The organism is Providencia sp. PROV109 (assembly GCF_033681625.1).
Lineage (GTDB): Bacteria > Pseudomonadota > Gammaproteobacteria > Enterobacterales > Enterobacteriaceae > Providencia > Providencia hangzhouensis.
Genome location: NZ_CP096320.1, coordinates 3,510,116 through 3,625,458, shown reverse-complemented (window position 1 = coordinate 3,625,458; position 115,343 = coordinate 3,510,116). Strand labels below are relative to the sequence as shown.

At 40.5% G+C, this 115,343-nt stretch carries 86 protein-coding genes, 1 tRNA gene and 2 pseudogenes (2 of these 89 running past the window's edge); 41 read left to right on the top strand and 48 right to left on the bottom strand.

Translation table 11 applies throughout. The annotated features are described in order from the left end of the window. Together cueO and hpt are read left to right on the top strand one after the other, a co-directional pair. Positions 1-847 carry the 3' portion of a multicopper oxidase CueO gene (gene cueO / locus M1F25_RS16790; protein WP_181488497.1) on the top strand. The gene continues 785 nt to the left of window position 1, outside the view, so 847 of the gene's 1,632 nt are visible here — the last part of the coding sequence; the start codon falls outside the window, past its left edge; the stop codon is at positions 845-847. A 126-nt stretch (positions 848-973) separates the two neighbouring features. After that, complete coding sequence (gene hpt / locus M1F25_RS16785; protein WP_125891608.1) at positions 974-1,510, top strand: hypoxanthine phosphoribosyltransferase; 537 nt, start codon at positions 974-976, stop codon at positions 1,508-1,510. 119 nt (positions 1,511-1,629) lie between these two features. On the opposite strand, the gene M1F25_RS16780 is transcribed toward hpt, so the two are convergent. From M1F25_RS16780 to M1F25_RS16745, 8 genes and pseudogenes are all read right to left on the bottom strand, one after another. After that, positions 1,630-2,175 carry a fimbrial protein gene (locus tag M1F25_RS16780; RefSeq protein WP_004260545.1) on the bottom strand — a complete coding sequence of 182 codons (546 nt, stop codon included), beginning with the start codon at positions 2,173-2,175 and terminating at the stop codon, positions 1,630-1,632. 9 nt (positions 2,176-2,184) lie between these two features. Continuing rightward, positions 2,185-2,733, bottom strand: coding sequence for a fimbrial protein (locus M1F25_RS16775; RefSeq protein ID WP_161595396.1), 549 nt, complete (start codon positions 2,731-2,733; stop codon positions 2,185-2,187). Positions 2,734-2,749: 16 nt separating this feature from the next. Then, the gene (locus tag M1F25_RS16770; protein ID WP_181488495.1) at positions 2,750-3,772 is read right to left on the bottom strand and encodes a fimbrial protein; all 1,023 of its coding nucleotides are present in this window, start codon (positions 3,770-3,772) and stop codon (positions 2,750-2,752) included. Between the two features lie 14 nt (positions 3,773-3,786). Then, positions 3,787-6,369: a fimbria/pilus outer membrane usher protein gene (locus tag M1F25_RS16765; protein ID WP_181488493.1), complete on the bottom strand. Its 2,583-nt coding sequence runs from the start codon at positions 6,367-6,369 to the stop codon at positions 3,787-3,789. A gap of 21 nt (positions 6,370-6,390) precedes the next feature. Further along, complete coding sequence (locus M1F25_RS16760) at positions 6,391-7,068, bottom strand: molecular chaperone (protein WP_165880068.1); 678 nt, start codon at positions 7,066-7,068, stop codon at positions 6,391-6,393. A 49-nt stretch (positions 7,069-7,117) separates the two neighbouring features. Then, complete coding sequence (locus M1F25_RS16755; RefSeq protein ID WP_004260526.1) at positions 7,118-7,663, bottom strand: fimbrial protein; 546 nt, start codon at positions 7,661-7,663, stop codon at positions 7,118-7,120. Positions 7,664-8,411: 748 nt separating this feature from the next. Further along, entirely contained in the window at positions 8,412-9,182 is a 771-nt protein-coding gene (locus M1F25_RS16750) for an ABC transporter permease (protein WP_004260522.1), read from the bottom strand. Continuing rightward, a pseudogene (locus tag M1F25_RS16745) lies at positions 9,179-9,616 on the bottom strand (ABC transporter ATP-binding protein); the annotation flags it as partial. The pseudogene M1F25_RS16745 and the gene M1F25_RS16750, both read right to left, overlap by 4 nt. A gap of 89 nt (positions 9,617-9,705) precedes the next feature. Here M1F25_RS16745 and M1F25_RS16740 point away from each other — a divergent pair. Next, on the top strand, positions 9,706-10,959 hold the full coding sequence (locus M1F25_RS16740; RefSeq protein ID WP_135536280.1) for an IS256 family transposase: 1,254 nt from the start codon (positions 9,706-9,708) through the stop codon (positions 10,957-10,959). 30 nt (positions 10,960-10,989) lie between these two features. Here M1F25_RS16740 and M1F25_RS16735 read toward each other — a convergent pair. Continuing rightward, a pseudogene (locus M1F25_RS16735) lies at positions 10,990-11,508 on the bottom strand (ABC transporter ATP-binding protein); the annotation flags it as partial. A 257-nt stretch (positions 11,509-11,765) separates the two neighbouring features. Between M1F25_RS16735 and can the strand changes: the two are divergent. Further along, positions 11,766-12,440 carry a carbonate dehydratase gene (gene can, locus M1F25_RS16730; RefSeq protein WP_004260515.1) on the top strand — a complete coding sequence of 225 codons (675 nt, stop codon included), beginning with the start codon at positions 11,766-11,768 and terminating at the stop codon, positions 12,438-12,440. Between the two features lie 176 nt (positions 12,441-12,616). On the opposite strand, the gene panD is transcribed toward can, so the two are convergent. The 7 genes from panD to sfsA all read right to left on the bottom strand — a co-directional run bounded on the left by panD (position 12,617) and on the right by sfsA (position 18,924). Beyond that, positions 12,617-12,997 (bottom strand): aspartate 1-decarboxylase, encoded by a 381-nt coding sequence (gene panD, locus M1F25_RS16725; protein WP_036958294.1) that lies wholly within the window; start codon positions 12,995-12,997, stop codon positions 12,617-12,619. A gap of 236 nt (positions 12,998-13,233) precedes the next feature. Further along, on the bottom strand, positions 13,234-14,097 hold the full coding sequence (panC, locus tag M1F25_RS16720) for a pantoate--beta-alanine ligase (RefSeq protein ID WP_036958293.1): 864 nt from the start codon (positions 14,095-14,097) through the stop codon (positions 13,234-13,236). 30 nt (positions 14,098-14,127) lie between these two features. Beyond that, positions 14,128-14,919, bottom strand: a complete 792-nt coding sequence (gene panB / locus M1F25_RS16715) for a 3-methyl-2-oxobutanoate hydroxymethyltransferase (RefSeq protein WP_036958292.1) — start codon at positions 14,917-14,919, stop codon at positions 14,128-14,130. A gap of 58 nt (positions 14,920-14,977) precedes the next feature. Then, positions 14,978-15,469, bottom strand: coding sequence for a 2-amino-4-hydroxy-6-hydroxymethyldihydropteridine diphosphokinase (gene folK, locus M1F25_RS16710; protein WP_094960949.1), 492 nt, complete (start codon positions 15,467-15,469; stop codon positions 14,978-14,980). Between the two features lie 17 nt (positions 15,470-15,486). Beyond that, entirely contained in the window at positions 15,487-16,833 is a 1,347-nt protein-coding gene (gene pcnB / locus M1F25_RS16705; protein ID WP_206077539.1) for a polynucleotide adenylyltransferase PcnB, read from the bottom strand. A 729-nt stretch (positions 16,834-17,562) separates the two neighbouring features. Continuing rightward, the gene (gene dksA, locus M1F25_RS16700; protein ID WP_004260494.1) at positions 17,563-18,018 is read right to left on the bottom strand and encodes an RNA polymerase-binding protein DksA; all 456 of its coding nucleotides are present in this window, start codon (positions 18,016-18,018) and stop codon (positions 17,563-17,565) included. Between the two features lie 195 nt (positions 18,019-18,213). Further along, a complete protein-coding gene (gene sfsA, locus M1F25_RS16695; RefSeq protein ID WP_112307173.1) occupies positions 18,214-18,924 on the bottom strand; it encodes a DNA/RNA nuclease SfsA in 711 nt (236 codons plus the stop codon). 100 nt (positions 18,925-19,024) lie between these two features. Between sfsA and hrpB the strand changes: the two genes are divergently transcribed. After that, complete coding sequence (gene hrpB, locus M1F25_RS16690) at positions 19,025-21,484, top strand: ATP-dependent helicase HrpB (RefSeq protein WP_181488491.1); 2,460 nt, start codon at positions 19,025-19,027, stop codon at positions 21,482-21,484. 182 nt (positions 21,485-21,666) lie between these two features. Then, positions 21,667-24,189 carry a bifunctional glycosyl transferase/transpeptidase gene (gene mrcB / locus M1F25_RS16685; protein ID WP_181488489.1) on the top strand — a complete coding sequence of 841 codons (2,523 nt, stop codon included), beginning with the start codon at positions 21,667-21,669 and terminating at the stop codon, positions 24,187-24,189. Positions 24,190-25,085: 896 nt separating this feature from the next. On the opposite strand, the gene hemL is transcribed toward mrcB, so the two are convergent. After that, positions 25,086-26,375: a glutamate-1-semialdehyde 2,1-aminomutase gene (gene hemL / locus M1F25_RS16680; RefSeq protein ID WP_181489711.1), complete on the bottom strand. Its 1,290-nt coding sequence runs from the start codon at positions 26,373-26,375 to the stop codon at positions 25,086-25,088. A gap of 213 nt (positions 26,376-26,588) precedes the next feature. Between hemL and erpA the strand changes: the two genes are divergently transcribed. Then, positions 26,589-26,933: an iron-sulfur cluster insertion protein ErpA gene (erpA, locus tag M1F25_RS16675; protein WP_004260480.1), complete on the top strand. Its 345-nt coding sequence runs from the start codon at positions 26,589-26,591 to the stop codon at positions 26,931-26,933. A 219-nt stretch (positions 26,934-27,152) separates the two neighbouring features. Here erpA and btuF read toward each other — a convergent pair whose 3' ends face one another. Continuing rightward, positions 27,153-27,983 carry a vitamin B12 ABC transporter substrate-binding protein BtuF gene (gene btuF, locus M1F25_RS16670; protein ID WP_227528908.1) on the bottom strand — a complete coding sequence of 277 codons (831 nt, stop codon included), beginning with the start codon at positions 27,981-27,983 and terminating at the stop codon, positions 27,153-27,155. 68 nt (positions 27,984-28,051) lie between these two features. Beyond that, positions 28,052-28,744 carry a 5'-methylthioadenosine/S-adenosylhomocysteine nucleosidase gene (mtnN, locus tag M1F25_RS16665; RefSeq protein ID WP_181488487.1) on the bottom strand — a complete coding sequence of 231 codons (693 nt, stop codon included), beginning with the start codon at positions 28,742-28,744 and terminating at the stop codon, positions 28,052-28,054. Between the two features lie 257 nt (positions 28,745-29,001). Here mtnN and dgt point away from each other — a divergent pair, with 257 nt between their 5' ends. From dgt to M1F25_RS16625, 8 genes are all read left to right on the top strand, one after another. Continuing rightward, positions 29,002-30,528 (top strand): dGTPase, encoded by a 1,527-nt coding sequence (dgt, locus tag M1F25_RS16660; RefSeq protein ID WP_094960955.1) that lies wholly within the window; start codon positions 29,002-29,004, stop codon positions 30,526-30,528. A gap of 175 nt (positions 30,529-30,703) precedes the next feature. Then, positions 30,704-32,035, top strand: coding sequence for a 23S rRNA (uracil(1939)-C(5))-methyltransferase RlmD (gene rlmD / locus M1F25_RS16655; protein ID WP_180312412.1), 1,332 nt, complete (start codon positions 30,704-30,706; stop codon positions 32,033-32,035). 16 nt (positions 32,036-32,051) lie between these two features. Then, positions 32,052-34,283 carry a GTP diphosphokinase gene (relA, locus tag M1F25_RS16650; protein WP_094960957.1) on the top strand — a complete coding sequence of 744 codons (2,232 nt, stop codon included), beginning with the start codon at positions 32,052-32,054 and terminating at the stop codon, positions 34,281-34,283. A gap of 522 nt (positions 34,284-34,805) precedes the next feature. After that, positions 34,806-35,600, top strand: coding sequence for a nucleoside triphosphate pyrophosphohydrolase (gene mazG, locus M1F25_RS16645; RefSeq protein ID WP_036958289.1), 795 nt, complete (start codon positions 34,806-34,808; stop codon positions 35,598-35,600). A 677-nt stretch (positions 35,601-36,277) separates the two neighbouring features. After that, a complete protein-coding gene (gene pyrG, locus M1F25_RS16640; protein WP_004260455.1) occupies positions 36,278-37,915 on the top strand; it encodes a glutamine hydrolyzing CTP synthase in 1,638 nt (545 codons plus the stop codon). A 65-nt stretch (positions 37,916-37,980) separates the two neighbouring features. Beyond that, on the top strand, positions 37,981-39,282 hold the full coding sequence (eno, locus tag M1F25_RS16635) for a phosphopyruvate hydratase (RefSeq protein ID WP_004260453.1): 1,302 nt from the start codon (positions 37,981-37,983) through the stop codon (positions 39,280-39,282). A gap of 208 nt (positions 39,283-39,490) precedes the next feature. Next, positions 39,491-45,379 (top strand): TcdA/TcdB pore-forming domain-containing protein, encoded by a 5,889-nt coding sequence (locus M1F25_RS16630; RefSeq protein ID WP_181488485.1) that lies wholly within the window; start codon positions 39,491-39,493, stop codon positions 45,377-45,379. A 398-nt stretch (positions 45,380-45,777) separates the two neighbouring features. After that, positions 45,778-47,163, top strand: a complete 1,386-nt coding sequence (locus M1F25_RS16625) for an SLC13 family permease (RefSeq protein WP_004260445.1) — start codon at positions 45,778-45,780, stop codon at positions 47,161-47,163. 73 nt (positions 47,164-47,236) lie between these two features. On the opposite strand, the gene M1F25_RS16620 is transcribed toward M1F25_RS16625, so the two are convergent. Next, positions 47,237-48,172 carry a filamentous hemagglutinin N-terminal domain-containing protein gene (locus M1F25_RS16620; protein ID WP_112307166.1) on the bottom strand — a complete coding sequence of 312 codons (936 nt, stop codon included), beginning with the start codon at positions 48,170-48,172 and terminating at the stop codon, positions 47,237-47,239. Positions 48,173-48,429: 257 nt separating this feature from the next. Between M1F25_RS16620 and M1F25_RS16615 the strand changes: the two genes are divergently transcribed. Then, on the top strand, positions 48,430-54,315 hold the full coding sequence (locus M1F25_RS16615) for a TcdA/TcdB pore-forming domain-containing protein (RefSeq protein ID WP_181488483.1): 5,886 nt from the start codon (positions 48,430-48,432) through the stop codon (positions 54,313-54,315). A gap of 61 nt (positions 54,316-54,376) precedes the next feature. Here the strand turns inward: M1F25_RS16615 and M1F25_RS16610 are convergent, their stop codons facing one another. Next, complete coding sequence (locus M1F25_RS16610) at positions 54,377-57,535, bottom strand: efflux RND transporter permease subunit (protein ID WP_181488481.1); 3,159 nt, start codon at positions 57,533-57,535, stop codon at positions 54,377-54,379. Between the two features lie 15 nt (positions 57,536-57,550). After that, a complete protein-coding gene (locus M1F25_RS16605) occupies positions 57,551-58,738 on the bottom strand; it encodes an efflux RND transporter periplasmic adaptor subunit (RefSeq protein ID WP_004260432.1) in 1,188 nt (395 codons plus the stop codon). A 134-nt stretch (positions 58,739-58,872) separates the two neighbouring features. Here M1F25_RS16605 and acrR point away from each other — a divergent pair, with 134 nt between their 5' ends. From acrR to mscK, 3 genes are all read left to right on the top strand, one after another. Further along, a complete protein-coding gene (gene acrR / locus M1F25_RS16600) occupies positions 58,873-59,523 on the top strand; it encodes a multidrug efflux transporter transcriptional repressor AcrR (protein ID WP_112307164.1) in 651 nt (216 codons plus the stop codon). Positions 59,524-59,535: 12 nt separating this feature from the next. Next, positions 59,536-59,889 (top strand): DsrE/DsrF/TusD sulfur relay family protein, encoded by a 354-nt coding sequence (locus M1F25_RS16595; protein ID WP_004913652.1) that lies wholly within the window; start codon positions 59,536-59,538, stop codon positions 59,887-59,889. 108 nt (positions 59,890-59,997) lie between these two features. Beyond that, entirely contained in the window at positions 59,998-63,375 is a 3,378-nt protein-coding gene (mscK, locus tag M1F25_RS16590; RefSeq protein WP_181488479.1) for a mechanosensitive channel MscK, read from the top strand. Positions 63,376-63,380: 5 nt separating this feature from the next. Here mscK and M1F25_RS16585 read toward each other — a convergent pair whose 3' ends face one another. Both M1F25_RS16585 and priC read right to left on the bottom strand, forming a co-directional pair. Next, complete coding sequence (locus tag M1F25_RS16585) at positions 63,381-63,557, bottom strand: DUF2496 domain-containing protein (protein WP_004260415.1); 177 nt, start codon at positions 63,555-63,557, stop codon at positions 63,381-63,383. A gap of 18 nt (positions 63,558-63,575) precedes the next feature. Further along, positions 63,576-64,124: a primosomal replication protein PriC gene (gene priC, locus M1F25_RS16580; protein WP_110592248.1), complete on the bottom strand. Its 549-nt coding sequence runs from the start codon at positions 64,122-64,124 to the stop codon at positions 63,576-63,578. Positions 64,125-64,266: 142 nt separating this feature from the next. Between priC and apt the strand changes: the two genes are divergently transcribed. The 10 genes from apt to M1F25_RS16530 all read left to right on the top strand — a co-directional run bounded on the left by apt (position 64,267) and on the right by M1F25_RS16530 (position 74,731). Continuing rightward, complete coding sequence (gene apt, locus M1F25_RS16575) at positions 64,267-64,818, top strand: adenine phosphoribosyltransferase (protein WP_036958374.1); 552 nt, start codon at positions 64,267-64,269, stop codon at positions 64,816-64,818. Positions 64,819-64,930: 112 nt separating this feature from the next. Next, a complete protein-coding gene (gene dnaX, locus M1F25_RS16570; RefSeq protein ID WP_096863266.1) occupies positions 64,931-66,874 on the top strand; it encodes a DNA polymerase III subunit gamma/tau in 1,944 nt (647 codons plus the stop codon). Positions 66,875-66,922: 48 nt separating this feature from the next. Beyond that, positions 66,923-67,252, top strand: coding sequence for a YbaB/EbfC family nucleoid-associated protein (locus tag M1F25_RS16565; RefSeq protein ID WP_004260403.1), 330 nt, complete (start codon positions 66,923-66,925; stop codon positions 67,250-67,252). Next, positions 67,252-67,851 carry a recombination mediator RecR gene (gene recR / locus M1F25_RS16560; RefSeq protein ID WP_004260396.1) on the top strand — a complete coding sequence of 200 codons (600 nt, stop codon included), beginning with the start codon at positions 67,252-67,254 and terminating at the stop codon, positions 67,849-67,851. Before M1F25_RS16565 ends, recR begins: the two co-directional genes overlap by 1 nt. Positions 67,852-68,213: 362 nt before the next feature. Next, complete coding sequence (gene htpG, locus M1F25_RS16555) at positions 68,214-70,082, top strand: molecular chaperone HtpG (RefSeq protein ID WP_164456286.1); 1,869 nt, start codon at positions 68,214-68,216, stop codon at positions 70,080-70,082. Positions 70,083-70,274: 192 nt separating this feature from the next. Then, positions 70,275-70,919, top strand: coding sequence for an adenylate kinase (gene adk, locus M1F25_RS16550; RefSeq protein ID WP_004260386.1), 645 nt, complete (start codon positions 70,275-70,277; stop codon positions 70,917-70,919). Between the two features lie 181 nt (positions 70,920-71,100). Continuing rightward, entirely contained in the window at positions 71,101-72,066 is a 966-nt protein-coding gene (gene hemH, locus M1F25_RS16545) for a ferrochelatase (protein ID WP_112307161.1), read from the top strand. 123 nt (positions 72,067-72,189) lie between these two features. Then, positions 72,190-72,630 (top strand): Wzz/FepE/Etk N-terminal domain-containing protein, encoded by a 441-nt coding sequence (locus tag M1F25_RS16540; protein ID WP_232368694.1) that lies wholly within the window; start codon positions 72,190-72,192, stop codon positions 72,628-72,630. 84 nt (positions 72,631-72,714) lie between these two features. Further along, on the top strand, positions 72,715-73,311 hold the full coding sequence (locus tag M1F25_RS16535) for a GNVR domain-containing protein (RefSeq protein ID WP_232368693.1): 597 nt from the start codon (positions 72,715-72,717) through the stop codon (positions 73,309-73,311). A gap of 106 nt (positions 73,312-73,417) precedes the next feature. After that, positions 73,418-74,731: an inosine/guanosine kinase gene (locus M1F25_RS16530; RefSeq protein ID WP_036958371.1), complete on the top strand. Its 1,314-nt coding sequence runs from the start codon at positions 73,418-73,420 to the stop codon at positions 74,729-74,731. Between the two features lie 340 nt (positions 74,732-75,071). Here M1F25_RS16530 and eutH read toward each other — a convergent pair whose 3' ends face one another. Next, positions 75,072-76,322, bottom strand: coding sequence for an ethanolamine utilization protein EutH (gene eutH / locus M1F25_RS16525; RefSeq protein WP_004260372.1), 1,251 nt, complete (start codon positions 76,320-76,322; stop codon positions 75,072-75,074). A gap of 22 nt (positions 76,323-76,344) precedes the next feature. Next, positions 76,345-77,784, bottom strand: coding sequence for an FGGY family carbohydrate kinase (locus M1F25_RS16520; RefSeq protein ID WP_004260369.1), 1,440 nt, complete (start codon positions 77,782-77,784; stop codon positions 76,345-76,347). Between the two features lie 241 nt (positions 77,785-78,025). Between M1F25_RS16520 and M1F25_RS16515 the strand changes: the two genes are divergently transcribed. The 4 genes from M1F25_RS16515 to M1F25_RS16500 all read left to right on the top strand — a co-directional run bounded on the left by M1F25_RS16515 (position 78,026) and on the right by M1F25_RS16500 (position 81,925). Then, positions 78,026-79,426 carry an NAD(P)/FAD-dependent oxidoreductase gene (locus M1F25_RS16515; RefSeq protein ID WP_112307158.1) on the top strand — a complete coding sequence of 467 codons (1,401 nt, stop codon included), beginning with the start codon at positions 78,026-78,028 and terminating at the stop codon, positions 79,424-79,426. Then, the gene (locus M1F25_RS16510; RefSeq protein ID WP_144140451.1) at positions 79,423-80,652 is read left to right on the top strand and encodes an NAD(P)/FAD-dependent oxidoreductase; all 1,230 of its coding nucleotides are present in this window, start codon (positions 79,423-79,425) and stop codon (positions 80,650-80,652) included. Before M1F25_RS16515 ends, M1F25_RS16510 begins: the two co-directional genes overlap by 4 nt. Before the next feature lie 35 nt (positions 80,653-80,687). Further along, positions 80,688-81,464: a DeoR/GlpR family DNA-binding transcription regulator gene (locus tag M1F25_RS16505; RefSeq protein ID WP_004260363.1), complete on the top strand. Its 777-nt coding sequence runs from the start codon at positions 80,688-80,690 to the stop codon at positions 81,462-81,464. A 110-nt stretch (positions 81,465-81,574) separates the two neighbouring features. Then, positions 81,575-81,925, top strand: a complete 351-nt coding sequence (locus M1F25_RS16500; RefSeq protein ID WP_144140452.1) for a DUF1937 family protein — start codon at positions 81,575-81,577, stop codon at positions 81,923-81,925. Positions 81,926-82,033: 108 nt separating this feature from the next. Here M1F25_RS16500 and ybaL read toward each other — a convergent pair whose 3' ends face one another. Next, positions 82,034-83,782 (bottom strand): YbaL family putative K(+) efflux transporter, encoded by a 1,749-nt coding sequence (gene ybaL, locus M1F25_RS16495; RefSeq protein WP_144140454.1) that lies wholly within the window; start codon positions 83,780-83,782, stop codon positions 82,034-82,036. A gap of 286 nt (positions 83,783-84,068) precedes the next feature. After that, positions 84,069-85,292 (bottom strand): MFS transporter, encoded by a 1,224-nt coding sequence (locus M1F25_RS16490; RefSeq protein ID WP_181488477.1) that lies wholly within the window; start codon positions 85,290-85,292, stop codon positions 84,069-84,071. A 258-nt stretch (positions 85,293-85,550) separates the two neighbouring features. Here M1F25_RS16490 and ushA point away from each other — a divergent pair, with 258 nt between their 5' ends. Then, complete coding sequence (gene ushA, locus M1F25_RS16485; protein ID WP_181488475.1) at positions 85,551-87,215, top strand: bifunctional UDP-sugar hydrolase/5'-nucleotidase UshA; 1,665 nt, start codon at positions 85,551-85,553, stop codon at positions 87,213-87,215. 97 nt (positions 87,216-87,312) lie between these two features. Here the strand turns inward: ushA and ybaK are convergent, their stop codons facing one another. From ybaK to copA, 4 genes are all read right to left on the bottom strand, one after another. Further along, complete coding sequence (gene ybaK, locus M1F25_RS16480) at positions 87,313-87,786, bottom strand: Cys-tRNA(Pro)/Cys-tRNA(Cys) deacylase YbaK (RefSeq protein ID WP_004260336.1); 474 nt, start codon at positions 87,784-87,786, stop codon at positions 87,313-87,315. Between the two features lie 21 nt (positions 87,787-87,807). Further along, positions 87,808-88,608 (bottom strand): TraB/GumN family protein, encoded by an 801-nt coding sequence (locus M1F25_RS16475; RefSeq protein WP_110592243.1) that lies wholly within the window; start codon positions 88,606-88,608, stop codon positions 87,808-87,810. Between the two features lie 147 nt (positions 88,609-88,755). After that, positions 88,756-89,337 carry an HdeD family acid-resistance protein gene (locus M1F25_RS16470; protein WP_004260329.1) on the bottom strand — a complete coding sequence of 194 codons (582 nt, stop codon included), beginning with the start codon at positions 89,335-89,337 and terminating at the stop codon, positions 88,756-88,758. Positions 89,338-89,521: 184 nt separating this feature from the next. Then, positions 89,522-92,455, bottom strand: a complete 2,934-nt coding sequence (gene copA / locus M1F25_RS16465) for a copper-exporting P-type ATPase CopA (protein WP_181488473.1) — start codon at positions 92,453-92,455, stop codon at positions 89,522-89,524. A 119-nt stretch (positions 92,456-92,574) separates the two neighbouring features. On the opposite strand from copA, the gene cueR reads away from it, so the two are divergent. Continuing rightward, positions 92,575-92,985 carry a Cu(I)-responsive transcriptional regulator gene (gene cueR / locus M1F25_RS16460; protein WP_094960975.1) on the top strand — a complete coding sequence of 137 codons (411 nt, stop codon included), beginning with the start codon at positions 92,575-92,577 and terminating at the stop codon, positions 92,983-92,985. Here cueR and M1F25_RS16455 read toward each other — a convergent pair. The 5 genes from M1F25_RS16455 to tesA form a co-directional block, all read right to left on the bottom strand. Next, positions 92,939-93,418 (bottom strand): NfeD family protein, encoded by a 480-nt coding sequence (locus tag M1F25_RS16455; protein ID WP_181488471.1) that lies wholly within the window; start codon positions 93,416-93,418, stop codon positions 92,939-92,941. The genes cueR and M1F25_RS16455 overlap by 47 nt on opposite strands. Next, positions 93,415-94,359, bottom strand: a complete 945-nt coding sequence (locus tag M1F25_RS16450) for an SPFH domain-containing protein (protein WP_004260315.1) — start codon at positions 94,357-94,359, stop codon at positions 93,415-93,417. The genes M1F25_RS16455 and M1F25_RS16450 overlap by 4 nt, the downstream gene beginning before the upstream one ends. A gap of 13 nt (positions 94,360-94,372) precedes the next feature. Continuing rightward, complete coding sequence (locus M1F25_RS16445; protein WP_094960978.1) at positions 94,373-95,230, bottom strand: co-chaperone YbbN; 858 nt, start codon at positions 95,228-95,230, stop codon at positions 94,373-94,375. Between the two features lie 75 nt (positions 95,231-95,305). Continuing rightward, entirely contained in the window at positions 95,306-96,109 is an 804-nt protein-coding gene (locus tag M1F25_RS16440; RefSeq protein WP_140171205.1) for an SDR family oxidoreductase, read from the bottom strand. Positions 96,110-96,187: 78 nt separating this feature from the next. Further along, entirely contained in the window at positions 96,188-96,829 is a 642-nt protein-coding gene (tesA, locus tag M1F25_RS16435; RefSeq protein ID WP_181488469.1) for a multifunctional acyl-CoA thioesterase I/protease I/lysophospholipase L1, read from the bottom strand. Between tesA and ybbA the strand changes: the two genes are divergently transcribed. The 3 genes from ybbA to M1F25_RS16420 all read left to right on the top strand — a co-directional run bounded on the left by ybbA (position 96,797) and on the right by M1F25_RS16420 (position 101,543). Next, complete coding sequence (gene ybbA, locus M1F25_RS16430) at positions 96,797-97,483, top strand: putative ABC transporter ATP-binding protein YbbA (RefSeq protein WP_181488467.1); 687 nt, start codon at positions 96,797-96,799, stop codon at positions 97,481-97,483. The two genes, tesA and ybbA, sit on opposite strands and share 33 nt — an antisense overlap. Continuing rightward, positions 97,480-99,927, top strand: coding sequence for a putative ABC transporter permease subunit YbbP (gene ybbP / locus M1F25_RS16425; protein WP_181488465.1), 2,448 nt, complete (start codon positions 97,480-97,482; stop codon positions 99,925-99,927). The genes ybbA and ybbP overlap by 4 nt, the downstream gene beginning before the upstream one ends. Positions 99,928-100,172: 245 nt before the next feature. After that, on the top strand, positions 100,173-101,543 hold the full coding sequence (locus M1F25_RS16420) for an esterase-like activity of phytase family protein (protein ID WP_181488463.1): 1,371 nt from the start codon (positions 100,173-100,175) through the stop codon (positions 101,541-101,543). Between the two features lie 126 nt (positions 101,544-101,669). On the opposite strand, the gene M1F25_RS16415 is transcribed toward M1F25_RS16420, so the two are convergent. The 5 genes from M1F25_RS16415 to ppiB all read right to left on the bottom strand — a co-directional run bounded on the left by M1F25_RS16415 (position 101,670) and on the right by ppiB (position 106,008). Continuing rightward, entirely contained in the window at positions 101,670-102,908 is a 1,239-nt protein-coding gene (locus M1F25_RS16415; RefSeq protein ID WP_094960983.1) for a CynX/NimT family MFS transporter, read from the bottom strand. A 116-nt stretch (positions 102,909-103,024) separates the two neighbouring features. Continuing rightward, complete coding sequence (purK, locus tag M1F25_RS16410) at positions 103,025-104,107, bottom strand: 5-(carboxyamino)imidazole ribonucleotide synthase (protein WP_004260270.1); 1,083 nt, start codon at positions 104,105-104,107, stop codon at positions 103,025-103,027. Then, a complete protein-coding gene (purE, locus tag M1F25_RS16405) occupies positions 104,107-104,622 on the bottom strand; it encodes a 5-(carboxyamino)imidazole ribonucleotide mutase (RefSeq protein ID WP_165879185.1) in 516 nt (171 codons plus the stop codon). The genes purK and purE overlap by 1 nt, the downstream gene beginning before the upstream one ends. A gap of 155 nt (positions 104,623-104,777) precedes the next feature. After that, entirely contained in the window at positions 104,778-105,503 is a 726-nt protein-coding gene (lpxH, locus tag M1F25_RS16400) for a UDP-2,3-diacylglucosamine diphosphatase (protein WP_181488461.1), read from the bottom strand. 10 nt (positions 105,504-105,513) lie between these two features. Beyond that, a complete protein-coding gene (ppiB, locus tag M1F25_RS16395; protein WP_004260260.1) occupies positions 105,514-106,008 on the bottom strand; it encodes a peptidylprolyl isomerase B in 495 nt (164 codons plus the stop codon). Positions 106,009-106,274: 266 nt separating this feature from the next. On the opposite strand from ppiB, the gene cysS reads away from it, so the two are divergent. Further along, complete coding sequence (gene cysS / locus M1F25_RS16390) at positions 106,275-107,663, top strand: cysteine--tRNA ligase (protein WP_112307356.1); 1,389 nt, start codon at positions 106,275-106,277, stop codon at positions 107,661-107,663. A gap of 257 nt (positions 107,664-107,920) precedes the next feature. Next, positions 107,921-108,724, top strand: a complete 804-nt coding sequence (locus M1F25_RS16385; protein ID WP_094960987.1) for a hypothetical protein — start codon at positions 107,921-107,923, stop codon at positions 108,722-108,724. A gap of 53 nt (positions 108,725-108,777) precedes the next feature. On the opposite strand, the gene fruA is transcribed toward M1F25_RS16385, so the two are convergent. From fruA to folD, 5 genes are all read right to left on the bottom strand, one after another. Then, positions 108,778-110,472, bottom strand: coding sequence for a PTS fructose transporter subunit IIBC (gene fruA / locus M1F25_RS16380; protein WP_181488459.1), 1,695 nt, complete (start codon positions 110,470-110,472; stop codon positions 108,778-108,780). Between the two features lie 11 nt (positions 110,473-110,483). Next, on the bottom strand, positions 110,484-111,428 hold the full coding sequence (fruK, locus tag M1F25_RS16375) for a 1-phosphofructokinase (protein ID WP_181488457.1): 945 nt from the start codon (positions 111,426-111,428) through the stop codon (positions 110,484-110,486). Next, the gene (fruB, locus tag M1F25_RS16370; protein ID WP_181488455.1) at positions 111,425-112,585 is read right to left on the bottom strand and encodes a fused PTS fructose transporter subunit IIA/HPr protein; all 1,161 of its coding nucleotides are present in this window, start codon (positions 112,583-112,585) and stop codon (positions 111,425-111,427) included. Before fruB ends, fruK begins: the two co-directional genes overlap by 4 nt. A 445-nt stretch (positions 112,586-113,030) precedes the next feature. Continuing rightward, positions 113,031-113,243, bottom strand: coding sequence for a ribosome-associated protein YbcJ (gene ybcJ, locus M1F25_RS16365; protein ID WP_094960990.1), 213 nt, complete (start codon positions 113,241-113,243; stop codon positions 113,031-113,033). An 18-nt stretch (positions 113,244-113,261) separates the two neighbouring features. Then, on the bottom strand, positions 113,262-114,119 hold the full coding sequence (gene folD, locus M1F25_RS16360; protein WP_094960991.1) for a bifunctional methylenetetrahydrofolate dehydrogenase/methenyltetrahydrofolate cyclohydrolase FolD: 858 nt from the start codon (positions 114,117-114,119) through the stop codon (positions 113,262-113,264). 187 nt (positions 114,120-114,306) lie between these two features. Between folD and M1F25_RS16355 the strand changes: the two genes are divergently transcribed. Beyond that, positions 114,307-114,383 (top strand) — tRNA-Arg (locus tag M1F25_RS16355). A gap of 21 nt (positions 114,384-114,404) precedes the next feature. Here the strand turns inward: M1F25_RS16355 and M1F25_RS16350 are convergent. Next, positions 114,405-115,343, bottom strand: the 3' portion of a protein-coding gene (locus M1F25_RS16350) for a tyrosine-type recombinase/integrase (RefSeq protein ID WP_181488453.1). The gene runs 219 nt beyond the window's last position; the window shows 939 of its 1,158 coding nt (coding positions 220-1,158); its start codon lies beyond the right edge, outside the window; the stop codon is at positions 114,405-114,407.

Below are 115,343 nucleotides of genomic sequence, written 5' to 3'. Positions count from 1 at the left end.
TGGTGGTTTATTAGCCGAGCCGATTGCGGTAACAGAATTACCTATCTTGATGGGAGAGCGTTTTGAAGTATTAATTGATGCCTCCGATGGTCGTGCATTCGATTTGGTAACTCTACCTGTCGGGCAAATGGGTATGACGATCGCACCATTTGACCAGCCTTTGCCAGTACTGCGTATTGAAACAACGTTGACGAAGGGAGAAGGTGACTTACCATCAACACTTGCAGCAATGTCTGCTATTCCTTCTCTTGCTGGCTTAAATCGCCGTCGTTTCCACTTAATGATGGATATGCGTTTGGACATGCAAGGCATGATGATGTTACGTGAAAAATATGGCGACCAAGCCATGGGTAACATGGGCGGTCATGGTGCAATGATGGGGAATATGAACCACGGTAACATGAATGCAGGTAATATGAACCATGGAAATATGAATCATGGAAATATGAATGGCAAAATGGGAAGTGGCGGCCACTGTGGTACAGGTTCTGATGGTTTGGATATTCATAGTGCGAATACTATAAATGGGCAAGTTTTCTCAATGACGCATCCCGCATTCAATGCCCCTATGAATCAGCAAGAAATTTGGGTCGTTTCAGGGCGTGGCGATATGATGTTGCACCCATTCCACGTCCATGGCACACGTTTTCGTATCCTAAAAGAAAACGGCCAAGCCGTAGCACCTCATCGCCAAGGGTGGAAAGATATTGTTAAAGTGGAAGGGCAGGTGAGTGAAATTTTAGTCGAGTTTAAACACCCTGCAACTCAACAGCACCCTTATATGGCCCATTGCCATCTTTTGGAGCATGAAGATACAGGAATGATGTTGGGCTTCACTGTCAGTTAACAGCATTATTTATTTTCAGAGAAAATGCAGTGTGAAATTTTAGCACTGTATTTTCCTTTATTAGTATATGCGTGCTGCCTATGTTAAAATTACGTGCTTTCCATTCCCATAGATGCGTAATAGAAGATGAAACATACCCTTGAAGTGATGATCTCTGAAGAAGAGATTGCTCAACGAATTAGTGAATTAGCTGATAAAATTAGTGCTCATTATCAAAAGCTTGATGGTGAATTAGTCCTTGTTGGCTTGCTGAAAGGTTCATTTATTTTTATGGCTGATTTATGCCGTAAGATTGATGTTCCTCATGAAGTCGATTTTATGACTGTTTCAAGTTATGGCAATGCGATGACATCGAGCCGTGATGTTAAAATTGTCAAAGATTTGGACGAAGATATCCGTGATAAACACGTATTAATCGTTGAAGATATTATCGACTCTGGTAATACTTTAAATAAAGTTCGTGAAATTTTCGAATTACGTGGCCCTAAATCTGTCGCTATTTGTACATTACTGGATAAACCTTCACGTCGCGAAGTGCAGGTTCCTGTTGAGTGGATTGGTTATTCTATTGAAGACAAATTTGTGGTGGGTTACGGTATCGACTACGCTCAACAATATCGTCATCTGCCTTATATTGGTCATGTAACGTTACTTGAAGATTAATATTTGGTGACCTTATAAAGAAGAGCCGCGTTTAGCGGTCCTTCTTACTGTAGCTAGATAGTATAGGTTAGCAGTATACTGAGCGCCACAGTAGGGCGCTTTTCCTACTTTGCAATTTATTATTCGTAAGTCACTTCTACGTCCATAGTCGCATTGGCTTTACCTGGAAGAATCGTTTTTTCCATTTGTATATAATACGAGTTAAAGTATATCGATAGTTTTCCGTCAACATTTGACGGGGAAACCAAAGTACCACGGCCACCTATTCCCATCCTATACCACAGCGTTCGGTCATTACTGTATTCTATTCTTATTCCAACACCTCTGGCTCTATCAGAAGAGTTATCTATATCTAGAACTGTGTTAGAACCTGAATATTGACGTCCTTGAAGAGCAATATTAATTTTAGTGTCTTTATCGCAATCAAAATCAATCTGCCATCTCACATCTTTGCTTTGCGTGTTGACACCACTACCAAAGCCAGACTGGCCAATAGTATAATCACCAAGATGAACATTTTGTATTCTTGATGATTGGACGGAGCAAGTATTAGAAGATACTCGTCCTGTAATATTAAAAACGGCATCATAACCGAATGATTTAAAAGAAAATAATGATGTCATTATTACAAAGCAATGAATTGCATATTGAGTTTTTTTATTCATTGCTTCCCCTTAATTATTTCGTACAACGAATGTAATAGAGGCATTTGCCGTACCTGGTGTTGCGCTATTTGCTAATTGCTTATAGCGCGCACGCAATTGAACTGTATTAGTTCCTGAGGCTGTCCCAGCCGCACTAATTAATGTGCTGACTTCATTTGCATTTTTTGCTTCCCAACGTTTGCGCTCAGGCGAATAAGCTTCAACTTGAATTGCCATTCCGCTCGCTGAACCTTCAGTCTGATCCAACTCAAATAGCTTTCTATCTAGCGCAGCAGGAGTTCCTTCTAAGGCGCCACTCACTTGTCGATTTACTGTTGAACAATTAAAAACCAAATCAAATTCCACCCAATCCGTCACTGAGTTACGAGGGAAGTTGCTTCCATCACCTTCTAAAAACCACATTCCTAAATCAACACCTTGCGCAGCAGAAGATATGCTACACGTTTCACCTTTAATCGAACCTGTGAAATTCACCTTGATATAGGCATCCACAGCCATCACATTCATTGGCATTAGAGATATAAAAAACAGTACAAATAGATTTAAATTATGTTTCATAAATAATGACCCTTGATTATTTATACACAAGGGTAACCGTAACCTGTGCATTACCATGAGTTGCCTTCACTTCATTTGATGTTTTGACATATCTGAATTCAAATGTTTTTGTGACAATGGGGCTCAGACTTGCTTTATCCAGCAAGGAATAGACATAATTGTTGGATAAGGTACGGTCTCCTCCTAATTTCAATGGGGAAGATTGACCCGCTTCGTATACTCGCACCGCAAACCCAGGGTTTTCGCTTTCATTTTCTAAATAAATAATATCTGTATTTATATTACTTGGATGCAAGTTATCAGCTACGGTGTAGGCTACAGACATGATGGCAGGGCAGTTAATCGTAATCGACTGTTGAGCATGGCCAAAGGTATCTCCTATATTTAACGAGCGAACTTTAGCGATGTCATGGACGCCGAGGTCGACCGATTGTCGAACTGATGAAACTGCACAAGTACGTTGTGCCCATGAAATCAATGTTGATGCAGGCAATATTTCCCCTACTGATGAGATCCAATTCATATCACCACTGCATTGCACTTTGACTGGATTAAAATGTGTAACAGCTTTATCCGTTCCTTCAATATCTCCTTGAACGGTTTTGACATACATCATTCGTGTTTCAAGTTGTAGCGATGATGAGCCATCAATGGCACTAATTTCGCTATTATTTCCTGTTAATGGATACCATTGGCTCGTTCCTTTTTGCCTTAATGCCATGACATAACCCACGCCATTAATGCCAGTGCTAAAAACGGGGTAACTCCCTGATCCATCATTAATCACCATTCCTACGGGTTGGCTATTTACTTGAGGAGTAAAATTAAAGTTTCCCGGCCCTTCAGCAACACATAATTCTTGATTCCCTGTAGATTCAAATTGCTTCCAGCCATTACCCAATATCGCTTCACGGGGAAGTTTATGAGCTGCCGTATCAATTTCTAAATCCCCTAAATTGATACGAAACTGCCCGACACTGAGCGCGTTAAATGAAAACAAGGTAATACCAACCAAAGCAATAATTTGTTTTATATTCATATTCAAAACCTATTTTATTGGCAGTTGACGGGCAATATGGGTAAATGATGCTTCAAGTGTTCAGCGGTTAATTTATATTCGGCAATACACTGATCTTCTTGGTTTTTACCCCATTTAATTTGTAGCCGCCCTTGCTCTGGCATCCCACTGAGATACACATCACCATTATCACCGACAATACCTGAGCTCATATTTTGGTCATCACTTTGAGCGAATTGGGCCATTGCACCGAAAGGCACTGGTTTTCCATTATGAGTAACATTAAATAATAATCGGTAACCGACATGAGTTTGGTAGCTTGCCAAAATTGCGGCGCCTTTTGTTGGTACCGCATTAACTGTATTGGTTTTTAATTCAACATTTTCAGGTAAAGAGTCAATGTTGAGGGATATTTCATTTTTAGTATAAGGGTTGAGATAAGGCACAATTGCGTAACCTCGAGAATCGGTTGAAATATTAGCTCGATTTAAAACTTGCACATTTTCCGCCCCCGGAGCTCGAATAATCGCGAAAGAATCATAGATAGGCTGGGCTAAAGTGATACCATATGGATGAGCAACAATCGCCCCTGTTAAACCATAGTTTGCTCGCTGTGAATATCTATCATAGCCATAGGCCGCATTAGCAACACCGTAACTTCCTCGATAAGATGCCGAGGCATTTCCACTACCACGAGTTTCTTTATTTCCATATGACTGCTGAACAGCGTAATTAATATTATTTTTTTCGCCAAGAGTACCACTTACTCCCATCATTGCGTCTGCATTGCCGCTGTTATCCGCTGTAATACTACTATTTATCGATGTGTAATTGCCGGATGTATTATTAAGTGGAATAGAAACTGAAAAAGAGAAGTAATTATCAGCTTTACGTTGATAAGCACTATCAGAATAACTGTAATTAAAGTTATAAGTGATCCCATCAAAGCTTTTGTTATAACCTGCATTTAATGAGCGTTCTTTACCCGAACGGTTCCAATAATCTTGCTGATAACTAGAAAAATAAATATTACCGAATTCATTTAGTGACTGATTTAGTGAGATTTGAAAGCGATTTTTTTTATTATCGCGATATATTTTAGGTTGATTACTGTTAGCTTCACTGAATGAATAAAAACCTTCCGTTGAGTAACGATAGTTAGCTAAAGTTACAGATGTACCAGTCGAGGTCACGTTTTTGGAGTATTGAAAACGATATGACTGCCCACTGTCGGTATCTTCTTTCCCTAATAAATTTTGGCTATTTGCTTGTGTAACATCAGCCGATAGTGCTCCCAAACTACCTAAATTAATTCCCATTCCTATCGCATAAGATTGGTAATTTTTTGATAGTAAAGTTCCAACATACCCAGTAATACCTTTTGGTAACCCATAAATAAAAGTACTTTGCAGGAAATCAGGTTCTACTTCACCGGAGGCATTAGATTTATATTTTCCCCCCGTTAATGAATACTTGAGTTGCCCTTCTCGCTGCATAATAGCAATTGATGAGAACGGAACAGTAAATGAGCGTTCAGAACCATCCGCTTCTTTAATTATAACGGTTAAGTCACCGCTAGTCCCTGTTGGGTATAAATCATCAATTTCAAATGCACCTGGAGAGACATAGGATTGATAAATAACATAGTTATTTTGTTTAATCGTAACTTCTGCGTTACTTTGAGCTATTCCCCTAATAATGGGAGCAAAACCTCTCATTGAACTAGGTAGCATGGATTCATCACTTTGTAATTGAATACCACGGAATTGAAAACCATCAAAAATCTCACTTGGTGTCGCGGTGTCACCAATCACTAATTGAGATTTTAAGAAATTAATCCCTCTTTCTAAGCTAGTCTCAATGTTTTTCCATTCGCGTTCTCCACTATTATCCGTATAAGTCGAATAGTTTTTTAAACGCCATGGGCCTAGATTTCCAGTGCTACGAAGGTTGAAATAATGAGAGTTTGTATCTTTGGCGTTATTACGACTCCAATTGTTTGAACCACTATAATAATAATTTAAGATTAAAGCAGGAACACCATTTTCCCATTGACTAGCGGGAACAGTACCTAATGCTTGTTTATTCATAGCAATTTGAGGTATTGAGATATTCAGCTTCTGTTGATTCAATTCAAGCGTAGATTTTGCCTCGGGTATATATTCGCCTATTGGGCCTATATATTGCCCAGCAGAAAGTGCAGCCAATGCTGGAATAGAATTAACTTTAACTCCCCAAAGTGCTAATTCTTCTTTTGTTATGCGTGGAATTAATTGGCTTGATTTATCATCCTTAACAAATTCGATAACCTTAGAATCCATTAAAATACCATTTACGATAATATCGACATGATATTCTCCCGCTAACTGGCCTCCAGGGTTAGCAAACTGGTCTAAATTAGGTAGATCTGCAATATTTTGGCCATCAATGACGCTGAGTGAGCTAGGACTAAAATAATCTTCCGCAGATACATGACTAATGCTTATTCCAGCCAAAATTATTGCAGTTACTACCTGACATATTTTTTTTAATCGAAAATAAGTTACCCCATTATGCAAATCGGTTATCGCGTCATAATGACGATTTAATGGATGTTGCTTTCTTGAAATGCAGCGCATAATGAATGTTCTTCCAACTGATTATTTTAATGTCTGAGTTTTCGCTTTCGTTATCGTTCCATGGTCATTAATTGCACTCCAAGTAACTTGGTTTGCTTGAGTTCCCGAAATATTCCATGACGCTTCGCCCAGAGGAGGGACCATGCCTGGTTCTGCAATTTCTTTATTACCAACCTTCAACTCCCCGAATGAAACATAATAAGGCGTTGGATTATTTGCTTTTAAATAGCTTCCTTGTTTTTTAAAGGTTAATTTTTCATACGCAATTAATGCTTCTGCTGTTGGTAAATCTGCAGGGCGATAAAATAATTTAATCTTGTTATTAATTGAAATCGTTAAATTATTTGTTGCATTTGGGTCAGATGGTGGAATTGATTTAACATTTAGCCAATAAACTGATTCTTTATCAGAGGGTAACTGAGAATCTGTTAAAACAATTCGAATAGCATTGGCTGATTCAGGTTCAATGCGAAAAAGTGGAGGAGTTACAGTAAACGGTACTTTTTGCTTATCATTATTATTAAAATTATTTACCCAAGATTGTACAAGATAAGGTGTTTTGTCATCATTTCTCACTGAAATTGAAGCTTCTTTCTTATTGCCTTCATAAATAACACGAGTGCCACCTAAAATAACACTGGCGTTTGCATTAAGAGTCGTCATAAATAAAAGCGCTAATGAAATGAGATGCTTTTTCAAAATTTTCCCCTATAAAAAGAGGGAACGAATGTTCCCTTAATTCAGTGAACTATTGGTTATATTGAATAGTGACAGTAACGTCAGCGTTTGCTTTACCAGCAGTAACTTCATTTGCGGTTGTAACGTAACGCGCATAATATGTTTTTTCGCCACTATTACCTTTCAAATCAATACCATCAGCTTCTGTGTCTGGAGTATAGAAATTTGTTCCGTTAACATCACCAGAAATACCAATACCAACACCTTCAGCCTCATTGACAGCATATAATTGGTTGTTATCTGGGTGTGCGGTTCCTCCGAAGGTGACGCGAGCACGTGCTAATGTTGCAGGGCAGCCACTCAAGCCTATTGTTAAAGGAACTGCATCAGTTAATTCACCGACTTTATCGAAGGTGTTAGTCATCCAAGTGCCAAGTTGCACTACACCTTCATTTTTGTTTGTATTATTAACTTCAATAGTACAAGTCGTATCAATAAATTGACCTTTGAAGTTTATGGTGCCTTTAGCATTACCGCTATCAATTGCAGCATGTGCCACACTTGATAATGAAACCATAATAATTGATGCCATTAATACTGACTTTTTAAAAATCATAGGAACCTCTTATCTATCTAGTAAAGAATCATTAATTATATTCAGGTTAGATGACTAAGTTATTTTTTAATAACTATTATCCCATATATTTCACACATCAAAATTATATTAGTGTTTTTAAAGTAAATCCATTAAACGAGTAATTTTAAGTATTTTACTTAGATTGCGATGTTTAACCTTTAAATAACACTTTTAAGTTAATAATATAGATGAATAATCCAATAAATTGACATTTTCTTAACTGTTAACGATAACAATCATATTAAAATTAAATTTAAATATTATTTAAGTAACTGTAACATTGTATTTCGTTTGAAATATAATTTAACGGATATATGCAGGCTAATATTCTTATTATACGGGGTGAGTGGTATTAAAAATTTCCAAAGTTGGCATTTAAGGTGTTTAAAGCTTATTTGCTGTAGGGGAGATGTAAGAACTCATAAGATATGATCTGGCAGTGCTATAAAATCACCTTTTTATTTTTACCTTTTTCAGGTAAATAAAATGAATGATAAGACCATGAATTTTAATGTTTTCAATAAGAAACTATTTATGGTTTAAATTAAAGGGGTAGTAAACTTTCTTTAATATATAATTTTTTATTAAATTTACTTTAGTTTTGATTTTTTATCGAGAATATTCTTTGCTTGATTAAGTGATTTTACTTAAAAATAAAAGGCCATATCTAATTAGCTGAATGACAACGATAGATATGACCTTTTTATTATTTATAATCTAGGCTAAATTAACTGCGTAACCCTCTACCTTGTTCAATCAAATACCAAGTTAGTAAATAAAAAACTATCAAGAAAATCATCAGTACACCAAGAGTAATTGCGATTGATACATCTGCAATACCTAGGAATCCATATCTAAATCCACTAATCATATACACGATAGGGTTTAATTTAGATATAGCCTGCCAAACTGGCGGTAATAAGGATAGCGAATAAAAGACACCACCTAAATAAGTTAACGGTGTTAGGACAAAAGTAGGAACGATACTGATATCATCAAACGTCTTAGCAAAAATTGCATTTAATAGCCCAGCAAGTGAAAATACAATAGCGGTTAGCAACAAGGTTACTACAACCATAACCCATGAATGGACTTGTAGTGGAATAAAAAATAGTGACACTAACGTGACTAAAAAACCAACTAGGATCCCACGAGCAACACCTCCACCAACAAAACCAGCAATAATTATGTGTGTTGGAACAGGTGCAACCAGTAACTCTTCAATATTCTTTTGAAATTTAGAACCAAAAAATGAAGAGCAGACATTAGAGTAAGAGTTAGTGATAACTGCCATCATGATTAACCCCGGAACTATAAATTGCATATAGTCCACACCACCCATATCACCAATTCTTGAGCCAATTAAATTACCAAAAATGACAAAGTATAGTGACATTGTAATGACTGGTGGTAATAAGGTTTGTACCCAGATACGACCAAATCGAGTGACTTCTTTTATCCAAATAGTTTTTAATGCTACCCAGTACAATGAGATCATTTTACAATCTCCTTCTCGGCCGCATGGCTTTCTTTTTTGACTAAATTAACAAATAACTCTTCCAAACGGTTCGCTTTATTACGCATACTTAAAATTTGTACACCTTGCTCGCTGAATTGGCTAAAAACACTATTTAGGCCTTGCTCTCTTTTTACATCCACTTCAAGTGTTGATGTGTCTATCAAACGAGATTCATACCCTAATAATTGAGGAACAGGACTTTTGGGCATTAGATCAAAAATAAAAGTTTCTGATTCTAGTTGGCTAAGTAGTTGTTTCATACTTGTATTTTCAACTAGCTCACCATGTTGAATAATACCAATATTACGGCACAGCATTTCAGCTTCTTCTAAATAGTGAGTTGTTAAAATGATTGTCGTCCCTTGAGCGTTTAGATTCTTCAAAAATGTCCACATAGAACGACGTAGAGCTATAGTCATTTGTGGTGTATGAGGGGAAAAGAGGGTGGCGTATCCTGTTGATTGTTTCCTCCAAGAAATAATTAACAGTAGAGCGATACGCCATGACAAATATTACCCTGAATGTTCTTTCACAACCAGATGAAACTGGCACTGATGTGCTAACTGCTTTATTGCGTAATGGTGCTCGTCAGCTCATTGCGCAAGCAGTTGAAGTAGAGCTGCAGCAACTGCTGCAAGCTCATGAAGAACTGCGTTTACCCGATGGCCGCAAAGCTGTGGTGCGTAACGGCTATTTGCCTGAGCGCAGCATCCAAACGGGCATTGGCGATGTTGATATCAAGGTGCCAAAAGTGCGTGATCGTAGCGGCTCTGGTATTCGTTTTACCAGCGCACTGCTACCGCCATACCTCAAGCGTGCCCGCAGCGTTGAAGAGTTATTACCGTGGCTGTATCTCAAAGGTATTTCCACTGGAGACTACCAAGAAGCCCTTGCAGCCTTGCTGGGTGAGAATGCCAAAGGTCTGTCAGCTAACACCATTTCCAGGCTCAAGGAACGCTGGATTGATGAGCACCGAGAGTGGCGACAGCGCGATTTGAGTGACAAGCGCTACGCGTACCTTTGGGTTGACGGTATTTACAGCAACGTCCGCCTCGATGACCGTTTGTGCTTGCTGGTGGTGATGGGCGTGACAGAGCATGGCCGCAAGGAACTGATTGCTGTTGAAGAAGGCTATCGCGAGTCCGAAGCCAGCTGGCTTGAGCTGCTGAATGGCCTGGTTGCGCGTGGGCTTACGACCTGCCCAAAGCTGGCAACAGCTGACGGCGCTCTGGGCTTCTGGAAGGCTCTGAGCAAAGTATACCCGCAGACCAAACAGCAACGTTGCTGGGTGCATAAGACGGCCAATGTGCTCAACAAACTGCCCAAGGCAGTGCAACCCAAAGTAAAAGAAGCACTGCATGATATCTGGATGGCAGAGACGCGTGAGAAGGCTCATAAAGCCTTTGATATAGCGCTGGAAAGGTTTACTGCTAAGTACCCACGCGCAATGGAATGCTTAGCTAAAGACCGTGAGAGCATGTTGGCTTTCTACGATTTTCCAGCAGAACATTGGGTGAGTATACGCACCACCAACCCAATTGAATCTGCCTTCGCTACAGTACGTTTAAGAACCAGCAAAACCCGCAACTGCGGTTCAAGAAACACAACCCTAGCAATGGTTTATAAATTGCTGCAATCAGCGCAGAAGCGCTGGAACCGCCTGAAAGGATTTCAACTGCTAACCCTCGTGGTCAATAACGTTAAATTCCAAGACGGCGAACAAGTAATGGAGCAGTCAGACAGGAAAACCGCCTGATGCTCGTACACCAGATTTGACCATAACTCAACGACGTAACTCGATATCCACTCCTGCTGTTGGCTCATCGAGTATTAATAATTTTGGTTGGTGCATTAAAGCACGAGCAATCATTAAACGGCGTTTCATTCCACCTGATAGATTGCGGGCACGCTCATTGCGTTTTTCCCATAAATCAAGTTGAGTCAGATACTGTTCGGCACGTTCTACAGCAACTGAACGAGTGACTCCATAGTAACCCGCTTGGTTAAGGACGATTTGTAGTACTGTCTCAAAAGGGTTGAAATTGAATTCTTGAGGCACTAAACCAAGTTGTTGTTTTGCTTGTACAACTTGCTTTTCTAAATCATAACCAAAAACTTTTACACTCCCACTCGTTTTATTCACTAATGAGCTGATAATCCCGATTGTAGTTGATTTACCTGCACCATTTGGTCCTAGCAAAGCATAAAAATCGCCATCTTCAACGCTTAAGTCGATTCCTCGCAAGGCTCTTACACCACCGGGGTAGGTTTTGGTTAACTGCGATAATTCAAGTGCATATGTCATATGTAAAAAAAACCTTTATTCTTAAGATAGTTTGGCGGCAATATATCCTAATGATGCCACTTTTTTCTGTCCTATGTTATGCAGAAAAGAGATAATTAATTTATCTAAGATAATTCAATATGTTACTAATTTAGGGTTGTTTTGTCTAAAGGAGAGGTTCATCATAAGGGCATTAAAATTAGTATAACTAATTATTAATTAATCAATAAATGCTGTATAAGATTTTATCGCAAAGTAACACAATTAGGCTATAAGTCATGATGAGAAAAATAGAAGAACTGTTTGCTAACAATGAAGCATGGTCAGCATCAGTAAAAGAGCAAGATCCTGAATTCTTCAAAGAATTATCAAAAGCGCAAAAGCCAAGATTCTTATGGATAGGCTGCTCAGACAGTCGAGTACCTGCAGAAAAGCTAATTAACGCAGCACCTGGCGACCTTTTTGTTCACCGTAATGTTGCTAATTTAGTTATCCACACGGATCTTAATTGTTTATCTGTTATTCAATATGCCGTTGATGTCTTACAAGTTGAGCACATCATTATTTGTGGTCACTATGGTTGTGGTGGTATTGAAGCGGCTGTTGATAATACCGAACTCGGCTTAATCAATAATTGGTTATTACACATACGTGATATTTGGTACAGACACAGCTCTATGTTAGGTGAATTAAAACCTTGCGAGCGACTTAACCGTTTATGTGAACTAAATGTTGTGGAACAAGTTTATAATTTAGGCCACTCTACCATTATGCAATCAGCGTGGAAACGCGGTCAAAAAGTCATGATCCACGGCTGGGTCTACGGTATTAACAATGGCCGATTGCAAGACCTTCATATTACGGCGGATAGCAGAGAAAAACTTGAACTTTGTTACCGTGAAGCAATTGCGACATTAACGCAAAAAAATAATTTAAGTAAAAAGGATTGCTAAATTGCCCTCTGATTGCTGGTAAACCTATTATGTCATCAGCAATTAGAGCAAGCTTTGAAAGTAAAACCCTAAAAAACAACTTATTAACGTTGGGCAGATAAAACAAAGCGGGAAAAATAGGTATTTATCCCGCTTTATCAACAATCTCAAGCGCTATAGAATGGTGCTTTCTTATATTAAGCGACTTGTACAGGCACTGCTTTAGCAACCCTGCTCATGACATTGTTTTCATCAAAATAAGCAACCTTCGGTTTATGCGTGCGCGCATCTTCATCGTCAATTTGTACATATGAACAAATGATGAGTTTATCGCCTACCGCGGCACGGCGTGCAGCAGCACCATTAACTGAGATAATTTTTGAACCGCGCTCACCAGAAATCGCGTAGGTTGAAAAACGCTCACCATTATCGACGTTATAGATATCAATGGCTTCATATTCAAGGATCCCAGCAGCATCCATGAAGTTCTGATCAATCGCACATGACCCTTCGTAGTGTAGGTCTGCCTGTGTGACTGTGACGCGATGGAGTTTGCCTTGTAACATTCTTCTTAACATTTCTTCTTCGTCCTTCAAATTGCAGCGTTGTTGACTACGTGCGTTCGCCCTAGTCACATACTTATGTATGCCCCTAGGGACTCACTTACTTGCCGCCTAGCTGCAATCTGAATGACTTTGAATAAAATCATAGTGCCTTCAAAACTGCAGCGTTGTTGACTACGTGTATATAAGTCGCAACAGGCTTAGCAACGCAGCAAGATGGTTGCTGTGATAGTGTTATAAGTCTTATTGTTTTATGCAATATCGCGTTGCAGGTCAACTTGTAAATTGTCAATAAGACGCGTTTGACCTAACCATGCCGCCATTAAAATAACCGCACGTTTACTGGAATCACCAAGTGGTAACAACGTCTCTGCATCGCGAATAAATAGCTCATCAGGAGTAAAACTGGCTTCACGTAAGCTATTATTCATCTCTTCAATAATAACCTCAGATGCGCTAGGTTCAGCCACTAATTTTTCACCCGCTTGTTGCATAATTTGATACAGCTTAGGCGCTATTTTTAGCTCTTCTGCTGACAAATTATTGTTACGTGAACTCAGTGCTAGGCCATTTTTAGCTCTAACCGTTGGGACACTAACAATTTGAGTATCAAATGATAAGTCAGAAACTAATTTGCGAATTAATTGCAACTGTTGGTAATCTTTTTCACCAAACAAGGCAATATCTGGCTGAACTAAGTTGAACAGCTTAGTGATAACCGTTGCGACACCTCTAAAATGACCGGGACGGCTTGCGCCTTCTAACATGGTCGATAACTCAGGAACTTCAACAAAAGTCTGTTTTTCCATCCCTTCAGGGTAGAATTCTTGCGGGGAAGGTGCAAAAACTAAATTGATATCACGACGCTTTAATTTTTCGCAATCTTCTTGCAAAGTTCGTGGGTAATTGGCTAAATCAGATTGCCTATCAAATTGCATTGGGTTCACGAATACACTGGCAATCACAATATCAGCCTGTTTTTTCGCTTGGTCAATGAGTGTTAAGTGACCATCGTGTAAATTACCCATCGTTGGGACAAGTGCAATACGTTTACCTTCTTGTTTCCAACGACGAATTTCACGGCGTAAGATAAGTGCCGTTTCAACGATAAGCATACGTGTGTTCCTTATAATTACTGGCATCAATTAAGAAAAAGAATGTGCTTCACTTGGGTAAATGCCATCTTCCACTTCTTGGATATACATACGAATAGCATCATGAAGGTTGCCTGCTTGAGCTAAAAAGTTTTTAGCAAATTTAGGCGCTCGTGCGGTAATACCCAGTGCATCATGCATAACAAGGATTTGTCCATCAGTTCCATTTCCTGCGCCAATACCAATCACCGGTAATAGCAGTTCTTCAGAAACATGACTTGCTAAGGCAGTTGGAACACATTCGAGAACCAATAATTGGATACCTGCATTTTCTAATGCAATTGCATCTTTGAGTAATTGATTTGCCGTGACCTCATCGCGTCCTTGGACTTTATAACCGCCAAGAACGTTTACTGCTTGAGGTGTTAAACCGAGATGACCACACACAGGAACAGAGCGTTCTCCTAGCATTTTTACGGTATCACATAACCAGCTGCCACCCTCAATTTTCACCATGTTTGCACCCGCTTGCATCAAAATTGCTGCATTAGAACAAGCTTGTTCTGGTGTGGCGTAACTCATGAATGGCATATCTGCAATAATGAAGGCGTTTGGTGCACCTTTGCGAACGCATCGGGTGTGGTAAGCAATTTGCTCGACGGTCACAGGTAAAGTAGATGATTCACCTTGGATCGTCATTCCCAGTGAGTCTCCAACGAGCATCACCTGAATACCTTGCTCATAAAATAATTGAGCAAAGCTTGAGTCATAGGCTGTCATGGTTGCAAATTTGTGTTTGTCTTTTTTAAACTGACATAAATCAGCCAGAGAAATTGGTTTCATTATAATAACCTCCGGAAATGATCTCCCTGCGACCATACCTCATAAGAGGTTGAACATTTTAGGCTGGAATATCCCAAAACGTTAGGCCATTTCGAGGGACTTGTGTGAGTCTTTCTGAAAGCTTTTCGCCATCAGGAAAAACAAGGGAAGGGGCGATTTCGCTAAGCGGATACAACATAAACTCACGCTCTTTTAGCCCATAATGTGGAACGATTAACCGTTCAGTATTGATGATACGGTTACCAAAAAGCATGATATCGAGGTCAAGCGTTCGTGGCCCCCAACGTTCCTCTTTGCGTACACGGCCAAGCTCAAGTTCGATTTTTTGTGTATGGTTAAGAAGAACTTCAGGCTCAAGGCTTGTTTCTAGTAGCACAGCCAGATTCAAAAAATCTGGCTGGTCCTGTGGGCCTAATGGTTTGGTTCGATAAACAGAAGAGGTAGAAACAACGCGGCTATTAGGAATAGCATCTAATGCTGCAATAGCTTGCTGTGCCTGTAGCAGCGGCTCACCAAGGTTACTTCCTACAGCAATATAGACTTGTTCCATTGTATTCTCTCTATCTATTATGACTTATTCGGCCGGCGCGCGCCGGTTCCACCTTGTGATGAACGTGGGCGATGGCGGCGGCGAGTAGGGGCACTACCTAATTCCGAAATCATTTCACGCTGTTTGATATTATTCGCTTGTTGAAAATCAGTCCACCATAACGCTAACTCTTGTAACTCGTTGCGGTGCTCAACATTGGCTCTTAATTCTAATAAATCAAACGCTGCACGGAATTTTGGGTGCTCCATGAGTTTATTTGCGCGACGACCTTGGCGGCGAGGTAAGCGTAATTGCAATAACCAAATATCACGCATAGTGGTTGTAATGCGTTTTGGGATCGCAATCGAGCGGCACTGTTCATCTAATATATCATTCATTGCCAGCGCAAAGGCGTCGTAATAGGCCAACCCGCCTTCTTGAGATAGCTTCTCAGCATGCTCAGTAACTGGATACCATAACATAACAGCAAATAAAAAAGCAGGGTTAACACGCTTATCATTTTTTAGTCTGAAATCAGTATTTTTGAGGACTTGCTCAATGATTTTTTCCATTGGCGAATCACTGTTATCAGTAAATCGGCTTGCGACAACAGGGAAAAGTTGCTCAAACAAACCATATTTTTTGAGCATTTTATAAGTCGCGTAACCTTGGCCTGCTTGGAGTAATTTGAGAGATTCTTCAAATAACCGAGCAGATGGAATTTCTCTCAATAAATGAGCGAGTTGGTAAATTGGCTCTGCGGTTTTCGGCTCGATGCTCATATTTAATTTGCAGGCAAAACGTACCGCTCTTAGCATTCTGACTGGGTCTTCACGATAGCGCGTTTCAGGGTCACCAATTAAACGAATAACGCCAGCTTTGAGGTCTTTCAAACCATTAACGTAGTCACGTAATGTGAAGTCTTCAATATTGTAATATAGGCTATTAACGGTGAAGTCCCGACGAATCGCATCTTCCTCAATAGAACCAAAGATGTTGTCGCGTAACAACATACCGTTTTGCGCTTGTGCAGATAAGTTTTTGTCATCTGACACATTTTGGTCATGGTGGCCACGGAAAGTTGCAACTTCAATAATTTCGGGGCCAAACATAATATGGGCTAGACGGAAACGACGACCAACTAGACGGCAATTACGAAATAATTTGCGGATCTGCTCAGGTGTTGCGTTCGTAGTTATATCGAAGTCTTTAGGCTTTTGGCCTAAAAGCAAATCACGCACACCACCCCCCACTAAGTAGGCTTCAAAGCCACTTTTATTTAAGCGATACAGTACTTTTAATGCATTGTCACTAATATCACTCCGCGAAATAGGGTGTTCGGAACGCGGGATAACAGTAATATTTTCGTCGTTTACGGTTGTCATTGTAGGGCGCTTCTCAGGTGTTGAATCGGCACGTTGAGATTGACGAACCGTTTTTTTAATAGGGGCTGTTTTATGGGGTTGAGCGGTGTTCTGCTCTTTAGATGCGGTTTGCGCATGAGCAGAATGAGTGACTGGCCTTTTACCGGCTGCCTGTATATCTCGCGAAGTATCACGATGTTGTTCTACATCTTCAGGGGATGCGTCTGTATTGCGAGATAAAATATTACGGCAGAAATTTGCTACTCGGTTAAAAATAGTACACCTCGATGTCATTACCAATATTCATTAAACAAAAATAAGCGGCTAATCATAGCTCACAGAAGTTTCTTTGAGAATGGTTAAACGAATAAAAGTCATCTCTAATTATAAACGTTACCAATAAAATTTACGCAAAATAATAGCTCAAAAAGCGATCTCACTATAGAAGTATAGGTTTAGAAGCCTTATTTTAAGCGCTTTTTTGTTGTTAGATGATTATTCAACTTCAAACTATGGGGTTAAATAACAGCCTAATCTATCTCCGTAAAAAATTACGTGAAAGTAAATGTTTATCTTACTTAAAAGAGCACGATAGGACGTTATCGCCAACCAATTGGCAAAAAGATGCGGGAAGGATAGATTTTATGTGATAGCTAACGCAAGGAATAAGCTCTGAGCTGAACATAACAGGATGTAGAGTTCCCTTGTAACGGCGCAGTAATATGCGCCGTTCAGGACTCCATATAGACACTAGCCAGCCATTTGCTTTTCGCGAATTTCAGCTAATGTTTTACAGTCGATACATAAATCAGCGGTAGGACGGGCTTCCAAACGGCGGATACCAATTTCTACACCACATGATTCACAATAGCCAAAGTCGTCATCTTCAACTTTTTTCAGCGTTTTTTCGATTTTCTTAATCAGTTTACGTTCACGGTCCCGGTTACGTAATTCAAGGCTGAATTCTTCTTCCTGAGCGGCTCTATCAACGGGGTCTGGAAAGTTAGCTGCCTCATCTTGCATATGAGTAACAGTCCGGTCCACTTCATCTCTGAGTTGATTGCGCCATGCTTCGAGAATGAGCTTAAAATGCGCCAACTGGGCCTCGTTCATGTACTCTTCGCCAGCTTTTTCATGATAGGGTTCAACCCCAGCAATGGCGAGAATGCTTAAGGACGATGTCTTACGTTTTTGCCCTTCTTGCATAATGCTTCTCCTACACACGCAAATTTTACAAAAACCCCAAGGGGGAAAAATTAAGGTCGCTATAAATAGCAGAAGACTGCGCTCTTGGCAATCGTTCCTGCAATGAGTTTTGTAATGCTGTGAGGGCGAGCGTGTTTATTCCCTTTTTAGCGCCCAGAACTCTGCGGCCTCGTATAAAAAACGGTTAAAAAAACTTTATTTAATAGAGTTAAAGTGAATCTGCTTACTTAACACCATTTGTTGAATAGTTATATCAGCTTGATAACAAAGCACTTCAACACCACTTTGTCTCGCTTCCTCCAATAAGAGCGCATATTGTTTATCAATATGTGCCGCTGCAGATGCTACGTGAATACCTGTGTGTAAAGCAACAAACAATAGTATGGCTCTTTTTCCTTCTTTCGCAATATGCATGAGCTCTCTTAAATGCTTTTGGCCTCTAAGTGTCACTGCATCAGGAAAGAACCCCTGATTATTTTCTAGTAAAGTTACTGATTTTACTTCGATAAAGCAATCTGGTAATCCATTTTGCGTGAGATAGAAATCGATTCGGCTATTTTCTGTGCCATATTTAACTTCAGGCTTTATTACGCTGTATTCGGATAATTCTGGAATGTGTTTTTCGGCTAAGGCTTGTGCAACTAATTGGTTCGCACGAAGGGTATTAATGCAAATAAAGTGGCCATTTGTGGTTTGGGTTAACTCCCAACTATACGGATACTTGCGTTTTGTATTATTGGACGTCGAATACCAGATGGTATCACCAGGGGTAGCACAACCTGTCATAGCGCCTGTATTCGCACAGTGAATTGTAATTTCTTCACCGCTCGGTAAAGTAACATCAGCCAAAAAGCGCTTGTAACGCTTAATCAAAGTAGCTGGTTGTAAGGCGGGTTCAAATTCCATGGGGTCTCCGCTATCGTTGTCGGTAATATGCTTACTGGCAAAAGAGGCTAATGCTACAATGTCTGACAGTAAAAGTTAAATACATGGAGTGATAACCTCAGTGTTACCGATATTCGAAGTTTGTGAGGACATACTTACCGCGTTAGTCGCTTCACCTCAAGTTTTGCTTCATGCACCTACAGGTGCAGGTAAATCAACGGTTTTACCGTTAGAAATATTAAAAAGTGGGGTTATTGATGGGCGGGTTATTATGTTGGAACCCCGTCGCTTAGCAGCACGTTCAGTAGCGGCTCGCCTCGCACAGCAACTTGGTGAAGATATCGGTCATACCATTGGTTTACGCATGCGCTCTGAAACTAGAGTTAGTCGCCACACGCGTCTTGAAGTCGTGACAGAAGGCGTACTGACCCGCTTACTGCAAAATGACCCAATGCTTGAAGGGGTTGGCTTAGTCATTTTAGATGAGTTTCATGAACGAAATTTACAGGCAGACTTAGGTCTCGCTTTGTTAATTGATTCACAGCAAGCCTTACGTGAAGATTTACGTATTCTATTGATGTCAGCGACATTGGATAATCAAGGGCTGAATCAGTTGTTTCCTGATGCTCCAGTTATCACCTCACAAGGGCGTACGTTCCCCGTAATACGTGAATATCATCCGATTAACCCAAATAAACTCTTCTATAAAGAAGTGGCGCTAGCGGCTTGGCAGTTATTGCAACAAGAGCACGGGTCTTTATTATTATTTCTTCCAGGTATGGGGGAAATCGAGAAAGTAAGAGTAGAACTCGCTTCGATGGTAAGTGAGGACATACTTTTATGTCCTTTATACGGAGCACTATCTCTACAGGCTCAGCAACAGGCGATACAGCTGGCACCAGAAGGAATGCGAAAGGTCGTATTAGCCACCAATATTGCGGAAACCAGTTTAACGATTGAAGGGATCCGCCTTGTGATGGATAGTGGTCTTGAACGTGTGGGTCAGTTCAACCCACGAACAGGACTGACAAAGCTCATTAAACAGCGAATCAGCCAAGCATCGATGGCGCAGCGAGCCGGTCGAGCAGGCCGTTTAGAAGCAGGTGTTTGTTGGCACTTATTTAGTGAAGAGCAAGCTGAACGTGCAACTCAATTTAGCGAGGCTGAAATTGCACAAAGTGACCTAAGCAACTTATGGTTATCTTTATTACAGTGGGGCTGTCACGACGTGGCACAGCTGAATTGGCTGACTTTACCCCCGAAACCTGCGATATCTGCGGCAAAAAATTTACTTAATCAATTAGGTGCCATTGATGTGGCTGGTAAGTTAACGCCTTTTGGGCAGCAGATGGCGGTGTTAGGCAGTTCAGTGCGAACAGCGGCAATGCTATGTAAGGCACAACAAACCCAAAATCAGCATGTTATTCAATTAGCTGCGTTGCTGGTGGCGATTATCGAGGACCCCCCTCGTCAACAAGATGCGGATCTTCGTTATTATATAGAAAGGCCAACTGAGGGGTGGTGCAAGAGAGCATCAGCACTTTGCGAACAAAAAGTGTTGAGTACCATTGGCCAGCAAGATGCGCTAATTAGTGAGTGGTTACCAACGTTGTTAGCTGTGGGTTATCCCGATCGCATTGCGAAATCTCGAGATAACCAACATCGCTATCAATTAGCGAGTGGTTTAGGGGCAATATTGGGTGAATCGGATAGGCTAATGGGAGAGTCGTGGTTAATGGTGGTGTCTTTATGGCAACCCGAAAATATGGCGGATGCGCGTATTTCCTTGGCTTATCCTATTGAAATTGACAGATTACAAGCAGATTGCCCATCTTTATTTAACACTCAAGAAACGGTCGAATGGGATGAACAAAAAGGGACCTTATTAGCTTGGAAACGCTTGCAATGTGGCCAATTAGTAGTGAAATCAGAACGTTTGAGCAACCCTGATAAGGCTGAGATTTGCCAAGCGCTGGTTTATTGGTTGAAGCAAAATGGCTTGCAGCAGTTAAATTGGCAGGAAGATGCTTTGCAATTGTGTATTCGCTGCATGCTAGCTAAGCGGCATTTTCCTGATATTGCTTTTCCTGATTTTGATGATATAGCGCTATTAGATTCGTTAGATGAATGGCTTGAACCTTATCTTGATGGCATAACAAATAAGCAAAAACTACAGCAGATTGATTTAGCCTCTTTATTAATCAATCGATTAGATTGGCAGCAGCAACAGTGGTTAGAAAGTATGTTTCCGAAGACCTATCGAGCGCCATCTTTACATGATGTAAGTATTCACTATTCGTTAGATAAGCCACCAGTGATAGCTATTCGTATGCAAGAAATGTACGGGGAAAAAGCGAACCCGACAGTAGCACAAGGGAAAATTCCTATTACGCTCTCTTTGCTTTCTCCTGCGATGCGGCCATTGCAGATTACACAAGACCTTGGCGTATTTTGGCAGGGCAGCTATAAAGAGATACAAAAAGAGATGAAAGGGCGTTATCCAAAGCATTTATGGCCGGATGACCCTGCAAATACTGCGCCAACGAGACAAACAAAAAAAGCGATGATGGGTGCGAAATAACCTATTTTTGTGCTCTAATAGCGGGTTTCCTCATTCAGGCTATCGATGCGTTAACCTGAGTAAGGAAATGTAATTAAGAGCTTTCTTTGGTGAAATCTCTGAGGTTATGAGCCAAAATTAACCACTAAACTGGCGTAACTAGTGAGTTATTAAGTTATTTTGTCATGTGATATGGAGTGACCATGTCAGGTAAAGATTTTGAACCGATCGGCAGACGTAATAAAAAAACTGCTGGGAAAAAACAGTCTTCATCTCGCCGCCGTAGAGACCGCGATGACTATGACGATGAAGATTTATTTGAAGATGATGATATTGATGAACAATATCTCGATGATGAAGATGAAGAAGAGCAAATGGCTAAAAAAGGCTCAAAAAAGAACAAGTCTCGGAAGGTAAAAAGTAAATGGCGTTGGTTTTGGCTGCTAGTCAAACTGATGATCGTATTTGCTGTTTTACTCGCGGCATATGGTTTTTATTTAAACCAACAAATTAAAGAACGTCTCGATGGTAAGGTTTGGGATTTACCCGCCGCAGTATACGGCCGGATGGTTAATCTTGAACCGGGCATGGACTACAGCCAGGCTGAAATGGTTCGCCTGCTTGAAGGTATGCAATACCGTAAAGTGAGTAAAATAACGACATCGGGCGAATTTGTAGTACGCGGTAATAGTATCGAAATCTTACGCCGACCGTTCAATTTCCCTGATCAAAAAGAAGGGCAAATACTCGCGCGTATGGTGTTTGATAATAACGCGTTGAGCAAAATTGAAAATATGGAAAACGGCCGCTCATTTGGCTTTTTCCGCTTGGACCCGAAACTGATCACGATGATGCAGTCGGCGAATAATGAGCAACGGTTAGTTTTACCGATATCTGATTTCCCTGAGTCCTTAGTTAAAATCTTACTAGAAACCGAAGATCGAAACTTTTATGAGCACGATGGTGTCAGTTTGTACTCTATTGGCCGTGCTGTTGTTGCTAACTTAAGTGCAGGACGCTCTGTTCAAGGGGGAAGTACCTTAACTCAGCAGTTAGTCAAAAATCTCTTTTTGACCAATGAACGGACATTAAAACGTAAAGCCAATGAAGCGTACATGGCGGTTTTATTGGACTATAACTACAGCAAAGAGCGCATTTTAGAGCTGTATTTAAACGAGGTCTTTTTAGGCCAAAATGGTAATGATGAAATTCGTGGTTTCCCATTAGCGAGCTTGTATTACTTTGGTCGTCCAATCAATGAACTAAGTTTTGATCAACAGGCGTTATTAGTCGGTATGGTGCAAGGGGCATCAACGTATAACCCTTGGACTAAGCCACAAAATGCGATTAAACGCCGTAATATCGTACTGAAAATCTTGGAAACACGCGGTGTGATTGACCAAGAAATGTATCAGGTACTGAGCGCAAGGCCTCTCGGTGTGAAAAATAAAGAAGGGCTAGTGGCTTCTCAACCTGCCTTTATGCAAATGGTTCGTTTAGAACTCAATGAAAAATTGGGCGATAAAGTTAAAGAACTCTCTGGTGCGAAAATTTTTACCACTCTAGACCCTGTGGCTCAAACTGCGGCTGAAAATGCAGTTGAGAATGGTGTCGCTGATTTACGTAAATCTCGTAAATTAGATGACATAGAAGGGGCAATGGTGGTAGTTGACCGCATTAATGGCGAAGTACGCGCTATGGTTGGTGGTTCTCAACCCCAATATTCAGGGTTTAACCGTGCGTTAAATGCACGGCGTAGCATTGGTTCTCTGGCAAAACCTCCGGTATACCTCGCTGCACTAAGTGAACCGGACCGTTTTCGTTTAAATACATGGTTAAAAGATGAGCCACTAACAGTAAAAGTCGGGAATCAAAACTGGAGCCCAAGAAACTACAGCCGTAATTTCAACGGCCGTATGATGTTAGTTGACGCTTTGGCAAAATCACAAAATATCCCAACGGTAAACTTAGGGCTAGAGGTTGGTTTAGACCAAGTGTTTAATACTTTTGTACGCTTAGGAGCTCCCGCGGCTGCTATGGAAAAAGTTCCTGCGATGTTATTAGGTGCAGTTAACCTAACACCAGCGGAAGTTGCTCAAGTTTATCAAACCATTGGTGGTGACGGTAATCGTGCGAAATTATCTGCATTGCGTTCTGTTATTGATGGAGATGGCAATGAAATTTACCAAAGCTACCCATCAGCAGAGCGAGCAGTACCTTCCCAAGCTGCATACCTCACATTGTATGGTATGCAGCAAGTGGTTAAACAAGGTACGGGCAGAGTCTTATTGACCAAATACGCCAAGTATAATTTAGCCGGTAAAACAGGGACAACTAACGATCTACGCGATAGCTGGTATGCAGGTATTGATGGCAAAGAAGTGGCGATTGTGTGGGTTGGCCGTGATAATAACGGTCCAACACAATTAACAGGGGCGACAGGCGCACTGAAAGTGTACCAACGCTACTTAGATAACCAAGCGCCATTAGCACTTATCAACCGTGCACCAGAGGGCATTGTTGATATGCAAGTCACTGCTGACGGCCAATTAAGTTGCTCAAACTTCGGCGGCGGTAGAATGTTGCCGATTTGGACAGATAACCCAGAAGGGTTATGCCAAGCGTCAGAAGAGCAAGCCCCGGTCTGGGACTTAAATGGTAATAATGGCGAGCAACAAGATGATGCGCCGGATTGGGTTAAGGATATGTTTGGCAATAACCCCTAAATTCTCGTCATATTTCAAGTTGTGACTGCGTTGGCTTCATTCGTCAACCCTAGTCACATACTTGTGTATGCTCCTAGGGATTTCCTTATTTGCCGCCTTGCCACAACTCGAACTATTTAGAGAATTAATTAGTTAGTGAATTGCTTATTTGAAAGGCTAATTATTTGAATGCTAAATAGTTAGGGAATTGTGGTGTAAGGTTTTTTTCGTCATATTTCAAGTTGTGACTGCGTTGGCTTCATTCGTCAACCCTAGTCACATACTTGTGTATGCTCCTAGGGATTTCCTTATTTGCCGCCTTGCCACAACTCGAACTATTTAGAGAATTAATTAGTTGGTGAATTGCTTATTTGAAAGACTAATTATTTGAATACTAATTAGTTAGGGAATTGTGGTGTAAGGCTCTTCTCGTCATATTTCAAGTTGTGACTGTGTTGGCTTCATTCGTCAACCCTAGTCACATACTTGTGTATGCCCCTAGGGATTTCCTTATTTGCCGCCTTGCCACAACTCGAACTATTTAGAGAATTAATTAGTTGGTGAATTGCTTATTTGAAAGGCTAATTATTTGAATGCTAAATAGTTAGGGAATTGTGGTGTAAGGTTTTTTTCGTCATATTTCAAGTTGTGACTGTGTTGGCTTCATTCGTCAACCCTAGTCACATACTTGTGTATGCTCCTAGGGATTTCCTTATTTGCCGCCTTGCCACAACTCGAACTATTTAGAGAATTAATTAGTTGGCGAATTGCTTATTTGAAAGGCTAATTATTTGAATACTAATTAGTTAGGGAATTGTGGTGTCGAACCTAGAGTTATCTATTCTTAACTATATCTTAACTATAAAAAAATAGAGGTGAAAATGGATAAAATTTCACCTCTATAACATCAATGTGAATTAATTCTCTTTAATTTTCATCAATGCAGTTTCTGTGGCTTTGATAGTTTTCTCAATGTCTTCATCGCTGTGGGCGATAGACATAAAGCCAGCTTCAAATGCAGAAGGCGCGAGGTAAATACCTTGCTCTAACATGTAATGGAAAAATTTCTTAAAGCGCTCAACGTCGCATTTCATCACATCTTGGTAGCAAGTTACGGTTGGGGCGTCGGTGAAGAAAATACCAAACATGCCACCGACGTGATTGATAACCATCGGGATACCTTGCTCTGCGGAAACACGTTTTAAACCACGAGCTAACTTTTCTGTTAATTCATTTAAACGTGAGTGGACTCCCGGCTGAGAGACTTCTTTTAAGCAAGCGAGGCCAGCAGCCATCGCGACAGGGTTACCAGATAAGGTCCCTGCTTGGTAAACAGGCCCAATTGGTGCTAGTTTTTCCATAATTTCAAGGCGGCCACCGAAGGCACCAACAGGCATACCACCACCGATGATTTTACCTAAACAGGTTAAATCAGGCTGAACATCGTAGTAATCTTGTGCTCCACCTAATGCGACGCGAAAGCCTGTCATGACTTCATCAATGATGAGTACGGCATGGAATTCATCACATAATGCACGTAAACCGGGTAAAAATTCAGCTGTTGGTGGTACGCAATTCATATTTCCAGCAACAGGTTCAACAATGACACATGCAATATCTTCTGGATAATTTTCAAATGCTTGGCGGACTGAAGACAGGTCATTATAGGTACAAGTTAATGTGTGTTTGACAAAATCTTCAGGAACGCCAGGAGAGTTTGGTTCGCCCATAGTAAGCGCACCAGAACCCGCTTTGACTAATAAGCAATCTGCATGGCCATGATAGCAGCCTTCAAATTTGATGATTTTGTCACGGCCTGTGTAACCCCGAGCTAGGCGAATTGCGCTCATGGTCGCCTCAGTGCCTGAATTTACCATGCGTACCATATCCATAGAGGGGACTAGTTCACAAACTAATTCAGCCATTTCAACTTCAGCGGCAGTCGGAGCACCAAAACTTAATCCTTTATGAACCGCTTTGATCACGGCATCACGGATCTCAGGATGGTTATGGCCTAAAACCATTGGTCCCCATGAGCCAACATAATCTACATAGGCTTTACCATCAACGTCATAAATATAAGCGCCATCCGCTTTTTCAATAAATAATGGGGTTCCACCAACACCATTAAAAGCACGAACAGGGGAGTTTACACCACCAGGAATTTGTTCTTTTGCTTGTGCGTAAAGTTTTTCAGATTGTGACATCGCAGGGCTCCAGAAAGAGGCTAAGAAAAAAATTGCTCTCATTCTAAAGCACCACACCAATTAAACCAAATGTTGATACGAAGATATGCACAATGTGTCTAATTGCGTAACAACACTTGAACCATTTAGTCAAGTGGCGGATAATTAGGTTAATTGATCTGAGTAGGTTTTAGCCTACACATGAATTTACCGGTCACCGGTTTGGAGTAAAAAATGAGTGATGATGCAGCTCTGCCTTTGCAATTTACTGATGCGGCAGCAATTAAAGTTAAAGATCTGGTCTCTGATGAGGACAACCCAAACCTGCGTCTGCGTGTTTATATCACTGGTGGCGGATGCAGCGGTTTCCAATATGGTTTCACATTTGATGACCAGATCAATGAAGGCGATATGACAATCGAGAAACAAGGTGTTGCTCTTGTCGTAGACCCAATGAGCCTACAATATTTAGTGGGTGGAAGTGTTGATTATACTGAAGGCTTAGAAGGTTCGCGCTTTATTGTGACCAATCCGAATGCTAAGTCTACTTGTGGGTGTGGTTCGTCTTTCAGCGTCTAATTTTCGTCATATTTCGAGTTGTGGCGGTGTTGGCTTCATTCAGTTACTCGGGTCACATACTAATGTATGCTCCCCGAGATATCTTCATTTGCCGCCTTGCCACAACTCGAACTATTTAGAAAATTTTTGTAATTTGTAATTTGTAATTTGTAATTTGTAATTTGTAATTTGTAATTTGTAATTTGTAATTTGTAATTTGTAATTTGTAATTTGTAATTCTCAATCAGATAATGCGTTTAACTGCTCGCACAGTTGTTCTGTCGCATTAACAATCCTTGGGCCTGCTCGGTGAAACCAATCTTCATTTAATCGGATAATTGGGACATTGAGCTGTGAGTGCCAAAATTTTTTCACTGTTTTTTCCTGTTCGGCTGAACCAGTCATAATAATTACATCTGGCTTGCGAGTGAGCACCTGCTCACGACTGACTTGAGGCCATTGAACTGCGCTATTAGCAAAAATATTTTCACTACCACAAAACTCTACGACATCATTTTGCAGCGTGTGGTTACCTGCGCTAAATAAAGGCTGAGTACCGAGTTGAATGAACACTTTCTTTGATTTTTTATTAGAAATTTTTTCTTTTTGATAAGGAGCGAGCCTAGAGCGCATTTTTTCAACATTTTGTTGTGCTATCTCTGGGGTTGGGCTGTATTGTGCTAATTCAATCACTGAGTTGATGACATCATCAATAGTTTGAGGATCGAAATAAATAATTGGGATACCGAGGCCTGCGAGTTGATCAAGAGGCCGCTGGGGGTTACCTCCTCGCCATGCGAGGATTAAATCAGGTTTAAGTGCGATAATACGTTCTACATTTAAACCTTGCCAATCAGAGACTTGTTCTAATTTTTTTGCTTGCTCTGGGTAATCGGAGTAAGCACTGACCGCAATTAAGCTATCTCCAAGCCCTGCTGCATAAGCAAGTTCAGTATTGGCCGGTGATAAACTAATAACGCGCTGCTTTGTTGCTCCTAGAGCAGAAAAGGCCACCAATAAAGCACATAATAAGGTGATAGTAAGGGAAAAATAATGCGTAATTCGTTTCATAACAAAATTCATCGTAGAATTAATTAAAAGGTATAACTAACAAATGGTTATACCTTTTTTGCAAATGATTAAGCGAGTTTAGCTAAAATTGCTGTGATCATCAGGGAAGATTGACGGGCAGCAACAGGTAAAAACTCATCGAAGCTCGTGTGGGATTCTTTATCTGCAACATCTGAAATGGCACGAACGACGACAAATGGAATGCCAAATTGGTGACATACTTGACCAATCGCGGTGGCTTCCATTTCTACTGCCGCAACTTGTGGGAACATCGCTTTGATGCGCGCCAGTGGCTCAGCACCATTAATAAAAGCATCACCGCTACAGACTAATCCACGAACAGCGTTCATATCCAATAACTTAATGCACTGCTCAGCAACTTCAATTAACTTAGTATCAGCAACGAAAGCTGGCGGACACTGTGCCATTTGGCCGGGTTCATAACCGAATGCGGTCACATCAGCATCATGGTAACGAACTTCTGTAGAAACCACGATATCGCCGACGTTTAAACAAGGGTCTAAACCACCTGCGGAACCTGTGTTAATCACGACATCTGGTTGGCAATGCTCTAATAATAGTGTTGTACCGATTGCGGCTGCGACTTTACCAATACCTGATTTCAATAACGCAACGTCAACGCCATTAATTTGGCCTGTATAAATCTCACAACCAGCACGGTTAATAGTTTGGCAGTTTTCAATTTGTGAGCGCAAAATCGCCACTTCCTGTTCCATGGCACCAATTATTCCAACTTTCATTTTGTCTCCTTTTCCCTGCACAATTTGCACTATTAATGTCAATATAGTGTCAATATTTTGACTAGGGACGATAATGTTTTATTGTGTTATTGCTGCATTCTTCGAGTGGGCTCGCAATTTTAATTGCAACAACTCGAATTTTGACAACGAAATTACAAAGATGCACGAAGTGTAACATTGAAAGGTGAGTCGTGAAGGTTTTTTCCTGTATTTAGGCTATATAATGAAATATCAATCGAAATAGGGAAGGTGGCAGAGTGGGTGAGATTAATTTTGTTAAGAAGCTAAACTTTCAGCGTAACTACATGAGCAGTGCGAAAAACCAAAAAATTTCACCTAAAGATGAAGATGCGGTTAATCGCTTATTTGAAAGTGATCGTGGGCGGATTATCAATTCAGCAGCCATTCGCCGCTTACAACAAAAAACACAAGTTTTCCCCTTAGAGCAAAACGCAGCAGTACGTAGCCGATTAACTCACTCACTAGAGGTTCAGCAGGTTGGCCGTTACATCAGTAAAACGGTTTTAGGTGAATTAAAAAAGAAAAAATTACTGGAGCCCTATGGGTTAGATGAACGTTGTGATGCGTTTGAAAGCTTAGTCGAAATGGCTTGTTTAATGCATGATATCGGTAATCCACCATTTGGGCACTTTGGTGAGGCCGCAATTCAACGGTGGTTTACCAAGTTACTGTCGCCAAGTTACTTATATACACCCAATTCCCCTGACCCATGCCAAATACCGGCATTACAATTAACTGGAAATGAAAAGCAAGACTTATTCCGCCGTCAATTAAAGCAGGATTTATGCTCATTTGAAGGTAATGCGCAAGGGCTGCGCATGGCGCATCGTTTACTCAAACTAAACTTAACTTATGCACAAATTGGTTCTATCTTAAAATATACGCGTGGAGCTTATGATTTGGAGCCAATTCCCCCTGAGTTTGATTATTTGATGAAAAAACCAGGCTATTATTGGTCAGAGGTGGACTTTGTCAGTGAGTTAACCAAAAAACTCGATATGGAGAAATACTGCCGTTTCCCTCTGTCCTATATTATGGAAGCGGCTGATGACATTTCATATTGTATTGCTGACTTAGATGATGCCGCGGAAAAAGGCATTTTTACTGTTGAGCAGTTGATTGAGTACTTAAAAGCAGAGTGGGGTGATATTGAACAAAATGATTTGTTCGATCAAACTGTCATGCGAGCTTTCAATAATATCAGTGACAACCACACAAGGCGTATTCAGCAAGATCAGTTCTTTATGTATTTGCGCGTGAATATTACAGGGAAGTTGTCTCATTACAGTGCACTGCAGTTTATTAAAAATCTGCCTGAAATTTATAATGGTACTTTTAACAGCGCTTTATTAGAAGATAAAAGCCCAGAACATAGATTACTGAAAGTATTGAAAACAGTGGCTTTTAAACATGTATTTAACCATCATGAAGTTGAAGAGTTAGAGTTGCAAGGCTACCGAATTATCAGTGGTTTATTAGATTTTTATAGCCCATTACTAATGATGAATAGAAGGGATTTTGCTGAGCTCGTTGAAAAAAATTACCACAAACACTTTTTCATTGAAACGAGATTGTTCCATAAATTATCTAATAAGCATCGCTTATCTTACACGGAAGCACTTGAGAAAATTTCTGCAACGAATGAAGCAGATAAATCTATTCTGGAGTTTTATTATCGAGCTCGTTTGATTCAAGACTATATTAGTGGTATGACAGACCACTATGCCTATGAAGAATATCGTAAATTTATGGTTAGTAACTAATATAATAATTGAATGACATAATAAAAATGGAAAAGTAGTCAATCAAATGATAGGAAAAACAGGTATAATGGGACTGGCCGTTTTTCTGAATTAATTAGCGAAAAAAGCAACGCATTAAAATTGAAAATCCGGCGATCATGATTTTTATAACTTAATACTCTGTAGTGACTACTTTATGGCTCAATTTTACTCTCCTAATCGCCGTACCACTTCACGCCGTCAAATCACGGTTGTAGCTGATAGCCTTGATGCCGCAGGGCAAGGTGTTGCTCGTATCGAAGGGAAAACCATTTTTGTAACAGGTTTATTACCTGGAGAAGAAGCACAAATTGAATTGACGGAAGAGAAGCGACATTTTGCTAAAGGCAAGGTGACTAAACGCTTGAGCACTAGCCCACAAAGAGTAAAACCACGGTGCCGTTATTTTAACCAATGTGGAGGGTGCCAACAGCAACATGTTGACATTGCACTGCAAAGAGAAAGCAAAGCTCATGCTTTAGCTTACTTGATGCAGCGCGAAACATCGCTAGATATATCCGTTCCCACGGTGATTAGTGGTGAGCCATATGGTTACCGCCGTCGAGCTCGATTAGGTCTACAGTATCAGCCTAAAAGTAAAAATGTCGTTATGGGGTTTCGTCAATCTCAATCTAACACATTGGTTGATATAAAAAATTGTCCTATCTTGTCCCCTGATTTGGATATCTTACTAAAACCACTTTCTGAATGTATTAACCAGCTCAGTAATAAATCGAAACTGGGCCATGTAGAACTTATTCGTGCAGACAATTGTAAAATTGTATTGATTCGTCACTTAACCCCTTTTTCGTTATCAGATACCCAAAAGTTAAGCGATTTTGAAAATCAGCACGGAGTGTCTATCTGGTTAGCGGGTAATGATGAAAACTTACAGGCTCTGTCACCAAATTCGCCACAACCTGAATATCAAGTCGCAGGGGAAATACTAAAATTTAATCCGTTAAATTTTATTCAAGTGAATGGGCAAGTTAACCAGCAGATGGTAGAACAAGCTTTAGCATGGTTAGATCTAAACAGTGAAGATAGGGTATTAGATCTTTTTTGTGGAATGGGTAACTTTACATTGCCAATTGCACGGTTAGTGACATCTGTTGTGGGTGTTGAGGGTGTGGAAAATTTAGTCGAACAGGCACGAAACAATGCACAGCTCAATACTATTTGTAATGCGACATTCTATAATGAAAACTTAGAAGCCCAGATACACACACAACCTTGGGCAGTTCATGGCTTTAATAAAGTGTTATTAGACCCAGCTAGGGCTGGAGCTGCTGGTGTTATGGAACATTTAATTAAACTGATGCCAGAAAAAATTGTCTATGTTTCATGTAACCCCACAACATTGGCAAGAGATAGCAAAGCTTTACTCGATGGGGGCTATCAATTATTACAGTTGCGGATGCTAGATATGTTTCCGCAAACTAGCCATTTAGAGTCAATGGCGTTATTTATCCGTCGCCCAGAGGTTTAATAGGTAGGGAGAATATATGGTTGCAGTAAGAAGTGCGCATCTTACCCCAGCAGGTGAGTTTGCCCCAGAAAAGTGGGTTAACGGCCTGGGATTGAGCAATAAACAATCAGAAGAAAAGCTCATCCATACCTGGCAATATTGTCACGATAAATTAGCCGGACAAGAAATCGCCCCTCTGTTGCTGTGGCGCGGTATTGAAATGACCGAGATCCTATCGACATTAAGTATGGATATCGGCAGCTTACAAGCGGCTTTGCTTTTCCCCTTAGTGGAAGAAGGGAAGTTAGAAGAACAAGAAGTTATTGAGGAATTTGGCAAATCCATTCACGAACTTGTTAAAGGCGTGCTGGAAATGGATGCGATCCGCCAACTCAAAGCAACACAATCAAGCGAAACCAGCTCGACACAAGTCGATAATATTCGTCGTATGCTACTGTCAATGGTAGAGGATTTCCGCTGTGTTGTTATTAAGTTAGCGGAACGAATTGCTCATTTACGTGAAGTCAAAGATGCAACGGAAGATGAGCGCGTCTTAGCTGCAAAAGAGTGTTCAAATATTTATGCTCCTTTAGCAAATCGCCTAGGAATTGGGCAGTTAAAATGGGAGTTAGAAGACTTCTGTTTTCGTTATTTGCATCCCGATGAATATAAGAAAATTGCAAAGCTCCTCCATGAACGTCGTATTGACCGTGAAGAGTACATAGATACTTTCGTAACAACCTTACGTAAGTACATGTTAAAAGAGAATATTCAAGCAGATATCTATGGCCGACCTAAGCATATTTACAGTATTTGGCGTAAAATGCAGAAAAAATCATTGGCATTTGATGAACTGTTTGATGTGCGAGCGGTGCGTATTGTCGTTGAACGCTTGCAGGATTGTTATGCTGCATTAGGAATTGTTCATACCCATTTTCGCCACCTTCCTGATGAGTTTGATGACTATGTGGCGAATCCAAAGCCTAATGGTTATCAATCGATTCATACAGTAGTATTAGGGCCAAACGGCAAAACACTTGAAATTCAAATTCGTACCCGTCAAATGCATGAAGATGCAGAGCTGGGGGTTGCGGCGCATTGGAAATACAAAGAAGGCGCGACTGGTATTGGCAAAGGAAGTAGCTACGAAAACCGTATTGCGTGGTTACGTAAGCTGATTGCATGGCAAGAAGAAATGGCAGATTCTGGCGAAATGCTAGATGAAGTTCGTAGCCAAGTGTTTGATGACAGAGTGTATGTTTTTACCCCAAAAGGGGATGTGGTAGATTTGCCAGCAGGCTCGACGCCGCTTGATTTCGCTTATCACATTCACAGTGATGTCGGCCATCGTTGTATTGGTGCAAAAATAGGTGGGCGTATTGTTCCATTTAGCTATCAATTACAAATGGGTGACCAAATTGAAATTATCACTCAAAAGCACCCAAACCCAAGCCGTGACTGGTTAAATCCTAACTTAGGGTATGTAACAACCAGCCGTGGGCGAGCCAAAATCCAAAATTGGTTCCGTAAACAAGATAGAGACAAAAACATCCTCGCAGGGCGCCAAATTCTAGATAGCGAATTATCGCAGCTTGATATCAGCCTCCGAGAGGCCGAAAAACTGCTAATCGCGCGCTATAATGTTCACTCATTGGATGAAGTTTTAGCCGGAATTGGTGGTGGTGATATTCGTATCAACCAATTAGTGAATTTCCTGCAAAGCAAATTTAACAAAGCCACCGCAGAAGAAGAAGACCGCGCGGCAATGAAGACATTAGAAAGTAAGTCTTCACTCCCAAGAGCACCATCCCATGGTAGTGGTCGAGTGGTGGTTGAAGGGGTTGGTAACCTAATGCACCATATTGCACGTTGTTGCCAGCCAATTCCAGGGGATGAAATTGTCGGTTTTATCACGAAAGGACGAGGTATTTCTATTCACAGTGCGGATTGCGAACAATTAGCTGAGCTGCAAAGTCATGCGCCAGAACGTGTGATAGATGCAGTTTGGGGAGAAAACTATTCCAGTGGTTATTCTCTCGTGGTTAGAGTTGTCGCCAATGACCGTAGTGGTCTACTACGTGATATCACGACAATATTAGCTAATGAGAAGGTTAATGTGCTTGGCGTCAGTAGCCGCAGCGATGTGAAGCAGCAATTAGCAACGATAGATATGACAATTGAGCTGTATAATATTGAGGTGCTGAGCCGGGTGTTAGCAAAATTAAATCAGTTGCCGGATGTTATTGAGGCAAAACGCCATTCCCAGTGATTTTCTTCATATTTTGAGTTGTAGGGGTGTTGGCTACACTTAGCTACTCGGGTCACATACTTATGTATGCTCCCCGAGATATCTTCGCTTGCCGCCTACCTACAACTCAAACTATTTTGAAAATCAGTACTGTTATATTGTCAGTGGTTTTCTCCATATTTTGAACCGCAGCGTTGTTGGCTGCGCGCTCTCATCTTAGTCACATACCGATGTATGCTCCTACATTTTCTTCATATTTTGAGCCGCAGCGTTGTTGGCTGCGTGCTCTCACCCTAGTCACATACTGATGTATGCTCCTAGGGTTTCGTTTACTTGCCGCCTAGCTGCAACTCAAACTATTTTGAAAATGGCTCCGATATATTCTAAAAATCACATTTTCCGAGTTACCTAGAATTGTTTTTTAATTGTTATTAATGAGTGAAAATGGCTTTTTCCTGAAAAATTTGTTGAACAGGTGTCATTTCTGATAAGTTTGAGATAAAGATGACAATTAGAAACAAAAGAAAATCAAAGGTTAATACAATGAGTCAGGAAAAACCCGAAATCGAGCGCTTATTATCCATTATGGCACAGCTGCGTGACCCACAAACAGGTTGCCCATGGGATAAAGTACAGACATTTAAAACTATTGCACCTTATACACTTGAGGAAACCTATGAAGTGCTTGATGCGATAGAACGTGAAGATTTTAACGACTTAAAAGGTGAGCTGGGCGACTTATTGTTCCAAGTGGTTTTCTATGCGCAAATGGCGAATGAAAAATCATTGTTTGATTTTAATGATATTTGCCAAGCGGTGAGCGATAAGCTTGAACATCGTCACCCACATATTTTTGATACAAATAACACATTGAGCAGCTCGGAAGTGATTGAGGGATGGGAAAAACGAAAAGCAAAAGAGCGAGCTGAAAAATCGCAGTTTTCTGTGCTAGATGATATCCCGAATTCGCTCCCAGCACTAATGAAAGCCTATAAAATTCAAAAGCGTTGTGCTTCGGTCGGTTTTGACTGGGATACGTTAGGCCCTGTTGTGGGTAAGGTTCATGAAGAACTTGAAGAGGTGATGGAAGAAGCCACACAGGTGGTTGTTGACCAAACTCACCTAGAAGAAGAAATCGGCGATTTATTGTTTGCCGTAGTGAATTTATCTCGCCATTTAGGTCATAAACCTGAAATAGCGTTGCAAAAAGCTTGCAACAAATTTGAAGGTCGTTTTCGTCAAATCGAAAAAAGCCTAGCGGAAAGTGGCAAAACGACAGAAAGTGCTACACTTGATGAGATGGAAGGGCTTTGGCAGCAGGTTAAGAGTCAAGAATAAAATGGTTCGTCATATTTCGCACTATAGCGTTGTTGGCTGCGTTCGGTTACTTAGGTCACATAACTGGTGTATGCTCCCTGAGATATCTTCTCTTGCCGTCTAGCTTTGCTCGTCATATTTCGCACTACAGTGTTGTTGGCTACGTTCGGCTACTCAGGTCACATACTTGTGTATGCTCCCTGAGATATCTTCTCTTGCCGCCTAGCTGTAGCACGAACTATCTAGAGCATTAATTATATATAGAACGAAGCATCTACAGAAAAATTCGATATGTTCGATATGGTTGGTTTGTTCTAAAATCACCTCATGCAATGGCTCCAAACAAAGCTTCAAAAATAATATGTAGGTTGAAGTTTTCGAAGGTTAAATGTGGAGAGTTAGAGTAAATAGTTATTCAAAATCAAAGTTAGTGCAGAATCGCATTTTTTACACCATACAATGAGCTGAAAGGATTTAGCTTTTGTGTTTGAACTGTGTTAATCTATAAAAATAGATAAAGAAGACTAATTTTGAAGCGATAAATATTTTTCGCTTTTAACTTGCTGATAATATTAGAGTATTGATGAAATTTAGCCTTATTATGCTTAGAACATTTGTAGCGAAATTAAGGTTCGGGTATACTGTTTTCCCGTCCTGTTATATCCATCATCTTTTAAACCTAAACTTTCAGGTTCAGCATGAAAACTAATTATATTTTTGTGACCGGCGGGGTCGTATCCTCACTGGGTAAAGGCATTGCCGCAGCCTCTTTGGCGGCTATACTCGAAGCCCGTGGACTCAATGTGACTATTATGAAACTGGATCCCTACATTAACGTAGATCCAGGCACTATGAGCCCAACCCAACACGGGGAAGTTTTCGTTACAGAAGACGGCGCTGAAACTGACTTAGATTTAGGTCACTATGAGCGTTTCATCCGTACTAAAATGACACGTCGTAATAACTTTACGACTGGGCGTGTTTACTCTGAAGTTCTGCGCAAAGAGCGCCGTGGCGACTATTTAGGCGCTACAATTCAAGTTATCCCTCATATCACTAATGAAATTAAAGACCGCATCATCCGTGGTGGTGAAGGCCATGACGTTGTTTTGGTTGAAGTTGGTGGTACAGTTGGTGATATCGAATCATTGCCATTCCTTGAAGCGATTCGTCAAATGGCAGCTGAAGTTGGCCGTGAACGCACATTATATTTGCACTTAACATTAGTGCCATACCTTGCAGCGGCTGGTGAAGTAAAAACTAAGCCAACTCAACATTCTGTGAAAGAATTACTGTCAATTGGTATTCAACCAGATGTGCTGATTTGTCGTTCAGACAGAGTGATCCCAGCAAATGAACGTGCAAAAATCGCATTGTTCTGTAATGTGCCAGAGAAAGCGGTTATTTCTCTCAAAGACGTTGATTCAATTTATAAAATCCCAGCCTTATTGAAATCACAAGGTTTGGATGAATACATCTGTAACCGTTTCCGCATTGATGCGCCAGAAGCTAATTTAGCTGAGTGGGAACAAGTTATTTACGAAGAAGCCAATCCCGCTGGTGAAGTCACTATTGGGATGGTGGGTAAATATGTTGAGTTACCAGATGCGTATAAATCTGTAATTGAAGCATTAAAACACGGTGGCTTGAAAAACCGTTTAACTGTGAACATCAAATTAATTGATTCACAAGATATTGAAACTCGAGGTGTTGAGTTACTAAAAGGTTTAGATGCTATTTTAGTACCAGGCGGCTTTGGCGAGCGTGGTGTTGAAGGGAAAATTCTGACCGCTCAATATGCACGTGAAAACAAGATCCCTTACTTAGGAATTTGTTTGGGTATGCAAGTCGCATTGATTGAATTTGCACGTAATGTTGCCAATATGGCAGATGCAAACTCAACAGAATTTAAAGCGGATTGTAAATTCCCTGTTGTTGCGCTGATTACTGAATGGCGCGACGAAGAGGGGAACCTTGAAGTACGTTCAGAAGAGAGCGATCTTGGTGGAACAATGCGTGTTGGTGGCCAACCATGTCATTTAGTGAATGGTAGCCTTGTACGTGAAATGTATGGTTCAGAAACTATCATTGAACGTCACCGCCACCGTTATGAGGTGAATAATTTACTACTGAAACGTATTGAAGATGCGGGCCTAAAAATTGCAGGTCGTTCAGTGGATAATAAGCTGGTGGAAATTATTGAAAACCCTAATCATCCATGGTTTGTGGCTTGTCAGTTCCACCCAGAGTTCACCTCTACACCAAGAGATGGTCATCCGTTGTTTGCAGGTTTTGTTAAAGCCGCTGGTAAGTACCAGAAAGGTGAGTTGAAATAAGATATGGGGAAGTCGGCGCAGGTGCACCAACTTCCCAAAATTTAACTTGTACTGAGGAAAACCTAATGTCCAAAATTGTTAAAGTGATCGGTCGTGAAATCATTGACTCTCGTGGTAACCCAACTGTAGAAGCTGAAGTTCATTTAGAAGGTGGCTTTGTTGGTTTAGCTGCGGCACCATCAGGTGCGTCAACAGGTTCTCGTGAAGCTCTGGAACTGCGTGACGGTGATAAAGCACGTTTTCTGGGTAAAGGTGTTCTGAAAGCAGTTGCTGCTGTTAATGGTCCAATCGCAGAAGCGCTGATCGGTAAAGATGCTAAAGACCAAGCTAACATCGATAAAATCATGATTGATCTCGATGGCACTGAGAACAAATCTAAATTTGGTGCAAACGCAATTCTCGCTGTATCTTTAGCAAATGCTAAAGCAGCAGCAGCGGCGAAAGGTATGCCTCTGTATGAGCACATTTCTGACTTGAATGGTACTCACGGTCAATACTCTATGCCTCTGCCGATGATGAACATCATCAATGGTGGTGAGCATGCTGATAACAACGTTGATATCCAAGAATTCATGATCCAGCCTGTTGGCGCACCAACGCTGAAAGAAGCTGTCCGTATGGGCTCTGAGATCTTCCATCACTTAGCAAAAGTACTGAAATCTAAAGGTATGAATACAGCTGTAGGTGATGAAGGTGGTTATGCGCCTAACTTAGAATCAAACGCAGCAGCGTTAGCAGCAATTAAAGAAGCGGTTGAGCAAGCTGGTTATGTGTTAGGTAAAGACGTAACACTGGCGATGGACTGTGCAGCATCTGAGTTCTATAACGCAGAAACCGGTAATTATGAGCTGAAAGGCGAAGGCAAAACCTTCACTTCACAAGAGTTCACACATTATTTAGAAGAACTGACTAAACAGTACCCAATCGTCTCTATCGAAGATGGTCTGAATGAGTCTGACTGGGATGGTTTCGCATACCAAACTAAAGTTCTTGGTGACAAAATCCAACTGGTTGGTGATGACCTGTTTGTAACTAATACTAAGATCCTAAAAGAAGGTATCGATAAAGGCATCGCTAACTCTATCCTGATCAAATTCAACCAAATTGGTTCTTTAACTGAAACTTTGGCTGCAATTAAAATGGCGAAAGATGCAGGCTATACAGCTGTTATCTCTCACCGTTCAGGTGAAACTGAAGATGCTACTATTGCAGATTTAGCGGTTGGTACAGCGGCAGGCCAAATCAAAACAGGTTCTATGAGCCGTTCTGACCGTGTTGCTAAATATAACCAACTGATTCGCATTGAAGAAGCATTAGGTAAAAATGCACCATTCAATGGCTTAAAAGAAGTTAAAGGCCAAGCATAATTATTTATTGCTTAGCAAGTTAATGAATAGGGAAGCTTAGGCTTCCCTATTTTTTTGGTTATTAATTTTATTAATTTAACAAATATAATTGAATTTTTTTATAAAATTCAATCTGAATTTGTTTTTTGATTATGGTACTAAAGGAGATATTAATTTACAGTCATTATTCATTTTAAATAATTAATTTTTATTCAAAGGAATGAATACAATGACAATAAAAAAACATACAGAAGTAATTGAAAAAATAAATGAAATTATCAAAAAATCTACGCTAGATACAAGCGAGTTAATTAAAATTGGCTCAACGGTAGAAAAAGGAGATGTAACATTAACTAAACATGATAACTCACGATATGATATTAGTTATTATGATAGCGAGCAGCCTGACCCGTTTGTAATTAAAAGTTATTTACTCAATAATAATAATTATGATGCAACTCATTTATATCCTTCTTATGTAGATATTCCTAAAAAACCCTCAGATACGTTTCTCTTAATTACAGGTACTTTAAATAAAAATTCTATTATAGTTACCAATCATGATAAAGATCATTATCGAGTCTATAATGATTGCAGAATGAATAGTTCAATTTTATATGATGATGTTGTTATGTCTGCTGATTATCAAGATTATAAAATAAAAGATGGTACAAATGGTAATGCGACAGCATATATGCAGTTTGTAAATAATGATTGGCAATTAGTCTTACAAAAACAAGAGGTTAAATATTACAAAGGTGAAAGGAAATCATTTGCAATAGAAGGAAAAAATAGAATATTAAAATATATTCCTAATAATAAAATGGATAGTATAAATAAAAATAAATTTGAAAATACTCGGGAAAATATACATGTTAAAATATTGTCCATAGCAAAGAAATTCAATTGCTTATATATGGATGAGAAAGGTAATAATATATTTGAAACGGAACGAAAACTAGATAGCGCTAAAGCATGGCTTGAGTTTATTACATCTATAAGTATAAAAATAAATAATCATGTAAAAATGTTAAAAAGTTTCCAAGAGGTATGGCAGAAACAACTTCAGGAACTAAATGGGAAGATAAATAAAACAATAGATGATAAAGTTAAAATAAAATCTTTAACACGAAAATTAGCACAAAGTGATATTCAAATTAGTCTTTATCATAATCATTATAATAGAATACTATTTGAAGGGAACCAAATAGAAAGAAGTAAATTATGGTGGGAAATAAAAAAAAGTAAAGGCATGAACGCTGTTGTTAAAAATGAAGAACAATCAATATATGGTGGTATTAATGAATATAAACAGACAATCAATGAGCGATATGAAAATTTAGTTTTTGTTCATAAAAATTCGAATAAACCTTCATTTAGAAATAGTTTTAGTGAGGGAATGGACGGTTTTTCAGAAGTTAATATATCAGGATTAAAGAAGAATATGACGTCAATAGAACTGAAAAAATTATATTTGACTCAAGACCTTAGTCCTATAGAACGAGGGGCTTTATATCAAAGAATTAATAATGTAGGTCATGCCGAATATATAAAATATATTTTGAATGAAACAGGAAAAGTTAGTGAATTATTTTATTCATTAAACAGTCAAATTAATCGATTAATGCCACAAGATTTTTATTTAACCTTGATAGGGGATGATTCTCGAGGGCGTTGTTACCCTTTGGTTAGAGCTATGTCAGTTGCATTAGCAAAAGATGATCAAAAAGGCGCGGATACTTTATTTAATAAACTTTATATAGCATCAGCGAATCCTAAAGATAATGATTCAATATTAATAAAAACGGCATTGGAGCGATTACATTCGAATGTGGAAGCAATAGAGGCATCATTTTCTCATGGTAGAATTAATATCAAAGAGACACAGAATTTATTAGAGGCGAAGCAAAAAACAATGATGTTTGCTATTAATAGCCAAAATCACTCGATGCTTATTGGTAAAACTATAAATGATAAAAAATCACACTACTATTTTTATGACCCTAACTTCGGTTTGTTTTCGTTTAATAATAGTAAAGAACTATTTTCAGCATTTAAAAAATTTATGGTAGATAACAAAATGGCTGATTTTTACTCAGCCTTTGGGAGCAATAAAGATCCGGTTTTTGAAGTGATTTCAATTATTACAGATGATATGTCGAGTGTTCCGGTGGGTAATGGGTTAAGTGTAACTCATTTAAGTGAGCCTATTTCATTGAGTTTAATTACTAAACGTGAAAGCAAAACTAGTAGTATCGTTAATAAACAACTTGCGATTCAAAGAGACATTCAATTGAAAGGAACATTGGCTATGTTAGAAGCCCAACAATGGGGATACCGTTTAGAAACTTCTTTAACTAATTTATCAATGAAGTACCAATTTAATAGAAAATGGGTGCCTATATTTTCCACACTGAAAGAGAATGAAAAAGGTAAATATAAACTTCAATTTATAGATTATGATGATCCTGAAAAAAGCCATTGGATTGAAATGGATGACCCGACAATTAAAGAGTTTAATCATTATTATGAAAAGCAAGTAGCATTATTTGGAGAAAGTTATTTTTTTGATGGGGAAAAATTAATTCCCCAAAAGAATATAGATAATAACAGTGAATATAATATCAATGAGCCATCGTTCGATGGATTAAATGCAGGAATAGCTATTCAGTCTTTGATGCTATGGTATTCAGATAAAAACCATAATAGAAACGGAATGAATAATGATAATTTTAACTTAGCATTAGCATTGAAAATACATAGTTATATTAATTATGGAATGATATTTCATGGAGCTCTGAATGATTTAGCTAAAATTGTAGGTATAATTCGTAGTGGGTTAAATGAAAATATTAGCTATGAAGCTAAAAATATTAGTCTGTTTTCTACTTCATTAGCTCAAACAGTAAATGAAGGTGTTACTGTTTTATTTAATGGTACCTTAGTCGGCTTTGATATATATGAATTGACCTATGCAAAAGATGAACCTCATAAGATTATATTTAGTACACAACTTGCTTTTGACTCTGCGAGTTTTGTCACAGGAGGACTCAGTTTAGGAACCGGTGCTTTAGGAGTAACGGAAGCTTCAGTATTTATGGGGGGAGCTGGGGTTATTTTTGCAGGGTTAAGTATTGGTTTCACTGGTTTGGCGCGTAATTATGCAGTGATAGGAGAAGATGCTAAATCGGTAGGTAGATATTTCTATCAGTTAGACCAAGCATATAAAAATAACGGATATGATTACTTACCTGATAAAAGTATTGTTCTTCCGCGCGCTGGTGCAGTTTTTAAAACAATAGATCTTAGAAATAACCAAATTGAATTTGATAGCCAGTATATCTATAGGACTAGCGCACATTCTGCAGGAGGCGGACGGAAAAATTATATTTTTTGGGCGGGTAATTTCCCTACAATGGTACATGACCGTCAACAGGCAATTAATATTCGTAAAGGTATCGGATATAACATGAGTAGCCGACAGTATGGCTATTTAGATGCACAAATAATTGCCTTACCTATCACGCCAAAATCGTATATTAAATATGATTACAATTTATGGCCAGGAGCAACAACACGTCATGATAGTGGGTTTGATGTTATTCGTCGTTTAGAAAACACAGATAAATTTGATTATGACTTTTATATATTTCCAAGTGAAAATACTATCACTCAGATATTCCATGAATATGTAGATACAGAAATAGAAATAAAATTAAATAATCAATATAGACATTTAGTTATTCCAAAAATACCCAGTGAGTGGCATGGGAAAATTAAATATTCGATAAAGGGTGATGGTGGAGTATATAAAATTAGTCCACAAATAGGTGCAGAAATAGAATTGATTGATGACTCAAATAAGTTATCGACTTCTCACTGGATAATTAGTGGAGGGTTATTAGGTAAAAATGACATTATTGTTAGTTCTGACCGTATAGATGTAGGTGGAGTAAAAATAAAAATAGACCAATCAGTATCAAAAAAAGATTTTTTATACATTAATAATAATAATGAAGTTTATAAAGTGGATTTTTTAAATTTAGATGTAAATTTAATTGGCGAAGATGGAAATAAGTGGGTCGGACATAATGAAGAGTTATCTAATCATTTAAATAAATTAAATGAACAACATAAAATTATGGGGCAGTACGTATTAATTGAAAATTATCAGTTTGGGAATGTTAATGTAGGACGAGCATTTTATCAGGTTTCTACAGGGAGATATATTTTCACTGACTCATCGGAACAATATACTAAAAATGCTGATCTATTTTCTCCATTAGGGACGGGGGCATGTTTTTACTCAAAAGATAATAATATATTGTGGTTAGTTGATCAGGATAATAAAGTTCAATATACGTATATTATTAATAATAATGCTCAGCGGAATTTTGAATTAACTAAGTTATGGGTTAGTAATGAAAATATTTATTTCTCATGTCGTTATCCTAGTGAAGGAGTTCATGAAGTCGCAAATTATATGATAAATGGAAATGAAATTATATTAGTTAGTGTTTCTATTGATGAGCTGACTCATTATCAGTTATTTGAAGAAAAATCGGTCATACCTAAGGATATTTCAGATATGATTTTTGGTAAGTATTTATTGTTAATTGATAAAGTAAAAGATAAAAAAACAATATATAGTAAAAGTGTGAAGCTGGCTGATGTCATCCAAATATCAGGAATTGATAAAAATAATAATATATATCATTATTGGTTAAGAGAAAGAGACGGTGTTATCATAAGGCCAAATGTTACTTCATATAATCTTGCTCTCGATAACAAAGAATTATTTGAGCCTAAAGATTTAATGTTTGTTGGGTTTTTATTAAACAATGATGGGAAAGAAGTATTCTTTTTTTATAGTCATAAGGAAAAATCAATATATCGACAAGTTGGAGAAAACCCAAATTTCTTTCAAATAGAAAAGCAAGAAATCAAAAGGATAGAAACCGAAAATATTGAGAGTGTTATATTCAGTCAAAGTAAAATTTTAATTATTAGTAATAATGGCATTGTGAGTCAAATTAACGCTCAAGGTAATATTCAACCTGTGGCACTAAATCAAAAGTGGTTTGATTCACATTCAACAAGATGGTGGGAAGATTTTGGTCAATTAGAGTCAAATCAAGGAGTATATGCTTTACTTGGATTAAAAATGAGTGATAATCAAGCTATTATTCCTGCTTGGTATGAAAATAAAAGTATTGTTATTGCATATCAATTATCATCAAAGAATACATTGCAATATTTAGGAATAGACGAGTACCGTTCAGCAGCAATTATTTTTGATATGGAAAATAAAAAACTTTATTGGCAACCAATTGTAAATGAAGCTGCTTTAGTTAAAGCTTTTGATAAAAATAATTTAAAAAATACTTTATCACTACCTTCAATGTATGAGATATACCCAAATATTAAATTTGATACAGTTAAAAAATTAAAAAATGGATTGTTAATGTATACAACTAATGATGAGATTTTATATTACAGTAAGGGAGAGAATAATTCAGATAGTAATAAAGAGGAATTCTCATCATCTTTATTAATTAACGGTGGAAATTCAAGGGATATAATCAACCCACCAGTTATCAATAATGTAAAAAATATTATATTAAGTGCGGGAGACAAAGAAGATAGCTATGTTATTTCTAGAGCGGCGTGGCTACATTATCAAGCAATTATCATTGATAATAATGCGAGCGATCGTTTGACAGATACACTTGTTTTACCTGTTGACGATATGAACTCTCTAGCTGTGAATCGCCTAGGGGATGACCTTATTCTAACGGATATAAATACAAATAGCATACTTATTATTAGGCGGATATTTGCTACTAATGCTCAAGGATATGAACACCTTAAACTGCGATTTTTAAATTCTAACGGAGATATTAGGGTAAAAACTATTGTAGATAGTTATTTATTGACTGATGGGCTGATGGTTACTAATACACCGAATGAGTCTGATGAAGAAATACTGCTGTCTCATGACAATCAGTTAGCACAGCTTTCAGCAATGACATCATCATTAAACCATCGTGAAAGCATGTCTAGACATCAGGATATAATACAGCCTTCGTTGGTTACTGCGCCTGTTTTAGTGGGATAAAGCAGGTATGAATTAGTTAAGCTAAGCTAGCCGGAGTTTAACTGGCTAGCTTAATTAGTTGTCTAGTTTCATTGGTTGATATTTTAATTTAAGTTTGTTTTTTATTCATCGATATCATTTATTTTGCTTTGGGTGGAATTAACTGCTGACTGGTGCGTTGGCGTATTAGCGCAATTGTTCTGTCAATTGAAACTGTTAATTTATGCGGTTATTTGCTTACAAAATAGAACATTTCTCGGTAGAGATATTAAAAATACAAAAAATTGCGCGGGGTAGATCGCACTTTTAGCTTATCCACATTTTCATCTCAATAAATTAACTCTATATTTCACAGCTTATAAATAATTATTAACAATATGCGCTAAAAATAAACTTGCTTCCAAAGCTATGGAGTAAACATGGACGCTTCAGAATCTTTAACACCATCAGTGAGCCCAACCCCCTCGAATAAACGGGGATGGATAATCTTAGCTGTTGATATCGTACTCTTAATTTTATTACTAAAATATTTACCATTTGATGATAAAGCAAATGCAGGTCTTGCAATGATGGTTTTCATCGGTGTGCTTTGGTTAACTGAAGCTATCCATGTCACCATTACTGCACTGTGTATTCCGATCTTGGCAGTAGGCTTAGGGCTGATGAATACAGGGGATGCATTGAAATCATTTGCAAATCCGATTATTTTCTTATTCTTCGGTGGCTTTGCATTAGCGACGGCTTTACATATCCAAGGCCTTGATAGGCTAATTGCAAATCGCTTACTAATGGCAGCTCGAGGGCGCTTATCAGTCGCGGTATTATTGCTGTTTGGTGTAACAGCGTTACTTTCTATGTGGATTAGTAACACAGCAACAGCTGCAATGATGCTACCACTAGTATTAGGTATACTGTCTAATCTCGATGTACGTCATGAACGTAATACTTTCGTGTTTGTACTATTAGGTGTTGCTTATAGTGCAAGTATCGGTGGTTTAGGCACGATTGTAGGTAGCCCTCCAAATGCGATTGCGGCAGCAGCTTTAGGTTTAGATTTCTTATCATGGATGAAATATGGTATTCCAATCATGGTGGTGTTACTACCAATGATGTTTGTATTGATGTACATGATGTTACGTCCAAACCTGAAACATCGTTTTCAAATTGAGTTAGAACACGTTGAGTGGAATGGCAAGCGTATTACAGCAATGACGATTTTCCTTTTAGCCGTAGTTTGTTGGATCACGAGTACGTTTATTAGTGATGCATTAGGTGGTGTAAAAGATTTAGATACAATCATTGCGATGAGTGCTGCGATTTTAATTGGTGTAACAGGTGTTGCTAGCTGGTCTCAAATTCAAAAAAATACCGAGTGGGGCGTATTGATGCTGTTTGGTGGTGGTTTAACACTCAGCGCAATTTTAAGTTCTTCTGGGGCAAGTAAGATCATGGCAGACTGGATGCAAATGACATTCGGTGAAAGTCACTGGTTTGTTATTATTCTAGCTGTTACTACCTTTATTATCATTTTGACTGAGTTTACCAGTAATACGGCGAGCGCAGCTTTATTAGTACCAATCTTTGCAACAGTTGCTGAAGCATTAGGTATGCCAGTCATTGTATTAACCATGATTATTGGGATTGGTGCATCTTGTGCGTTTATGTTGCCGGTTGCTACACCGCCAAATGCGATTGTATTCGGTTCCGGTTATATTAGGCAAATTGAAATGGTACGTGTTGGTGCGGTATTAAACGTGGCTTGTATCCTTGTGATTTCATTGTTTGCTTGGTTTATCTGGATGTAACTTAGGATCAATTCACTTTAACTTAACGGCCTCTTATTGAGGCCGTTATTTGTTGTTGTACGCTAAATTGAGATTATTGCGTTGTTTTAGCAATAAGAGCCTGTTGGTTTTTCCCTATTTTTATCACGCCCGTATCAGAAAAAGTAATGTCTGCGTCTCCGCGCACAGAGAAACTCATCGTGTTAATAAGCCCTTGAATATCTATTTTATTTTGTGGGCAAAGGAAATTATCTTTACAGTGATATTGGTGACTCTCAAGCACAATGTTACGACCTGTTAATTTAGTTTGCTCATCCATCTCTAAATGATTTCCTTGAATATAAGGAATGTCAGTTTTGAACTTTGTGCTGTACTTGACAACGCCTTCACTAGGAGAAAGGGTGCTATTACCCGATGCGCTGATATAATTTTGTATGGCAGAGTGGATATTAAGTGTATTTTGCAGCTTTATTTGGTCTGCAACGATATTTAATTTTGATAGTTGAATTGGAGTTCCTTGTTGCTGACTAATACTGATTTGGCTAGCAGGTTGAGTTGAAAACTTCAGTTGGTTATAGTCCTCCAATTTTTGGAGTTCAAGCTGGTTATCTTTCTCTTTGTTTTTAATATATTTTTTTTCAAATTTACCGGCAATTAAGGAGAGGCTATTAATATTATCAACGGCGCCGTCTTTCCATGAAATACCATTAGGATTTGCGATAACAAGGTTAGCGCGTTGCCCTTTTATTCCTAATATCCCTTGTAAGTTGCTTGTTTCAGTCCCTGTTACTTCTGCAAAAATAAGCTTTGCTGCCTTATTATTAAGCTTAGTATTACTGTTAATATCATTATTAAAAATTAAACCATCGTCATTAGATGAGAGACTTTCGAAGGTATTAAACGAGATGTTATTTTTGAGAGGGGCTTCTATATTAATAACTTTTGCTTTTGTGATATCAGGGGCCTCGGCTAATGATGTGGTATGAAATAAAGTACAACTTAGTAGAGTGAATAATATGGTTTTCTTCATTGGTATTAGCTCCTTGCTGTAAAAATCCTTTTATGATTAAAAGTATAATGTATTTAGTCGTTTTTTATAATAATCAAAAATTAGTTTGGCTTAATAAAATATGATACGGTTAGCACTCAGGAAAAATCGGAAAAATGAAAAAATATAATGTAAGTAATTGTTATATAATGTTTTTGGCCGTTTGTGAATTTCATTTTCCTTGCTAATAAATTACTACTTGTTATGTTTTTAAATTAAAAATAAAGGGATTTAATAATATGTCTGGTGATAGCTATAGCTCTCTATTGAATCATACCATTTATGTAATGGATAAAGTAAAGTTTGATAAAAATATTATGATGCTGGTTGAGGCGATTAAATATGAATATCGTCATGCAGGAAAGTGGTCTCCAGACTTATTGAAAAAACATGATAAATTAAAGAAAGAAATAGAACAGAAATCTTATTTTGTATATAACAATGATGTTCCTATCGGTATTGAAAAACTCAGTAGTCAAGAAGAGCTAAAATTTATTGATAATATAAGGCATTTATCAACAGGAAATAATGATGTCGATATAAGAGTTCAAGGTAAAGAGGATGTTGAATTATCTAACCTTGTTGATTCCGATTTATTAAGTTCACAAGCACTGCGTATTCTCCCTAAAAATTTAAAACAAAGGATAAAACTTCGCTCTAGTATAAATGCTAGGTTAACTATAAATATACATAAAAAATATATTAATCTGCTGGCAAAATCTTTGGTGAAGTTATTTCATGAGCCGTCACTTCAGTGTATAGAACAAGCCAAAATTATGGGGCCTAGAAAATTTGGTATACAAACGGATCAAGCTGTTATTTACTTATCTGAATCGGGGCTTGAGCATGCAAAGGAAATTACCCAGCGACTTAATGCATTGATTTCTTCGGATGCATTTATTGAACATACACCAGTTGGTATGCAAAAAATGGATACTGGTATTTCTTATTCGGAAACACCAAAAGGTCAGTCAACAAGCCATGGGCAAGCCAGGTCACAGGTCATTGCAGACGCTATTACAGAAGCTTTATTAACAGATCGCCCAGTAAAACAAATCTTACCGAAAGTATTAAAAAAAGTAGGCTACGATACGAATAATCCTAGTTTAGTTGCGCAAGTTCAGCGTGATGGTCATTTAAAAAATAGTCTTTTTGACTGTATGATGCTTAAAAAGCATAGAATAAGCCAAGATATTCAGCGATTTGTTACGGATCCACTGTTATTCCCATGTATGTATATTATTGATAAATTTAATAATGATATATTATCAGTAAAAGCGGAAATATTTAACTTTGAGAATGAGTTTACTGCCATTGAGTGCGGAGTATTAGCTCAGTATATAACCTCGAGAGAGAATTCAGGTTTTATTTATGATGTTTTAGATTTTACTTATAAATTTAATTCAATCTTTAGAGATAGCGGTTATATTGAGAAACGTCTCGCACCACAAGATTTTTATTTATATTTAATGGATGATAATTCAGGGGGACGTTGTTACTCTTTAGTTAGGGCAATGGCTGTTGCATTAGCCTTAGAGGGCCGTGAGGGTGCAAATAAATTGCTTAATAAGATGTTTTTAGCTGGGGCATCACCAACGGAGCCGAATTCAACTTTGTTACAAGCTGCGTTAAAAGAACTTCATGTAAATATAGAGGCGGCACACGCATCAACTATAATTGGCCAATTTGAGTTAAATGAAATAAAAGAAATTCTGATTAATGCTGAACAAGGAAATATTTATGTGCTAAATAGCACAACACACTCAATGTTATTAGGTAAAGTCAAAAGTGGTAATGAAATTAATTATTATTTTTATGATCCAAACTTTGGTATTTATGCTTTTAATGATTCTGATAAGTTATTTTCAACTTTAAATAAGTTTTTATTTAAAAACAAGATGGCAGAGCAGTATGCGGTTTTAAATAGTAGTTTTGAATTGGTCTCTATTAATACGGGAAAAATGTCTGAAGTACAAATTGGTAGTGGTTTAACTGTTTCCGATTTGGTTTATTCAGATAATTTAATGGAATCTATTTCTCTACATAAGAAAATGGAGAGTATTCTAGAACATCAGTCTTTAATAGCAAAAGATAAGAAAATACAGACATCCTTAATTATTTTGGAGTCAGAGAAATGGGGGGAACGTCTTGAATACTCAATTAATGAAGTGTGCAAAAGTCATCAACTAGATGAAAAATGGTTACCTGTTTTTGAAAATGTTGAGAATTTGGAAGATGGCCGATATCGTATTCAATTTATACATCAAGGGATAGAGGAAAAGATATATTGGGCTGAAACGAAAGACACAACATTTATTGAGTTTAAAGAATATTTTCACAAGCAAATGGCTATGTTAAAGAGTCATTATTCTTTTAGTGATGGGGAGTTGCAATGTGAAAGAGATATTGAGGGTACAGAACATGTGGATGGCCTCAATATAGCGATGGGAATACAAGCAATCATTCAATGGTCGGAGAATGGAAAAGTGGTTTCTTCTAGGCCAACATCTAATTTAGCAACAGCACTGCGTATTCATAGTTATATTAGCTATTCTATGATGGCCCATGGTGCTATCAATGATGCCATGAAAACTGGAAAAATTGCATATTCATTATGGTGTGAAGGGAATGGAGTAGCGAAATCAGTAATGAATCGCTTTTCTTCGTCTCTAATACGTACAGCGAATGAAGGGTTAGGGGTTATTTTCCAAGGAGCTATGGTTGGTTTCGATATTTATGAGTTAGCGAATACACAAAATGAAACTCAGCGAGCTGTATTTGGTACTCAACTAGCTTTTGATTCATCATCATTAGGGTTAGGTATTGTAAGCACGGGAGCATCTCTACTTGGTGCGGAAACGGTGGCAGGTGTTGCAGGGCCATTAGCTGTACCACTTATGGGAATAGGTATTGGTATCACCGAACTGGTTAATATTAATGAAAGACACGCACAAAAAGCTGTTGCTGTAGGGGAAGAATTCGCGATTTATCAACGAGACTATCAAAATGCAGCGATAAGTTATGATGCAAAAAAAGACTTTTTGGTACCAACACCCAATATTGTCATCGAGAAATTAGATTTCAAAAATGGCTATTTTGACCTTGGTAGCCAATATATATATCGAGGTGTGAAAAAAAAGTGGTATATAGAGCATTGCTGGTTGAATGATTTTCAGTCGGGCCCGAGTGCAGAGATTGATAAATCACATGCAATTAATATTAGAGAAGCTGTTGGTGTTACTGAGCCAAGAGTAAACTTTAATGGGAGCCAAACTGGGGTAGTGATATTACCAGTTGTACCTAAATCGTTCATTCGTTACAGATATAGCTCTCTTTTTGGTGGAACTTCTCGAGGGGATAATGGTTTTTCTATTTTGAGAGGAATGGAAGAACGCTATCAATTCTATTTTGATTTTTTTTATTGTGGCCTAGAGTATGTCATCACCACTTTAGAGCATGAATATGAAAATACTACCATTCATGTCAATCTAGATAGCCAAAATAGACAATTAGCCGTTCCTAAAATGCCTATTCCATGGCAAGGGCATATTACGCACACTGTCACTGGTAATGGTGGGGAATATCAAATTACAGTTAATTATGGTGCATCTCTTACGTTAATTGAGGGGGCTATGTATGGAAAACAATCTAGCTGGATAATTGATACGAGTTTAATAGAAAGTGATGGAAAAGAGCATGTTATTCAAATCATGGATGATCACATTAAAATTAGCGGCATTACTATCCATGTTGATACATCGGTGGCGGATAATTCGATTTTACTTGTCAATGCTCAACATGAAGTATGTGAAATAGATTTTACTAATAAGACAGCAAAGATTATTAATGTAGATGGTAGTCAATGGATAAATAAAAGCCAGACAATTAGACAGCATCTTCATGATTTATCAATTAAAAATAAGCTTAACGGCCAGTATGTTGCCATCGATAATTATCAATATAACGGTTTAAACGTGGGACGTGCATTTTATGATGTTCAATATGACCGGGTCATTTTTACTCACTCAAAAAATAAAGAAAATCATTCGGCACAACTAATAAAAATTAATGGGGATACAGCCTATTTTTATTCATCAGTGGAATCGGTAATTTGGCAGGTTGATATAAATACAGGCTCTTTACTGACTCAACTTAAAGCAAATATGGTTTTAGGTTTAGATGCAGAAATTATTAAAGTCACATTGGTTGATGACCAACTGTATATAACATTAACAGAAAGAAGTACTGGCAGTACGGTTGAAAATACCTATAGGCTAATACAGAGTGATAAATTAGAGCTCGTGAGCGTTGTGAATAACAGGTTATTACTCGATAACTTATATGACACACAAACATTATTATCATTTGAACAACGTAAGCAATTTAGTAGCCATGACTACTTAGCCTGTCGATATATGAGTCCTGAATATCAAAAGACAATTACCATCAAACCCAGCATTGCGAACACGGTGATGATATCGGGCACTGATGAAAATGGTTTTTGGCATCATTACTGGCTACGCAATGAGAGTGGAACATTGGTTAAAGCCAATTTAGAAAGAAAAAATGTGAATGAACAGCTATTCTTGAATGAGTTTATTTCGATAAGTGAAGAAGATTTAAAATATATTGATTGTGAGCTCGCAAAAAATACGCCATTAGAAAAAATTTGGCGAGAGAGGTTTCCTCTGTCTATTAACGATGGTAAAGAGGCGGTGTTTCAATTAAAGCGTTATAGAATTAAACCTACACTTGCAAAAATATTTGCAACAAGCCTGGGACGTTATAATCCGAGGTACGATTTATGGTATTGGTTTCCTCCTAAGGACTTGGAATTATTAGGAAGTTTATTAAATGAAAATGGAAAGGAAGTCTTTTTCTTTTATAGCCGAAAAGAAGACTCCATTTTTTATCAGAAAGGGTTAGGGCAAGATAATATTAATCCAAATAAGCCAAGTGCCGCCTTTCGTTTAAATTTGAGTGGAATAGAAAATGTCACGCACTGGCAAGGGGAGCTCCTTGTTATCCAAAAAGAAGGCTTTGTTAGGCAGCTGGGTGCGAATGGTAGTACACAATTAGTTGCCCTTAATAAAGACTGGTTTGCGAGAGAGCCTTTGAAATGGGAGCGTTTTGCTCAATTTTTCAATGAAAAGGACCCCATTGCATTGTTTGGATTAAAAGATACTAATGGGGAACGTATATTACCAGCATGGTATTTTAACGAGATGGCTATTGTTGCGCCTTCATTTTCATTAGAAAGTGAGTTACAAATTATCGATTTTGATCACGATAAACAATATGGCGTTATTTTTGATTCAAAATCAAAGAAGCTATATCGAATAAACGCGATTGGAGAGATGAGGTTTAACAATATTTTCGATAACCAGGGTGTTCTTCGATTTCCAAATAAATTACCTAAGCATGTTGATTTATACCCTAAGCTTACTTTTAAGTCAGTACAAAAAATAGCGGGTGGTTTAATGCTGTTAACAGAAGAAAACGCAATTATTTATCACCCAACGTCATCTCATGAACAATTAGGTTTATCATTAATTATTAAAGGAACTCAGGGGAACGATGTCGTTATTCCTGCGGCATTAGGCGATATTTCTATTTTAATTCTTAATGGTGGTGAAGGCTCCGATACTTATCAGTTTAAAAAGGTAGATTGGCAGCGTTATCAAACGATTATTATTGATAATTATTCGGTAGACCGAATTGTTGATTTGCTTATCCTACCCATACAAGACCAATTGAAGGAGACTTTTATTAATCGTCAAGGAGACGACTTGGTTATTACAGATTCAATAAATAATACATCTCTTTATATCCGTGGAATTTATGGTCCACAGGCTCACTCGTATCGTCATCTACAACTAAAAATTGATGGAACAGATCAACATATTGATGTGAGTTTATTAGCTGAGCAAGCTTTGGCCAGTCACGGTTTAATGTCTTTATCAATGCATTTCAGAAGCCATTTTGATATCAATGGTAAGATAGTTTTATTAGGGGAGTTGTTGAATCGAATAGATTTTACTCAGGGAGACTTTGAAATTCAAACTGCACTCAAAGAGCAGGACAAACCTCATTTCGCCATGTTATCTACAACAAGTCAGTATTAAATTAATATATAAAAAAAAGAGCCACAACATAAGTGGCTCTTTTCGATTTATCGATCAGCAATTATTGTGCTGTTGGTGGATGGCTGTGTTCAACATCTTCTGATTTCTTCGAGAAACGGCGACGGATCACCACGAAGAATACAGGAACGAAGAAGATAGCCAATGAGGTTGCGGCAAACATTCCCCCAAGAACACCAGTACCTACTGAGTTCTGGGATGCAGAACCTGCACCGTTACTAAACACCAGTGGGATAACACCTAACATAAATGCTAAAGATGTCATCAGAATTGGTCGTAAACGCATTTTAACTGCATTCAGTGTTGCTTCGACTAACCCTTTACCTTCTTTTTCCATCAAGTCTTTGGCGAATTCAACAATCAAGATTGCGTTTTTCGCCGAGAGCCCAATGGTTGTTAAGAGACCCACTTTAAAGTAAACGTCGTTGTCTAGACCACGAACACTGGTAAACAGTAACGCACCAATAATACCTAATGGAACGACTAACATAACTGAGAATGGAACTGACCAGCTTTCATAGAGAGCCGCCAAACACAGGAAGACCACTATCAAGGAGATTGCGTACAGAGCAGGGGCTTGGTTACCTGCTAAGCGTTCTTGATATGACATACCTGTCCACTCGTAACCAATTCCTTCAGGCAGGTTTTCAGTGGTGAGTTTTTCCATTAACAGCATCGCATCACCAGTACTTTTCCCTGGAGCTGCCTGACCTTGAATGTTCATCGCAGGGACACCGTTATAACGCTCTAAACGCGGTGAACCATACTTCCAAGGATCTTTGGATTCGTCCATAAAGGCAGAGAACGGAACCATTTTACCTTGGTTATTGCGAACATACAGGTTACTGATGTCAGAAGGTAACATACGGCTTTCTGCGTCACCTTGTACGTAAACTTTCTTCACACGACCACGGTCGATAAAGTCATTCACGTAGCTTCCACCAAACATAGAACTCAATGTTGCGTTGATATCACTGATAGCGACACCTTGAGCCTGTGCTTTTTGTTGGTCAATATAAATACGGTATTGCGAGGTATCATCCTGACCATTTGGACGAACACCTTGAAGCATTTCTGGGTGCTGAGCAGCTAATCCAAGTAACTGGTTGCGGGCTTGCATCAGTTTATCATGCCCCAAGTTACCTTTATCGACTAACTCAAAGTCAAACCCGTCTGCGGTACCTAACTCAACAATCGCTGGTAGGTTAAAGGCGTAAATCAGTGCCTCTTGTTTTTGTGACAGTGCGATATTCGCACGTTGTACAATCGCATCAACGTGGTTTTCATCGCCTTTACGTTCGCTCCAATTTTTCAGAACGACGAAAGCGAGACCCATGTTTTGACCTTGACCTGCGAAGCTAAAGCCCCCAACGGTAAAGACCGACTCAACGTTTTTGGCTTCTTCGGTATGGTAGTAGTTATTCACTTCATCCAATACCGCTTGGGTTTGTTCTTGCGTTGATCCCGGTGGTAATTGGATCATTGACAAGAATACCCCTTGGTCTTCCGCTGGTAAGAAAGAGGACGGTAAGCGGACGAACATGAACGCCATACCAACCACTAACAGCAGGTAAATCACTAAATAACGGCCCGTGCCGTTAAGCATACGGCTTACACTGTCGGTGTAGTGGTGTGCTTGTTTTTCAAATGTGCGGTTAAACCACCCAAAGAATCCTTTTTGGCTACCATGGCTGCCTTTTTCAATTGGCTTCAACATGGTGGCACACAGTGCTGGCGTTAAGATCATCGCAACCAGTACTGATAAGATCATGGAGGATACAATGGTAATTGAGAACTGACGGTAAATTGCCCCTGTAGAACCTCCAAAGAAGGCCATAGGAATAAATACCGCAGACAGCACCATTGCAATACCGACTAACGCACCTTGGATTTGACCCATTGATTTTTTGGTCGCTTCTTTTGGTGACAAGCCTTCTTCTTGCATAACACGCTCAACGTTCTCAACAACGACGATGGCGTCATCGACGAGAAGCCCGATGGCGAGTACCATCGCGAACATGGTCAAGGTGTTTATGGAATAACCAAATGCCGACAAGATAGCAAAGGTACCTAACAATACGACAGGTACTGCAATCGTTGGTATCAGTGTTGCACGGATGTTTTGTAGGAACAAATACATAACGACAACAACCAGCATGATTGCTTCTACTAACGTTTTAACCACTTCGTTAATTGAAATTTTAACGAATGGGGTCGTATCGTATGGATAAACAATCTCTAATCCTTGAGGGAAGAAAGGCTTCATTTCCTCAAGCGCAGCGCGGACGTTATTAGACGTATCTAATGCGTTCGCTCCGGTTGCCAGTTTAATACCGATACTTGCTGCAGGCTTACCATTAAAGCGGGCAATCGTACTATAGTTTTCAGCACCTAATTGGACATCAGCAACATCTTTAATACGCACTTGTGAACCATCCTGGTTTACACGTAATAGAATATTGCTAAATTCTTCAGGGCTATTTAAACGTGTCTGCGCAATGATAGAAACGTTTAAACGCTGGTTTGCTACAGACGGTGAACCACCGAGTTGCCCTGCTGCGACTTGGTTATTTTGTACCTTGATCGCATTAATGACATCTGTTGTGGTCATGTTGTACTTAACGAGTTGCTCTGGTTTTAACCAAATACGCATTGCATATTGGGTACCGAACAGTTGAGTTTCACCTACACCGTTAACTCGGCTAAGTGGGTCTTTAATATTTGACCCTACGTAGTCGGCAATATCGTATTGCCCCATTGAGCCATCGCTAGAAACGAAACCCGCAACCATTAAGAATGAACTAGTTGATTTATCGACACTAATACCTTGCTGCTGAACTTCTTGTGGCAACAATGGCATCGCCAGTTGCAATTTGTTTTGCACCTGTACTTGCGCGATATCACCATCAGTTCCTGCTTCAAATGTCAGCGTAATGCTAGCAGAACCTGATGAATCACTGCTCGATGACATATATACCAAGTTATCGATACCGTTCATGTTCTGTTCGATAACCTGCGTTACTGTATTTTGTACCGTCTCAGCATCCGCTCCCGGATAGTTAGCTGAAATAGAAACAGCCGGTGGCGCGATGGTCGGGTACTGCGAAACAGGTAACTGGATAATTGCCAACAGACCAGCAAGCATGGTGATAATTGCAATTACCCACGCAAAAATTGGTCTTTCTATAAAAAACTTAGGCATTAATCAGCCGCTCCCTTATTTAGACTTTTCTTCAGGTTTTGCCTGATTGTCTATGGATTGCGTTTCTAAGTTTGCTTCCTTAGGATTCACAACAATTCCTGGTTTGATTTTTTGTAAGCCGATGACAATGACACGATCACCTGCTTGTAGACCTTCAGTTACCAGCCATTTGTTGCCAACTGCTTGTCCTGCTTTAACTTTTCTGACTTCAACTTTATTCTCTGCGCCAACAACCATGACTTGAGAAGTTCCTTGAGCCGTACGAGTCAAGCCTTGTTGTGGAACTAGAATCGCCTTTTCAATAACACCGTCTTCTAATACAGCACGAACAAACATACCTGGAAGTAACTCTTTGTTCGGGTTAGGGAACATGGCTCTCATGGTGATAGACCCTGTTGTTTCATCAACAGTGACATCAGAGAATTCCAGAACACCCTTTTGTGCGTATTCTTGACCGTTGTTGTTGATCAAACTGACAGGTGCTTTCCCTGATTCTCGCTGTACAGCGCCTTTCGCTATCTCATTTTTGAGACGTAAAAAATCGTCACTCGATTGTGTTACGTCAACATAGATAGGATCAAGTTGCTGAACACGCATTAATTCAGTGGCTTGTCCTGTAGATACTAAAGCCCCTTCAGTCACATTCGATTTACCGGTACGGCCGCTGATCGGTGCAGTTACTTTGGTATAATTCAGGTTGATACGTGCCGTTTCAACCGCAGCTTCAGCCGCTTTGACGGCAGCAAGTGCTTGTGCATAGGTTGAGGTTGCTTCGTCGTATTCCTGACGACTAATGTAATTAGTACCTAACAATGGTTTATAACGCTTCACCGTTAATGCAGCCAGATTCGCATTGGCTTGTGCTTTTGCAAGTTCCGCTTTTGCGCTGTCATAGGTTGCTTGGAATGGTGCTGGGTCAATTTGGTATAAAGATGTCCCTGCTTCTACGTCGCTACCTTCTTTATAGTTGCGTTTCAATATGATGCCACTAACCTGAGGGCGAACCTCGGCAACACGAAATGCGGATGTACGGCCTGGTAACTCGGTTTTGAGAGTCAGAGGTTCGGCTTTAAGCGTAACAATTCCTACTTCAGGCGCCGGGCGTTCTCCGCCACCTTGTTGTTCATCGTTACAACCAGATAAAGCCAAGCCACCTGAAAGAACTAACAGAGCCAGAGGTAACACCCCTCTGTTTTTTCGCATAAGTTAACCTCAATTAATCAATATGAGTTCAAAACAAAAATAAGAAAAATGGTAAACAATATGATTTATCACTATGCTATAGTACAAACATACACGAATGTATGTAAATCAGCTTTCGATAGAAACGGGTCACAATGGCACGAAAAACTAAACAACAGGCTGAAGAAACCCGTCAGGAAATATTAGATGCTGCCATCAAAACATTCTCTGAACGAGGAGTTTCTGCCACATCATTAGCCGATATTGCAAAAGCAGCGGGGGTTACCCGAGGTGCAATATATTGGCATTTCAAAAACAAAGTTGATCTTTTTTATCAAGCTTGTGAATTTGGTGATAACCAAATAGTACAAGCTGAAGAATATTATCGTTCTAAATATACCAATGATCCACTTTCAATACTAAGAGAATTATTAGTTTATATTTTGACTGATTTTATTGAAAGGCCTAAAAACCGCGCTTTGATGGAAATTTTCTTTTTGAAGTGTGAATTAGTTGGCGAAATGGCAGAGTTAGTTGATTTTAAACGCGCTAATTATGTCGCAAGTCAATGTCGAATAGTTGATAACTTGACTGCCTGTATTGATGCAGGTCAACTTCCTGCTGATCTTGATGTGGAATGTGCTGCGATTATGATCCGTTCATTAATGTCTGGTTTGTTAGAAAACTGGCTACTCCAATCAGAAAATTTTAATACTAATCAACATACAATTACATTGGTTGATACACTATTAGAAACACTAAAATGTAATACCGCAATCCGGTTAAAACCCATTCAAACTGAATAAGTGGAGTACAATATGACCTCTATTTTGATTATTGCTAATGGCGCACCTTACGGCAGTGAAACATTGTTTAACTCATTGCGATTAGCGATAACGTTGAAAGAGCAAGAGCCGCAGTTAGATTTAAAAATATTTCTGATGTCAGATGCTGTGACCGCAGGTTTGGCAGCTCAAAAGCCGAAAGAAGGCTATAATCTTCAACAAATGTTAGAGATTTTAACGGCACAAAATGTCCCCGTTAAATTATGTAAAACTTGTACAGATGCCCGAGGTGTAAGTGAGTTAACCCTTGCTGATGGTGTTGAGGTAGGCACGTTAGTCGAGCTTGCAAGCTGGACATTAACGGCAGATAAAGTATTAACTTTCTAACATTTTACGTAAAATGTGTTTAATTAGTTGAAAGTAAGTGTTGGTAGGCGACTATCGGCACTTTGGTTTAATTAAACAATATTATTATTTGTATAAAGGAATGCCATTATGATGAAACAACAATGGAAGTGGCGGCAGTTAGTATCAATAACACTGTTTTTTTTCATCATATCTTTTTCCAGTTCAATTACGGCATTAACATCAAATAACTTACCTGATAAGAATGAAATAAAAAGTGCGCTCAACGCATTGAATAAAAAAAGTTCACTCAATGAGGAAGATAAACTTGCTCTCGCTGATCTGGAAAAAACCTCAGATTTTTATAACGAGCTGGATAAACTCGAACAGCGAACGGCCGAACTGCAAAAAAAACTGAATAGCGCGAGTGAAGAATCGAAACAAGCAGCACAAGGTTTGTTGCAAATAAAAAATGAAAATGAGCAACGCACTGAAAATTTCCTACGAAAAATACAAGATAGTTCTCTTTCACAACTAGAAGCATTACAAGCCTCTTATTTAGAAAATCTGCAAACAGAACAAAATGACCTTGCAACCTATAGTAGCCAATTAATTGGCTTACAGACACAGCCTGAAAGGGCACAAGCGATGATGTTGGAAAATGCGAGGCGCTTACAAGAAATTCGCAATGAGCTAAATAGTTCATTGAATGAATCTGTGAATTTAAGACCTACTCAAATTACCATGCTGCAAGTTGAACAGTATTTATTGCAGCAACAAAATGAATATCAAAAACGTATTCTACAGGCTAACACTCAATTACAAGATGTGCTGCAAAAACAACGTGATTATACCGCAGCATATATTGAGCAATTGGAACACCATATTCAGCAAGTACAAAATGCGATTAGCCATCGCCGACTAAATGACTCCCAATCAACGGTACGCGAGGCGCTGAGTACTTCTGAAACCGATATTGAAGCGCAACAGAATCCCATTATTCAAAAAGAAATTGCGATTAATAATGCGCTCAGTGACCGTTTAATCGCAGTGACCGAAAATAGCAATAAACTGGTGCAAAATGGTATTCGAGTTAAAACATGGCTTGAAAGAGCGACGCAGTCCGAACGAAATTTAAAAGAGCAAATTAATGTATTACGCGGTAGTTTATTGCTCTCACGAATTTTATTTCAACAACAAATTGACTTGCCGCCAGACATTTTAACTAAAAATTTACCCACAACGATTGCTGATTTGCGGCTTGAGCAATTTGATATTAACCAACAGCGTGATGAGCTTTATCAACCTAATGATTATATTACTAAGTTGGAACAGCAATTTGAGGTAAAAACAGGGGATGAGCTGGCAAATAGCGCATTATTATCCGCTGAGGATAAATCTACGTTATTGAAACTATTGGAAGTACGTCGTGGGTTATTAGATGAACTCAACCTGCAGCTTGGCGGGCAAATTTCCCAAGCAATCAACTTGCAACTTGATCAAAACCAATTATTGAGTGTAGTGGGGTCTCTTGAAAATACCTTGGCGCAGCAAATATTTTGGGTGAATAGTAATAAACCGATGGATTTGGAATGGGTTAAAGGTTTTCCAGAAGCTGCGGCAGCACAGATTCATAATTTTGATTTTAGTTTATCGAATCGTAGTATTAAGCGTGGAGTGACGGCTTCATTATTGGTCGTTGTTCCACTGGTTTTAGTTGCATTGTTGTTTATTTGGTTTAATCGCAAAATTAGTAACCGACTGCAGGATATTGACCAACGGCTTTCCAGCTTACGTAATGACAGTGTATTAAGTACCCCGTTGGCACTGTTGTTAACATTAATGCAAACATTACCTATTTCACTGTTTTTACTGGCATTTGGCTATTGGTTTTTGAAAACAGGGAATGTACAAGGGCCATTCTTTTGGCAATTTTGCCAACAATTGGCGATATTTTGGGCATTATTTGAGCTGACTTTCCGAGTATTAAAACCACAAGGTATTGCACAAAAACACTTTGGTATCGAAAAAGAAAAAATATCCCAGACTCGGCGCAGGATGATCAGGCTATCTATCCCTCTATTGCCACTCATTTTCTTTTCTACTTATGGCGTTAGCAACCCACTGAAAGTGTCTGAGGACGTAATTGGCCAGTTGATCGTGCTGGTTTCTCTTATTCTACTGTGCATCTTTACTATTCCATTTTGCAAACAAGTTTGGCAAGAGAAAGGGAGTCACTTAACGCGCAGTATCGTTGTGACATTGTTGACATTTTCGCCATTAATTTTAGTGGGCTTAATGATGGCGGGGTATTATTACACCACATTGCGCTTGGCAAACCGTTGGATCGACAGTTTATACCTATTACTCCTATGGTATATCACTTATAGCGCGTGTTTGAGAGGCTTAACACTGGTTGCTCGTAAATTAGCATATCAACGTGCCATAGAACGCCGTGCGATGTCGAAGCAAGAAGATACTGAAAACGAGCCAATTAAAGAGCCACCAATGACTATTGAGCTGATTAGCCAGCAATCATTGCGTCTCACAACAATGGTGTTATTTATTATTTTCGCTTTGGCGTTTTATACGATTTGGTCTGATTTTATAACCATTTTCTCTTTCTTAGATAGCGTGAACTTATGGAGCTATACCGCCACATCGGCAGAAGGGGGAAATATCTTACAATTCGTGACGTTAGCGAATTTAATTTTAGCTCTTGTGATTATCATTGTGTCTTGGGTAATGACGCGAAACCTCCCTGGACTACTGGAAGTGTTGGTATTATCACGGTTAAAACTCCGTCAGGGCTCTACTTATGCGATCACGACAATATTAACTTATATTATTGTCGGGATTGGGGCGATCGCCTCATTAGGTATGATTGGCGTGACATGGAACAAATTGCAGTGGTTGGCAGCAGCTTTAACCGTCGGGTTAGGGTTTGGTTTACAAGAAATTTTTGCTAACTTTGTTTCAGGGATCATTTTACTGTTTGAACGGCCGATCCGTATTGGCGACACCGTCACTATTGGGACCTATTCAGGAACAGTCAGTAAAATTCGCATTCGTGCGACAACCATCGTTGATTTTGATCGCAAAGAAGTGATCATTCCTAATAAGGCTTTTGTGACTGAACGGTTGATCAACTGGTCGCTATCGGACACCGTCACACGTATCACCATAGCGATCGGTGTGGCATATGGCTCTGATCTTGATAAAGTGAAACGCGTTTTATTGTCTGCGGCAACCAATAATAGCAAGGTAATGACTGAACCTGCTCCTAATGTCTATTTCACCAGTTTTGGTGCAAGCACGTTAGATCACGAATTACGTTTTTATGTACGGCAGATTGGTGACCGTGGCGTAACCAGCGATGAAGTGAACCGTGCGATAGACAAACTATGTCGAGAAAATGATATTGATATTGCATTCAATCAGTTAGAAGTGCATTTACACAATAGTAAAGGTGATGAAGTGCAAGAAGTGAAGCGAACACCTAAAGATAGTGATGATAAAACGCACTAAACTCATTAAGTTTCTTTGGTGCAGGCAGTTTTTGCTGCTTGCACTTGTTTTGCAATATAATCATTTTTCACGATTTCAAGTGCTTTGAGAACCACATCAGCTTCTATCTCAGACGTCTCTAATAAGTAGATTAAATCAACAGCAAGTTGGATTTCTTGTGGAGCATCCTTGAGTGAACTCATACTGATTCCTTCTAAGATTTAATCAAAATATTGATTTTCTTGATGTTCAATGGCTTTTTCAATACGCAAAAGTGCTTGGCGGCAACGGTACAAACGGCCTGCGAGTACAGCGAGTTCTTTTTGGCACTGGTGCTGCAAACGGTGGTCGGTTAGCTCACTTAAATGAAGTTCTTTTTCACTCACCATGGCCTGCAAGCGTCGTTCATAGTCTTGGTGTTGTGATAAACGTTCATATAAATCAACTTGTTCCTTTTTCTTAGTAAAATTTGATTCTTTTTCACGTAAAGCTTGTGTAGAGATCTCTCGTGAAATTGCCTGCATTTGATGGACGATTTTTTCAGTAAGAAAATTAACTTGCTCAGTGTGGTTTAACGTTACGCTATGGCACAATTGCTGGTACAAGGTCTGTAATTCATTTTGGCAATCCCCTAAACGGGTTGATTTGCGGCTAAACAATTGCATATCGAAACGTGAATGTGAAAACTCAAGGTCTTTTATGGGCTCCACTCGTGTTTTCAATTCATCAATTTGCTTTTTTAACGCATCCAAAAGAGCGGGAATTTTCATTTTTTGTTCTCATTAAATGTGAAAAATAGCGGAAAATTGATATTCAGCAACAAAACTGATGCCAAATTGACGGCTTCTTATTGCATTTTTATGGTACTTTACATAGATTCTACACTTTCGTGTTTACTACATGGCTTTTATTATGACCGCTAAAGAGCAACAACTGCAATTGATTAAAGAAAGTATCGCATCTATCCAAGATTATCCAATCGAAGGTGTGATCTTTCGTGACATTACGACTTTATTAAATAACCCTGCTGCATACCAAGCAACGATTGATATGTTAGTGGAACATTATCAAAATAAAGGCGTCACTAAAATTGTAGGAACTGAAGCGCGTGGTTTTCTATTCGGCGCTCCAGTTGCATTACGTTTAGGCGTAGGTTTTGTCCCTGTACGTAAAAAAGGGAAATTACCACGTGAAGTATTGAGCATGACTTACGACCTTGAATATGGCACGGATACACTTGAAATCCATAAAGATAGCATCAGCCCTGAAGATAATGTCTTAGTGGTTGATGACTTACTTGCCACAGGTGGTACAGTGGAAGCGACAGTTAAAATGATCAAACAACTAGGTGCTAATGTTGTTGATGCCGCATTTATCATCTGTTTACCTGACCTTGGCGGCGTTGAGCGCCTGCAAAAAGAAGGTGTTTCTTCTTATAGCCTTGTTGAATTCCCAGGCCACTAATCTTTATTTTCCCTCTATTTTTATCACAGTCTCGCTGTATAGGTTGAGGCTGTGGTAGCATGGTACTATGATTATATATATTCACGTACCATGTTAAATGACAGTGGAATCCATGAGCTATCAGGTACTTGCCCGTAAGTGGCGCCCCCAAAAATTTTCAGACGTTGTTGGCCAACAGCACGTTTTGACTGCACTCGCTAATGGGCTAACGCATCAGCGGCTTCATCACGCCTATCTTTTCTCCGGTACACGTGGTGTAGGAAAAACGACGATTGCTCGCCTATTTGCCAAAGGCCTTAATTGCGAAACAGGGATCACTGCATCACCTTGTGGTAAATGTGCCAACTGCCTTGAAATAGAACAAGGGCGATTTGTTGACTTAATTGAAATTGACGCGGCTTCCCGAACCAAAGTCGAAGATACTCGTGAATTATTAGACAACGTCCAATACGCGCCGGCACGTGGGCGCTTCAAAGTTTATTTAATTGACGAAGTACACATGTTGTCTCGTCATAGTTTCAATGCGTTATTAAAAACCCTTGAAGAACCGCCTGAACATGTGAAGTTTTTGTTGGCGACGACGGACCCGCAAAAACTCCCCGTGACCATTTTGTCTCGCTGTTTGCAATTCCACCTAAAAGCATTAGATGTCACGCAAATCAGTGAACAGCTTGAACTTATTCTGAATGCAGAAAATATTGAACATGACCAACGAGCTCGCCAGCTTATTGCAAGAGCGGCGGATGGCAGTTTACGTGATGCATTAAGCTTAACTGACCAAGCCATTGCGATGGGGCAAGGGAAAGTAACGGCTGATATAGTTAGCCAAATGCTAGGAACCCTTGATGATGAACAGCCATTAGCGATTATTGAAGCGTTAGTACGTGCCGATAGCATGGCGGTGATGGAACAGGTAGAGCAAGCTGCTAGTCGCGGTGCGGATTGGGAAAACTTGCTGGTGGAAGTTTTGTCGCAATTACACCGTATCGCGATGATCCAACTGCTTCCTGCTGAACAAGAAACAGACCCATCATCGACAGAAGGGCGGCTACGGCAGGTCGCAAGGGTAATTTCTCCTGCAGATCTCCAACTGTTTTACCAAACGTTATTAGTTGGAAGAAAAGAACTCCCTTATGCTCCTGAGCGGCGTATGGGGGTTGAAATGGCATTGTTACGTGCATTAGCTTTTCATCCGAAAAATGTGATTGCTGAAATTGAAGCTCCACCAAAAGTTATTACGCAGGCGGCTGTTCAATCGGCATCGCCTGCTGCACCAAATATGGTGCAAAGGGTGCCTCCTGTTCAAGCACGAGCAGAAAATCTGCCAGACAATAGCCCAACGTTACAGTTATTGAAGGCTAGGCAGGCGCTACAATCTCCACAAAGTGAGGATCCTAGCCCAAAAAAGGCTAAACCGGTGATGCCTGAAAGGGCTAAGCCGGCGGCATCAGCACTGGAAAGGCTGGCCGCCGTGACCAGCAAACATCAACAAAATGTGGTAAATAAAGCGGCTCAGGCAGCAAAACCACAAAAACCAAAGCAGTACCAATGGAAGCCTCAAAATGAAGAGGCGATGGCACCAAAAGAGGCAATAACAACGCCAAGTGAAATCAAAGAGGCGTTGGAATATGAAAAAACGCCTGAATTAGCCGCTAAAATTATTGAGGAAGGGCGAATTCGTGATAGCTGGTCTGGGAAAATCGCAAAATTAAATATTCCCAAGCTGGTTGAACAATTAGCTTTGAATTCATATATAGAAGAATTAAGTGAGTCGCAAATTGTTTTACATTTGCGCTCGGCTCAGAAGCACCTCGATAAACCATCGGCACATAAAGCATTGGAAGAAGCTCTGAGCGAACTATATGGTCGTACTGTTGAACTGAAAATCGTTCATGATGATAATAGCGAGGTGAAAACCCCGCTAGAATGGCGACAGGCGATTTATGAAGAAAAACTGGCACAAGCGCGCCAGTCTATTATTGCGGATAAAACGATTCAAAAACTGCGCTCAATGTTTGATGCGCAATTAGATGAAGAGAGTATTCGCCCCGTTTAACGCTACAGTCTCATTGTTAAGCTGTAGCCTCAGTTGTGAGAGATAACTATGTTTGGTAAAGGTGGATTGGGTAACCTGATGAAACAGGCCCAGCAAATGCAAGATAAAATGCAAAAAGTTCAGGAAGAAATCGCTCAACTAGAAGCTACAGGCGAATCTGGTGCTGGCTTAGTTAAAGTGACGATTAACGGCTCACACAACTGCCGCCGTGTTGAAATTGACCCTAGCTTACTCGAAGACGACAAAGAAATGTTAGAAGACTTGATTGCTGCGGCATTTAATGATGCTGCTCGTCGTATCGAAGAAACGCAGAAAGAAAAAATGGCAAGTGTTTCCAGTGGTATGCAATTACCACCAGGCTTTAAGATGCCATTCTAATGCAAACAAGTCCGCTTCTTGAATCTTTGATGGAAGCTCTGCGCTGTCTCCCAGGGGTTGGCCCCAAGTCAGCGCAGCGAATGGCTTTTCATCTTTTACAGCGTGACCGCAGTGGGGGAATGCGTTTAGCGCAATCGCTCACTCGTGCCATGTCTGAAATAGGTCACTGCCGTGATTGCAGAACATTTACAGAACAAGAGGTCTGTAATATCTGCGATAACCCTCGCCGCCAACAAAATGGTTTGATTTGTATTGTTGAAAGCCCAGCAGATATCTATGCAATAGAACAAACCGGGCAATTTTCCGGGCGTTATTTTGTGCTGATGGGGCATTTGTCACCACTTGATGGTATTGGCCCAATGGATATCGGTCTTGATAGACTAGAAGAGCGTTTGGCATCAGAGACTATCAATGAAGTGATTTTAGCAACCAACCCAACGGTTGAAGGTGAAGCGACAGCAAACTATATTGGCCAAATGTGCGCGCAATATGGGGTGGCTGCGAGCCGAATTGCACACGGGGTGCCTGTGGGGGGGGAGTTGGAAATGGTTGATGGAACCACACTTTCTCACTCGTTGGCGGGGCGCCAACGGCTCTAAAGTCCTCGTCATTCTTTGCGCCGTAGCGTTGTTGTCTTCATGCATCAACCCTAGTCACATACTTGTGTATGCTCCCAGGGATTAATGCATTCGACGCCTAGCTACGGCACAAATTATTTAGAGGATGATGGTGAGGTGCTGTTTTTAAAATTTAAAGGCAAACCCCTCAAAGCAAAACCCTTAATTCAAAAATATCCTTCAAGCAAAAGCATCGTAGTCTTCGGTCATTTCCTTTCATTCATATTAATTTAGCTTCTAATTTGTGGTTAGTGGTTGAATTCTATTTTTTCGCCCCCAATTAATCTGCATCGATAAGTCAAACCTATCCAATTAGATTGATGAAATAGAGGCGATTAATGAGTATGAAAGGACAGGAAACTCGTGGTTTCCAATCAGAAGTTAAACAACTCCTCCAATTAATGATCCACTCTCTTTATTCAAATAAAGAGATTTTCTTACGTGAATTGATCTCCAACGCATCAGATGCGGCGGATAAACTGCGTTTTCGTGCATTATCTAAACCAGAACTGTATGAAAACGATGGTGACCTGCGCGTGCGTATTAGTGCCGATAAAGAAAAAGGTACATTGACCATCAGTGATAACGGTATCGGTATGAGCCGCGAAGAGGTGATTGAAAACCTCGGCACTATCGCGAAGTCAGGCACAAAAGCATTCTTAGAGTCATTAGGTAGTGACCAAGTCAAAGATAGCCAAATGATTGGTCAATTTGGTGTGGGCTTCTATTCTGCATTTATTGTGGCTGATAAAGTGACTGTACGTAGCCGCGCAGCTGGTGCCCCTGCCGATGAAGGTGTGTTCTGGGAATCTGCTGGTGAAGGTGAATACACCATCGCTGATATTGAAAAAGCGGAGCGCGGCACCGAAATCACTTTGCATTTGCGCGATGATGAAAAGGAATATCTGGATAACTGGCGCTTACGTTCAGTGATTAGCAAATATTCTGACCATATTGCTTTACCAGTTGAAATCGAAGAAAAAAATGAAGAAGACGGTACGGTAACTTGGGAAAAAATTAACCAAGCGAAAGCATTGTGGACTCGTAGCAAATCTGAAATTTCAGACGAAGAATACGCTGAATTCTATAAACATATTTCCCATGACTACGCAGACCCACTAACATGGTCACATAACCGTGTAGAAGGTAAGCAAGAGTATACGAGCTTGCTGTATGTGCCGTCTAAAGCGCCATTTGACCTATGGAATCGTGACCAACAGCACGGCTTGAAACTCTATGTTCAACGCGTATTTATTATGGATGACGCAGAACAGTTTATGCCTAATTACCTGCGTTTTATTCGTGGTGTGTTGGATTCCAATGATTTACCACTGAACGTGTCTCGTGAAATACTGCAAGACAGCGCATTAACTCGTAGTTTACGCAGCGCATTAACGAAACGTGTTCTGCAAATGCTTGAGAAACTGGCTAAATCTGACACAGAAAAATACCAAACCTTCTGGCAACAATTTGGCTTGGTGATGAAAGAAGGCCCTGCGGAAGATATGGCAAATAGTGAAACTATTGCTAAACTTCTGCGTTTTGCAACAACTCATACCGATAGCAGCGTACAGAATGTTTCTTTAGAAGATTATGTAAGCCGCATGGTTGAAGGCCAAGATAAAATCTATTATATCACTGCAGATAGCTATGCGGCGGCGAAAGGCAGCCCACACCTTGAGCTATTCCGTAAAAAAGGTATTGAAGTCCTACTGTTATCTGACCGTATTGACGAATGGATGATGAACTATCTGTCTGAGTTCGACGGTAAACAGTTCCAATCCGTGAGTAAAGCAGACGAGTCATTAGATAAGCTAGCGGATGAAAACAAAGCGGAACAAGAGGAAGCGGATAAACAATTAGAGCCATTTGTTGAACGCGTTAAATCATTCCTTGGTGAGCGTGTTAAAGAAGTTAAACTCACACATCGCTTAACGGATACGCCTGCCATTGTTACGACAGATGCGGATGAAATGAGTACACAAATGGCAAAACTGTTTGCAGCAGCAGGGCAAGCCGCGCCAGAAGTAAAATATAACTTCGAATTGAACCCAACACATCCATTGGTGAAAAAAGCCGCAGAAGTGTCAGATGAATCTGTGTTTGCTGATTGGGTAGATGTATTGTTGGATCAAGCATTATTAGCAGAACGTGGTACATTGGAAGATCCAAACCTATTTATTCGTAAAATCAATGAATTACTTTTAAAGTAATTTAATTTGATATTTTCGATATTGAGCATAAACCGCGCTTTTGCTTGTGCTTTAGCGTGGTTTTTTTCTTTTGCGAAAAAAGATAAATGCGAAATCGTTTACGTGTGTTCTTGAGTAAAGCCGTATGCTAATGGTATGGTAGCTTGTTTTCTTTTCAAATTATAAAAATCTAAATAGCAAGGGGTTTACGCAATGCGTATCATTCTGCTTGGCGCTCCAGGCGCTGGTAAGGGCACTCAAGCTCAATTTATTATGGAAAAGTTTGGGATCCCTCAAATTTCAACAGGTGACATGTTACGTGCAGCTGTTAAATCAGGGAGCGAACTCGGCTTACAAGCTAAAGAGCTGATGGATAACGGTAAATTAGTTACTGATGAATTAGTTATCGCATTAGTTAAAGAGCGCATCAAACAAGATGACTGCCGCAATGGCTTCTTGTTGGATGGGTTCCCTCGTACAATCCCACAAGCGGACGCGATGAAAGAAGCGGGTATCACTGTTGATAACGTACTGGAATTTGATGTACCAGACGATATCATTGTTGAGCGTATCATTGGTCGTCGTGTACATGCGCCATCAGGCCGTGTTTACCACATCAACTTCAACCCACCAAAGGTTGAAGGCAAAGACGATGTAACAGGTGAAGAATTAACCATCCGTAAAGATGACCAAGAAGACACCGTGCGTAAGCGTCTGGTTGAATATCATGCATTAACTGCACCTTTAATTGCGTACTACCAAAATGAAGCTAAACAAGGTAATACCAAGTACTTCAAATTAGACGGTACTCGTAAAGTGGCAGAAGTTAGTGAAGAACTAGCAAAAATTTTAGGTTAATATTTGTACTTGCCATGCTTTGTGTTGCAGTAATCGTAACTGCAATTCGAATTATTTTAAGTATAAGGTATTATATGGAGGCAGCGATGATCGCTGCCTTTGTTTTTTATACCACTTGGTGACAAAAATCGTTAATTAACTGTGCTAAAGTTGGGAATAATTATCAATTAGGAGTTGTTTCATGTCAGAAAAAAAATACGGCATTTTGTTAGCTAACCTAGGAACCCCTGATGCCCCAACGACCTCAGCAGTGAAACGCTATTTAGCCGAATTTCTTAGCGATAAACGCGTTATAGATGTCCCCCGCTTGATTTGGAAGCCGATTTTACATGGGGCGATTTTACCTCTTCGTTCTTCTAAAGTAGCGAAGTTATACCAATCTATTTGGTTAGACGGGGGATCGCCATTACTGGTTTATTCTTTACGTCAAAAACAAAAATTAGCTGAGCTATTGCCTAATATTGCCGTAGAGATAGGTATGAGCTATGGTTCGCCTTCAATCAAAAGTGCGGTGGATAGCTTGCTAGACCAAGGCGTGACCGATTTAGTGGTTCTTCCACTGTATCCACAGTATTCTTGCACAACAACGGCTGCGGTTTATGATGCATTAACCAGAGCGTTTGAAAGTAGACGTACCATTCCAAGCGTGCAATTCATTCGTAGTTATGCGACACACCCTGCTTATATTCAAGCTTTAGTGGCTTCGATAGAAGAAAGCTTTGCTCTGCATGGTGAACCCGATAGGCTTATATTGTCGTTCCACGGTATTCCACAGCGTTATTGTGATACAGGTGATATCTACCAGCAGGAATGTGAAAAAACGGCAGAGGCGCTCCGTGAAGCGTTAAATTACCCAAGTGATAAAGTCATGCTGACCTATCAGTCACGCTTTGGACGTGAGCCTTGGTTGATGCCATATATGGATAAAACGATGCATGAATTACCCGCGCAAGGCGTAAAGTCAGTTCAGGTCATTTGTCCTGGTTTTTCAGTTGATTGCTTAGAAACATTAGAAGAAATTAGCGAGCAAAATAAAGAGTTTTTTATGAGTAGTGGTGGTAATAAATATAATTATATACCGGCATTAAATGATAATCCGAATAGCATTCATATGATTAATTCAATAATTCAAGATGTTCTAAAGTAATCAATTCAGTAAATTAATGCAGAAAAGTTTGTTTATCGATATATCAATAAGCTGATTATAGACTATAATCACTTATCTGAAATTATAAATGATTGAATAAATGTTATGTCTTTTGGAATTAATATGAGCAATAAGCAGCAGCCACCACAAGGTAATATAGAGCAGAAGTCACCTTCTGCTCATCAATTTCAAATACAGCAAAACGATGAAATTGATTTAATGGCCTTGTTTTCCATTTTGTTAAAACATAAATTTTTGATTCTTATATTTACGGTTGTTTGTATTGTGGTGAGTGTTGGTGTTGTAAAACTATTACCTCAAAAATGGAGCAGTACTGCTATTGTTATTCCTCCTGCATCTGAAGAGCTCAAAGAAGTTAACGCATTTAAAGCTCAACTGGATGTATTAGATATTCCTATTGATTTAAGTGCTCAACGTATTTTTAATGCATTTGTTGACCAGTATCGTTCGAAAGTTAATCAAGAAAGTTATATAAGAAGTACTGATTATTACCATAATCTGGCAGAGAAAATTGACCCGAAAGATGATGTTATTGCTCAATAAAGGCTAGTAAATTCAATCATTTCTAATGATATTAAAATTCAAGATCTCTCAAAAGAGAAAAACAGTACTTCAAATGATATTGTTTTGAGCTTTACTGCACCTTTGCCAACGGAAGCCCAAGATTTACTTGAAGGTTATATTCGCTATAGCGCATCGAAAGTAAGGCAACAGTTAAAAGTTGAAATCGACAATATGATTTCAGAGAAACTTATTTATGCCAGTGAGTCACTAAAACGCGAAGTTAGCAAAATTCAAACTGAATACGATGTTAAGGTTGAAAGGCTTAAACGAGCCGTTGATATTGCAAAAGCAGCTGGAATTGAAAAGCCGATAGCCAGCGATTCTGTTGCTATCAATGATGACCCTGATTACCCTATTGCGTTAGGAACTGAAGCTTTAGAGAAAAAATTACTGATTGAAACCCAAAATCGTGATTTGGCATTGATGAGCGAAAATTTACAGAACCGTAAAATTTACCTTGATAATTTACAAGAAGTAACCGCTAAAGAATTAGATTTTACACCCGTTAAGTTTATTTTAACGCCAGACTTACCGTTGCATAAAGATTCACCAAAATCATCGTTAATTGTTGCATTAAGCGCAATACTCGGTTTAATTTTGAGCTGTGCATTTGTGTTAAGTCGGGAGCTTTATCGCGATTATAAATATCAAAATCAATAAAATAACTTCCAAATGACAAACAATGGGGCCAGTGCCTTCTTTGCAGGTGCTGGCTTTATTTTATCGTGCTAGAATAGGGTGATGTTCCATTGTTAATCTTCTAATTATGAAATTCCCCGGTCAACGCAAGTCAAAACACTATTTTCCTGTTAGTCTCAGAGATCCTTTATTACAGCCTTTAAAAGAAACATTGGCGGATGATGAGAATTGTAAGTCCTATATTGTTGGTATCGACCAAACATTAGTCGATATTGAAGCGAAAGTGGATGACGACTTCATTCAGCGCTATCAATTGAGTAAGGGGCATTCGCTGGTTATTGAAGACGATGTCGCCGAAGCTTTGTATAAAGAACTTACAGATAATGCCTTGATTACTCATGAGTTTGCAGGTGGAACGATTGGCAATACGCTGCACAACTATTCGGTTTTAGCCGATGACAGGTCAGTTTTATTGGGCACAATGTGCAATAGCATTCAAATTGGTAGCTATGCGTATCGCTATTTGTGTCACACCTCAAGTCGCATGGATTTGAATTTTCTACAAGGTGTGGATGGCCCTATCGGGCGCTGCTTTACCTTGATCACTGAAAATGGCGAGCGAACGTTTGCTATCAGCCCTGGCCATATGAATCGCTTGCACCCAAATAGCATTCCCGAGGACATTATTGCTGGGGCTTCTGCGTTGGTATTAACGGCTTATTTAGTCCGCTGTAAACCCGGAGAAACCATGCCTGATGCGACTATGCAGGCTATTGCATATGCGAAAAAGCACAATGTCCCCGTCGTGTTAACGCTTGGAACTAAATTTGTTATTGCTCAAGACCCTCAGTTTTGGCGTGATTTTTTAGCGGAGCATATTTCAGTAGTTGCAATGAATGAAGACGAAGCGCAGGAACTGACAGGGCTGAGTGACCCATTACTTGCCTCTAATATGGCATTAGACTGGGTAGATTTAGTTTTATGTACGGCGGGCCCATCAGGCCTGTATATGGCAGGCTACACCGAAGACGCCTATAAACGTACGACGCAACATCCACTATTACCGGGGGCAATTGCAGAATTTAACTTGTACGAGTTTAGCCGAGCAATGCGCCAGCAAGATTGCCAAGTTCCATTACGAATTTTCTCTCATATCGAGCCTTATATGGGGGGACCTGAGAAAATAATGAACACAAATGGGGCGGGAGACGGGGCTTTATCGGCATTACTTCACGATATTACCGCCAATTCTTACCACCGTTCTAATGTGCCTAATTCCAGTAAACATGAGCGCCAATACTTAACGTATTCTTCTTTAGCTCAAGTATGTAAATATGCTAATCGTGTAAGTTATCAAGTATTAACTCAGCATTCGCCTCGTTTGACTCGTGGCTTACCTGAAAAAGAAGATAGCTTAGAAGAGTCTTATTGGGAACGTTAAAGCGAAATAATTCTCATTTTAATTAATGATATCGATTTTAAGGCACTTCAATATAATTGTTATTGAGGTGCCTTTCTTTTTGAACAATTATTTTGATGAGTTGTTGTCACTAAATTTTATTAATTAAGGTAATTATTTACCTTCAAATTATGTATCTATAAATAATGTAATGATTAATGATGACTAATATAGATAACCATATAGTGAGTACAATATTAATAATTGATGAGAGTTTGAGTTAATTTCAGACTAATAAATAAAAGCCGTATGCTACTTTATGAGTATTCATATTTGGCATACAGCTAATTATCTTTAAATATATAAGTATGGTTAATGCTAATTAATGTTGTTTAGCAACAGCGAGTTCACTTTCTTCTTTAACTATTTCGGCTGCTTTTGCATCTTCAGCTTCATAACGCATCGCCTGCGGTACTGAGATTTTAATCGCAATAAATACCGCTAAGAAGCCGCCTACCAACTTACCAAGTAAAATAGGTAAAACGAGAGTGGGTTGGAAGTTAGCGGTGAAAGCAAGATGGTCACCGATGGTTGCTTGTGCACAAACACCGAATGCGACACATAATACTTTATCCCTCGCACGCATTTCTTTGAATAAGTGATAAGTAGCAATAATGTTTGCCATAACCATAATAAATCCTAAAGAACCAGTATCGCTCAGCTTTAAACGGTTACTTAATGCACGTACTAAAGGCTTACAGTAGCGTTGGAACAGATAGCAAATTGGGAATGTCCCCGCTAACATAATACCGATATAGCCTGCAATTTCGATGGCGCGGAATAGCTCATTTTGGTCAGCAAATAGCGGGTCAAAGCCCCATGCGCCGAAAACTTTAGTGAATACACCAGTAAAGTGTTCAACAATGGAAAACGCTAAGACTAATTTGACGAATGCATCCATGATTTTACCGAAAATCAGGAAGCCGGTTACCATTAACATCGGGCGATATTTTAGCCCAGCAGCCAATAAGAAACAGAATACAAACAGCGGCATCAAGTATTGCAACATGGTAAAGAAATCTAAGGTTAATTGATGTGCTGCCGGTGAGTTCGTGGAAATAATATCCCTGACAGGAATATTATTGAATGTAATCAACAGAAGCGAAGCGAGTACGCCAAATGGTATTGAGATCAACCCAGCCATTGCACCAAGCGCAAGATACTTATGATCTTTGCGATTTAACATTGTTAACCCTACAGGGATCAGGTAAACAATGGTGGCACCCGAGGTATAACCGATCAGCATTGCCGTGATCCACATATCTCGATTAGTTGTCAAAGCATCAGCTAGCTGGTAACCGCCCATATCAACCGCGATAATCGATAAAGCTGCAATGGAGACGTCTGATCCGACTGAAGAAAAGACGGGACCAAGGATGTAAGAGATTAACTGTGAGAGCAGCGGCACTGCGGCCATGATCCCCGCTTGAGCAAGAAATACAGGGCCGATAGAAAAGATCCCGTTAACAAACTCTTTCCCAAGTTCACTGGTTGGTTTCACTATGGATGCGACTGCGCCAATGATGGCTCCGCACATGATCAAATAAATAATATAATTTCCGAATTCAGCCATGGTAGGGTTTCCTTTTATTATTTTAGTGTCTTAATTGGCGAGAACGGGCAATGATGTCGCGATATTGTTCCATCACACCTTGCATATTCGTTCCATCAGGATGTGTCACAGTAGCGTTGCGTCTTACCGCCATTTCGTGAGTGATCCCTATGCCTTTGCGAGCCAATAAGGCAGCGCCTAGTGCGGTTACTTCACGGTTTGCTGGTGCTTCAATGTCTTTTTGTAATAAATTAGCTAAAAATTGCTTAAAATATTGATTTGAAGAAAGCCCTCCATCGACTGAGATTGATTGGCCTAGCGGTGAAATTTTTTCCATTGCAAAAATAACTTCAGCGGAGCGTGCTGCTATACCTTCCAAGACAGACTGCATCATGTCTTTTTTGTCAGTATCCAATGAAAGCCCAGCCCAGAGACCTGCGGCACTGCGATCCCAGTATGGGCACCCTAAACCAGATAACGCTGGGACAAAGGCAAGACCACGTTTAATGGCGGATTCAGCCCTGAAATCACCCAGTTCATCGAATGAGTCAAACAAACCGATTTTGCGAGCCCAATTAATGGCAGATGCTGCGTTGTATACGCCACCATCTAAGCCAAAGACAGGGGGTTGGTTGGGAAACTTCCAACAGAGTGTCGGTAATAAACCACTGTTATGAGTTTGTGGAATATCGGTGCCAGTAAGTGCTTGCAAGAACGCGCCTGTACCGAAGGTGATTTTGGCATCGCCTTTTTCACGACAACCATGGCCGAATGTGCCAGCAAATTGGTCAACAATAATGGCGGTGACTGGGGTGAGGTGCCCATCAAGATTTATTGCGCCAAAGTCACCAATGTTGTCCTTAATTGGCGGTAAACAGTGGATGGGAACACCAAAAATGTCACATAGCTCTTGGTCCCACTCCAAGGTATGAATATTGAGTAATGAAGTTCGGGACGCTGAGTTATAGTCGGTGACAAATACGCCACATAAGCGGTCGAGGAAGAATGCATCCATCGTACCAATACGTAATTTATTTTTATCCGCTAATGTTTTCGCACCGACGACATTTTCAATAATCCAACCCATTTTGCTGGCGGAAAAATAAGGGTCTAGCGGTAAGCCTGACTTAGACTGTACCAGCGGCTCTAACCCTGCTTCCTTGAGCATTGAGATAGTTTTTTCTGTCCGTAAGTCTTGCCAAACAATAGCATTGTATAAAGGGCGCTTGCTGTCCGCATCCCACGCCACAATACTTTCGCCTTGATGGCAAAGTCCAATAGCATCAACCACTTCACAGCTATGTAAGCATTTAATGATATTGGCCAGTATTTCCTCTGGGTCATGTTCAACCCAACCACTATTCAATGTGATTTGTTTATGAGGAATGCTCATAGGGGAGTGATAATGGCCGCCTTCTTCAAAGACAACGACCCGGGTTCCCGTTGTTCCCTGATCGATAGCCGCATAACGTTGATTGAGCATCACAGTATTCCCAGTGTTATAAATGTTGTAAATAGGTCTGTTTTTTTGCTTGCTATCGTTTAATCGGAAATAAAATCCACAAAAAACTCACAGTAAGTTTCACTAATGTGACAAAAATCACAATAAAGTAACAATGTGAGTAATTTTTTGGTTGTTGTTGTGCTTTGTGTTGTTTTAATTATTGTGATTGTGGGAATTATGTGGTTTTATGTGTGCAAGTTTTAAGTTAAGGATCTCAGCCATGGATATTAATAATAAAAAAATTTGGGATGTCATTGTCATCGGCGGTGGTGTCATTGGCTGTGCTGTGACACGTAAATTCACACTGATGGGTGCCAATACGTTGTTACTTGAACGTGGAGGTGACATCCTTTCGGGAGCAAGTAAGGCAAATAGTGCGCTATTACACACAGGTTTTGACGCCACACCAGGGAGTCTAGAACTTGAGTGCATGCAAGAGGGGTATCGTGAATTCATTGAAATCAGAGAAAAAATGAATTTACCTCTTCTTGAAACAGGGGCATTAGTGGTTGCATGGAATGATGAGCAGCTTAGTAAATTGCCTGCGATAGTAGAGCAAGCACACACTAACAATGTATTAGATGTGGCAATTATTGATAAAGAAGAACTCTATCGCAGAGAACCTCATCTAGCACCGGGAGCACTCGCGGCTGTTTCTGTGCCAGGTGAAGCGGTTATTGACCCATGGAGTACACCACTTTCGTATTTAACCCAAGCGGTGAAACATGGGGCTGAATACCGTTTTCATTGTGAGGTAAGCGGTGGAGCACTCAATGATAGAATATGGCGATTAACCACATCAAAAGGTGAGTTTTCTGCCCGTTTAGTCATTAATTGTGCGGGAATTAATGGCGACATTGTTGAATCAATTTGCCACCCATCACCGTTCCAAATAAAGCCACGTAAAGGGCAGTTTCTCGTCTATGATAAAGCCGCAGCAGCGGATATCAATGCAATTATCCTACCTGTTCCGACCGCTATCACAAAAGGCGTACTGTTATCAAAAACTATCTTCGGCAACCTTTTGCTTGGCCCAACAGCGGAAGAACAAGATGACCGTTGGAAAGCTGAGGTAAAACAAGAAGTCCTTGAAGACTTAATTGCCCAAGGTTCACGTATGTTACCTTCATTGCATAATTACAGTGTGACCGCAACCTATGCGGGGTTACGTCCTGCTACAGAAGAAAAATATTACCGCATTAATGATTACCCTGAAAAGCAGTGGATCTGTGCGGGGGGAATTCGTTCAACAGGCCTAACTTCAGCTTTAGGGGTGGCTAGTTATCTTGGTAAATTGTATCAAGAAAACTTCACACCACTTTTTGAATTATCACCGCCAGAAGCGCTAATTTGGCCAACCATGCCAATGATTTCTGAATATCACCAACGGGATTACCAATGCAAAAGTAATGGCGGTATTGTTTGCCATTGTGAATTAGTAACTCAGCGGGAGATTGAAGCCGCATTTGATTCGGATATTCCTCCTGAGTGTTTAGGTGCTTTACGCCGCAGAACACGAGTGATGATGGGGCGCTGTAATGGGTTTTATTGTAGTAGTCAGGTGGCTGAAATTATTAATGGTCGCTTCGACCACACACTGGCAGTGGAGGCCGTAAAATGAGTTTAAATTATGATGTGATTATCATTGGCTCTGGCCCTACTGGTGTTGCGGCAGCGCAGGCGTTACGCCGTCGTGGTGTTCAAAATATCGCTATTATTGAACGTGAAGCACAGGCGGGAGGCGTTCCGCGTCACTGCCAGCACCCTACATTTGGCATATTAGCCTTTAAACGGCCGATGAAAGGCAATCAATTTGCAGAAAAAATTGTCAATCAACTGGGAAACACGCCAATTTTCACCCGTAGTACCGTGACTGCGTTACAACCTAATGGAAAATTAACCGTTTCAACGCCAGAAGGCCTTGTTGAAATGCAAGCTAAACGAGTATTGATAGCGACGGGGGTAAGAGAGACACCTCGACACCCGCGCTTAGTTTCAGGTTTGCGCCCTCAAGGGGTATTAACAGCCGGGGCATTACAGCAATTTGTTTATTTAAACGGTAAGAAGCCTTGCCGTAATCCAGTGATTGTAGGCAGTGAATTAGTGAGTTTTTCTGCACTATGGACACTAAAAAACGCCGGTGTTAAAGCCCAAGCGATGATTGAAAGTGGCGAGCGGATTTTAGCGTTTAAGCCCGCGACGTTATTTGCCAAAGCGATGGGAACCCCCGTTTATTTGAATAGTAAAATTACTGAAATTGGCGGCTTAGATCGCGTGGAATATGTGGTTGTTGAAACCAAAGGTAAAAGCCACAAAATTATGTGTGATTCGGTCATTTTTACGGGGCAATTTGTCGGTGAAAACACGTTAATCCGTAAAAGCCATTTGGGGTTTGATTCGGAGACAGGAAAACCGGTAACAGACCAATATGGGCGTTGTTCAGATGCCAGTTACTATGCTGCTGGTAATATGTTGCATCCAGCCGATATGGGCGACCAATGCTATCAAGAAGGATTGGTGACAGGAGAGCGGATTGCTGACGATTTATTAGCGAATCATCATCAGCAGCAATTAAAAGTGGCCCAATGTATTCCTGTGCAGTATGACCCGAAAATTTGTTTTAGTGTTCCAGCATGTATAGATATTGATGATTTATCGGTGCGACAGATTGATTTTAATATCAAAGTTACACAACCAGTAAGCGGAACCATCCGTGTTATGGCAGGGAATACTCTGTTATATGAAAAACGGCATCGCTGCTTACCAACCCGACGTATTTTACTGAAAAATATTGATTTAACAAAAATACAACGGGGAGCTACTGAAATTAGCATCACTGTTGTATAGTGCTGGAAAGTTAAATGGTTAAGAAGGATTAAACTATGTGTGAGGGACGTTCCTCAAAAGTACGTCATCAAACCATCATTGAGTTACTTTCTACTCAAGGGCAGGTTTACGTACAGGAGCTTGCTAAACATTTTAATGTCGCGCAAGAAACTATCCGTCGTGACCTTAGTAAACTTGAAACACAAAAGTTACTAAAAAAAGTCCATGGTGGAGCCGTAAACATTCAGTCAAAATTTGAACGTAATTTTACGGAAAGAGCCCAAGCCGCGGTTGATGAGAAAAAAGCGATTGCAGCGAAAGCCGCGGAGCTGATTAAACCCGGAGACACATTGTTTATCGATTTTGGCACGACGACCTTTGAATTTAGCCAAAGAATCAAGTTGATTGATAATTTAACGGTTATTACGAATTCGCCTTTATTGGCAAATACGTTACAAGAAAACGTAACTATCGAAACAATTTTGATTGGTGGGCAATTTAACGCCGCACAAAACGCATGCTTAGGTGCTATTGCGCTAAAAAATATTGCTGAGTTTTTTGCAGATTACGCAGTGATTGGGGCAGGGGCGATACATGCATTGCATGGTGTGATGGATCAGCACGTCGATGAAGCCGCAATTGCGCAAAAGATGATGGAAAACAGCGATAAATTAATGGTGTTAGCGGATGGCACAAAGGCTAATAAGCATGCGATTAATTTTGTGACGAGTTGGGACAATATTGATTATTTGGTGACAACCAGCAAAGAATTTAAATTACCTGAGAATAAAAAACATCCTAAAACGAAAATTATTGTTGCGGATGTTGAATAAGCTTTAATTTTCATCATTCAATTATAAACACACCCTATGAAATATATTTAATTATTTTTCATAGGGTTACTTTACCCAAAATTTGATTAACGCCAATACTAGGAATGATTATGAGCCTCTATTTTATTGCTTGCCCTTATTCAGACCCCGACAGCAGTGTCGTAGAAATGCGCTTTGCTGAATGTACTAAATTTGCGGCAGAACTTGCGCTTAAAGGTATCGCTACTTATAGCCAAATCACGATGACCCATCCAATTAACCAATACTTGGCCTCACAAGGGCTAAAAGTCGCATGGTCTTCTATTGATATGGAATTTCTAAAGCGCTGTGATGGTTTAATTGTGCTGACATTGCCAGGCTGGGAAAAGAGCGGTGGTGTTGCAGCGGAAATTCAGTTTTTTAAAGACCAAGGGTTGCCGGTTTGGACAGGGGATGAGTTCAAAGTACAAATGGCAGAATAACGCTTATTTATAGTTATCTTGATGATCCATGACGTTTTATCGTCATGGATTTTTTGTGCACAAAAAAGCCGTAACCCAAAGGCTACGGCTTTAAAGATAGGGCGGTGTTTAGTGGCCAGGTTTTAGATATTCATCTAAGTTTTTGCCTTCAACTTTTTTATTGTCATTATCAATAAAATCATCGATTGAACAACCGAACTCTTCCACATCATTGCACATGAGCGTCGCCATGGATTTAGCAATCTCATGTTCACCAATAATGATATGGTCTGCTCCACGCTCTTTGATAAAGCTGACTTCATCATCATAATGAGCACGAACAATCACAGTGACATCTGGGTTCATTTCTTTTGCGGTTGCGACAATTTCACCGGCTTCATAACCATTAGGGATTGTTAAAAGCAATGTTTTGGCACATTCAATACGCGCAAGGCTAATGATATCTTTATTTGCGCCATTACCTAAAATTGCACTAAAGCCATTTTCAGCAAGTTCTTCAAACCGAGCGCGGGTATCTTCAACAACAACAACCGGAATTTCCCTTCTACGCAGTTTGTCTGCAAGCATACCACCTACTCGACCATAACCGACAATGATTGCGTGGCCGCAGATATCGACAGGAACTTGGGTTTCTTCTTCCAGAGTCTCTTCCAGCAGTTGTTCTTCGATTGTCTCGGTTTTTTCAAGGTACTTATCTAATAAGCTAAATAACACAGGATTTAGCATGATCGAGACAATTGCGCCTGCTAATACCAAGTTTTGTGCATCTTTATCCATGACGCCTAGGGTTAAACCCATACCGGCTAAGATAAATGCAAACTCACCAATTTGTGCAAGACTAACAGAAATGGTTAATGCAGTTCGTCGTGAATGACCAAACATCCTAACAAGTACTAAGGCGGCTGCGGATTTACCAATAATGATAATGGCGAGAACGGCTAAAATCCCTAGCGGTTGCTCAATTAATACCACTGGGTCGAACAGCATCCCAACTGAGACAAAGAACAGGACGGCAAAGGCATCGCGTAATGGCAGCGTGTCTTGTGCAGCACGGTGGCTGAGCTCAGACTCATTTAATACCATCCCTGCGAAGAACGCACCGAGGGCAAATGAGGCATCGAAAATAGCCACAGCGGCATAGGCAATACCCAATGCAAGTGCTAGTACGGCAAGAGTAAACAGTTCACGAGAACCTGTTGACGCGGTACGTGATAAAATCCATGGGATAACTTTACGCCCCACGACAATCATAATAAATATGAATAGAACAACTTTACCTATTGTCCATGCAAGGCCTAATGTGAGCTCACTGAAGCTAGCGTCATCGGTATTCATGATAGCCGCAGCAGCAGGCAGAAGAACAAGTGTTAAGACCATGGCGAGGTCTTCAACAATCAGCCAGCCTATAGCAATTTGCCCACGCTGACTTTCAATCAGTTGGCGTTCTTCTAAAGCACGTAGTAATACGACGGTACTGGCGGTTGATAAACATAGGCCGAATACAACACCTGTAAATATTCCCCAGCCAAATAACATGGACAGGCCAAGACCCAGTAAGGTTGCTACTGCGATTTGTGCAATGGCTCCAGGAATGGCGATAGCTTTAACAGCAAGTAAATCTTTTAATGAAAAATGTAGGCCTACCCCAAACATCAGTAAGATAACACCGATTTCAGCAAGTTCAGGCGCCAGTGCTGCATCAGCAACAAAGCCGGGGGTAAATGGGCCTGCGAGAACACCGGCCGCAAGATAGCCAACTAAAGGGGAAATTTTTAATCGCTGCGCGATCATACCTAACAAATATGCAAGGGCGAGACCACCAACAATGGTTGTGATTAAGGGCGTTGAATGCTCCATTTAGTCTCCTCTGGTGAATATAAAAATAGAAAGGTGGGTACATGCCGTTGACTTTTAAAATGAGGCCTTCATTTTAAAATGCAAATTGCATGTTTTTATATTCTAACTTTTTTTGAGATAAATTTCCTTAAAAAAATGAAATGTTTTTAAAAAAAAGACAGGTTAAAGGAGCTAAATCGTTACAAGCTGTGTGTTTGTGAGATTTTTATCTGAAATTAATCTGAATTATGGAAGGAAAGACCCATACTTATTTTTAGGTAAGTATGGGTAAAATAAGAAAATAAATCTATTTTTTGCCAATATTTGGCAGCAATACTGTAAAAATCCCAAGTAAGGGTAAGAAAGCACAATAATGATAAACTTGTTCAATACTGGTCTGGTCTGCGATATGGCCTAAAACGGCAGCGCCAACGCCCCCCATGCCGAATGCTAACCCAAAGAACAACCCTGATACCATGCCTGTTTTACCAGGGATCAGCTCTTGTGCGTAGACTAAAATAGCCGAAAATGCAGAGGCTAAAATCATACCAATAATTACGGTAAGCACCCCAGTCCAATAAAGAGATGCATAGGGTAAAATTAAGGTAAATGGCGCAACTCCAAGGATTGAGAACCAAATAACGTATTTACGTCCTATTTTGTCACCTATTGGCCCACCAATCATAGTACCTGCGGCAACGGCAAATAAGAAAACAAACAAATGAATCTGAGCATTTTGTACAGAAACACCGAACTTATCGATCAAATAAAAGGTGTAATAGCTACTGATACTTGCCAAATAGAAATATTTTGAAAAAATCAGAATTAACAGTACTGCCAAAGAGCCAATAATTGTTTTTCGTGGTAGGACTCTAACATTCCCTGCACTGATCGGCTTTTTACTTGCTGCGCGGTGTTGTTGTTTGTACCAGCTACTGACTTGCAACAAAATAACAATTGCAAGCAAAGCTGCGAGCGAGAACCAGCCAATATTGCCTTTTCCGTAGGGTTCAATAATTAGTGCTGCAAGTAGTGGCCCAAGGGAGGCGCCCAAGTTGCCTCCGACTTGGAAAAATGATTGTGCCAGACCATGACGACCCCCTGAAGCCATACGAGCAACACGAGAAGATTCAGGATGGAAGACAGAAGAACCAGTTCCAACCAATGCTGCTGCAAGTAATATGGTCGGGAAGGTTTCTGCCATCGCTAACAAGATTAACCCCGTTAGCGTGAAGCTCATTCCTATTGGCAAGGAATAAGGTTGTGGATGTTTGTCCGTATAGTAGCCAATAATCGGTTGCAACAGTGATGCGGTAATCTGATAAGTAAGGGTAATCATCCCGATTTGGGCAAAACTCAATGAGAAATCAGATTGTAATAAAGGATAAATGGCTAAGATCAGTGACTGGATCATGTCATTGAGTAAATGAGAAACACTGATCGCAGTTAGGATACTAAAGACCGTTTTCCCTGTTTTATTTAATGGCTTTGACGGGCTTGGGTTGTTGGGGGTTGTGGTTTGCTCACTCATGTCATTATCAACTTTTTGTGTTACATAATTGTTATTAATATAACTGAAATACAATTTATTTAAATAAATAAATAAATCACGTGAATAACTAGTGCTCGTTAATTATTTGATGGCGATCTCATTTTTATGAAACGAATTTCTTATTCTGCAATAGGTATCAAATCCTGCTCATATTTTTATGCTATAAGACAGCAGGTAGTGACAAACTATAATCTAATATGACTGTATAAAAATTCCTATACCAGCAGGGAGAAATGTATGAAGTTTGCATTTAAGGCATGCGCATTAACGGTATCGTTAGCGTTAATACCCGCAACTATGGCAAATGCGTGGGAAAAAGACAAAACATACAAAATTACCATTTTGCATACCAATGACCATCATGGCCACTTTTGGCACAACGACCATGGTGAATATGGTTTAGCAGCGCAAAAAACGGTAGTTGATGAAATTCGTGACGAAGTTGCTAAGCAAGGTGGCAGTGTTTTACTGCTCTCTGGTGGCGATATTAATACCGGTGTACCAGAGTCTGATTTACAAGATGCAGAACCTGATTTTAAAGGAATGAACTTAGTCGGTTACGATGCAATGGCATTAGGAAACCACGAGTTTGATAACCCACTTGAGACGCTGCGTCAGCAAGAAAAATGGGCAACCTTTCCGTTTTTATCCGCCAATATTTATCAAAGCAGTACAGGTAAACGCCTTTTCAAACCTTACCAAATCTTTGATAAACAAGGTGTAAAAATTGCGGTTATGGGGTTAACCACTGACGACACCGTGCGTATTGGTAACCCTGCCAACTTCCCTGATGTCGAATTCCGTGTGCCTGCGGACGAAGCCAAAAAAGTGGTTGAAGAGCTCCGTGCGACAGAAAAACCAGACATTATCATCGCCGCAACCCATATGGGGCATTATGATGATGGCAACCATGGTTCGAATGCCCCGGGCGATGTAGAAATGGCACGCAGCTTACCCGCTGGTTATTTAGATATGATAGTGGGTGGTCACTCACAAGACCCTGTTTGTATGTCTCAAGAAAAGAAAAACTACAAACAGGAAGACTATGTACCCGGTACACCGTGTGCGCCAGATAACCAAAATGGAACTTGGATTGTGCAAGCCCATGAATGGGGTAAATATGTTGGCCGTGCGGATTTTGAATTTAAAAACGGTAAGTTTACCCTGAAGCACTACCAGTTAATCCCAATTAACTTGAAGAAAAAAGTGACAAAAGAAGATGGGACTAGCGAGCGAGTTTACTATACGCAAGAAATTGCTCATAACCCTGACATGATGAAATTACTGACACCTTATCAAGAAAAAGGTGACAAGCAATTGAGTGTTAAAGTGGGCTCTGTTGAAGGTAAACTTGAAGGTGATCGCAGTAAAGTGCGTTTTGTGCAAACCAATATGGGGCACCTTCTGTTAGCTGCACAAAAAGAACGCGCAGGGGCTGATTTCGCGATTATGAGCGGTGGCGGTGTTCGTGATTCCATTGAAAGTGGCGATATCACTTATAAAGATGTGCTTAAGGTTCAACCGTTTGCCAATGAGTTAGTTTATGTGGACTTCAAAGGTGATGAAGTTATCCCATACCTGACTGCGGTTGCGAATATGAAACCAGATGCAGGCGCGTATGGTCAGTTCTACAATGTGAATTTAACCCTGAATAAAGATGGCACGATTAGTGATATCAAAATTGATGGGAAGCCTGTTGACCCGGCCAAAACGTATCGTATGGCAACGTTGAATTTCAATGCAATTGGTGGGGACGGTTACCCGAAAATTGACAACCACCCTAATTATGTTAATACCGGCTTTGTCGATGCGGAAGTGCTCAAAGGGTATATTGAAAAACACTCCCCGCTGAAAGCGGCAGACTATGAGCCAAAAGGTGAGATTATTTATAATAATAAATAATTAAATCATTATTACCTTGAAAGCCTCACTTTATTTCACAGTGGGGCTTTTTAGCTTAATACTATCCAATAATCCTCAATGCCATCAAAGTGTAATGCTATTTTCGTATTTCAGCGAAGGTTGCATTCAGCACTTTGGCGAGATCGGTAGGAGCAAGTTCAATATCTAGCCCACGTTTCCCACCTGAAACAAACATAGTGGCATATTGCTGAGCTTGGTCGTCAATTACTGTTGGTAAGCGCTTTTTTTGACCTAATGGGCTAATTCCCCCAAGCAAATATCCCGTTGTTTTTTGAGCGATTTGTGGGTCCGCCATTTCAACTTTTTTGACCTTAAACACTTTGGCAACCTGTTTTAAATCTAATTGCCCTGAAACAGGTGTTACGGCCACGGCTAACGTTTTTTGATCGCCATTGAGTGCGACTAACAAGGTTTTAAACACTTGCTTGGCATCTAACCCAAGTTTTTGTACTGCTTCATCACCAAAGTTACTTTCATTTGGGTCGTGGTCATAAGGATGTAAAGTGAAGGAAATTTTTTGTTTTTCGAGTAATTTAACGGCTGGGGTCATTTTGAGCCTTCTATTTATGACTTAGTTTCGCAAATATTCTACCAGACTATTTTCACCAAACAGGTGTAACGCACCAACAGCAACCACATAGTTACCATCAGGAAGTGACCTAAGTTGTTCGCTCCAATTCGCGTTTCGTTGCTTCATCAATACTTGGTAAATATCTTCGCTAAAGGTATTGGGTAAAGCGGTACGATTATTGGGTTGGTAGTCTAGCCACCAGCCTATCATCGTTTGTAGCGAGCGCGCGTTTTCACGCCAGTGTTTCAATGAGTCTTGTAATAACGCTAACCCATTATTAGGCAAAGAAAGCAGCAATTCAACTTGAGAGGCGGTTCCTTCTAGTTCAATAATTGGTTTGAGTTGTGATTGCGCATTACGGATAAGTTGGTAGTCAATACCGTAGTGGCCTCTAAGCCCGAGTTCTTGGGCTTGGGTTGCTTGCAAAATCAGGGCGATTTGCCATGAGGGTAAGGCATCAAAGCGTTCGGGGGATTGGCGGAGCTCTAAGCAATATTGTTGAAAAAGGTGATATTCATCAAGAGTGAGTCGTTGTTCGACAGGGAGAAGTTCGGTGGTATCGCTAGGAAATGGGGAGTGAGTTTCAGTGATATCCGCCTCAACGATCAAGGCATCCGCGAGATTAAGTTTATCTAATAATGTGGCAGACAAAGGAAACATATTTTCTGTTCCCATATGGATGCTACCCACAACGTGCAATTTAAGATTTTTTGATAGCCGAATATCAATGGCAGGGTAAGGGTAAGCCGGAGCGGTTTGCGTATGAAGCCAATTTTTTAAATTTTCGAACAGTTTACCCACGATTTCGTCCCTGTGTTATCTCTCATTTTATTAGGTTAAACAATCTAGCCGCAATTTGCGAATACTCATCGCTAATTGCGCATTTTTTAGCAGATTGATGACATCGTGGAGGCGAAAAAATGCCCCTGTCAAAGGGGCATGGTAGGGTTAATTATTTTTACTGATACCTTTAAATACACTGAGTAACGTGAACAAACTAAAGGAACTAAACACCATTTCGATACCAATTAGGGTTGTCAGTAAGGTAATTGATGTAATTGGGCCATTACCGATAAGTAAATAGGCAATAAAGAAATCTAACAGCCCAATGATGATTTGTAACCAGCCACCCGCTGAGCTAATTTGTTGGAAGCCGACGTACAGCCGAATGACCCCACCCACGATAAATAAAGCCGCCACTAAAATAGCCAAAGCTACCAAACTTTGTAACGGGTCTTTAATAAACGAGTAGCCGACAATGATATAGATAAGGCCAATAACAAAACCAAATAACCGGGACCAACCGGTATAGATCACGGTACTTAGAATGCTTACAATCGCGCCAACGCCCCCAATAATCAGGAGCACCCCAAGTACGGTACTAACGGCAATGCCTGAAATCATTGGGTTGATAATGCAAAAAATTCCACCAGCCAACAGTAAAATGGATAAGATCACCAAAAAGGTACGTTGCTTTTTAAACTCTTCGCCTGCAAGTTTGGCGAGTTTTTCACGATCAATATTAAGCATTTTGTACTCCAAATATTAAGTAACTAACTATTTATAAGTATAGGCTTAGCTTGATATTAATGACATAAAAAATAATGCGATTTTTACTTAGTAAGAAAATGAAGTGTTGTAGTGATAAGGTTTAGATATGAACAGCATTCATCATTAAAAAGGGAGGAACTCATGTTCCTCCCACTTTTGGGTATTATTTTTCAGGTTTAAAGCGTAATAAGCGGTTTGCGTTACTGACCACGGTAATGGATGATAAAGCCATTGCTGCGCCTGCAACGACAGGGTTAAGTAAAGTCCCGGTAATTGGGTATAAAATACCCGCGGCAATTGGGATACCTAAGGTATTGTAAACAAAGGCCCCAAATAAGTTTTGCTTCATATTACGCAGTGTTCCTTTCGAAATAGACACTGCATCGGCTACACCATGTAAGCTTTGGCGCATCAGGGTAATCGATGCCGTTTCAATAGCGATATCACTGCCGCCGCCCATCGCAATACCAACGTCAGCTCGGGCTAGAGCAGGGGCATCATTGATACCATCACCCACCATCGCAACTTTGTGGCCTTTAGCTTGTAAGGCTTCAATCGCGGCGGATTTACCGTCTGGCATGACGCCTGCTATTACCTCATCAATACCCGCTTCTTTGGCTATCGCATTGGCAGTTACTGGGTTATCCCCGGTTAACATGACTAATCGGAAACCTTGTTTATGTAACCGCGCCAGTGCGCTTATGCTATCTCCACGCAATGGGTCACGGATAGATAACAGTGCGGCAACTTTACCATCAACAGCCAGCAAAACAGGCGTTACGCCTTGAGTGGCTTGTTGGTGTAATGTTTCTTCAACGTCACGGGTATCAACATTATTTTGCGCTAACAGTTTTTGGTTACCTAACAAAATAGTTTGGCCGTTAATTATTGCACTAATACCTAACCCAGCTAAGGTTCTAAACTGCTCATTAGCGGGTAGTGTTAAGCCTTTTGCGCGATTTAAAACAGCGCGGGCAAGTGGGTGATTAGAGCCATTTTCTAATGAAGCGGCAAATTGTAAGGCGGTATCTTGTTCGAACCCATTAAATACGTGGATATCCGTAACTTGAGGCATTCCTTCAGTCAATGTGCCTGTTTTATCAAAGACAATGGTATCTAACTCACTGGCTTGCTGTAATGCATCCGCATCCCGTACTAACACGCCAAACTCAGCCGCTCGGCCCACGCCAGAAATAATCGACATTGGTGTTGCAAGGCCTAGCGCACAAGGGCACGCAATAATTAACACGGTTGTGGTGATAACGAGTGCGTAAGTAATCTGTGGTGCAGGCCCAACAAAGTACCAAATTGCACCTGAAATTAAGGCGATAGCCACTACAATCGGCACAAAGACGGCAGAAATACGGTCAGCAAGCTGGCCAATTTGTGGTTTACTACTTTGTGCTTGGCGAACAAGGTGAATAATTCGAGCTAAAGTCGTTTGGCTACCGACAGCCGCGGCACGAAATAGCACGGTACCATCCTGTACCACAGTACCTGCATGGACTTGATCCCCTTTGCTTTTTTGCTGTGGGATTGGCTCACCCGTTAGCATGGCTTCGTCTAACCAAACCTCGCCTTCGATAATTTCACCATCAACAGGGACACGGTCACCAGTTGCTAAGCGTAAAACCATCCCTTTTTTGACTTGCTCCAGTGGCATATCCACTTCGCCTTGCTCTGTGACAACACGGGCAGTTGGCGGTGTCAGGTCTAGCAAGCGTTCAAGGGCTTTTGATGAACGTTGGCGAGCTCGCTGTTCTAGGGCATGACCAAGGTTAATAAGACCGATGATCATGGCACTGGCTTCATAATAAAGGTGGCGAGCTTGGTCTGGGAATAACTCAGGCCAAATATTCACCACAATCGAATAAAGCCAAGCCGCTCCTGTTCCTAACGCAACTAAGGTATCCATAGTGGCGCTGCCATTTTTCAGGCTTTGCCATGCATTACGATAAAAGTGCCCCCCTGCAAATATCATTACCGCAAGGGTTAATGCACCAATGGTGAGCCAAATGGTATGGTTTTGCTCAGTCAGCACCATGTTATCGCCCATCATCCCCCATACCATCACAGGGATACCAAGGGCAAGAGCTAATGCCGATTGCCAGCGGAAGCGGCGCATATTGGCTTGCGCGACTTCTTGTTGGCGCTCACGGCGTTTGGCTTCATCTTGAATGATCTCCGCGCCATAGCCTGCTTTGACAACCGCGTCGATTAAATCATTTGGTTCAGCAGTTCCGGTGACTAAAGCACTGCGCTCTGCTAAGTTGACACGTGCATTTTCAACGCCCGGTACGCTATTTAAGGCTTTCTGGACTTTGTTGACACAACTGGCACAGGTCATGCCATCGAGCAGTAACTGTATGCTGTCATCCATTGGGCTAATTTCAGGCTGTTCACCTAAATCAGACTCTTGTGCCGGGATCTCACAGATTGCCGCTGAATCAGCTTCCGGCTGTTCAGTTGTGGTACTCAGCGGCTCAGTTTTTGGGTGAGATTCATTCTCAGTGGCTTGGTAGCCAGCGGCTTGAACCGCAGCAATTAAGGCGTCTACGGAGGCCGTACCACGAACAACAGCGGTTTGGGTATCGACAGTTGCGCTTTCAACACCATCAACCGCTTCTAGCGCCTGCTGTGTTTTAGCGGCACATTTCATGCAAGTTAGACCCGAAAGGGCTAAAGTGATCGCTTTTGTTTGAGCCAGTTCTGCATTGTAGCCAGCTTGTTGAACGGCAGCGATTAACGTTTGCGCATCCGCAGTGCCATATACCTTGGCGCTAGTCGTATCGACAACAGCAGTGGCGACACCGTCAACCTCTTCGAGTGCTTTTTGTGTTTTACCCGCACATTTCATACAATTGAGGCCAGAAAGTTGTAATTCGATATCTGGGGCTGTAGCCACTTCAGCTTCATAACCTGCGTCAACGATGGTTTTAATTAAATCAGCCACATTGGCATCACTTTCCATCACGGCATAATCGATAGTGACTTTTAAGTTAGTGACATCACCGCGCCCTTCGAGCGCTTTAGTGACTGAGCCGACACAGTGCATGCAGCTTAGCCCCTGTAATTTTAAAATAATCATGTTACTCATTTTGCAGCCTCCAAAACCCGTTTGATGTATTGGGTCTATAACTTTATCTACAATTAGGTCTATAATTCGACAATGAACAAAGGTTACACCTTCCAGCAAGGTTAAGGTCAAGAGGAATTATGAATATTAGTGAAATTGCCAAAAAAACGGGCCTAACTGCAAAAGCTATTCGTTTTTATGAAGACAAAGGGCTAATTACACCGCCTGAAAGAGGGGAAAATAGCTACCGTTATTATCAGGAGCGTCATTTAAACGAACTCGTATTGCTCAAACAGGCAAAAGATGTGGGTTTTACCTTGGATGAATGTGGCGAACTGTTAGGTTTATTTCGTAATCCAACCAGACATAGTGCGGATGTAAAAACGACAACGATAGCGAAGATAAATGAAATAGAGCAGACAATCGTTAAATTGTCTGCTATTCGAGATACATTACAAGAGCTCGTGGACGTATGCCCTGGGGATGATGGTGCGGATTGCCCAATTATTGACCACTTGGCGCGTGGGTGCTGTCATCATGCGAAGGCTTAACCTGCAAGGTGATGCCGTCTACTGCGATGACCACCACTTCTGTATTGACACTTAATGGCGTGTCGCTATAGACACGCCAACTGCCATCCGCAAGGCGTACACGGCTAAAACCTTCTTCAGTATCTGACAACAAACGGCTTTTAACACCGATGAGTTGATGGCTAATTTGGTTGACGTTATCTGCCTTATTTTTTTGCCTATTCCTCAACCAGTTGCGCCATAACACAGCAGAGACAACGGTAAAAATGGCAAATAAAATCCCTTGCCACTCCCAACCGATAAATGGCAGTGCCCAAGCGATAACCCCAACAAGCACCGCAGCAATACCCGACCATAAAAGATAGCCTGCGGTACCAAGAAGTTCACCAATCAGCAATAGCCCACCAAGGCACAGCCAAAACCATGCGGGTTGAGCACTGATAAGCTCTATCATTCTTTTACCTGCTTTTTCATGGCACTGGTTTTCTTGCTTTCTCCGATTAGCTCAGTAATCCCACCAATTGCGCCCATTAAATTACTGGCTTCTAATGGCATCATGATGACTTTGCTGTTTTCGGCAGAACCAATACTGGTCAGTGCATCGGTGTATTTTTGCGCCACAAAGTAATTAATAGCCTGCATATCACCAGCGGCGATAGCTTCAGATACCATTTGTGTCGCTTTTGCTTCCGCTTCCGCGGCTCTTTCACGCGCTTCGGCTTGTAAAAATGCCGACTGGCGTTCCCCTTCGGCTTTGAGAATTTGTGACTGTTTTTCACCTTCAGCTTTTAAAATTGCCGCTTGTCGGATCCCCTCGGCCTCAAGAATATCGGCACGTTTAGTTCGCTCAGCCTTCATCTGCGCATTCATCGCACTAATCAATTCTTTTGGTGGCTTCACGTCACGAATTTCGATACGGGTAATTTTGACACCCCAAGGGTTGGTTGCTTCATCCACCACGTGCAGCAAGCGGCTATTAATGGAATCACGTTGTGACAACATTTCGTCTAGTTCCATGGAACCTAATACGGTACGAATATTTGTCATGGTTAAATTCAGTACCGAAAGCTCAAGGTTGCTAACCTCATAGGCTGCACGTACTGGGTCAACGACTTGGATAAAGCAGACAGCATCGATAGTGACGTTGGCATTATCGCGAGAAATAACTTCTTGAGATGGGATATCAAGGACTTGTTCCATCATATTGATGCGACGGCCAATTTTGTCCATAAATGGGACAATAATATGTAAGCCGGGCTGCAACGTACGGGTATAACGACCGAAGCGCTCAACGGTCCATTGAAAGCCTTGCGGTACTGTTTTAACACAGGTAAAAACAATAACGACAGCGACAAAAATGATAATCGGTATTGCACCAAAGGCGAACAAGTCCATATTTAACCCTTAATTAGTAAAGTAATGAATATACTTGGCGACGGTATTTACTGGCAATTGCATCACCGGTTCCCATTGCCGACATAATATCCATCATGGTTTTTCTTACTGCGCCGTCACCCGCACCCAAGTCGGTACGTAAAAAGCCGAATAACATTTCCAGCGCTTCTTCGTTGCGGTTCACCTCATGCAGTTTTAGGGCTAATTGAACCGCTAACGTTGTATTTTGTGGATCTTGATTGAATTCATCTTGTAATTGCTGAATTTCAGGGGTGTCCGCAGCTTGCTTCAATAATTCAATTTGTGCGATTAAACCTTGGTAACGACTGTCTTTATCCTGTAATGGGACAGCTTCTAAAGTAGCTTGAGCGTCATCAACGAGATTTAAACCGATTTGGGTTTCTGCCAATAATAACGTGATGTCGCTATTTTTGGGGTTCAACTGATGCGCTTCTTTTAACAATGGCAGCGCTTCTTGTGTTTTACCTTCAGCAATTAATTCAGCGGCTTGTGCTGCTTTCATTTCTTCTGGGCTTGGCAGCACGCGAGATAAAATTTCCAACACCACCTCTTCTGGTTGTGGTCCTTCAAAGCCATCAACAGGGCGGCCATTTTGTAATACATACACAGTAGGGATCGCTTTTAAGCCAAACTGGCTTGCGATCATTTGTTCTTCATCACAATTAACTTTAGCTAAAATAAATGACCCTGCGTAGTCGTTGGCAATTTTTTCCAACATGGTACCGAAATCTTGGCAATGAGGGCTACGCGGTGACCAAAAGTAAAACATGACAGGTAAGTTCATTGATTGTTCAATGACTTGGTGTAGGTTGGTTTCGTTAATATCAATTATCTGAGCGTTAGCAAACATAAGAAGTCTCTTTTGAATTTGTTATCAATAGAATTTGTGAGCAATAGTAATAAAATGGGGCTGATTTTGCTTTTTTCAAGCTTTTTTCCCCTGATTTGCCAGTATTTTATCCATTATTTTGTCAGGTAAAATACGTTTTAAGATACGCACTGCGACGGTTAATAACGTGACAGAATAGCGAACTTTAGGGCGCGGGCTTTCTAACGCATGGATCAGTTTTTCTACCACATGTTCTGGTGTTAAGGTGAAACGTGAAGCAATACCTGGGTTTTTAACGGGTTTATCTTTTTGTGTTTGTTCAACATTTTGAGTAAAAGCCGTATGAATCGGGCCCGGTTCAATCAAACTCACTTTCACCCCTGTTCCTGCCAATTCTAAGCGTAGTGCATCGGACCAGGCTTCCAATGCGTATTTGCTGGCAGCATAAGCGCCACGTCCGGGAGTTGAAATAACCCCCATCACTGAACTCGTTTGGATAATTCGCCCTTCATGGTGCGCTAACATTGCAGGTAATAGCAGAAAAGTTAACTGGTGAACACCAAAAAAGTTAGTGGAAAACTGGGCTTCAAGTTGTTCGCGGCTGACGCTATTTAATGGGCCATACACCCCAAAACCAGCGTTGTTGAATAATCCGAAAAGGCGGTGATTACAGAGTGTTAACACCGTTTGAGCCGCGGTTTCTATGCTATCCTTATTATCGAGGTCAAGGGAGACAGTGTCATAACCTAGCTCTTTTAGGCGTAAAATATCGCTTTCTTTACGGCAGGCAACAATAACATGGTAGCCACGCTGCCGAAGTGTCTGTGCAGCACAAAAGCCAATACCGCTTGATGCTCCTGTGACCAGGACTGATTTTTTGTTTCGTGCCGATGTTTGCATAACTTTACCTTGGTTTCATGCAACTGAATCTATTTCGGGTATAAAAGAGCGTTTTAGTACCCTTGTTTAACGTCTGTTTTATTTGCTAGACGGTAAAATATGTTCGAAAAGCTGTTTTTCCATAAAATCAGCAATGGATGGCTGGGCTTCAACGGTAGGGTGAATACCATCTTGTTGTATCCATTCAGGCTTAGTTATCACGGTTTCCATATAAAACGGCAGTAATGGAATTTGATTACTTTGCGCCAATTTCGGATAGACTTTTTCGAAACTTGTCGTATAACGTTTTCCATAGTTAGGTGGAATGCGAATTTGCATTAAGAGCGGTTTCGCACCGGATTGCACGATTTGCTCGATAATCTGTTGTAAATTAGCTTCGAGTTGCTCAACTGGGAGACCTTGTAAGCCATCATTTGCACCTAATTCGATCAATACCCAGTTAGGTTTGTTTTGTTCGAGTAAAACGGAAAGGCGTTCTAACCCCTGTGCAGAGGTATTCCCACTAATACTACCGTTAACAATAGCAACGGGTGGGGAAAGTTTCTGCCAACGTTCGGCAAGCAAGGAGGCCCAAGCCTGCTCAGCCGGTAAACGGTAGCCTGCACTTAGGCTATCACCTAAGATTAATAGCTTAGTTGACGCAAGTGTGTGCCCACTTGCAGTCAGTAACAGGAGAAATACCAATATATGTCGGCGAATAATATTCTTGAAGTTCATCATCTCATTAAACGTGTTGGTCAAGGTGAACATGAACTGACTATATTGCAAGGTGTTGAGCTAATTGTCGAGTCCGGGCAAACAATTGCTTTAATTGGGGAGTCAGGTTCGGGGAAATCAACCTTGCTAGGGATTATTGCTGGGTTGGATGACGGTTCCAGTGGAACGGTTAATTTATTAGGTCAAGACCTCACTAAAATGGACGAAGAGCAGCGGGCACGCTTACGGGCACAAAGTGTCGGTTTTGTGTTCCAATCCTTTATGTTGATCCCAACCTTAAATGCCATTGAAAATGTACAACTTCCTTCTTTGCTACGTGGCGAATCTGAGTCTGAAAGTTATCAACACGCGGTGAGTTTACTGACGGATTTAGGCTTAAAAGATCGCCTAAAACATATGCCACCACAGTTGTCAGGGGGGGAGCAACAGCGTGTTGCACTTGCTCGTGCCTTTAATGGCCGCCCACAGATTTTATTTGCTGATGAACCAACGGGAAATCTCGATCGCCACACAGGGGATAAAATTGCAGATTTACTGTTTGATATGAATAAACAGCACGGGACGACCCTTATTTTAGTGACTCACGATAACGAGCTGGCTGCGCGCTGCCAACGCCGTTTGCGCTTGGTCGATGGGCAGTTGAGGGAAGAAGCATGATTTGGCGTTGGTTTTGGCGTGAATGGAAAACCCCCTCGTTACTGATTGTTTGGCTTGCACTCACCCTTGCTGTTGCTTGTGTACTGGCTTTAGGGCGAATTAGCGATCGCATTGAAAATAGCATGAGTTACCAAAGCCGTGAGCTATTAGCGGGTGACTTAGTTTTACGATCTTCTCATCCAAGCGACCCAGCATGGTTACAAGAGGCCCAAAAAGAGGGTTTAACGTTAAGCCAACAAATATCATTTTCTACTATGGCTTATGCGACAGAAGATGAAGACGCTCGGCCACAACTGGTGTTAGTGAAAGCAGCGGATAAGGCATATCCATTATATGGTGAGCTTATCACTGAACCTGCTGGGTTAACCCCGACAAAAGGGGAGATATTAGTCGCTCCGCGGTTATTAGAATTATTGAACCTCAATGTAGGGGATAACATTGATATCGGAGATGCGACGCTAAAAGTTTCGGGTAAGTTAGTACAAGAGCCTGACAGCGGTTTTAACCCGTTCCAGATTGCCCCAAGAGTATTGATAGCAATTGAAGATGCACCATTAACAGGGGCAATTCAATTAGGTAGCCGGTTAACTTATCGCGACATGTTTGCCGGCGATCGCCAACTTATTGATGCATTTCAACAAAAATATGACCAAGACCTACGAAATGATCAGCGTTGGTTTACGTTAAGCGAAAATAACGGTGCAGTGGGGAAAACCTTCCAACGTGCCCAACAGTTTTTATTGTTGTCAGTTTTATTAACCCTGCTGCTAGCCATTGCTGCGGTCGTGGTTTCAATGACGCATTACTGTCGTAGCCGTCATCAACTAATTGCGGTATTAAAAACCCTAGGCGCAGGGCGTAGCGCATTACGTCAATGGATTATTGGGCAGTGGTTAGTTATTTTAATTGCCGCGGCTTTACTCGGCTCATTATTAGGTTTGGCTTTTGAAGGCATTTTAATGCAAATCTTAGGGGCTATGTTGCCGAAGGAATTGCCGCCTGCGAGTTTGATGCCTTGGGTTTGGGCGATTGGTACATTATTTATTATTGCGATTATTGTTGGCAGCCGTCCCTATTACCAACTGATGGCAACTCAGCCTTCTAGAGTATTACGTGAAGATGCCAAATCACCCGTTTGGCCGCTATATTACTATCTGCCGATTGTTATTTTAATTGTGGTTGGCGGCTTATTTGTGTTTGCTGGCGTTAACCCTCTGCTGTGGTCAATTTTGGCGGGTATTGTCGTGGTTGCCGTTCTACTTGCGCTGATTGGTTGGGTAGGCTTATGGGGGCTACGCCATATTAAGTTCCGTCAATTAAGCTTGCGTTTATCTGTTAGCCGTCTATTGCGCCAGCCGTTGCAAACCATCACACAAATGAGTGCTTTTTCGTTGTCATTTATGTTATTGGCGCTGCTAATTTTAGTACGTGGTGATTTGCTTGATCGCTGGCAGCAACAGTTACCCGCAGATAGCCCGAACTATTTCTTAATTAATATGAACCAGTCACAGCTTGAACCTGTTACCAAGTTATTGGCTGAGTTTGATGTCAAGCCAACAGAGTTCAACCCTGTGGTGTTAGCGCGCTTAACCGATATTAATGACCAGTCAGCGATTGAATGGGCAGATCAACGTGATCCAAATAATAATACGGTGCGACGTGAATTGAGCTTAACTTGGCAATCTGATTTAGCGCCAGCTAATGTGGTTGACGAAGGGACATGGCCACCGAAAGCGGGAGAAGTTTCGATCGAACAAACGGTTGTCAAAGAGCTCGGATTGAAATTAGGCGATAAACTAACATTTAACGCAGGGGCTCAGGTCTTTAGTGCAACAGTCAGTAGTATTCGTACGGTTGATTGGGAGAGCCTGCGACCGAACTTCTATTTTATTTTCTCTGAAGAAAGTCTTTCTCAAATGCCGGCCACCTGGCTGAGCAGCTTCCACTATGACGGTGATGGGCAGCTATTGACGCAACTTAGCCGTCATTACCCGACAATTAATGTGCTCGATACTGGCGCAATTATTACCCAAATTCAGCAAATTCTTCAGCAAGTTAGCCAAGCTCTTGAAGTTATGGTGGTACTGGTTATTTTTTGTGGGTTATTGCTACTATTGGCTCAAATTCAAGTGGGGATGAGCCAGCGAGAGCGGGAGCTTGTGGTATATCGAACATTAGGCGCTAGCAAAAAATTAATGCGTAGAACGCTATGGAGCGAATTTGCATTACTTGGCTTAATGGCCGGGCTTGCCGCAGCTTTTGGAGCAGAAATTGCATTGTGGCTGTTGCAAAGTAAAGTGTTTGATTTCCCATGGCAACCTGAATGGCGTATGTGGGTATTATTGCCTTTGTGCGCGGCAATTTTATTGTCTATTTGCGGTGGGTGGTTAGGACTGCGTTTATTAGGGACGGGGAGTCAGCACCGTCGTTTACCTAATAGTTAAATGCTCGTCATACTTCGAGTTGCATGGTCATTGACTGCGCTTAGATAGGTTGATCTACATGCAACTCGAGTTATTTAGAATATGGTGGTATTAGGGAAATACCTTAATACCACTATTTATTGAATATTCTAAAAACAACCTGTTTTTCAGTAAAATAACTGTCTCCAATCCTTCATAAAAGCTTCATTCATCGACGTTATGATTCCGCCATCAATTATTGATAGCCTTAAAATGGAAACATAACAATGCAGAATAACCATTCGATTAAACGTAAACTGGGCTCGTTATCTTTATTGGCTGGTTTAATTTCATTTAGCATCACCGGGTTTGCACAACAAGAAGTGCCAGCAACGTTAGCGGGTCACTCCATTCTTCCAGTTAATTCAACGGTTTCTTCCCCCGAAAATGCACCTTCAGACATGCAAGTGAGTGGTAAATTTACCACTGGCGTTCGTGTTGATAGTTTGGGGAAAGTGGAAGGTAAATCCGCAGATCGCCCAACAGGAATGCATATTCCAATCAAAGGCCAGCCACGTCAAGGGCACTCGGGTATTAAACGTATGGAGGATGGCACTTACTGGGTTTTAACTGATAATGGATTCGGCAACAAAGCCAATTCTCCTGATTCGATGTTGTATGTCACTCAATATGATATTGATTTTCAATCAGGTAATACAACGCCATTAAAAACGGTTTTCTTCCATGACCCCGATAAAATTATCCCTTTTCATATTACGAATGAGAGCACAAAAGAACGCTATTTAACAGGCAGTGATTTTGACCCTGAAAGTTTTCAATTTGCGGGTGGTGCTCTATGGGTTGGCGATGAGTTTGGCCCTTACCTAATCAAAATGGATTTGGATGGCAAAGTATTAGCTTTATTTGAGACACAAGTAGATGGAAAGAAAGTCGTTTCTCCTGATCACTACCAAATCACAACACCGGGTAAACCCGCAGATAAAGTGAATTTCCAAGTCAACCGTTCAAAAGGTTTTGAAGGTATGGCGTCATCGCCAGACGGTTCTAAGCTCTACCCAATGCTAGAAGGGGCGATTTGGCTTGATGACAAACAAGATTATGAACATGTTGATGGCAAACGCGCAGCACGTATTCTTGAGTTTGATGTAAAAAAACAAAATTGGACAGGCAGAAGCTGGTTGTATGTCTTTGAAGACAATCAGAATGCCATTGGTGATTTTAACTTAATTGATGATACCCACGGCCTAATCATTGAGCGTGATAATGGTGAAGGTACCGCAGATAAAGCCTGCACGGCGGGAAGCAGTAATACTGAAAATTGCTTTAGTAATTTAGCTAAATTCAAGCGTGTTTATCGTATTGAATTTTCAGATAACAATATAGGCAAACCAGTAGATAAGCAGGCTTATATTGATTTAATGAATATCAAAGACCCGAATAATATGGCAAGAAAACCGCTTAATAACGGGGTGTTTACTTTCCCATTCTTCACTATTGAAAACGTGGATGTGGTTGATAGTGAACACATTATTGTTGGTAATGACAATAACTATCCGTTTTCATCTAGCCGTGAGCCAAATAAAGCGGATGATAATGAGTTTATCTTATTAAACGTCCCTGAGTTGTTAAAGCCGTAATTGATTTTGCGCCACCATTTAATTTTTTCGGTGGCGCAAATAAGCAGTATGTTTTGATCCAATATCTGGTCTTAAGCTTGTTTTCCCTTTGGTTTTAATTTTCCCGAGCTAATCACTCGGGATTTTTTATTTGTGATTGAGGGCTGGGGGCTTCATCATCAAAGTAAGGAATAAAATAACCACAACGGGAGCCGCGATAACCAAAAAAGCAGGGGTGAAACTTCCTGTGAAATCTTTTATTGCACCCGCAATAAAAGGTGCTAAGCAGGCAACCGTTGAAATTAAATTTACGACAGAGAATAGTTCTAAGTATGGGCCTCGGCCGAAATAATTTGACAGTAAAACACTTGATGCCAAAAAGGTCATGCCGTAGCCAATACCAACGCATAACACAAATAAAATAAGCCAAAGCCATGAGGTGGCAATACTGAGGAAAATGACACCTAATACCATGATAATTAGGCTACCGATTAATAGTTTCTTCGGTTCTAACCATTCACCTGCCGCTCCACCAATAAACCTTGAGAATGCATTCACAAATGCCATTGTGCTTAATAATGAAACCGCCACTGTCATGCCAAAGCCGCGCTCTTCAATATGGGCGACAGCAAAGCTGTTAACGGTGATACCACACCATAAAAACGAGGTATAAGTCGCAGCAATCAAGTAGAACTGCCATGTACGTAGTGCTCTGCCGACTGTCCATACTTCTGCAGTGCGATAAATAGGTTTACTTGCGTCACTAACTTGTTTTTGCATTACCTTTTTTGCGTGCTCTTGCTCTTTTTTACCTTCTCGTAGCATAAAAATTGTGATTAACGTGACAATGCTAAGATAAACGGCACATAGAACCCAATGCATACGCCATGAGCCTAATTGGTTTGATGCGTAAAAGTAAATCCAAGGGCCTGCAACACCCCCCAAGCCCCCGATGGTGAAATATAACCCAAAGGCAAGGGATTGTTTTTCAAATAGCCGCGAAAGTACATAAGTCCCCGGAACCGTGGCGAGTAAGGTGAAACCAATACCAATCAATGCAGTACCTAAAAAATAGGTGCTGATGGCTTGTGTGGAATAAAGGCTATAAAAGCCAGCAACAAAGACACTGGTGCCTAGCAATAAAGTGGCTCGTACACCCACTTTGCGGATTAACAGAGACGGGAGAAAACTCGCCAGCCCGCAAGTTAAACCCAGTAGCGTAAAACCAAAACCAGCCTCACTCCAGCTCCATTTGAGCTCACTAATCATCTCAGGTAAAACCACACCAAGAGAGGTAAAGGTTGTCGCGGTGGCTAAAAAATAAACCAGCCCTAACAGAATAAGAATGCACCACTGATAAAACGGACTAAAAGTCTGCGAGGACATATTGACTCCAGTAATGCCGCACACCTTAAATCAGGATATTTGTTTTCTGGATAACGGCGAAAATAGCATAATGCCCGAAAATAGTTTCGGGCATCGAATCGGGCTATTTTCCCTATTTATTGATGAGAGTACCAGTCTAATTTTGCATTTGCCCACTCAATGCCACTTTTGTACTCATTTGGCAGAAGTGGGATCAAAGCCGCCAGTGTGGCAGATAATTGGTGGCAGTCACGATGGGAAAGGTTTAAATGACCCACTTTTCGGGCAGGGCGTACCTCTTTTTCATACCAGTGAAGGTGAACGAGGGGTAAGCTCAGCCAGTCTATATTTACATCAGTGCCGATTAAATTGACCATCACGGCAGGGCTATATACCTCTGGAGATGGCATTGGCAGGTTTAAAATAGCACGTAGATGTAACTCAAACTGGCTAATGGATGCGCCATTTTGTGTCCAATGGCCGCTATTATGTACTCGAGGCGCAATTTCGTTAATCAGCAAGTTATTGCCCACGACAAAGCATTCCATTGCCATCACACCGATATAACCAAGTTCATCCATCACTGCGCTGAGCATGGCTTGAGCTTGTTCTTGCTGCGGATTAGTTGACTTAGGGAAGGCCACACTGGTACGCAAAATGCCTTCTTGGTGTAAATTATGGGTGATCGGGTAAAAAACGGATTCCCCCGCTGCATTTCGGGCACCAATGACAGACACTTCCGCGTCAAAAGGGATACCTTGTTCAACGATGCATTCACCATAAATTTCAGCAGGCAGGTCTTTTTCATCACCAGGGCGAACACGCCATTGACCTCGCCCGTCATAGCCACCAGTTCTGCGTTTTACAATGAGAAACTCACCGAGTGTGGCAAACAGCTCAGGCCATTGTTCAGGGGATTCTAATAATGCCCAAGGTGCAGTAGAAAGTTGTAAGCTATCAAATAAGCTTTTTTGTGGAAACCTATCAGCTAAACGTGGAAAAATATCACGGTTAATAAAGGCATTATGGCGAGCTAATTCTTTTGTTAGCGGGGTTTCTGGCCAACGTTCAATTTCAGCGGTGATGACGCTTTGCTGATAAGGAACCGCTTCAGGTTCTGCATCAAGCCCTACAGGAAAAACAGCAATGCCTAATGGCTCACCCGCTTGACGCAGCATGCGGCCGAGTTGGCCATTACCAAGCACACAAACGGGTTTCATTATGCTTCCCTCGGGTCTGGGTTGTTTAGCACATCATTGGTTTGGGCTTCTCGCCACGCTGAGAGGCGGTTGAAAATAGCAGTATCACTTATTGCTAATACTTGAGCGGCTAAAAGTGCTGCATTTGCGGCACCTGCTTTGCCGATGGCTAGTGTGCCTACAGGGATACCTTTAGGCATTTGCACGATAGAATATAGGCTGTCAACACCACTTAATGCAGCGCTTTGTACAGGAACACCAAAAACAGGGACTAATGTTTTAGCGGCGATCATTCCTGGTAAGTGAGCAGCGCCACCAGCACCTGCAATAATCACATCAAACCCATTTTTTTTCGCATTTTCAGCAAAGGAAAATAACTTATCCGGGGTGCGATGTGCAGAGACGATTTCGACGTGAAAAGGGACTTGGAGTTCTGTTAATACATCAGCTGCGTGCTGCATTGTCGTCCAATCACTTTTCGAACCCATAACAATGGCGATTTTTGCCGCAGATTGAGCAGGAACTTGGGCAGTCATTTGGTGCTTTCCTGTATTGAAAAAAACATCACCCTGAGGTGGGAAATTGAATTGTCTCGATCATATCATGGTAAAGCAGCAAGGAAAACGTTTGCGTGATTAATAAGTGAGCAAACAGTTGTGGCGATATATTAAAAATGGTTCGTTAGGCAAAATTACTCGAAAGGAAAGAAAATCAGTTCAATACCTTGCTCGTTAATTACAAAGGCGGAACCTTCATAGTGCCAAGCACCTAATACACCCCGATAATACAACTTGCCTCCAATATTCACTTCATGAATGGCAGGGCGGTGAGTATGACCATGGATCATCCATTGCGCTTGGTGCCTTTGTAATGCATCAATAACGGCTTGTGAATTGACGTCCATAATCGACTCGGCTTTCATGCTGCTTGCATACTGGCTATTTTGGCGCATTTTTTGCGCGATACGGCGACGCACAAAAAGAGGGAGTAACAAAAACAGCCGTTGAACCCAAGGGGTATGAACTTTTTTACGGTAATTTTGATAGGCAGCATCGTCAATGCATAATGTATCACCATGCAGAATTAAAATGCGCTTGCCGTAAAGTTCGAGCAATGTTTCCTGTGGGAGTATGGTCATGCCACACTGTTTCGCATAGCGTTGACCGATTAAAAAATCCCGATTTCCATGAATGAAATAGCAGGGAATTCCACGGTCAGTGAGTTGTTTGAGTTCGTTGGCAACTTGTTGATGTAGCGGATTGTTATCATCATCGCCCACCCAATAATTAAAAAAATCACCGAGAATATATAGGCTTTCGGCATGGATGGCTTGCTGTTGAATAAAATTAATAAAACCGGCGGTGATCGCCGGTTCATCTTCACTCAAATGCAAATCTGCAATGATGTAAGTGGACATGCGTTCAGGTTTACTCGCTGACAGTCACTTTTTCAATGATGACGTCTTCGCGTGGAACGTCTTGGTGGAACCCGCTGCGGCCAGTTGAAACACCTTTGATTTTGTCAACAACATCCATGCCTTCAACGACTTCAGCAAATACACAGTAGCCCCAGCCATCTGGACGCTCTGAACGGAAGTTCAAGAAGTCGTTGTCAACAACGTTGATAAAGAATTGTGCTGTTGCTGAATGAGGGTCGTTAGTACGAGCCATTGCCAAAGTACCACGGGTATTTTTTAAACCGTTGTTTGCTTCGTTTTTAATAGGCGCTTTAGTGTTTTTTTGTTCCATTCCTGGCTCAAAACCACCGCCTTGGATCATGAAACCATTAATAACACGATGGAAAATGGTATTATTGTAAAAACCTTCACGGCAGTAAGTTAAAAAGTTTTCGACTGTAACGGGTGCTTTATCGTCAAACGTTTTGATAACAATGTCACCGTGATTGGTATGAAATGTAACCATAATAGCTATCCTGAATAATTGTTTTTTGTGCGCTAACTTGCGAAAGCGTTGAGATCAGCACGTTTATATCACAGATAAAACCTGACTTGAAGCGGAAGGAAGCGTAGTCGACCGTTTATAGCATAATAGATGTGTATTAAACCTAATCAATAAACTGAAAAGGAAGCGGGTAAACCCTTGCATTCTTAAGGTGATCGGGGTTCAATAACATGATATTTTATCGGTAGAAATCGATAATCATTTTTCAAATAAATGGAAAAGTTCAGATGCTACAAATTTTTAATACACTAAGTCGTCAAAAAGAAGAGTTTAAGCCCATCCACGCAGGGAAGATTGGGATGTATGTGTGTGGCATCACTATCTACGACTTGTGTCATATCGGCCACGGCCGTACATTTGTGGCATTTGATGCAATTAGCCGCTATTTACGTTATTTGGGTTACGACTTAAATTATGTACGCAACGTCACCGATATTGACGATAAAATCATCAAACGTGCAGCAGAAAATAATGAAAGCGTCGAAGCGCTAACAACGCGTATGTTGGCTGAAATGCACAAAGATTTTGATGCCTTAAATATTTTACGCCCTGATAGCGAACCACGAGCAACGCGTCATATTGGTGAAATTATTGAATTAACCCAAAGCTTGATAGAGCGTGGTCATGCTTATGTCGCTGCGAATGGCGATGTGATGTTTGAAGTTAAAACCGACCCAAATTATGGTCTGTTATCTCGCCAAGATTTAGAGCAGTTGCAAGCAGGTGCTCGCGTCGAGGTCGCTGATGTAAAACGTAATCCAATGGATTTCGTCTTGTGGAAAATGTCTAAAGAAGGCGAACCAAGTTGGGAATCCCCATGGGGTTTAGGCCGCCCAGGCTGGCACATTGAATGTTCGGCAATGAACAGTAAAACGTTAGGCAACCATTTTGATATTCACGGTGGCGGCTCTGATTTAATGTTCCCACACCATGAAAATGAAATTGCTCAGTCTACCTGTGCTCATGATGGCCCTTACGTGAACTACTGGATGCACTCCGGTATGGTCATGGTAGACAGAGAGAAAATGTCTAAATCTCTCAATAACTTCTTTACTATTCGTGACGTACTTGAGTATTACGATGCAGAAACAGTGCGTTATTTTCTGTTATCAGGCCATTACCGCAGCCAATTAAACTACACAGAAGAAAATTTGAAGCAGGCACGTTCAGCACTTGAGCGTATGTACACTGCATTACGTGGTACAGATAAGTCAGCCGTACCTGCTGGTGGTGATGAATTTAAAGCACGTTTCATTGAAGCGATGGATGATGACTTTAATACACCTGAAGCCTATTCGGTATTATTTGATATGGTTCGTGAAGTTAACCGCCTGAAATCAGAAGATATGTCAGCAGCAAATGGTATGGCTGCACAATTGCGTGAGTTAGCAAGCGTGCTGGGTTTACTAGAACAAGACCCAGAAGTCTTTTTAAAAGGCGGCGCACAAACTGAAGATGATGCGGAAGTGGCAAAAATTGAGGCATTAATTCAACAACGTCTAGATGCACGTAAGAATAAAGATTGGGCGCAAGCGGATGCGGCTCGTGATGAACTTACTGCCATGGGGATAGTGCTTGAAGATGGTGCATCTGGCACTACGTGGCGTCGCAAATAATACGCGTCATATTTCGCGCTGTGGCGGTGTTGCCATCACTTGGCTACTTGGGTCACATACTTTTGTATGCTCCCCAAGTTATCATTTTGAGTACTGATTGATTTAAAAATAAATTTTCATATATTCAAACGGTTAGATATTGATATCTAACCGTTTTTGTTTTGTTGGCTAAAATTGAAAGAAATAATTATCTATCTACCAAATAATTGATGCAAATAGAATATATTTTCATCAATTAAAGTTTGAGTAGGGTAATTATGGTACATAGAACGAATCAAAACACAGTTAAACTAGATGTGAATAATAATGATAGCTATCTTACTCATGAGTATATAAAAGCTCATCAAGTCCCAGGTAATGCATCCAAAAATATCACTAGATGCATAAAAGGAATAAAAAATAAAATTAATCAGCCAGTTACGAGGTTTATTCAAAAACTCCGAAACTTTTTCAACCCTTCTCAGAGGGTTGTACCATTAGAAGGAACTTTTATTAGTTATATTGGTAAAGTCGATAACACTCCAAAAATTATTACAAACGTAGGCAAAAAAACAATTAAAAATATAAAGATAGAAGATGAACCATTGTCTCTTAATGATTTTAGCAGGCCTCCACTAATAAAATTTCTAACTAAAATATTGAAGGAAAAGCCAACCGCTGTTGTTGTCTTGTCACCGACAACTGTTTTTGAAACTCACGGGTACTCATCTTTTTTTAATATAGGTAAAGAACAAAGTTTTGCGGAATTGAAGATAAAACTTTTAAAAACAGCACCAGTACAGACAATGGATAATTTAATTGTGGATAGTTACAGTATGACTGTTAATAAGGCTGAAAAAAAATTCATCGTTCCAATGATCCATATTACAAACTGGTCTGGAGATAGCGATTCAAAAGTGGGGGAAAATCAAAAATTAGCTCAATACCTCAGTGAAGTAATCAGAAACCGAGAAAATTTAAGTTTAGATTCATCTCTGTATGATTATACTCAACCAATAGAAAGGCCTTCGAGTAAGAATAATATTATCTTCTTCTCATTGGACAAAAAATCCCCCAGTTAAGGGGGAAATAAGACGACCAACAGGGACTAGGAATAGGAATTCAAGTTATGTGGTTAAGCGATACTCGCCATTTCTTGTTGGGCTTGTTTGGGCGTCGCTTTTTTGACAATGGCATAAAGCACACCTGAAACCACCGTACCAGCCACTATCGCGAATAAATACATCAATACATGATTAATAGCTCCGGGTATTAACAGCACAAATAAACCACCGTGAGGTGCCATTAGCTGAATACCAAAGTACATGGATAGCGCCCCTGTTATTGCGCCACCAATAATGCAAGTAGGAAGAACACGAATCGGGTCTTTGGCGGCAAATGGGATTGCACCTTCTGAAATAAAACATAAACCGAGAACAAAAGAGGCTTTACCTGCTTCGCGTTCAGCAGGTACAAATTTATGTCGTGCTAATAGTGTTGCAACACCCATTGCCAGCGGTGGCACCATCCCCGCTGCCATAATTGCCGCCATTGGTGCATAGGTTTGTGAACTTAATAGACCGACACCAAAGGCATATGCCGCTTTATTGACAGGGCCTCCCATATCCGTACACATCATCGCTCCTAAAATTGCGCCTAAGATCACCGCATTAGTCGTCCCCATGGTATTTAGCCAGTTAGTTAGCCAATCCATTAACCACGCTACAGGGTGACCAATAACATAGATCATGGCTAAACCCGTAAATAAAGTGGAAATGAGTGGCACGATTAAAATTGGTTTTAACGCTTCCATAGTTTGCGGCAATTTTAATCGGGTGCTAATAAAGTGAGCACTATAACCCGCAAGGAAACCGGAAATGATCCCGCCTAAGAAACCGGCGCCTAAAGTGGTTGCAAGTACCCCACCGACTAAACCTGGGGTTAAACCCGTTCTGTCGGCAATGGAATAGGCGATATAACCGGATAACACGGGGACCATTAAGGCAAGGGCAGTTTGCCCGCCAATGAGGCTAAGCGCCCAAGCCAGTGATCCTTCTACATTGGATGCATCTAAGCCAAATGCAAATGAAAGCGCAGTACACAACCCCCCAGCGACAACCATGGGGAGCATATATGATACCCCGGTAAGTAAGTGCTTATATACTCCGCGCTTTTCTGTCGAACTACTCGCTTGCGCTGATGTTTTTCCGCTTTGTGGTGTGAATATATTCGCTTCTTTTACTGCTCTATCCATTTCTTGTGCTGTTTTCTTCAATGCGGCACTGGTGGAGGTGCGGTACATGGGTTTCCCCGTAAACTTATCCACATTGACTTCGATATCAGCTGCGACAATGACTAAGTCAGCTTGTGCAATTTCTTCTGGCGTAATTTCATTCCCAACCCCGACAGAACCACGGGTTTCAACTTTGATATTCCAGCCGCGTTTTTTTGCTTCAGCTTCAAGTGCTTCTGCAGACATATAGGTGTGCGCAACCCCTGTAGGGCACGCTGTAACGGCTAATACAGAGTACGATTTTGTGTGCTGTGGCTCACTGATGTGTTGCTCACAAAGTGTGGCTTCGTTAATTGCTGATGTTAGGAATTCAGCAGGTTGCCTAACAGCGATATCGGGGTGACCGAAATAGATTTTTTTATCTGCACAATTAAAATTTTCAGGTAACTCGGTATCAAAACAAATCACAATATCTGCATCAGTAAGTTGTTCAGTGAAAGTGATATTTTGTAAGGCAGATACATTCTTTAAAGCATCGATGGCTAGCCAGCAAATAGCAGGGCCGTGCTGGTGGCTTGGAGCGATTAATATTTTCATGTTTTTCATCCTCATTCAGCCGTAAACGGTTGTAAGTCAACCTTTGTCATCATATGTGCAAGTTGCGCTCGGTCAGTGATACCGACATTGGGTTGAGAGACTGCAAGCGCGGAGATAGCGGTAGCTAAGCGTAGTGTGTGCTCACTTGTTTGCCTCATCATTAACCCATAAATTAATCCACCAACCATTGAATCCCCTGCGCCAACGGTACTAATAACGTCACATTCAGGTGGTTTAGCAAACCAAGCGCCTGATGAATTGACCCACATAGCGCCTTTTTCGCCTAAAGAAACTATTACATGCGCAATACCTTGTTGGCGAAGTTGATTCGCGGCATCAACGATATCTTGATGAGTTGGGAGCGGTTTGCCTGCCCAAATTTCAAGTTCACGATGATTAGGTTTTACTAACCAAGGAGAAGCTTTGAGCCCAGCAACAAAGGCTTCGCGGCTACTATCAAAAATGACACACATGCACTGTTCTCTAAGGCGTAACATCCATTGAGTAAAGTCTTTTAAATCAACTCCTTGAGGCAAGCTCCCACTGACGCAAATCATATCAAACTGACCTGCCCAGCTAAGTGAGTCGGTGACGAAACGTTGCCAGTCCGCTTTAGTGACACTGAAGCCTGAGAAGTTAAAATCGGTAACTTCGCCGGTGTGCTCTGTCAGTTTCACATTGATACGGGTGCGGCCTTCAACAACTTGAAAGCGATTAGCAATTCCTGTTTCGCTGAAAACTTTTTGAAAACCATCTTGGTTTTCTTTGCCCAAAAAACCACCAACAGTGACATCAATTCCTAAATTTTTAAGTACTTTGGCCACATTTATGCCTTTTCCAGCGGCATGAAGCCCAGCCGTTTTGACTAAATTCACATCACCTCGATGTATATCGGGCAAAAGCCCAACCAAATCATAGGCGGGGTTTAAAGTGATAGTGGCGACTCTTCTGCTCATGCGATTTCTTCTCCAAGACCTGAATTAATTGCTTCGCCAATGCTAATGATGGCTTCTTGTGCATCTGTGCCTTCTGCGTGAATTCGTAAACGGTGCCCACATTTAGCGCCCAAACTAACAATTTTCATTAAGCTACGGCCATTTACGGGAGTTGCAGTACCATCAAGATTACTGACGGTAATCGTGCTTTCGAATTGCTTAATGGTGGTAACTAACTGGGTGCTAGGGCGCGTATGTAACCCATGTGGATTAAGAACGGTGAAGTCCTGAGTGATTCCAGATGTACTCGTATTCGATGATCCGTTTTCTGCGTGTGAGTTTTCACTGCGCAATAAACCAATTAGGCTGTTAACGTTACCATCATCGGAAATTAGATTTACTTCTTTATTTTTCAATAAGTCATTAATTTTTATTAAAAAAGACTCTATTTGATAGTTGGCATAAGAAAGGGTGATCAGGGCATTGACTGGGTTATCTTGATAGTTAAATGGTTTTTTTACGGTCGCTATTGCAATTGCATTCTGAATATTTCCAATAGGGCTATCACTTAACCAAATACCTTGACCTAAATATGAAGGTGTTTGAGTGAGAACTTGGGTAATGAAGTCGGTGCTAACAGCTTGGGCGTTTTGTAGGTTAATAATATTCTGTATTTTTAATGTGTTTATATTATCAACACTGGCATTAACGGTGACCATAGAGTCATCAAGTTTCACCGGTTGAGTTTGGCGTTCACCCATTAGAAGTTGTTTTAAGGCTTCGGGAGTGTTTGCTTTGGCCATTGCATCCGCTGTGTGTTCATCACTGATTATATGGGTTAATTGACGAAGTAATTCGAGATGTTCGTTTGATTGAGCGGCAATGCCAATAACAATATAAGCAGTTTGGTTATCACCCCAATCAATACCATCAGGGAATTGGAAAACAGCAAAACCTGTTTTCAACACTTGGTCTCGTGTCTCTGTTGTCCCGTGTGGGATAGCGATGCCATTTCCCAAAAAGGTAGGAGCTTGGGTTTCTCGGTTAAGCATCCCTTGCGCATAACCGCTTTTTGCATAGCCAGCATTTTCTAATGCCTTAGCGACTTGTTCTATTGCATTTTTTTTATCAGATGCAGCAGCTGCAAGGTGGATATCACTTATTGGTAAGTTAAACATAATTTCTCCTGATTATTATTCATAGACGGATCAGCCAGAAGACTTGCAAGCGGACCTGATTATTTGTTAATCATGTTATCGTTAACAAGATTAGCTGAATCGTTTAGTCTTGTCTATGCAGTTAAGGTGTGAAATACAAAAAATGAGATCTAAGTTAAATTTTTTAAGGGGTGATTTTCGCATTTTTTATCTGTTTTAAGTTAAAGCTGAAGTGGTTGCTGAAGATTTTTATTTATATAAAACAATAAATTAGATTTTCAATATATTTGATTGCTTAAATGCTTAATACAGTAAAAATGATTTAAAGAAAAAATTCTTCTAGAACTTCAAAATGGCTTTGTCAGTCTTGTAATAAATCAGAATATTTTGAATAAAAGGGAGGGGGAGTGCATTGTTGATTCTAGAAAGGAGGTAAGCTGAAGTTTTTCAGCTTACCTAATTGCATCTATTCTACAACTTTGATTTTTTCGCTGCCCATTGAAACGATTTTACCCGCTACAATTTTACAGCGCTTGCGTGTTTCGACCACGCCATCAACTTCAACTAAGCCATCTGCAATCATGGCTTTTGCCATTGCTCCGCTTTCAGCCCAGCCTTCAATTTTTAGCAAATCACACAGTTCGACGTGTGGATGGCCATCTAAATTGAATATATCCATGATAACTCCAAAATTACATTAAATATCGTGGTACTCTTCACATGCCTGAAGGGTATTTTGAATTAAAGTTGCAACAGTCATTGGGCCAACACCACCAGGAACTGGGGTTATCCAAGCGGCGTTTTTCGCGGCTTCGTCAAAATCGACATCCCCCGTGACTTTGCCGCTCTCTAAACGATTAATACCGACATCGACCACAATCGCTCCAGGTTTAATCCATTCACCAGGAATAAAATTGGGTTTCCCCACAGCGACGATAACTAAATCAGCATGGCGAACATGGTGTTCTAAATCTTTGGTAAAGCGATGCGTTACTGTTGTGGTGCAACCTGCTAGCAGAAGCTCTAGGCTCATTGGACGACCAACAATGTTGGATGCGCCAATAATGACGGCGTTTAAACCATAAGTGTTGATACCGCAACGCTCAAGTAGAGTAACAATCCCTTTCGGAGTGCATGGACGAAGGCGTGGTGCACGTTGGCACAAGCGACCAACATTATAGGGATGAAAACCATCGACGTCTTTGTCTGGATGAATGCGCTCAATGACTTTGACGTTATCAATACCGGCAGGTAATGGTAATTGAACTAAAATTCCATCAATTTCAGGATCTTGGTTTAAATCATCAATTAGCTTGAGTAATTCAGCTTCTGTCGTTGTATCTGGTAAATCATAAGAACGTGAAATAAAACCGACTTCTTCACAAGCACGGCGTTTGCTGCCGACATAGATTTGTGAAGCTGGGTTAGCGCCGACTAAAATAACGGCAAGACCGGGAGCACGTTTTCCCTGTTCTAAACGTAATTGTACTTTTTGGGCAACTTCCTGCCTAATTGTCTGCGCAATCGTTTTCCCATCAATAATTTTTGCTAACATCTGTAACTTAATCCATATATGAGACACGGTAATGGCTCTATTTTGTCAGAAGTTAGCGCCCTTGTCAGTTCAAACTATTACATAAAATGAGCATATAGTTATTTTAGTAGCGAAAAGCCATTGACTCAGCGCTCAGCAACCGTATAATTCAACGCCATCAGCCAGATAGGCTGCCTGCATTATCAATGCGCCCTTAGCTCAGTTGGATAGAGCAACGGCCTTCTAAGCCGTAGGTCACAGGTTCGAATCCTGTAGGGCGTACCATTAATTTTCAATCACTTACCATCACTTAAAATTCTCCACTTTTGCTAACTGGGACGTATTTGGGACGCAAGTACCGAAAATAGTGTCTATTTGCTTCGCATGTTCAGTTAAATGATTAGGTGCTAAGTGTGCATATCTTCTCACCATATCAACTGATTCCCATCCGCCCATTTCCTGTAAAACTGAAAGTGGGACGCCAGACTGAATTAACCAACTTGCCCATGTATGCCGCAAGTCATGAAAGCGAAAGTTTTCTATTCCTGCTCTTTTCAGTGCGGCTCTCCATGCTGTGTTAGAATCAACTCGCATTTTTCTAACGCTTGGCGTTAATGTTCCGTCTGGTCTCTTTTTGGATTCAGTGTGAACAAATACCCATTTGTGATGGTTTCCTATTTGTTCCTTAAGAACCTGACAAGATGTATCATTCAATGCAACACCGATAGCCTGACCTGATTTGCTTTCCTCTGGATTTATCCAAGCGACTTTTCTTTGCATATCAATCTGATTCCACTCTAAATTGATTATGTTGGAACGTCGCAGTCCAGTAGCCAATGCAAATATAACTACGGATTTCAGTGGTTCAGGGCATTCACGGATCAGCCTTTGCGCTTCGTGATGTTCTAGCCACCGAACCCGCTTTTCTCTCACAGTTGGCACTTTAATAACTGGTGACTTTTCCAGCCATTTCCATTCTCTCTCAGCAGTTCTTAGCAATGACTTCATAATTGCCAAATGCTTTGCTTTGGTAGCTGTTGTTACTTGTACTTCTGAGTAAGCAGGGATTTCCTTTCCCTTTCGCTTAGCAGCTTCAGCTTGCTTTTCCCACCGCTCTCTAACCTTCCTATTTCTCATCTTGCTTACAGCTGCATAAATTTTTGCCTCTGTTATATCTTTCAGCTTCACACCTTCGAAGTGATCTAACCAAAAGGAAAGCCGACCTTTATCATCATCCAGTGATTT

Coding starts and splice junctions, on each gene's coding strand:
- hpt (WP_125891608.1), top strand. CDS start 974: ATGAAACATACCCTTGAAGTGATGATCTCTGAAGAAGAGATTGCTCAA.
- M1F25_RS16780 (WP_004260545.1), bottom strand. CDS start 2,175: ATGAATAAAAAAACTCAATATGCAATTCATTGCTTTGTAATAATGACA.
- M1F25_RS16775 (WP_161595396.1), bottom strand. CDS start 2,733: ATGAAACATAATTTAAATCTATTTGTACTGTTTTTTATATCTCTAATG.
- M1F25_RS16770 (WP_181488495.1), bottom strand. CDS start 3,772: ATGAATATAAAACAAATTATTGCTTTGGTTGGTATTACCTTGTTTTCA.
- M1F25_RS16765 (WP_181488493.1), bottom strand. CDS start 6,369: ATGCGCTGCATTTCAAGAAAGCAACATCCATTAAATCGTCATTATGAC.
- M1F25_RS16755 (WP_004260526.1), bottom strand. CDS start 7,663: ATGATTTTTAAAAAGTCAGTATTAATGGCATCAATTATTATGGTTTCA.
- M1F25_RS16750 (WP_004260522.1), bottom strand. CDS start 9,182: ATGATCTCATTGTACTGGGTAGCATTAAAAACTATTTGGATAAAAGAA.
- M1F25_RS16740 (WP_135536280.1), top strand. CDS start 9,706: ATGACAAATATTACCCTGAATGTTCTTTCACAACCAGATGAAACTGGC.
- can (WP_004260515.1), top strand. CDS start 11,766: ATGATGAGAAAAATAGAAGAACTGTTTGCTAACAATGAAGCATGGTCA.
- panD (WP_036958294.1), bottom strand. CDS start 12,997: ATGTTAAGAAGAATGTTACAAGGCAAACTCCATCGCGTCACAGTCACA.
- panC (WP_036958293.1), bottom strand. CDS start 14,097: ATGCTTATCGTTGAAACGGCACTTATCTTACGCCGTGAAATTCGTCGT.
- panB (WP_036958292.1), bottom strand. CDS start 14,919: ATGAAACCAATTTCTCTGGCTGATTTATGTCAGTTTAAAAAAGACAAA.
- folK (WP_094960949.1), bottom strand. CDS start 15,469: ATGGAACAAGTCTATATTGCTGTAGGAAGTAACCTTGGTGAGCCGCTG.
- pcnB (WP_206077539.1), bottom strand. CDS start 16,833: ATGACAACCGTAAACGACGAAAATATTACTGTTATCCCGCGTTCCGAA.
- dksA (WP_004260494.1), bottom strand. CDS start 18,018: ATGCAAGAAGGGCAAAAACGTAAGACATCGTCCTTAAGCATTCTCGCC.
- sfsA (WP_112307173.1), bottom strand. CDS start 18,924: ATGGAATTTGAACCCGCCTTACAACCAGCTACTTTGATTAAGCGTTAC.
- mrcB (WP_181488489.1), top strand. CDS start 21,667: ATGTCAGGTAAAGATTTTGAACCGATCGGCAGACGTAATAAAAAAACT.
- hemL (WP_181489711.1), bottom strand. CDS start 26,375: ATGTCACAATCTGAAAAACTTTACGCACAAGCAAAAGAACAAATTCCT.
- erpA (WP_004260480.1), top strand. CDS start 26,589: ATGAGTGATGATGCAGCTCTGCCTTTGCAATTTACTGATGCGGCAGCA.
- btuF (WP_227528908.1), bottom strand. CDS start 27,983: ATGAAACGAATTACGCATTATTTTTCCCTTACTATCACCTTATTATGT.
- mtnN (WP_181488487.1), bottom strand. CDS start 28,744: ATGAAAGTTGGAATAATTGGTGCCATGGAACAGGAAGTGGCGATTTTG.
- rlmD (WP_180312412.1), top strand. CDS start 30,704: ATGGCTCAATTTTACTCTCCTAATCGCCGTACCACTTCACGCCGTCAA.
- relA (WP_094960957.1), top strand. CDS start 32,052: ATGGTTGCAGTAAGAAGTGCGCATCTTACCCCAGCAGGTGAGTTTGCC.
- mazG (WP_036958289.1), top strand. CDS start 34,806: ATGAGTCAGGAAAAACCCGAAATCGAGCGCTTATTATCCATTATGGCA.
- pyrG (WP_004260455.1), top strand. CDS start 36,278: ATGAAAACTAATTATATTTTTGTGACCGGCGGGGTCGTATCCTCACTG.
- eno (WP_004260453.1), top strand. CDS start 37,981: ATGTCCAAAATTGTTAAAGTGATCGGTCGTGAAATCATTGACTCTCGT.
- M1F25_RS16630 (WP_181488485.1), top strand. CDS start 39,491: ATGACAATAAAAAAACATACAGAAGTAATTGAAAAAATAAATGAAATT.
- M1F25_RS16625 (WP_004260445.1), top strand. CDS start 45,778: ATGGACGCTTCAGAATCTTTAACACCATCAGTGAGCCCAACCCCCTCG.
- M1F25_RS16620 (WP_112307166.1), bottom strand. CDS start 48,172: ATGAAGAAAACCATATTATTCACTCTACTAAGTTGTACTTTATTTCAT.
- M1F25_RS16615 (WP_181488483.1), top strand. CDS start 48,430: ATGTCTGGTGATAGCTATAGCTCTCTATTGAATCATACCATTTATGTA.
- M1F25_RS16610 (WP_181488481.1), bottom strand. CDS start 57,535: ATGCCTAAGTTTTTTATAGAAAGACCAATTTTTGCGTGGGTAATTGCA.
- M1F25_RS16605 (WP_004260432.1), bottom strand. CDS start 58,738: ATGCGAAAAAACAGAGGGGTGTTACCTCTGGCTCTGTTAGTTCTTTCA.
- acrR (WP_112307164.1), top strand. CDS start 58,873: ATGGCACGAAAAACTAAACAACAGGCTGAAGAAACCCGTCAGGAAATA.
- M1F25_RS16595 (WP_004913652.1), top strand. CDS start 59,536: ATGACCTCTATTTTGATTATTGCTAATGGCGCACCTTACGGCAGTGAA.
- mscK (WP_181488479.1), top strand. CDS start 59,998: ATGATGAAACAACAATGGAAGTGGCGGCAGTTAGTATCAATAACACTG.
- M1F25_RS16585 (WP_004260415.1), bottom strand. CDS start 63,557: ATGAGTTCACTCAAGGATGCTCCACAAGAAATCCAACTTGCTGTTGAT.
- priC (WP_110592248.1), bottom strand. CDS start 64,124: ATGAAAATTCCCGCTCTTTTGGATGCGTTAAAAAAGCAAATTGATGAA.
- apt (WP_036958374.1), top strand. CDS start 64,267: ATGACCGCTAAAGAGCAACAACTGCAATTGATTAAAGAAAGTATCGCA.
- dnaX (WP_096863266.1), top strand. CDS start 64,931: ATGAGCTATCAGGTACTTGCCCGTAAGTGGCGCCCCCAAAAATTTTCA.
- M1F25_RS16565 (WP_004260403.1), top strand. CDS start 66,923: ATGTTTGGTAAAGGTGGATTGGGTAACCTGATGAAACAGGCCCAGCAA.
- recR (WP_004260396.1), top strand. CDS start 67,252: ATGCAAACAAGTCCGCTTCTTGAATCTTTGATGGAAGCTCTGCGCTGT.
- htpG (WP_164456286.1), top strand. CDS start 68,214: ATGAAAGGACAGGAAACTCGTGGTTTCCAATCAGAAGTTAAACAACTC.
- adk (WP_004260386.1), top strand. CDS start 70,275: ATGCGTATCATTCTGCTTGGCGCTCCAGGCGCTGGTAAGGGCACTCAA.
- hemH (WP_112307161.1), top strand. CDS start 71,101: ATGTCAGAAAAAAAATACGGCATTTTGTTAGCTAACCTAGGAACCCCT.
- M1F25_RS16540 (WP_232368694.1), top strand. CDS start 72,190: ATGAGCAATAAGCAGCAGCCACCACAAGGTAATATAGAGCAGAAGTCA.
- M1F25_RS16530 (WP_036958371.1), top strand. CDS start 73,418: ATGAAATTCCCCGGTCAACGCAAGTCAAAACACTATTTTCCTGTTAGT.
- eutH (WP_004260372.1), bottom strand. CDS start 76,322: ATGGCTGAATTCGGAAATTATATTATTTATTTGATCATGTGCGGAGCC.
- M1F25_RS16520 (WP_004260369.1), bottom strand. CDS start 77,784: ATGCTCAATCAACGTTATGCGGCTATCGATCAGGGAACAACGGGAACC.
- M1F25_RS16515 (WP_112307158.1), top strand. CDS start 78,026: ATGGATATTAATAATAAAAAAATTTGGGATGTCATTGTCATCGGCGGT.
- M1F25_RS16510 (WP_144140451.1), top strand. CDS start 79,423: ATGAGTTTAAATTATGATGTGATTATCATTGGCTCTGGCCCTACTGGT.
- M1F25_RS16505 (WP_004260363.1), top strand. CDS start 80,688: ATGTGTGAGGGACGTTCCTCAAAAGTACGTCATCAAACCATCATTGAG.
- M1F25_RS16500 (WP_144140452.1), top strand. CDS start 81,575: ATGAGCCTCTATTTTATTGCTTGCCCTTATTCAGACCCCGACAGCAGT.
- ybaL (WP_144140454.1), bottom strand. CDS start 83,782: ATGGAGCATTCAACGCCCTTAATCACAACCATTGTTGGTGGTCTCGCC.
- M1F25_RS16490 (WP_181488477.1), bottom strand. CDS start 85,292: ATGAGTGAGCAAACCACAACCCCCAACAACCCAAGCCCGTCAAAGCCA.
- ushA (WP_181488475.1), top strand. CDS start 85,551: ATGAAGTTTGCATTTAAGGCATGCGCATTAACGGTATCGTTAGCGTTA.
- ybaK (WP_004260336.1), bottom strand. CDS start 87,786: ATGACCCCAGCCGTTAAATTACTCGAAAAACAAAAAATTTCCTTCACT.
- M1F25_RS16470 (WP_004260329.1), bottom strand. CDS start 89,337: ATGCTTAATATTGATCGTGAAAAACTCGCCAAACTTGCAGGCGAAGAG.
- copA (WP_181488473.1), bottom strand. CDS start 92,455: ATGAGTAACATGATTATTTTAAAATTACAGGGGCTAAGCTGCATGCAC.
- cueR (WP_094960975.1), top strand. CDS start 92,575: ATGAATATTAGTGAAATTGCCAAAAAAACGGGCCTAACTGCAAAAGCT.
- M1F25_RS16455 (WP_181488471.1), bottom strand. CDS start 93,418: ATGATAGAGCTTATCAGTGCTCAACCCGCATGGTTTTGGCTGTGCCTT.
- M1F25_RS16450 (WP_004260315.1), bottom strand. CDS start 94,359: ATGGACTTGTTCGCCTTTGGTGCAATACCGATTATCATTTTTGTCGCT.
- M1F25_RS16445 (WP_094960978.1), bottom strand. CDS start 95,230: ATGTTTGCTAACGCTCAGATAATTGATATTAACGAAACCAACCTACAC.
- M1F25_RS16440 (WP_140171205.1), bottom strand. CDS start 96,109: ATGCAAACATCGGCACGAAACAAAAAATCAGTCCTGGTCACAGGAGCA.
- ybbA (WP_181488467.1), top strand. CDS start 96,797: ATGTCGGCGAATAATATTCTTGAAGTTCATCATCTCATTAAACGTGTT.
- tesA (WP_181488469.1), bottom strand. CDS start 96,829: ATGATGAACTTCAAGAATATTATTCGCCGACATATATTGGTATTTCTC.
- ybbP (WP_181488465.1), top strand. CDS start 97,480: ATGATTTGGCGTTGGTTTTGGCGTGAATGGAAAACCCCCTCGTTACTG.
- M1F25_RS16420 (WP_181488463.1), top strand. CDS start 100,173: ATGCAGAATAACCATTCGATTAAACGTAAACTGGGCTCGTTATCTTTA.
- M1F25_RS16415 (WP_094960983.1), bottom strand. CDS start 102,908: ATGTCCTCGCAGACTTTTAGTCCGTTTTATCAGTGGTGCATTCTTATT.
- purK (WP_004260270.1), bottom strand. CDS start 104,107: ATGAAACCCGTTTGTGTGCTTGGTAATGGCCAACTCGGCCGCATGCTG.
- purE (WP_165879185.1), bottom strand. CDS start 104,622: ATGACTGCCCAAGTTCCTGCTCAATCTGCGGCAAAAATCGCCATTGTT.
- lpxH (WP_181488461.1), bottom strand. CDS start 105,503: ATGTCCACTTACATCATTGCAGATTTGCATTTGAGTGAAGATGAACCG.
- ppiB (WP_004260260.1), bottom strand. CDS start 106,008: ATGGTTACATTTCATACCAATCACGGTGACATTGTTATCAAAACGTTT.
- cysS (WP_112307356.1), top strand. CDS start 106,275: ATGCTACAAATTTTTAATACACTAAGTCGTCAAAAAGAAGAGTTTAAG.
- M1F25_RS16385 (WP_094960987.1), top strand. CDS start 107,921: ATGGTACATAGAACGAATCAAAACACAGTTAAACTAGATGTGAATAAT.
- fruA (WP_181488459.1), bottom strand. CDS start 110,472: ATGAAAATATTAATCGCTCCAAGCCACCAGCACGGCCCTGCTATTTGC.
- fruK (WP_181488457.1), bottom strand. CDS start 111,428: ATGAGCAGAAGAGTCGCCACTATCACTTTAAACCCCGCCTATGATTTG.
- fruB (WP_181488455.1), bottom strand. CDS start 112,585: ATGTTTAACTTACCAATAAGTGATATCCACCTTGCAGCTGCTGCATCT.
- ybcJ (WP_094960990.1), bottom strand. CDS start 113,243: ATGGATATATTCAATTTAGATGGCCATCCACACGTCGAACTGTGTGAT.
- folD (WP_094960991.1), bottom strand. CDS start 114,119: ATGTTAGCAAAAATTATTGATGGGAAAACGATTGCGCAGACAATTAGG.